Origin of the sequence: Pseudodonghicola flavimaris (genome assembly GCF_030164425.1) — a bacterium.
GTDB lineage: Bacteria > Pseudomonadota > Alphaproteobacteria > Rhodobacterales > Rhodobacteraceae > Pseudodonghicola > Pseudodonghicola flavimaris.
The window spans coordinates 220731-334712 of sequence record NZ_JASNJD010000002.1 but is presented as its reverse complement, the minus strand read 5'-3'; the positions used below and the strand labels follow the sequence as shown (position 1 = coordinate 334712).

At 65.8% G+C, this 113982-nt stretch carries 103 protein-coding genes and 1 tRNA gene (2 of these 104 running past the window's edge); 55 read left to right on the top strand and 49 right to left on the bottom strand.

Annotated features, from left to right (window positions below; translation table 11 throughout):
* The 21 genes from QO033_RS04255 to QO033_RS04155 form a co-directional block, all read left to right on the top strand.
* Nucleotides 1-754, top strand: the end of a protein-coding gene (locus tag QO033_RS04255; protein WP_284479688.1) for an amino acid ABC transporter ATP-binding/permease protein. Its footprint begins 920 nt before the window's first position; only the last 754 of its 1674 coding nucleotides appear in the window; its start codon lies beyond the left edge, outside the window; the stop codon is at nucleotides 752-754.
* Between the two features lie 123 nt (nucleotides 755-877).
* Nucleotides 878-2485, top strand: a complete 1608-nt coding sequence (locus QO033_RS04250; protein WP_284479687.1) for a cytochrome ubiquinol oxidase subunit I — start codon at nucleotides 878-880, stop codon at nucleotides 2483-2485.
* A 5-nt stretch (nucleotides 2486-2490) separates the two neighbouring features.
* A complete protein-coding gene (gene cydB / locus QO033_RS04245) occupies nucleotides 2491-3651 on the top strand; it encodes a cytochrome d ubiquinol oxidase subunit II (protein WP_284479686.1) in 1161 nt (386 codons plus the stop codon).
* Between the two features lie 15 nt (nucleotides 3652-3666).
* Nucleotides 3667-3786, top strand: a complete 120-nt coding sequence (cydX, locus tag QO033_RS04240) for a cytochrome bd-I oxidase subunit CydX (RefSeq protein WP_284479685.1) — start codon at nucleotides 3667-3669, stop codon at nucleotides 3784-3786.
* A gap of 219 nt (nucleotides 3787-4005) precedes the next feature.
* A complete protein-coding gene (locus QO033_RS04235) occupies nucleotides 4006-5325 on the top strand; it encodes an NAD(P)/FAD-dependent oxidoreductase (RefSeq protein ID WP_284479684.1) in 1320 nt (439 codons plus the stop codon).
* A gap of 12 nt (nucleotides 5326-5337) precedes the next feature.
* A complete protein-coding gene (locus QO033_RS04230; RefSeq protein WP_284479683.1) occupies nucleotides 5338-5697 on the top strand; it encodes a DUF5368 domain-containing protein in 360 nt (119 codons plus the stop codon).
* A gap of 37 nt (nucleotides 5698-5734) precedes the next feature.
* Nucleotides 5735-6172, top strand: a complete 438-nt coding sequence (locus QO033_RS04225) for a hypothetical protein (protein WP_284479682.1) — start codon at nucleotides 5735-5737, stop codon at nucleotides 6170-6172.
* Nucleotides 6173-6308: 136 nt separating this feature from the next.
* Nucleotides 6309-7952: a sulfatase-like hydrolase/transferase gene (locus QO033_RS04220; protein ID WP_284479681.1), complete on the top strand. Its 1644-nt coding sequence runs from the start codon at nucleotides 6309-6311 to the stop codon at nucleotides 7950-7952.
* 845 nt (nucleotides 7953-8797) lie between these two features.
* The gene (locus QO033_RS04215; RefSeq protein WP_284479680.1) at nucleotides 8798-9844 is read left to right on the top strand and encodes a TRAP transporter substrate-binding protein; all 1047 of its coding nucleotides are present in this window, start codon (nucleotides 8798-8800) and stop codon (nucleotides 9842-9844) included.
* 67 nt (nucleotides 9845-9911) lie between these two features.
* Entirely contained in the window at nucleotides 9912-10496 is a 585-nt protein-coding gene (locus QO033_RS04210) for a TRAP transporter small permease (RefSeq protein WP_284479679.1), read from the top strand.
* Nucleotides 10493-11989 (top strand): TRAP transporter large permease, encoded by a 1497-nt coding sequence (locus QO033_RS04205; protein WP_284479678.1) that lies wholly within the window; start codon nucleotides 10493-10495, stop codon nucleotides 11987-11989. The genes QO033_RS04210 and QO033_RS04205 overlap by 4 nt, the downstream gene beginning before the upstream one ends.
* Before the next feature lie 303 nt (nucleotides 11990-12292).
* Nucleotides 12293-13831, top strand: a complete 1539-nt coding sequence (locus tag QO033_RS04200; RefSeq protein ID WP_284479677.1) for a benzoate-CoA ligase family protein — start codon at nucleotides 12293-12295, stop codon at nucleotides 13829-13831.
* Nucleotides 13831-14658 carry an alpha/beta fold hydrolase gene (locus QO033_RS04195; protein ID WP_284479676.1) on the top strand — a complete coding sequence of 276 codons (828 nt, stop codon included), beginning with the start codon at nucleotides 13831-13833 and terminating at the stop codon, nucleotides 14656-14658. Before QO033_RS04200 ends, QO033_RS04195 begins: the two co-directional genes overlap by 1 nt.
* Before the next feature lie 114 nt (nucleotides 14659-14772).
* Nucleotides 14773-15117, top strand: a complete 345-nt coding sequence (locus tag QO033_RS04190) for a DUF309 domain-containing protein (protein WP_284479675.1) — start codon at nucleotides 14773-14775, stop codon at nucleotides 15115-15117.
* 159 nt (nucleotides 15118-15276) lie between these two features.
* Entirely contained in the window at nucleotides 15277-16935 is a 1659-nt protein-coding gene (gene boxC / locus QO033_RS04185) for a 2,3-epoxybenzoyl-CoA dihydrolase (RefSeq protein WP_284479674.1), read from the top strand.
* A gap of 55 nt (nucleotides 16936-16990) precedes the next feature.
* Complete coding sequence (boxB, locus tag QO033_RS04180; protein WP_284479673.1) at nucleotides 16991-18442, top strand: benzoyl-CoA 2,3-epoxidase subunit BoxB; 1452 nt, start codon at nucleotides 16991-16993, stop codon at nucleotides 18440-18442.
* Nucleotides 18443-18624: 182 nt separating this feature from the next.
* A complete protein-coding gene (locus QO033_RS04175) occupies nucleotides 18625-18801 on the top strand; it encodes a hypothetical protein (RefSeq protein WP_284479672.1) in 177 nt (58 codons plus the stop codon).
* Nucleotides 18798-19994, top strand: coding sequence for a benzoyl-CoA 2,3-epoxidase subunit BoxA (boxA, locus tag QO033_RS04170; protein ID WP_284479671.1), 1197 nt, complete (start codon nucleotides 18798-18800; stop codon nucleotides 19992-19994). Before QO033_RS04175 ends, boxA begins: the two co-directional genes overlap by 4 nt.
* Before the next feature lie 9 nt (nucleotides 19995-20003).
* On the top strand, nucleotides 20004-20447 hold the full coding sequence (locus QO033_RS04165) for an acyl-CoA thioesterase (RefSeq protein ID WP_284479670.1): 444 nt from the start codon (nucleotides 20004-20006) through the stop codon (nucleotides 20445-20447).
* Between the two features lie 114 nt (nucleotides 20448-20561).
* Nucleotides 20562-21479, top strand: a complete 918-nt coding sequence (locus tag QO033_RS04160; RefSeq protein ID WP_284479669.1) for a helix-turn-helix transcriptional regulator — start codon at nucleotides 20562-20564, stop codon at nucleotides 21477-21479.
* 3 nt (nucleotides 21480-21482) lie between these two features.
* Nucleotides 21483-22460, top strand: a complete 978-nt coding sequence (locus QO033_RS04155; RefSeq protein WP_284479668.1) for a 3-hydroxyacyl-CoA dehydrogenase family protein — start codon at nucleotides 21483-21485, stop codon at nucleotides 22458-22460.
* A gap of 68 nt (nucleotides 22461-22528) precedes the next feature.
* Here the strand turns inward: QO033_RS04155 and QO033_RS04150 are convergent, their stop codons facing one another.
* Both QO033_RS04150 and QO033_RS04145 read right to left on the bottom strand, forming a co-directional pair.
* The gene (locus QO033_RS04150; protein ID WP_284479667.1) at nucleotides 22529-23737 is read right to left on the bottom strand and encodes a winged helix-turn-helix domain-containing protein; all 1209 of its coding nucleotides are present in this window, start codon (nucleotides 23735-23737) and stop codon (nucleotides 22529-22531) included.
* 2 nt (nucleotides 23738-23739) lie between these two features.
* The gene (locus QO033_RS04145) at nucleotides 23740-24765 is read right to left on the bottom strand and encodes a LacI family DNA-binding transcriptional regulator (RefSeq protein WP_284479666.1); all 1026 of its coding nucleotides are present in this window, start codon (nucleotides 24763-24765) and stop codon (nucleotides 23740-23742) included.
* A gap of 130 nt (nucleotides 24766-24895) precedes the next feature.
* Between QO033_RS04145 and QO033_RS04140 the strand changes: the two genes are divergently transcribed.
* Nucleotides 24896-24972, top strand: a tRNA-Arg gene (locus QO033_RS04140).
* 494 nt (nucleotides 24973-25466) lie between these two features.
* Here QO033_RS04140 and QO033_RS04135 read toward each other — a convergent pair.
* The 12 genes from QO033_RS04135 to QO033_RS04080 all read right to left on the bottom strand — a co-directional run bounded on the left by QO033_RS04135 (nucleotide 25467) and on the right by QO033_RS04080 (nucleotide 36796).
* Nucleotides 25467-26351 carry an alpha/beta hydrolase gene (locus QO033_RS04135; protein WP_284479665.1) on the bottom strand — a complete coding sequence of 295 codons (885 nt, stop codon included), beginning with the start codon at nucleotides 26349-26351 and terminating at the stop codon, nucleotides 25467-25469.
* Between the two features lie 140 nt (nucleotides 26352-26491).
* Nucleotides 26492-26926: a 6,7-dimethyl-8-ribityllumazine synthase gene (locus tag QO033_RS04130; RefSeq protein WP_284479664.1), complete on the bottom strand. Its 435-nt coding sequence runs from the start codon at nucleotides 26924-26926 to the stop codon at nucleotides 26492-26494.
* A 130-nt stretch (nucleotides 26927-27056) separates the two neighbouring features.
* Nucleotides 27057-28007, bottom strand: coding sequence for a flavin reductase (locus QO033_RS04125; protein ID WP_284479663.1), 951 nt, complete (start codon nucleotides 28005-28007; stop codon nucleotides 27057-27059).
* 187 nt (nucleotides 28008-28194) lie between these two features.
* Complete coding sequence (locus QO033_RS04120; protein WP_284479662.1) at nucleotides 28195-28389, bottom strand: tautomerase family protein; 195 nt, start codon at nucleotides 28387-28389, stop codon at nucleotides 28195-28197.
* A 91-nt stretch (nucleotides 28390-28480) separates the two neighbouring features.
* Nucleotides 28481-29536: a ribose-phosphate diphosphokinase gene (locus QO033_RS04115; protein WP_284479661.1), complete on the bottom strand. Its 1056-nt coding sequence runs from the start codon at nucleotides 29534-29536 to the stop codon at nucleotides 28481-28483.
* A 52-nt stretch (nucleotides 29537-29588) separates the two neighbouring features.
* A complete protein-coding gene (locus tag QO033_RS04110) occupies nucleotides 29589-30536 on the bottom strand; it encodes a PfkB family carbohydrate kinase (RefSeq protein ID WP_284479660.1) in 948 nt (315 codons plus the stop codon).
* A 90-nt stretch (nucleotides 30537-30626) separates the two neighbouring features.
* Nucleotides 30627-31391 (bottom strand): glutamine amidotransferase, encoded by a 765-nt coding sequence (locus QO033_RS04105; protein ID WP_284479659.1) that lies wholly within the window; start codon nucleotides 31389-31391, stop codon nucleotides 30627-30629.
* A gap of 23 nt (nucleotides 31392-31414) precedes the next feature.
* Nucleotides 31415-32089 (bottom strand): HAD family hydrolase, encoded by a 675-nt coding sequence (locus QO033_RS04100; RefSeq protein ID WP_284479658.1) that lies wholly within the window; start codon nucleotides 32087-32089, stop codon nucleotides 31415-31417.
* Nucleotides 32086-33591 carry an aldehyde dehydrogenase gene (locus QO033_RS04095; protein WP_284479657.1) on the bottom strand — a complete coding sequence of 502 codons (1506 nt, stop codon included), beginning with the start codon at nucleotides 33589-33591 and terminating at the stop codon, nucleotides 32086-32088. The genes QO033_RS04100 and QO033_RS04095 overlap by 4 nt, the downstream gene beginning before the upstream one ends.
* 55 nt (nucleotides 33592-33646) lie before the next feature.
* Nucleotides 33647-33991, bottom strand: coding sequence for an NIPSNAP family protein (locus tag QO033_RS04090; protein ID WP_284479656.1), 345 nt, complete (start codon nucleotides 33989-33991; stop codon nucleotides 33647-33649).
* Nucleotides 33992-34100: 109 nt separating this feature from the next.
* A complete protein-coding gene (locus QO033_RS04085) occupies nucleotides 34101-35195 on the bottom strand; it encodes an LLM class flavin-dependent oxidoreductase (RefSeq protein WP_284479655.1) in 1095 nt (364 codons plus the stop codon).
* 149 nt (nucleotides 35196-35344) lie between these two features.
* Nucleotides 35345-36796 (bottom strand): nicotinate phosphoribosyltransferase, encoded by a 1452-nt coding sequence (locus QO033_RS04080; protein ID WP_284479654.1) that lies wholly within the window; start codon nucleotides 36794-36796, stop codon nucleotides 35345-35347.
* A gap of 740 nt (nucleotides 36797-37536) precedes the next feature.
* On the opposite strand from QO033_RS04080, the gene QO033_RS04075 reads away from it, so the two are divergent.
* The gene (locus QO033_RS04075) at nucleotides 37537-38538 is read left to right on the top strand and encodes a LacI family DNA-binding transcriptional regulator (RefSeq protein WP_284479653.1); all 1002 of its coding nucleotides are present in this window, start codon (nucleotides 37537-37539) and stop codon (nucleotides 38536-38538) included.
* 105 nt (nucleotides 38539-38643) lie between these two features.
* On the opposite strand, the gene QO033_RS04070 is transcribed toward QO033_RS04075, so the two are convergent.
* Nucleotides 38644-39330, bottom strand: a complete 687-nt coding sequence (locus QO033_RS04070) for a cysteine hydrolase family protein (RefSeq protein WP_284479652.1) — start codon at nucleotides 39328-39330, stop codon at nucleotides 38644-38646.
* A gap of 162 nt (nucleotides 39331-39492) precedes the next feature.
* Between QO033_RS04070 and QO033_RS04065 the strand changes: the two genes are divergently transcribed.
* The 4 genes from QO033_RS04065 to QO033_RS04050 are packed head-to-tail and all read left to right on the top strand — an operon-like array spanning nucleotide 39493 to nucleotide 42939.
* Nucleotides 39493-40494, top strand: a complete 1002-nt coding sequence (locus QO033_RS04065; RefSeq protein WP_284479651.1) for an ABC transporter substrate-binding protein — start codon at nucleotides 39493-39495, stop codon at nucleotides 40492-40494.
* Nucleotides 40491-41303 carry an ABC transporter ATP-binding protein gene (locus QO033_RS04060; protein ID WP_284479650.1) on the top strand — a complete coding sequence of 271 codons (813 nt, stop codon included), beginning with the start codon at nucleotides 40491-40493 and terminating at the stop codon, nucleotides 41301-41303. Before QO033_RS04065 ends, QO033_RS04060 begins: the two co-directional genes overlap by 4 nt.
* Complete coding sequence (locus tag QO033_RS04055) at nucleotides 41296-42147, top strand: ABC transporter permease (RefSeq protein ID WP_284479649.1); 852 nt, start codon at nucleotides 41296-41298, stop codon at nucleotides 42145-42147. The genes QO033_RS04060 and QO033_RS04055 overlap by 8 nt, the downstream gene beginning before the upstream one ends.
* 51 nt (nucleotides 42148-42198) lie before the next feature.
* Nucleotides 42199-42939, top strand: coding sequence for a sulfite exporter TauE/SafE family protein (locus QO033_RS04050; protein WP_284479648.1), 741 nt, complete (start codon nucleotides 42199-42201; stop codon nucleotides 42937-42939).
* Here QO033_RS04050 and QO033_RS04045 read toward each other — a convergent pair.
* The 6 genes from QO033_RS04045 to QO033_RS04020 all read right to left on the bottom strand — a co-directional run bounded on the left by QO033_RS04045 (nucleotide 42924) and on the right by QO033_RS04020 (nucleotide 49343).
* On the bottom strand, nucleotides 42924-43610 hold the full coding sequence (locus QO033_RS04045) for a GntR family transcriptional regulator (RefSeq protein WP_284479647.1): 687 nt from the start codon (nucleotides 43608-43610) through the stop codon (nucleotides 42924-42926). The genes QO033_RS04050 and QO033_RS04045 overlap by 16 nt on opposite strands.
* 79 nt (nucleotides 43611-43689) lie before the next feature.
* Nucleotides 43690-44979 carry a TRAP transporter large permease gene (locus tag QO033_RS04040; protein ID WP_284479646.1) on the bottom strand — a complete coding sequence of 430 codons (1290 nt, stop codon included), beginning with the start codon at nucleotides 44977-44979 and terminating at the stop codon, nucleotides 43690-43692.
* Nucleotides 44980-45052: 73 nt separating this feature from the next.
* Nucleotides 45053-46054, bottom strand: a complete 1002-nt coding sequence (locus QO033_RS04035; RefSeq protein ID WP_284479645.1) for a TRAP transporter substrate-binding protein — start codon at nucleotides 46052-46054, stop codon at nucleotides 45053-45055.
* A gap of 26 nt (nucleotides 46055-46080) precedes the next feature.
* Nucleotides 46081-46569 carry a TRAP transporter small permease gene (locus QO033_RS04030; RefSeq protein ID WP_284479644.1) on the bottom strand — a complete coding sequence of 163 codons (489 nt, stop codon included), beginning with the start codon at nucleotides 46567-46569 and terminating at the stop codon, nucleotides 46081-46083.
* A gap of 41 nt (nucleotides 46570-46610) precedes the next feature.
* Nucleotides 46611-47747, bottom strand: a complete 1137-nt coding sequence (locus QO033_RS04025) for an FAS1-like dehydratase domain-containing protein (protein ID WP_284479643.1) — start codon at nucleotides 47745-47747, stop codon at nucleotides 46611-46613.
* A gap of 36 nt (nucleotides 47748-47783) precedes the next feature.
* On the bottom strand, nucleotides 47784-49343 hold the full coding sequence (locus QO033_RS04020) for an acyl-CoA synthetase (RefSeq protein ID WP_284479642.1): 1560 nt from the start codon (nucleotides 49341-49343) through the stop codon (nucleotides 47784-47786).
* Between the two features lie 149 nt (nucleotides 49344-49492).
* On the opposite strand from QO033_RS04020, the gene QO033_RS04015 reads away from it, so the two are divergent.
* Genes QO033_RS04015 through QO033_RS04005 form a run of 3 tightly spaced genes read left to right on the top strand, consistent with a single transcriptional unit; the run spans nucleotide 49493 to nucleotide 51923 of the window.
* Entirely contained in the window at nucleotides 49493-50278 is a 786-nt protein-coding gene (locus QO033_RS04015; protein ID WP_284479641.1) for an IclR family transcriptional regulator, read from the top strand.
* A gap of 3 nt (nucleotides 50279-50281) precedes the next feature.
* Nucleotides 50282-50707, top strand: coding sequence for a PaaI family thioesterase (locus QO033_RS04010; RefSeq protein WP_284479640.1), 426 nt, complete (start codon nucleotides 50282-50284; stop codon nucleotides 50705-50707).
* Nucleotides 50700-51923: a CaiB/BaiF CoA transferase family protein gene (locus QO033_RS04005; protein ID WP_284479639.1), complete on the top strand. Its 1224-nt coding sequence runs from the start codon at nucleotides 50700-50702 to the stop codon at nucleotides 51921-51923. The genes QO033_RS04010 and QO033_RS04005 overlap by 8 nt, the downstream gene beginning before the upstream one ends.
* Nucleotides 51924-51939: 16 nt before the next feature.
* Here the strand turns inward: QO033_RS04005 and QO033_RS04000 are convergent, their stop codons facing one another.
* Complete coding sequence (locus QO033_RS04000) at nucleotides 51940-52851, bottom strand: hydrogen peroxide-inducible genes activator (RefSeq protein ID WP_284479638.1); 912 nt, start codon at nucleotides 52849-52851, stop codon at nucleotides 51940-51942.
* A 111-nt stretch (nucleotides 52852-52962) separates the two neighbouring features.
* On the opposite strand from QO033_RS04000, the gene QO033_RS03995 reads away from it, so the two are divergent.
* Together QO033_RS03995 and QO033_RS03990 are read left to right on the top strand one after the other, a co-directional pair.
* Complete coding sequence (locus QO033_RS03995) at nucleotides 52963-53610, top strand: peroxiredoxin (RefSeq protein ID WP_284479637.1); 648 nt, start codon at nucleotides 52963-52965, stop codon at nucleotides 53608-53610.
* Nucleotides 53611-53683: 73 nt separating this feature from the next.
* Nucleotides 53684-54556: an MBL fold metallo-hydrolase gene (locus QO033_RS03990; RefSeq protein WP_284479636.1), complete on the top strand. Its 873-nt coding sequence runs from the start codon at nucleotides 53684-53686 to the stop codon at nucleotides 54554-54556.
* Between the two features lie 130 nt (nucleotides 54557-54686).
* On the opposite strand, the gene QO033_RS03985 is transcribed toward QO033_RS03990, so the two are convergent.
* Together QO033_RS03985 and QO033_RS03980 are read right to left on the bottom strand one after the other, a co-directional pair.
* Complete coding sequence (locus QO033_RS03985) at nucleotides 54687-55400, bottom strand: winged helix-turn-helix domain-containing protein (RefSeq protein WP_284479635.1); 714 nt, start codon at nucleotides 55398-55400, stop codon at nucleotides 54687-54689.
* Complete coding sequence (locus tag QO033_RS03980; RefSeq protein WP_284479634.1) at nucleotides 55372-55662, bottom strand: hypothetical protein; 291 nt, start codon at nucleotides 55660-55662, stop codon at nucleotides 55372-55374. Before QO033_RS03980 ends, QO033_RS03985 begins: the two co-directional genes overlap by 29 nt.
* A 180-nt stretch (nucleotides 55663-55842) precedes the next feature.
* Between QO033_RS03980 and QO033_RS03975 the strand changes: the two genes are divergently transcribed.
* From QO033_RS03975 to QO033_RS03955, 5 genes are all read left to right on the top strand, one after another.
* Nucleotides 55843-56280: a hypothetical protein gene (locus QO033_RS03975; protein WP_284479633.1), complete on the top strand. Its 438-nt coding sequence runs from the start codon at nucleotides 55843-55845 to the stop codon at nucleotides 56278-56280.
* 310 nt (nucleotides 56281-56590) lie between these two features.
* Entirely contained in the window at nucleotides 56591-57853 is a 1263-nt protein-coding gene (locus tag QO033_RS03970) for a SulP family inorganic anion transporter (protein ID WP_284479632.1), read from the top strand.
* Between the two features lie 55 nt (nucleotides 57854-57908).
* A complete protein-coding gene (locus QO033_RS03965; RefSeq protein WP_284479631.1) occupies nucleotides 57909-58541 on the top strand; it encodes a ribonuclease HII in 633 nt (210 codons plus the stop codon).
* 91 nt (nucleotides 58542-58632) lie between these two features.
* Nucleotides 58633-59739, top strand: a complete 1107-nt coding sequence (locus QO033_RS03960) for a site-specific DNA-methyltransferase (protein WP_284479630.1) — start codon at nucleotides 58633-58635, stop codon at nucleotides 59737-59739.
* Nucleotides 59740-59934: 195 nt separating this feature from the next.
* On the top strand, nucleotides 59935-61341 hold the full coding sequence (locus tag QO033_RS03955) for an adenylate/guanylate cyclase domain-containing protein (RefSeq protein WP_407682089.1): 1407 nt from the start codon (nucleotides 59935-59937) through the stop codon (nucleotides 61339-61341).
* A gap of 145 nt (nucleotides 61342-61486) precedes the next feature.
* Here QO033_RS03955 and QO033_RS03950 read toward each other — a convergent pair whose 3' ends face one another.
* Nucleotides 61487-62629, bottom strand: coding sequence for an alkane 1-monooxygenase (locus tag QO033_RS03950; protein ID WP_284479629.1), 1143 nt, complete (start codon nucleotides 62627-62629; stop codon nucleotides 61487-61489).
* A gap of 74 nt (nucleotides 62630-62703) precedes the next feature.
* The gene (gene mutY, locus QO033_RS03945; RefSeq protein WP_284479628.1) at nucleotides 62704-63771 is read right to left on the bottom strand and encodes an A/G-specific adenine glycosylase; all 1068 of its coding nucleotides are present in this window, start codon (nucleotides 63769-63771) and stop codon (nucleotides 62704-62706) included.
* Between the two features lie 82 nt (nucleotides 63772-63853).
* On the opposite strand from mutY, the gene QO033_RS03940 reads away from it, so the two are divergent.
* Genes QO033_RS03940 through QO033_RS03930 form a run of 3 tightly spaced genes read left to right on the top strand, consistent with a single transcriptional unit; the run spans nucleotide 63854 to nucleotide 66163 of the window.
* Complete coding sequence (locus QO033_RS03940) at nucleotides 63854-64360, top strand: DUF721 domain-containing protein (RefSeq protein WP_284479627.1); 507 nt, start codon at nucleotides 63854-63856, stop codon at nucleotides 64358-64360.
* A gap of 13 nt (nucleotides 64361-64373) precedes the next feature.
* Complete coding sequence (locus QO033_RS03935) at nucleotides 64374-65048, top strand: DsbA family protein (protein WP_284479626.1); 675 nt, start codon at nucleotides 64374-64376, stop codon at nucleotides 65046-65048.
* Nucleotides 65045-66163 carry a CaiB/BaiF CoA transferase family protein gene (locus QO033_RS03930; protein ID WP_284479625.1) on the top strand — a complete coding sequence of 373 codons (1119 nt, stop codon included), beginning with the start codon at nucleotides 65045-65047 and terminating at the stop codon, nucleotides 66161-66163. The genes QO033_RS03935 and QO033_RS03930 overlap by 4 nt, the downstream gene beginning before the upstream one ends.
* Before the next feature lie 39 nt (nucleotides 66164-66202).
* Here QO033_RS03930 and trhO read toward each other — a convergent pair whose 3' ends face one another.
* The gene (gene trhO, locus QO033_RS03925) at nucleotides 66203-67108 is read right to left on the bottom strand and encodes an oxygen-dependent tRNA uridine(34) hydroxylase TrhO (RefSeq protein ID WP_284479624.1); all 906 of its coding nucleotides are present in this window, start codon (nucleotides 67106-67108) and stop codon (nucleotides 66203-66205) included.
* Between the two features lie 118 nt (nucleotides 67109-67226).
* Here trhO and pncA point away from each other — a divergent pair, with 118 nt between their 5' ends.
* The 3 genes from pncA (at nucleotide 67227) to pncB (ending at nucleotide 71569) form a co-directional block, all read left to right on the top strand.
* On the top strand, nucleotides 67227-67823 hold the full coding sequence (gene pncA, locus QO033_RS03920) for a bifunctional nicotinamidase/pyrazinamidase (RefSeq protein WP_284479623.1): 597 nt from the start codon (nucleotides 67227-67229) through the stop codon (nucleotides 67821-67823).
* Nucleotides 67824-67968: 145 nt separating this feature from the next.
* Complete coding sequence (locus QO033_RS03915; RefSeq protein ID WP_284479622.1) at nucleotides 67969-70212, top strand: ATP-binding protein; 2244 nt, start codon at nucleotides 67969-67971, stop codon at nucleotides 70210-70212.
* A gap of 64 nt (nucleotides 70213-70276) precedes the next feature.
* A complete protein-coding gene (gene pncB / locus QO033_RS03910; protein ID WP_284479621.1) occupies nucleotides 70277-71569 on the top strand; it encodes a nicotinate phosphoribosyltransferase in 1293 nt (430 codons plus the stop codon).
* Between the two features lie 11 nt (nucleotides 71570-71580).
* Here pncB and QO033_RS03905 read toward each other — a convergent pair whose 3' ends face one another.
* The 6 genes from QO033_RS03905 to QO033_RS03880 form a co-directional block, all read right to left on the bottom strand.
* On the bottom strand, nucleotides 71581-72480 hold the full coding sequence (locus QO033_RS03905) for a DMT family transporter (protein WP_284479620.1): 900 nt from the start codon (nucleotides 72478-72480) through the stop codon (nucleotides 71581-71583).
* Nucleotides 72481-72487: 7 nt separating this feature from the next.
* Nucleotides 72488-73945 (bottom strand): aldehyde dehydrogenase family protein, encoded by a 1458-nt coding sequence (locus QO033_RS03900; RefSeq protein WP_284479619.1) that lies wholly within the window; start codon nucleotides 73943-73945, stop codon nucleotides 72488-72490.
* 112 nt (nucleotides 73946-74057) lie between these two features.
* Complete coding sequence (locus QO033_RS03895) at nucleotides 74058-75644, bottom strand: ABC transporter ATP-binding protein (RefSeq protein ID WP_284479618.1); 1587 nt, start codon at nucleotides 75642-75644, stop codon at nucleotides 74058-74060.
* Complete coding sequence (locus QO033_RS03890; RefSeq protein ID WP_284479617.1) at nucleotides 75641-76456, bottom strand: ABC transporter permease; 816 nt, start codon at nucleotides 76454-76456, stop codon at nucleotides 75641-75643. The genes QO033_RS03895 and QO033_RS03890 overlap by 4 nt, the downstream gene beginning before the upstream one ends.
* Entirely contained in the window at nucleotides 76453-77400 is a 948-nt protein-coding gene (locus tag QO033_RS03885; protein WP_284479616.1) for an ABC transporter permease, read from the bottom strand. The genes QO033_RS03890 and QO033_RS03885 overlap by 4 nt, the downstream gene beginning before the upstream one ends.
* Before the next feature lie 160 nt (nucleotides 77401-77560).
* Nucleotides 77561-79048 (bottom strand): ABC transporter substrate-binding protein, encoded by a 1488-nt coding sequence (locus QO033_RS03880; protein ID WP_284479615.1) that lies wholly within the window; start codon nucleotides 79046-79048, stop codon nucleotides 77561-77563.
* 190 nt (nucleotides 79049-79238) lie between these two features.
* Between QO033_RS03880 and panC the strand changes: the two genes are divergently transcribed.
* The 3 genes from panC (at nucleotide 79239) to QO033_RS03865 (ending at nucleotide 82604) form a co-directional block, all read left to right on the top strand.
* The gene (gene panC / locus QO033_RS03875; protein ID WP_284479614.1) at nucleotides 79239-80090 is read left to right on the top strand and encodes a pantoate--beta-alanine ligase; all 852 of its coding nucleotides are present in this window, start codon (nucleotides 79239-79241) and stop codon (nucleotides 80088-80090) included.
* Nucleotides 80091-80210: 120 nt separating this feature from the next.
* The gene (gene glpK / locus QO033_RS03870; RefSeq protein ID WP_284479613.1) at nucleotides 80211-81707 is read left to right on the top strand and encodes a glycerol kinase GlpK; all 1497 of its coding nucleotides are present in this window, start codon (nucleotides 80211-80213) and stop codon (nucleotides 81705-81707) included.
* Between the two features lie 135 nt (nucleotides 81708-81842).
* On the top strand, nucleotides 81843-82604 hold the full coding sequence (locus QO033_RS03865; protein ID WP_284479612.1) for a hydroxypyruvate isomerase family protein: 762 nt from the start codon (nucleotides 81843-81845) through the stop codon (nucleotides 82602-82604).
* 52 nt (nucleotides 82605-82656) lie between these two features.
* On the opposite strand, the gene polA is transcribed toward QO033_RS03865, so the two are convergent.
* The 10 genes from polA to QO033_RS03815 all read right to left on the bottom strand — a co-directional run bounded on the left by polA (nucleotide 82657) and on the right by QO033_RS03815 (nucleotide 94833).
* Complete coding sequence (polA, locus tag QO033_RS03860) at nucleotides 82657-85473, bottom strand: DNA polymerase I (RefSeq protein ID WP_284479611.1); 2817 nt, start codon at nucleotides 85471-85473, stop codon at nucleotides 82657-82659.
* A 181-nt stretch (nucleotides 85474-85654) separates the two neighbouring features.
* A complete protein-coding gene (locus QO033_RS03855) occupies nucleotides 85655-85837 on the bottom strand; it encodes a zinc-finger domain-containing protein (RefSeq protein WP_284479610.1) in 183 nt (60 codons plus the stop codon).
* A gap of 180 nt (nucleotides 85838-86017) precedes the next feature.
* Nucleotides 86018-87190 (bottom strand): phenylacetate--CoA ligase family protein, encoded by a 1173-nt coding sequence (locus QO033_RS03850; protein ID WP_284479609.1) that lies wholly within the window; start codon nucleotides 87188-87190, stop codon nucleotides 86018-86020.
* A gap of 57 nt (nucleotides 87191-87247) precedes the next feature.
* Nucleotides 87248-88072, bottom strand: coding sequence for an ABC transporter ATP-binding protein (locus tag QO033_RS03845; protein WP_284479608.1), 825 nt, complete (start codon nucleotides 88070-88072; stop codon nucleotides 87248-87250).
* Between the two features lie 100 nt (nucleotides 88073-88172).
* A complete protein-coding gene (locus QO033_RS03840; RefSeq protein WP_284479607.1) occupies nucleotides 88173-89456 on the bottom strand; it encodes an ABC transporter substrate-binding protein in 1284 nt (427 codons plus the stop codon).
* Between the two features lie 77 nt (nucleotides 89457-89533).
* Nucleotides 89534-90610 carry a branched-chain amino acid ABC transporter permease gene (locus tag QO033_RS03835; RefSeq protein WP_284479606.1) on the bottom strand — a complete coding sequence of 359 codons (1077 nt, stop codon included), beginning with the start codon at nucleotides 90608-90610 and terminating at the stop codon, nucleotides 89534-89536.
* 2 nt (nucleotides 90611-90612) lie between these two features.
* A complete protein-coding gene (locus QO033_RS03830; protein ID WP_284479605.1) occupies nucleotides 90613-90897 on the bottom strand; it encodes a hypothetical protein in 285 nt (94 codons plus the stop codon).
* Nucleotides 90898-90901: 4 nt separating this feature from the next.
* Nucleotides 90902-91888, bottom strand: a complete 987-nt coding sequence (locus QO033_RS03825; protein ID WP_284479604.1) for a branched-chain amino acid ABC transporter permease — start codon at nucleotides 91886-91888, stop codon at nucleotides 90902-90904.
* 77 nt (nucleotides 91889-91965) lie between these two features.
* Nucleotides 91966-92784 carry an ABC transporter ATP-binding protein gene (locus QO033_RS03820; protein ID WP_284479603.1) on the bottom strand — a complete coding sequence of 273 codons (819 nt, stop codon included), beginning with the start codon at nucleotides 92782-92784 and terminating at the stop codon, nucleotides 91966-91968.
* 75 nt (nucleotides 92785-92859) lie between these two features.
* The gene (locus tag QO033_RS03815) at nucleotides 92860-94833 is read right to left on the bottom strand and encodes an AMP-binding protein (protein WP_284479602.1); all 1974 of its coding nucleotides are present in this window, start codon (nucleotides 94831-94833) and stop codon (nucleotides 92860-92862) included.
* A 245-nt stretch (nucleotides 94834-95078) separates the two neighbouring features.
* Here QO033_RS03815 and QO033_RS03810 point away from each other — a divergent pair, with 245 nt between their 5' ends.
* The 5 genes from QO033_RS03810 to QO033_RS03790 all read left to right on the top strand — a co-directional run bounded on the left by QO033_RS03810 (nucleotide 95079) and on the right by QO033_RS03790 (nucleotide 100739).
* The gene (locus QO033_RS03810) at nucleotides 95079-96953 is read left to right on the top strand and encodes a hybrid sensor histidine kinase/response regulator (RefSeq protein WP_284479746.1); all 1875 of its coding nucleotides are present in this window, start codon (nucleotides 95079-95081) and stop codon (nucleotides 96951-96953) included.
* On the top strand, nucleotides 96950-97651 hold the full coding sequence (locus tag QO033_RS03805) for a response regulator transcription factor (protein ID WP_284479601.1): 702 nt from the start codon (nucleotides 96950-96952) through the stop codon (nucleotides 97649-97651). Before QO033_RS03810 ends, QO033_RS03805 begins: the two co-directional genes overlap by 4 nt.
* A gap of 135 nt (nucleotides 97652-97786) precedes the next feature.
* On the top strand, nucleotides 97787-98440 hold the full coding sequence (locus tag QO033_RS03800; RefSeq protein WP_284479600.1) for a histidine phosphatase family protein: 654 nt from the start codon (nucleotides 97787-97789) through the stop codon (nucleotides 98438-98440).
* A gap of 18 nt (nucleotides 98441-98458) precedes the next feature.
* Nucleotides 98459-99511, top strand: coding sequence for a saccharopine dehydrogenase (locus QO033_RS03795; protein WP_284479599.1), 1053 nt, complete (start codon nucleotides 98459-98461; stop codon nucleotides 99509-99511).
* Between the two features lie 85 nt (nucleotides 99512-99596).
* On the top strand, nucleotides 99597-100739 hold the full coding sequence (locus QO033_RS03790; RefSeq protein WP_284479598.1) for a saccharopine dehydrogenase family protein: 1143 nt from the start codon (nucleotides 99597-99599) through the stop codon (nucleotides 100737-100739).
* 153 nt (nucleotides 100740-100892) lie between these two features.
* Here QO033_RS03790 and QO033_RS03785 read toward each other — a convergent pair whose 3' ends face one another.
* From QO033_RS03785 to mutL, 4 genes are all read right to left on the bottom strand, one after another.
* Nucleotides 100893-101207 carry a DUF3775 domain-containing protein gene (locus QO033_RS03785; RefSeq protein WP_284479597.1) on the bottom strand — a complete coding sequence of 105 codons (315 nt, stop codon included), beginning with the start codon at nucleotides 101205-101207 and terminating at the stop codon, nucleotides 100893-100895.
* Nucleotides 101208-101301: 94 nt separating this feature from the next.
* Complete coding sequence (locus tag QO033_RS03780; protein ID WP_284479596.1) at nucleotides 101302-102651, bottom strand: adenylate/guanylate cyclase domain-containing protein; 1350 nt, start codon at nucleotides 102649-102651, stop codon at nucleotides 101302-101304.
* Between the two features lie 14 nt (nucleotides 102652-102665).
* Nucleotides 102666-104132, bottom strand: a complete 1467-nt coding sequence (gene rmuC, locus QO033_RS03775; protein WP_284479595.1) for a DNA recombination protein RmuC — start codon at nucleotides 104130-104132, stop codon at nucleotides 102666-102668.
* An 84-nt stretch (nucleotides 104133-104216) separates the two neighbouring features.
* The gene (mutL, locus tag QO033_RS03770) at nucleotides 104217-106139 is read right to left on the bottom strand and encodes a DNA mismatch repair endonuclease MutL (protein WP_284479594.1); all 1923 of its coding nucleotides are present in this window, start codon (nucleotides 106137-106139) and stop codon (nucleotides 104217-104219) included.
* 165 nt (nucleotides 106140-106304) lie between these two features.
* Between mutL and deoC the strand changes: the two genes are divergently transcribed.
* The 4 genes from deoC to QO033_RS03750 all read left to right on the top strand — a co-directional run bounded on the left by deoC (nucleotide 106305) and on the right by QO033_RS03750 (nucleotide 111419).
* Complete coding sequence (gene deoC / locus QO033_RS03765; RefSeq protein ID WP_284479593.1) at nucleotides 106305-107294, top strand: deoxyribose-phosphate aldolase; 990 nt, start codon at nucleotides 106305-106307, stop codon at nucleotides 107292-107294.
* Between the two features lie 51 nt (nucleotides 107295-107345).
* Nucleotides 107346-109688 (top strand): aldehyde dehydrogenase family protein, encoded by a 2343-nt coding sequence (locus tag QO033_RS03760; RefSeq protein ID WP_284479592.1) that lies wholly within the window; start codon nucleotides 107346-107348, stop codon nucleotides 109686-109688.
* Nucleotides 109689-109866: 178 nt separating this feature from the next.
* Nucleotides 109867-110568 (top strand): polysaccharide deacetylase family protein, encoded by a 702-nt coding sequence (locus tag QO033_RS03755; protein WP_284479591.1) that lies wholly within the window; start codon nucleotides 109867-109869, stop codon nucleotides 110566-110568.
* Nucleotides 110565-111419: a glycosyltransferase gene (locus QO033_RS03750; protein ID WP_284479590.1), complete on the top strand. Its 855-nt coding sequence runs from the start codon at nucleotides 110565-110567 to the stop codon at nucleotides 111417-111419. Before QO033_RS03755 ends, QO033_RS03750 begins: the two co-directional genes overlap by 4 nt.
* A gap of 32 nt (nucleotides 111420-111451) precedes the next feature.
* Here the strand turns inward: QO033_RS03750 and QO033_RS03745 are convergent, their stop codons facing one another.
* Complete coding sequence (locus QO033_RS03745) at nucleotides 111452-112765, bottom strand: M16 family metallopeptidase (RefSeq protein ID WP_284479745.1); 1314 nt, start codon at nucleotides 112763-112765, stop codon at nucleotides 111452-111454.
* Nucleotides 112765-113982: the 3' portion of a M16 family metallopeptidase gene (locus QO033_RS03740; RefSeq protein WP_407682088.1), read on the bottom strand. Its footprint extends 144 nt past the window's final position; 1218 of the gene's 1362 nt are visible here — the last part of the coding sequence; its start codon lies off the right edge, out of view; it ends in the stop codon at nucleotides 112765-112767. The genes QO033_RS03745 and QO033_RS03740 overlap by 1 nt, the downstream gene beginning before the upstream one ends.

Sequence of the window (113982 nt, the reverse complement as noted above, 5' to 3'; positions counted from 1 at the left end):
GGGGCGGATGCGCGACGCCGCAGAACGGGTGTTGGCGGACCGGCCCACCGGTGCCGAACCGGTCGCAGCAGCCGTCCGGAAACCCGCGCCGGATGCGGCCAAGGGGTTGGAATTGATCGATGTTTCCCTGGCGCATCCGGGTCGGTCGATGCCGATGATCCGGGGGCTGAGCCTGTCGGTTGCACCGGGAGAGATGCTGGCCATCAGCGGTGCCAGCGGCGCCGGAAAAAGCACCTTGCTGGATGCGATCGCCGCGGTGACGCCGGTGGCTGCGGGCGAGATTCGTTGCCTGGGCGTGCCGCTGGGCCAGTGGCCGGAACCGGAGCTGCGCGAGCATCTGGCGCTTTTGCCGCAGCGTAGCGCATTGCTGGCCGGCAGCGTTCGGGACAATTTGGAAATCGCTCGCCCGGGGCTGAGCGACGCGGAGGCAGAGGAGGTTCTTCGCGCCGTGGCACTGCACCGGGTGGTCGAGATGCGCGGCGGACTTGCCGCGCCACTTGGGGAGGGGGGCGCCGGACTGTCGGGCGGGGAATCACGACGGCTGGCTCTGGCACGCACCCTGTTGCGCCGTCCGGAGATTCTGCTGTTGGATGAACCGACCGAAGGTCTGGATTCCGAAACCGCGCGCGCGGTGGTGGCCGGTATCCGCCGGTTCCTGCCGCAAAGCGTAATCGTCGCGGCGACGCATCGCGCCGCTGAGGCTGAAGTTGCCGATACCCGGCTGGACCTGAAAAAATACATTCCAGATCTATGATCCTTTTGACGCAGATCAAATCAGGGCAAACCCGGCCGGGTGTAGCAAGCAGGAAATCATGCATTTTCGAGGCAGGTTTATGTCCTATTGGCCTGCGCAACCAAACCCGAGGAGATGCACATCATGAATATTGATGTCGTCGAGCTGTCGCGCCTGCAATTCGCGATGACAGCGATGTACCACTTCCTCTTCGTGCCGCTGACGCTGGGTCTGTCGATCCTCGTCGCGATCATGGAGACGGTTTATGTGATGACGAACCGCCCCATCTGGCGCCAGATGACCAAGTTCTGGGGCTCGCTGTTCGGCATCAACTTCGTTCTGGGGGTCGCAACCGGGATCACCATGGAATTCCAGTTCGGTATGAACTGGTCCTACTACAGCCACTATGTCGGCGACATCTTCGGCGCGCCCTTGGCGATCGAAGGGCTTATGGCCTTCTTCCTCGAGGCGACCTTCGTCGGGCTGTTCTTCTTTGGCTGGGACAAGCTGTCGAAGCCGGCGCACATGATCGTCGCCTGGCTGGTGGCGCTGGGATCGAACTTCTCCGCCCTGTGGATTCTGATCGCCAACGGCTGGATGCAGAACCCGGTGGGCGCCGAATTCAACCCCGAGACCATGCGGATGGAGATGACCTCCTTCTTCGACGTGGTGTTCAACGAGGTTGCGCAGGCGAAATTCGTTCACACCGTGTCGGCCGGCTATGTCACCGCATCGGTCTTTGTGATCGGCGTGTCGGCCTGGTATCTGCTGAAGGGCCGCCACATGGAGCTTGCCCGCCGGTCGATTGCCGTGGGCTCTGCCTTCGGTCTGGCGGCATCGCTGTCGGTCGTGGTTCTGGGCGATGAATCGGGCTATTCGGCCAGCCACACCCAGAAGATGAAGCTCGCCTCCATCGAGGCGATGTGGGAAACGCAGGAAGCGCCGGCGCATTTCACCCTGGTGGGGATTCCCGACCGCGAAGCGCGTGAAACCCATTACGCGGTGGAAATCCCCTGGGTCATGGGCCTGATCGGGACCCGGTCGCTAACCACGGAAATCCCCGGCATCAACGATCTGGTCGCCGAGGCGGAACAGAAGATCCGCTCGGGTCTGGTTGCCTATGACGCGCTGATGACCATCCGGGCCGAACGCGCCGACACCCCGGCCGAAGTGCGGGCGACCTTCGAAGAGCATTCCGCCGATCTTGGCTTCGCCTTCCTGCTGAAGCGCTATGTCGAGGATCCGCGCAACGCCACCGAGGCCGATATCGTCAAGGCTGCGAACGACACCGTTCCCGGCGTCGGGCCGCTGTTCTGGGCATTCCGCCTGATGGTGGGTCTGGGCTTCTCCTATATCGCGGTGATGGCCTATTTCGCGGTGACGGCAAACCTGCGCGGCATGCGGTTCCCGCGTCCGGCCCTGTGGCTTGCGGTGATCATCATCCCGACGCCCTGGATCGCGGCGGAACTGGGCTGGTTCGTGTCTGAATACGGGCGTCAGCCCTGGACGGTGGACGGGGTGCTGCCCACGGCGCTGTCGGTGTCGCACCTGAGCGTCGGCGATCTGCTGATCACACTGGCCGGCTTCGTCGCCTTCTACACCGTGCTCTTCATCATCGAGATGGGTCTGATGATCAAATACATCCGCAAGGGCCCGACCGAAGATGTGGAAGAAACCGAAATCTGGATGGCGCGCCACGAAGAACGCCTGCAAGCCGCTGGCCCTGAAGGCCTGGCCAGCCCTGCGGAGTAAGACTGATGATTCTCTATGAACTGATCGATTTCGATATCCTTCGCGTGATCTGGTGGGTGCTTCTGGGTGTCCTGCTGATCGGCTTCTCGCTGACCGACGGGTTCGACATGGGGGCGGCGGCGCTGCTGCCCTTCGTCGGCAAGACCGATGTCGAGCGCCGGGTGGTGATCAACACGGTGGGGCCGGTCTGGGAAGGCAACCAGGTGTGGTTCATCCTCGGCGGCGGTGCCATCTTTGCCGCCTGGCCGCCGCTCTATGCGGTCAGCTTCTCCGGTTTCTATCTGGCGATGTTCGCCGTGCTGGCGGCGCTGATCCTGCGGCCGGTGGGCTTCAAGTACCGCTCCAAGCGGGACAGCCAGTCCTGGCGCAACGGCTGGGACTGGGCGCTGTTCGTCGGCGGTGCGGCCCCTGCGCTGCTGTTCGGCGTGGCGGTTGGCAACGTGCTGCTGGGCGTGCCCTTCCACCTGACCGAAGATCTGATGCCGATGTATGACGGCAGCTTCTACATGAAGTTCCTGGGTCTGCTGCGTCCCTTCGCGATCCTCTCGGGTCTGGTGTCGCTGTCGATGCTGGTCATGCATGGCGCCGCCTGGCTGACGCTGAAAACCGAAGGCGCGGTGCAACTGCGCGCCCGTACCCTCGGCACCTATGCCGGGATCGTGGCGGCGGTGACCTACGCGCTGGCCGGCCTTTGGCTGGCGGTCGGGGTGGACGGCTTCCACCTGGTGGGCGAAGTGGCGGCCAACGGCCCGTCGAACCCACTTTACAACGAGGTGGCGCGCGGCGGTTCCTGGCTGGCAGCCTATGGCGAACGTCCCTGGATCGTCATCGCGCCGATCATGGGCTTCGTCGGGATCGCCATGGCGGTTCTGGGTCTGCGCGCCGGGCGCGAGGTGTCGACGCTGCTGTGGTCGAAACTGTCGATCGCCGGCATCATCTCCAGCGTTGGCCTGACGATGTTCCCCTTCATCCTGCCGTCGACCGTCGATCCGGACAGCTCCCTGACTGTCTGGGATGCCTCCTCGTCGCATCAGACCCTGTTCGTGATGCTGGTGATGGCGGTGTTCTTCATGCCGATCATCCTGGCCTATACGGCCTGGGTCTACAAAGTGCTCTGGGGCAAGGTGACCGAAGACGAGATCACCGGCTCGGGCCACAGCTACTGAGGAAGGAAAACAAGAATGTGGTATTTCGCCTGGCTGCTTGGTCTTCCGCTGGCCGCAATGTTCGCGGTGCTGAACGCGATGTGGCTCGAGATGCGGGAAGATTCGCGTCTGACCGAGGAAGACGAGAAGAAATAAGACGTTAACAGAGCTTGCCTCTCCCGCATTTCACGTCCCTGGGAGGGGTCAGACCGGGGCGGGCGCCTTTCGGGGCGCCCGTTTCCATTTCCGCACGAGGGGACGCGACCCGTATTTCCGCGAAAAAGCGCATTCCGCATATAGGTTTTTGATCTGGGTCAAACTCCGGGATCCCGTCGTATGCAAAAAGCGCGATGTGATTAACAGGAAACGGACCGCATGACCGATCTCAAACAGTTCTCTCCGACCCGCCGCGGGTTTCTCGGGCTGGCGGCTGGGGCCGCGGCGCTGAGCGCGGCCGGCGCCGCCACCGAGGCGCGCGCAATGGTTGCGACCCGCGCCCATATCGTCATTCTCGGGGCCGGCGCCGCCGGAACCGCGCTCGCCAACCGGCTGGTGCAGCGTCTGGACGGCGCCCGCATCACCCTGATCGACGGCCGCAAGGACCATTGGTATCAGCCCGGGTTCAGCCTGATCGCCGCCGGCCTGAAGCCGCCCAGCTATTCGGTCAGCCGAACCGCCGACTGGCTGCCCAAGGGGCTCGAGCTGAAGGTGGACTACGCCGCCGCCATCGACCCGGAGGCGAAGACCGTGGCGCTGCAGTCGGGCGAGAACCTGAGCTATGATTACCTGATCCTGGCCCCCGGGCTGGTGCTGGATCACGATGCCATCGAAGGTTTCTCGCTGGACATGGTGGGCAAGGAGGGGATCGGCGCGCTCTATGCCGGGCCCGAATATGCCGCCAGGACCTGGGAGGCCGCCTCCCGCTTCATCGAAGCCGGCGGGCACGGGGTGTTCACCCGCCCTGCGACCGAGATGAAATGCGCCGGCGCGCCGCTGAAACATACCTTCCTGATCGACGATCTGATCCGCAAGGCGGGCAATCGCGGCAAGGCCGAGATCACCTATGCCTCGAACAACGCCTCGCTCTTCGGGGTGCCGATCGTGTCGGAGAAGGTGCGGATGCTGTTTCAGGACCGCGCCATCGCGCCCAGCTATTCGCATGTGCTGAAGGCGATCGACCCGGGCAAGAAACTGGCCACCTTCGACACGCCCGAGGGCGCGCAGGAGATGGCCTATGACTACATCCACGTGATCCCGCCGCAGCGGGCGCCGGCGGTGATCCGCGAGTCCGGGCTGAGCTGGGCCGACCAATGGGTCGATCAGGGCTGGGCCGAGGTCGACAGGCACACGCTGCGCCACCGCCGGTACGACACCATCTTCGCGGTGGGCGATGTCGCCGGCGTGCCGAAGGGCAAGACCGCCGCCAGTGTGAAATGGCAGGTCCCGGTGGTCGAGGAGCACCTAGTGGCCCAGATCGCCGGCGACACCACCGATGCGGCCTATCACGGCTATACCTCCTGTCCGATGATCACCCGGGTCGGTCGCGCCATGCTGGTGGAGTTCGACTACAACGACAATCTGGTGCCGAGCTTCCCGGGCATCATCGCCCCGCTGGAAGAGCTGTGGATCAGCTGGCTGATGAAGGAAGTCGCGCTGAAGGCCACCTATAACGCCATGCTGCGCGGCAAGGCCTGAGGAGACACGACGATGAAAGATATGACTTTCGGCACCCTGATCGCCGTTTTCGAGGAAATCTTCGGCCGTGGCCTGTTCTGGGCGATGGTGGCGGTCGCGGGCGTGGTCACCCTGGCCTATTTCTACGTGCTGATCCGCGACCGGGCGGTGAGCTGGCGCAAGTTCCTCTGGGCGCAGCTGTCGATGCCCTTCGGCGCCGTCGCGGCGGTGCTTTTCGTGCAGGCGGTGACCCATTCCGGCTTTTCCGATCTGGGCGGGCCGATCGACGTGATCGTCCTGCTGATGGTCGCCGTCGCCGGCGCCATCGGCCTGGCGATTCTGGTCTACACGCTGGAATCGCTGCTGCTGCGCAAATCTGAAACCGACATCTGACGACGTATCCTGGTGAAGAGTAAGGAAGGAGACTGACATGAAACGCATCCTGATGGCAGGCGCGATGGCGCTGACCGCTGTGGCCGCGCCGCTGCGGGCGGAGACGCCCGAAACGCTGGTGACGGTGCTGACCGCGCCGGAGCCGCAAACCCAGCTGATGGCGATGGTTCTGACGATGCAGGCCGCCAAACAGGGGGTGACGCCGCATATCCTGCTGTGCGGTCCGGCCGGCGATCTGGCGCTGAAGGCGGCGCCCGAAACCGCCACCGCCGGCCAGCCGCCCAAGGGGATGAGCCCGCAGGGCCTGATGCAGGCGATCATGAAAGAGCCGGGCGCCAGGGTCGAGGTCTGCGCGATCTATCTGCCGGGCAAGGGGGCCGATGCCTCGGTGCTGCTCGACGGTGTGGGGGTGGCCCAGCCGCCGGCGATGGCCGGGGCGATCATCGCCGAAGGTGCCCGGGTGCTGAGCTTCTGATCCGGGCCGGGGTGCCCGATCCCCGCCTGACCGCCCGCCGCCGATCCGATTTTCCACCGGCGGCGGGCCGCTGCCCCTCGCATTCCCGTTCCCGCCCGCGCAGTATGGCGGCAAAGCGACGGATCAGGGGGGCGCAATGAACATCCTTTTCATCATGTACGATCAGCTCAGACACGATTACCTGAGCTGCGCCGGTCATCCGCATCTGAAGACCCCGAATTTCGACCTGGTGGCGGCGATGGGTGTGCGCTTCACCAATGCTTATGTGCAATCGCCGATTTGCGGCGCCTCGCGGATGAGCTTCTATACCGGGCGCTACACCTCGTCTCACGGGGCGCAGTGGAACGGCTTTCCCCTTCGGGTGGGAGAGCTGACGCTGGGCGATCACCTGCGCAAGATCGGCATGGACTGCTGGTTGCTGGGCAAGACCCACATGAAAGCCGATGCCGAAGGGATGGCGCGGCTGGGTCTCAGCCCGGACAGCGTGATCGGCGCACGGCAGTCTGAATGCGGCTTCGATGCCTGGGTGCGCGACGACGGGCTCTGGGCCGAGGGGCCGGATGGATTCTACGACGAGAAACGCTCGCCCTATAACGAATACCTGAAATCACAGGGTTACCCGGGGGACAATCCCTGGGCCGATTTCGCCAATGCCGGGATCGAGGACGGCCAGATCGCCAGCGGCTGGATCCTGAAGAATGCCGCCAAGCCCGCCAATATCCGCGAGGAGGACAGCGAGACGCCGTGGCTGACCTCGCAGACGCTGGATTTCATGGAACAGGCCAGGACGCCCTGGTGCGCCCATGTCAGCTATATCAAGCCGCACTGGCCCTATATCGTGCCCGCCCCCTATCATGACATGTTCGGCCCCAATCACGTGCCCGCCGCCCGCCGCGCGGAGGTGGAGCGCGAGGATGCCCATCCGGTGCTGTCCGCCTATATGGAGACCCGCGTGGCCGAGGCGTTTCAGCAGGACGCGGTGCGGCAGAAGGTGATCCCGGCCTATATGGCGCTGATCAAGCAATGCGACGATCAGCTGGGCCGGATCCTGGATCATCTGGAGCGGACCGGGGCGCTGTCCGATACGATGATCGTGCTCACCTCCGATCACGGCGATTACCTGGGCGATCACTGGATGGGTGAAAAGGACATGTTCCACGAACAGGCGGTGAAGATCCCGCTGATCGTCTACGATCCACGGGACGCGGCCGATGCAACCCGCGGCACCACCTGCGACGCACTGGTCGAGGCGATCGATCTGACTGCCACCTTCATCGAGGCCGCCGGCGGCGAGGTGCCGGATCATATCGTCGAGGGGCGCTCGCTGTTGCCCTGGCTGCATGGCGAGGTGCCGGAGGACTGGCGTCAGGTGGCGATCAGCGAATACGATTATTCCGGCACCGGGCAGGCGGTGAAACTGGGACTGTCGCCGCGCGATGCCCGGCTGTTCATGGTGTTCGACGGCCGGTTCAAGCTGATCCATGCCGAGGGTGGGTTTCGGCCCATGCTGTTCGATCTTGAGACCGACCCGGAGGAATTCCACGATCTGGCCAAGGACGACAACCACCAGGCCGAGATCGACAGGCTTTACGATCACCTTGCCCGCTGGGGCCGGCGGATGTCGCAGCGGGTGACCAAGTCGGATGCGGAGATCATCGCCGGGCGCGGCAAGTCGCTGCGTCGGGGGATCCTGACCTTCCTCGCCGACGGGACCGAGGTGCCGCCGGAGTGGATGGAGAAATACGTGGGCCCCGCCAAGGCGGATTACACCGGCGATTAGGCCGGGACAGGGGCGGAGCGCGGCTGAATCGGGATGGCGCGGACCTGCGGCAGGCGATCACCGGCATCGGCAGGGCGCAGGCGCCTGGGCGAACAGATGTCAAATTCATGAATACATCCGTGTGGTTCCTGCGGGAGGTGACGCACCCCCCGTCGGTGTGACCGAGGCGCCCTGGGTCGCTTCGGGCCGGGACGAGACGCAGGCGGGGGCGGATCGGCCGGACGCGGCGAAACGTGCCGTGGGCCCGAAGGGGAACTGCGATCAGGCGCCGGGCGGCTTTGGGCCCACCGGGGACTCCGCTGCCGATACTCTGGTCCGGGCGCCGTAGGCGGCGGGGCCGGTTCTGCCACATGACGGTTTTATCAAGGGAATGGAGTTTTTGGGCGATTGCGGCCCGCCGAGCGATACGCAGAGCCGCGCTGGCCCCGAGGGACGTCAGGGGATCGACGATGTGGCGATCACCATCGTCGAAAACGGTCGGCGGAGGGGGCCGAACCGCCAGTGATTCCGCGACAGCCCAGGCAGGCGATCCGTGTCCGGCGCGGCCCGGTGCCGGTTTCCACGTTTCCGCCCCCGGCTGAGCGGAAAATCCATTGCCGACGGGGCCGCCAAGGCCGGGAAATTCGCGGCTGCTACAACAAAATCGAAATGGTGTTACCAAAATCCTGATTTCCACAGGGGCGTGGTTACATTAAAGAGAGCAGACAGCCGTGCAGGTCGGTTGCGGGAGGAGACACAACAGACAGTCCGGATCGGGCGGGTCTGCGCGGCAAGACTGGCAATATATTGCAATAATGATCGTAACGGGCATTATATTGCCATTACTGGTCAAAGGGAGGAATCAAATGACCAAACGGAGAACCGTCCTGGGCGTTCTCGGTGGCTCCGCCATCGCCGCGCTGATGGCAACCTCGGCCATGGCGCAGGAGGTCACGCTCAAGCTGCACCAGTTCCTGCCGGCGCAAGCCAATGTGCCGAAGCTGGTGCTGGATGTCTGGGCTGACAACGTCGAAAAGGACTCCGGCGGCCGCATCAAGGTCGACCGCTATCCGTCGATGCAGCTGGGCGGCAAGCCGCCGGAGCTGATGGATCAGGTCATGGATGGGGTGGCCGATGTGGTCTGGACCGTTGTGGGGTATACCCCCGGCCGGTTCCCCTCGACCGAAGTGTTCGAACTGCCCTTCATGATGACCAATGCGCGCGCCACCACCCGCGCTTATTGGGAAATGTTCGAAGAGCATATGAAGGACACCGAATTCAAGGATGTGCACATTCTGGGGGCCTGGGTGCATGGCCCCGGCATGCTGCACACCGCCGATCCGGTGGAGAAACCCGAGGATCTGGAAGGCATGAAGATCCGCGGCGGGTCGCGTCAGGTCAACGCGCTGCTGACCCATCTGGGCGCCACCCCGGTGGGCATGCCGGTGCCGGCAGTGTCCGAAGCGCTGAGCAAGGGCGTGATCGACGGCACCACCATCCCCTGGGAGGTGACCACTGCGCTGAAGGTTCCGGAACTGGTTGAAAACCACACGGAATTCACCGGCAAGGCGCTGTATACCATCACCTTCGTCCTGGCGATGAACAAGGCGAAGTACGACAGCCTGCCGGACGATCTGAAGAAGGTGATCGACGACAATTCCGGGATGGAGTTCTCGATCTTCGCGGGTGGCACCCAGGCCGATTCCGATGGGCCCGCGCGTCAGACCGCGGTCGATCTGGGCAACAACATCATCACCCTGAGCGAGGAAGACACCGCCGCCTGGCGTGAAGCGGCCCAGCCGGTCTACGACGAATGGGTGGCGGACATGAACTCGAAGGGCATCGACGGTCAGGCGCTGATCGACGAGGCGCAGGAGCTGATCGCGAAATACACTCCGATGTACGAGAAGTGATCGCAACGCGATCTTTGGGGCCGTGGCGGGTGTCCTGCCGCGGCCTTTTTCACGGGGGTGGGAACCTATGCACAAAGTGATGATGGGATTGGCGCGCGGCATGGCCGTCGCCGGCGGGGTGGTTCTGAGCGCATTGATCGTGCTCACCTGCCTGTCGATCGCCGGCCGGCTGTTGAACGGCGCCTTCCACAGTAGCCTGATGCAAGGCATCGCGCCGGGGCTGTCCAGATGGATGCTCGATCTGGGTGTGGGCCCGATCAACGGCGATTTCGAACTGGTCGAAGCCGGGGTGGCCTTTGCCATCTTCGCCTTCATACCGCTGTGTCAGATCAGCTCGGGCCACGCGTCGGTGGACGTTCTGGCGAATATGCTGCCGCGCGGCGTCAACCGGTTCCTGCGCATGGTGACCGAGGCGCTGTTCGCCGCTGTGCTGGTGTTGATCGCCTGGAAGCTGTTCGACGGCATGATGTCGAAGAAAAGCTACGGCGAAACCTCCTTTCTGCTGCAGTTTCCGGTCTGGTGGGCCTATGGCGCCAGCCTGATCGGGGCAGTGATGGCCGCCGTTGTCGGCGTTTATATGGCGGTGGTCCGGATCATTGAGTTCCTGACCGGCCGCATTCGGATCTGGGACGGGGTGGAGACAGATCAATGACCGCACTTGAAGTTGGAATCGCCTCCTTTCCGGCGCTGATGGTGCTGATTTTCCTGCGGGTGCCGATCGGCTTGGCGATGTTCGTCGTCGGCCTCGGCGGCATGTTCATCGTCACCGGTGGAACCACCGTGGCCTTCGCCCGTCTGAAGACCGAGGCCTACAGCACCTTTTCAAGCTATTCGCTGACCATCGTGCCGATGTTCCTGCTGATGGGCCATTTCGCGACGCTGGGCGGTATGTCGAACGCGCTGTTCAAGGCGGCCGAGGGCTGGCTGGGTCACCGCAAGGGCGGTGTGGCGATGGCGGCGATCGGCGCCTGTGCCGGTTTCGGTGCCATCTGCGGCTCGTCGCTGGCCACCGCCGCCACCATGGGCCGCGTGGCACTGCCCGAGCTGAAGCAATACGGCTATGCCGGCGGCTTCTCCACCGCGACACTGGCGGCCGGCGGCACGCTGGGCATCCTGATCCCGCCGTCGGTGGTTCTGGTGATCTACGCGATCCTGACCGAACAGAACATTGCCAAGCTGTTCCTGGCCGCCTTCGTACCGGGGCTGCTGGCGGCTCTGGGCTATGTGATCGCGATCTCCGTCTATGTCCGGCTGTTCCCCGAGGCTGCTGGCACCCGGCCGCGGGTGCCCTATGTCGAACGGTTCGCCGCGCTGGTGCGGGTGTGGCCGGTTCTGCTGGTCTTCGGGCTGGTGGTCGGCGGCATCTATCTGGGCTGGTTCACCCCGACCGAGGGCGCCGCCGTCGGCGCCGCGGGCACCGGTCTGATCGCCTTTCTGAACGGCGGGCTCAACCGGTCGAGCCTGATCGACAGCTTCTATGTCACCGCGCGCTCCACCGCGATGATCTTCTTCATCGTGCTGGGGGCGGGTTTCTATAACGGCTTCCTGGCGCTGACCCAGGTGCCGCAGGAACTGTCCAGCTTCGTTGTCAGTCAGGGCTTCAGCCCCTGGGTGGTGCTGGGGCTGATCCTGGTGTTCTATCTGGTGTTCGGCTGCCTGATGGACAGCCTGTCGATGATCCTGCTGACCATCCCGATCTTCTATCCGGTGATCAGCGCAATGGATTTCGGTCTGGTGCACCTGGCGGATCTGCAGGCCGACATGGCAATGGATGTGCTGCGCCACGGCGTACCCGAGGGGATGGGGGCGGATATGCTCGCCTCGATCAAGAACGCCATCGCCTCCGGCGCGGAACTGACGCGCGAGCAGATGAAGGCGCTCGATATCCGCATGACCCGGGGCATGGCCAACCGGATCGAGACCGAACAGGTCGCCATCTGGTTCGGCATCCTGGTGCTGATCGTGGTGGAGGTCGGGCTGATCACCCCGCCGGTGGGGATGAACCTGTTCATCATCAACGCGATGGACCGCACCACGCGGATGGTCGACACCTACAAGGCGGTGATGTTCTTCGTCGGCTCCGACATCATCCGGGTGATCATCCTGGTCGCCTTCCCGGCAATTACCTTGTTCCTGATACGCTAGCGACGGTCGCAGGCCGAGACAGTCAGCCCGGTCCCCAGTCTGGGGGCCGGGTTTTTTCATTGGATTTTCATCAGCTTAATCCGATGTGCCGGTTGTTGTTCGGGATCCCGCGCCGCTGGCGGTCTTCCCCAGCGACATCCGAATTATGCAAAATAATGCCAATGACGTAAGCATTATCTTGCATACTTGCCCCGAAAATGCATGATGACAGCAAGCGAGTCCCGGCGCCGGCGGAGGAGGAACTGCCAGCCCGGGCCAGCGGCTCACGGAGGGGCCATCAGTACCGGAATGGGAGGAGGACTCATGCAGGCATCCGGCAATGCGGCGACCTATTTTGTCGACCGTCACATCGAAGAGGGGCGTGGCGACAAGGTTGCCTTTCGCGAGGCCGACGGCGCGCGGCGCAGCCTGACCTATGCACAGCTGGTCCAGGAAACGGCGCGGTTCGCCGGTGCCCTGACCCGTCATGGCGTGCGGCGCGAGGAGCGGGTGGCGATGATCGTCCGCGACCAGATCGAATTCCCGGTGGTGTTCTGGGGCGCGCTGAAGGCCGGCGCGATTCCGGTGCCGCTGAACACGCTTCTGTCCAGCGACATCTACGAGGCGATCCTGAACGACAGCCGCGCCTCGATCCTGGTGGTGTCCGAGGATCTCTGGCCGGTGGTGGCGCCGGCGGTGGCCGACAACCGCTATCTGCGTGCGATCGTGGTGATCGGCGATGCGCCGGAGGGCACCGACAGCTACATGGATTTCGTCGATGGCGCCGAACCGGCCGAGACGGTAGAGGCGCATGAGGACGAACTGGCCTTCTGGCTCTATTCCTCCGGCTCGACCGGGCTGCCCAAGGGGGTGCGCCATGTGCATGCCAGCCTGAAGGCGACCGCCGACAGCTTCGGCGCGCAGGTGCTGGGCATTCGCGAGGATGACGTGGTCTTCTCCGTCGCCAAGCTGTTCTTCGCCTATGGCATGGGCAACGGCATGTCCTTCCCGCTGTCGGTGGGGGCCACCGCGATCCTTTACGGCGGCCGCCCGACCCCGGATTCGGTGTTCCAGATCATGGCGGAGGAGCGCCCGACCGTCTTCTGCGGGGTGCCCACGCTCTATGCCGCGATGGTCGCGGCGCAGGAGGCGAAGGGCGGAATGCCGGAACATTGCATCCGCATCTGCACCTCCGCCGGCGAGGCGTTGCCGCGCGAGATCGGCGAGCGCTGGGAAAAGCTCTGGGGGGCTGAAATCATCGACGGCGTCGGCTCTACCGAGATGCTGCATATCTTCCTGTCGAACCGTCCGGGCGACATCTGCTACGGCACCTCCGGTGTGCCAGTGCCGGGGTATGAGGTGCGGCTGGTCGACGAGCACGACGAAGAAGTCGGCGCCGGCGAGGTGGGGGAGCTGCTGGTGCGCGGCCCGTCCTCGGCCGACGGCTATTGGAACCGGCGGCACAAGTCGCAGTCGACCTTCGCCGGGCACTGGACCCGAACCGGCGACAAATACGAACGCACCGCGGACGGGCGCTATGTCTACTGCGGCCGCACCGACGATATGTTCAAGGTCTCGGGCATCTGGGTTTCGCCCTTCGAGGTGGAACAGACCCTGATCGAACATCCCGCCGTGCTGGAGGCGGCGGTGGTGGCGCGGGCCGATGACAAGGGGCTGGACAAGCCCGCCGCCTATATCGTGCTGAAGTCGGGAGCCGATCCGTCGCTGATCTGCGACCTGAAGGAGTTCGTCAAAACCCGGATCGGCATGTGGAAATATCCCCGCTGGGTCGAGATCGTCGAGGAGCTGCCGAAGACCGCCACCGGCAAGATCCAGCGTTACAAGCTGAGGGGGGCCGCGTGATGGCGCATCTGGACTGGTCGGCACAGCCGGCGACGCCGCTGGTCATCGACGGGGTGACGCTGGAATACCAGTGCTACGGTCCGGCGCCGGATCAGGCGATGACCATCGTTCTGCTGCATGAGGGGCTGGGCTGCGCCGCGCTCTGGCGCGATTTCCCGGCGCGTCTGGCGCAGCGGACCGGCATGGGCGTTCTGGTCTATTCCCGCCGGGGCTATGGCCAGTCGGACCCGGTGCAGCTGCCGCGGCCGCTGGATTTCATGACCCGCGAGGCGGTGGATGTGCTGCCCGGGGTGCTGGATCGGGCAGGGGTGCGGCAGTGCATCCTGTTCGGTCATTCCGATGGCGCCACCATCGCCGCGATCTATGCCGGCAGCGTCGAGGATTTCCGCGTGCGGGGGCTGATCCTGATGGCGCCGCATTTCTTCACCGAACCGATGGGTTTGGCCGAGATCGCAAAGGCGAAACAGCTGTTCGAGACCACCGACATGAAGGACCGGATGGCGAAATACCACCGCGACCCCGAAGGCGCCTTCCGCGGCTGGAACGATGTCTGGCTCGACCCCGGGTTCGTCGATTGGAACGTGGCGGAGGTGATCGATTATCTCCGGGTGCCGGTGCTGGCAATTCAGGGGCGGGACGATCAATACGGCACGCTTGCCCAGATCGAGGAGATCGAGACGCGATCCTATGCGCCGGTCGATCTGGCGATCCTCGACGATTGCCGCCACGCGCCGCAGTTCGAACAATCCGAGGCGGTGCTGGCGGAGACGGCGGAATTCGCCGCCCGGCTGGCCCGGATCGAGGCGGCCGAGGTGGTCCCGGTCTGAATGCCGGTGCCGCCGCCCTCCGCGTCCTGTCTTCCGGGGCCTTATCTGCCGGGGCGGACACCGCGCCCGGCGGAGGGGGCTTTCGCGGCGCTGACCGCGACGGCGCGGCAAGGGATGTCGGTGGCGGATCTGGCGGCAAGCGCGGCCTGGTGTGGCGGCTGGCGGTTTCTCGACGCCGGCTATTGCTGGGAAGCGCATGAGCTGTTCGAGCCGGTCTGGATGGCGCTGCCGCAGAATTCCCGTGCCCGGGTCTTCGCGCAGGGCGTCATCCAGGTGGCCAATGCCGGGCTGAAGGCGCGCATGGGCCGTCCTGCGGCGGTGACCCGGATCGCGGCCCGCGCCCATGCCCATCTGGCGGAGGCGGGGCCCGAGGGGGCCGCCGCGATGGGCATTGCCCCGGGCCGGGCCGAGGCGCTGTTGCAAGCGTCTCGATTCTATATGCACAATAGTGCACAATAGTGTGGATGGGGCGCGGTATTGGGCGGAAAAATTCTCTGCTTGCCGCTAAATAACTGAAATACAACGAAACGATATACGCACTATTATGCATAAATCTGTTTACGCAATCGGATTGATGTCCTAAAGTGCACATCAGCAAGAGTTCTCAGGAGCGCGAACATGGCCAAAGTGATCGATTTTCAAACCGACCCTTCCCGCTACCGTCATTGGCGGGTCGAGTATGATGGCGAGGTCGCCAATCTGTTCATGGATGTGGACGAGAACGGCGGGCTGTTCGATGGCTATCAGCTCAAGCTGAACTCCTACGATCTGGGCGTCGATATCGAACTGGCCGACGTCGTGCAGCGGATGCGCTTCGAACACCCCGAGGTGAAGGTGGTGGTGATGCAGTCGGGCAAGGACAAGGTGTTCTGCGCCGGTGCCAATATCCGCATGCTGGGCGGCGCCAGCCACGCGCACAAGGTGAACTTCTGCAAATTCACCAACGAGACCCGCAACACCTTTGAGGCGGCGGAAGAGGACTCCGGCCAGAAATACGTGGCGGCGGTCAAGGGCGCCTGCGCCGGTGGCGGTTACGAGCTGGCCCTGGCCTGCAACTATATCATGCTGACCAACGACAGCTCCTCCTCGGTGGCGCTGCCCGAAGTGCCGCTGCTGGCGGTGCTGCCCGGCACCGGCGGGCTGACCCGGGTCACCGACAAGCGCAAGGTGCGCCGCGATCTGGCCGATGTCTTCTGCTCGGTCGAGGAAGGGGTGAAGGGCCAGCGTGCCGTCGACTGGCGGCTGGTGGACGAGGTGGTGCCGAACTCCAAGTTCGACGCCGCGGTGCAGGAGCGTGCCAAGGAATTCGCGGCACAGTCGACCAAGGTCTCCGGCGCCACCGGCATCGCGCTGAAGCCGCTGGACCGCCGTTTCGGCGACGACAGCATCACCTATTCTCTGGTCGAGGTGAGCATCGATCGCGACGGCCGCAAGGCGACCATCACGCTGTCCGGCCCGGATGCCGAGGCGCCGGCGTCGATGGAGGAGGTGCAGGCGCAGGGCAGCGACGGATATATGCTGCGGCTGGCGCGCGAACTGGACGATGCAATCCTGCATCTGCGGCTGAACGAACGCGAGATCGGCCTGCTGGCCTTCGCCAGCCAGGGCGATCCGGAAAAGCTGATCGCGCATGAAAAGCTGCTGATGGACAATGCCGATCACTGGCTGGCCAACGAGATCCTGAAATACTGGAAACGGGTGCTGAAACGGGTCGATCTGACCTCGCGCTCGATGGTGGCGATGGTCGAGCACGGCAGCTGTTTTGCCGGGGTCCTGGCCGAGCTGCTCTGGGCCTGCGACCGCAGCTACATGATGCTGGAGGAGTTCGAGGGCGACAACCGGCCGCTGGCCACCGTGACGCTGACGCCGGCCAACTTCGGTCTCTATCCGATGAGCAACGATCTGAGCCGGCTGGAGACCCGGTTCCTCGGCGCGCCGGAAGCGGTCGAGGCGCTGAAGGAGAAGATCGGTGAGCCACTGGAGGCCGACGAGGCCGACAAGCTGGGGCTGATCACCTATGCCTTCGACGATATCGACTGGGAAGACGAGGTGCGCATCTTCATGGAGGAACGCGCCAGCTTCAGCCCCGATGCGATGACCGGGATGGAGGCGAACCTGCGTTTCGCCGGTCCCGAGACGATGGAAACCCGGATCTTCGGCCGCCTGACGGCCTGGCAGAACTGGATCTTCCAGCGCCCGAACGCGGTGGGCAAGGACGGGGCGCTGCAGCGCTACGGCACCGGCATCCGCGGCGATTACAATATGGAACGGGTCTGACCGGCCGATGGGCGCGCGGATGTCGCGCGCCCGCTGTTTTTGAGGGAGAGGATGAATGCTCGATCTGATCAATGTCAGCTATGACACGCAAATTCCCAACAACGTCGGGCTCAGCTCGGACAAGCGGGTTCTGAAGGCGCTGGAAAAATGGCACCCCGGTTATATCAACTGGTGGTCGGACCTGATCCCGCAGAATTTCCAGCAGTCGCTGGTCTATCTGCGCACTGCCGTTTCGGTCGACCCCAAGGGCTGGGCCAAGTTCGACTATGTCAAGATGCCGGAATACCGCTGGGGCGTCCTGCTGGCACCGCAGGTCGAGGGGCGCACGATCCCCTGCGGCGAGCATTTCGGCGAGCCCGCCTGGCAGGAGGTTCCCGGTGAATACCGCAACCTGCTGAAACGGCTGATCGTGATCCAGGGCGATACTGAGCCCGCGTCGGTCGAACAGCAGCGATTCCTGGGCCTGACGGCACCGTCGCTCTACGACATGCGCAACCTGTTCCAGGTCAATGTGGAGGAAGGCCGCCACCTCTGGGCGATGGTCTATCTGCTGCACAAGTACTTCGGCCGCGACGGTCGCGAAGAGGCGGACGATCTGCTGCTGCGCTCGTCCGGCTCGGAAGAGGCGCCGCGGATGCTGGGGGCCTTCAATGAGGAAACGCCGGACTGGCTGTCCTTCTTCATGTTCACCTATTTCACCGACCGCGACGGCAAGATGCAGCTGGAAAGCCTGGCGCAATCGGGTTTCGACCCGCTGAGCCGCACCTGCCGCTTCATGCTGACCGAAGAGGCGCACCACATGTTCGTGGGCGAAACCGGGGTCGGCCGCACCATCCAGAAGACCTGTGAGGTGATGCAGGAGCACGGGATCGAGGATCCCTATGACATCGAGAAGATCCGCTCCTTCGGGGTGATCGACCTGCCGACCATCCAGAAGAAGCTGAACCTGCATTACACCCTGTCGCTGGACCTGTTCGGCCAGGAGGTTTCGACCAACGCGGCCAATGCCTTCAATGCCGGGATCAAGGGCCGGTACATGGAGCATCGGATCAAGGACGATCACATGCTGCAGGCCGACACCTATACGGTGTGGGATTTCGAGGACGGCAAGGCGGTGCAGAAGGAAGTGCCGGCACTGACCGCGATCAACATGCGCCTGCGCGACGATTACACCCGCGATGCGCAGGGTGGCGTGACCCGCTGGAACAAGATCATCGAGAAATACGGCGTCGCTTTCGAGATGAAGCTGCCGCATGAGTCCTTCAACCGCAAGATCGGCGTCTTCGCCGAGAAGCTGTTCAACCCCGAGGGCCAGCTGGTCAGCGGCGCCGAATACGATGCCGGCGTCACCGAATGGCTGCCGACCCACGCCGATGGCGATTTCATCCAGTCGCTGATGAAGCCCTGCACCGAGCCGGGCCAGTATGCCAGCTGGATCGCGCCGCCGAAGGTCGGGATCGACAACAAGCCCGGCGACTTCGAATACGTCAAGCTGCACATGGCTTGATCAAAGGTGCCGAACCTTTCGGCTCGGGGCGGGCTGCCCCGGGCCGGACCCCCGCGCTCCGCCAAGGCGATTTTGCCGTGATGGTCCGGGATGTGGTAGAGTAGGAATCGGAAGTGCTTTTTCCGGGATCCGGTCTGCCAGTCCGGTTCGACACAAAACCCACGCAAGACGGAGCATCTGCCATGAACATCAGCAGGTCCAAATCCGAAACGCCCCGTTTGAACGCCCTGTCGGTTGAGATTTCTCAGCTCAACGGGCCCTGCGTCGGCTGCGAAAATTGTGTCGGCCTCTGCATGGCGCTGATCGACGCTCTGGTGGTGCCAGAGGTGATCCTGAGCAAAAAGCGCGAGACTCCATGAATAAACCGCTGAAACAGCATCTGATCGACCCTGAAATCTGCATTCGCTGCTACACCTGCGAAATGACCTGCCCGGTTGAGGCGATCGAACATGACGACAACAACGTCGTGGTCGATGCGGAGAAGTGCAATTTCTGCATGGATTGCATCCCGGTCTGCCCCACAGGCTCCATCGACGAGTGGCGGGTGGTGAACGAGCCCTATTCGCTGGAGGCGCAGTTCGACTGGGACGAACTGCCGGCGCAGGAAGAGATCGAGACCGCCGGCGGCGAGGCGGAAACCGGGCTGGAGGCGCTCGACGACGCGATGGCGGCGCTGCTGGCCGAGGCGCATGCCGGGGCCGGCGGCAAGGCCAAGGCCCCGGCCAGTGCCTCCAAGCCGACGATCAACATGTACAACCTGTCGAAGCCCGCGGTGGCGACGGTGCAGGGCAACTATCGGCTGACGGCGGAAGGCGCCGACACCGATGTGCGTCACATCATCCTGGATCTGGGCGGGCTACCCTTTCCAGTGCTGGAGGGGCAGAGCGTGGGCATTATCCCGCCGGGGCAGGACGCCGAGGGTAAACCGCATCTGCCGCGGCTCTATTCGGTGTCGAGCCCGCGCGACGGCGAACGGCCGAATTTCAACAACGTGTCGCTGACCGTGAAGCGGGAAGACCGCGGGCTGTGCTCCAACTACGTCTGCGATCTGAAAAAGGGCGACAAGGTGCGGCTGACCGGACCCTTTGGCGCCACCTTCCTGTTGCCCGATGACCCGCAGGCGCGGTTGCTGATGATCTGCACCGGCACCGGATCGGCGCCGATGCGCGCCTTCACCATGCGCCGTCAGCGGACGGTCGGGGCCAAATCCGGCGGCATGGTGATGTTCTTCGGCGCTCGCAGCCCTGACAGCCTGCCGTATTTCGGCCCGCTCAACAAAGTGCCCGATGCGCTGCTGAAGAAACATCTGGTGTTTAGCCGGGTGCCCGGCCAAGACAAGGAATACGTGCAGGACCGCATGGTGTCGGAAGAGGAGGAGGTGGCCGAAATGCTCGCCGATCCCAACACCCATATCTATATCTGCGGGCTACGCGGGATGGAGGAAGGGGTGGAAAAGACCCTGACCAATATCGCCGAGAGCATTGGTCAGCCCTGGGGGGCGCTGCGCGACACCATGCGCGGCGAAGGGCGCTACCACGTCGAAACCTATTAGGACGGGCGGATGACGGAACCGGCCGCGGCGGAGAATCTGCCGCCCCCCTTCGAGCACAGCATCCGGGTGACCTGGGCGGACTGCGATCCGGCGAGGATCGCCTATACCGCCCGGCTGCCCTATTTCGCGCTGGATGCCATCGACGCCTGGTGGGATCACCACCTGGGCGGTGGCTGGTATCACATGGAGCTGGACCTGAACATGGGGACGCCCTTCGTCCACATGAGCCTGGATTTCCTGTCGCCGGTCACGCCGCGCCACCGGCTGATCTGCCGGGTCTGGCCGAGCCGTCTGGGGCAGAAATCCATCACCTTCCGGGTCGACGGGCTGCAGGACGGTACGCTCTGCTTCAAGGGGCAGTTCGTCAATGTCTTCACCGTGGCCGACAGCTTCACCTCGCAGGAGGCGCCGCCGCCGATCCGCGATCTGGTGCTGCCGCTGATCTGTCCCTGAGGCGCGGCAAGGCCGCAGAATACTGCAGGTTCGGGGCGGACGCGGCGAAACGCATTGATCCTTCCCCCTGCGGCAGTCTAGATTTGTGCAATATTTTTCATCTTCCGCCGTGGCATGACAGAAATCACCAACTTCCGAGGCGAAGCAACGCCGCAATCGCAGGCCACCCGGCTGGAGGCCGAAGTCAGCGCGTTGATTCAACGGGTCGGCGACCGGGTGCGCCGGGCGCGCGAGCGGCGCGGCATTCCGCGCCGGGTGCTGTCGGACATCTCGGGCGTTTCGCCGCGCTATCTGGCGCAGCTCGAGGCGGGAGAGGGCAATATCTCCATCGGTCTGCTGCAGCGCGTCGCCAGCGCGCTGGATCATCGCATCGAATGGCTGGTGGGGGAGGAAGACCCCTGGAACTCCGACGCGCTGCGGGTCGCCGACCTGTTCCGCAGCTCCAGCAGTGACGTGCAACAGGCGGTTTTGCGGCTGCTGAACCCCGAGCCGGCGGAAACCCTCAGGGCGCATCGGATTTGCCTGATCGGCCTGCGCGGTGCCGGCAAATCGACGCTGGGCGCGCTGGCGGGCCAGGCGCTGAACATCCCCTTTGTCGAGCTGAACAGCGAGATCGAGGAGCAGAGCGGCATGCCGGTGTCCGAGGTCATGGCGCTCTATGGTCAGGAGGGATACCGCAAGCTGGAGGCGCAGGCGATTTCGCGGATCATCGCCACCCATGACAGCATGGTGCTGGCGGTGGCCGGCGGCATCGTTGCGGAGCCGGAGACCTTCAACGCGCTGCTCGACCATTTCCACACCATCTGGCTGAAGACCTCTCCGGACGAGCATATGGCCCGAGTCCGCGCCCAGGGGGACGAGCGGCCGATGGCCGGCAACCCCGAGGCGATGGAGCAGTTGCAGTCGATCCTGACCAGCCGCGAAACTCTCTATGCCCGGGCGCAGGCCCAGCTCGACACCTCCGGCCAGTCGCTGGAAAGCTCTCTGGCGCAATTGCTGGCGCTGATCGAAGAGCGCAGGTTTCTGGGCTAAGCCATGGGCGCGCGCGCCTTGATCCTCGGGGCCGGGCCCGGTGCGGTCGGGCTGGCGCAGCTGCTGATGCGGGCCGGCTACGCGCCTGAGCTCTGCGAACCCGATCCGGATGCGGCGCGGCGGCTGGGCGATCTGCTGGCGCGCGCCGGCGTGGATCTGCCGCTGGTCACCGGCACCGGCGATCCGGAAGCGGCGGCCCTGGCCATCGAGGCGATGGAGGAAGAGGCGGGCGCGACCCGGCAGGCGCATCTGCAGGCGCTTCTGCACCGTTGCGACCCGGCGGTTCCGGTGCTGAGCACATCGCTGTCGCATCTGCCGGCCCGCGCCATCGGTTTCCGTCTGGCCGCGCCGATGCAGCTGCGGCCGCTGGTGGAGATCGCCGCCGGGCCGATCGCCCCCGCCGATCAGATCGGTGCGCTGTTCGCGCTGGCCCGGGCGATGGAGCGCCGCCCGGTCGCCGCCCCGGTGGGCCGCCCGTCGATTGCCAGCCGGCTATCTGCCCGGCTGGCGGGCACGGCGGAGCAGCTGCTGATGCAGGGGGCGATCCCGCATGAGCTGGACGAGGCGATGGTGGCACGGGGCTGGGATCTCGGGCTGTTCGAGGCGCAGGACCTGATCGGCCTGGCCGCCAGTGCCGCCATCCTGCCGCAGAGCGCCCGGCCGATCAGCAGCCGGATGGTGGCGGAGGGGCGACTGGGCAAGACGGCGGGCGTGGGCTGGTATCGTTATCCCGGCGGGGGCGGCGCGGTCATCGATCCGCTGATCGAGGATCTGATCCGTGAGGAGGCCTGGTTCGCCGAGGTGCCGCAGCGCCGCTGGAGCGGGCCGGAGATGTTGGCGCATCTGCTGGATGCCCTGCGGCGGGAGGTCTCGGAGATGCTGGCAGACGGCACCGCGGCAAGCCTGGCGGAGGTGCAGACGGTCTGCGCCGCGGGTCTGGGATTTTCCGGCGGGCTGGAGGTGGACCCGGCCGAGGGCTGAGCGGCGTCGCCCTCCGGGAGCATTTGGCGGGGATATTTGGGGCCAGAAAAAGACCGGGGCGTCGGCGGTCAGACCGGGGCGCGCAGCCAGCCATCGGCGAAGCTGACATCGGAGACCGCGGCGAGGCGGCTGATGCGGGTCAGTTCCGCCTCCAGCCGGGCCTGACGGGGCGCGGTCCAGCGCAGGCCCGGTTCGGGCCAGAGGGCGGTGACATGCAGCCGGTCGGCCTCCCGCTCGGCCTTCATGTCGATGCGCCCGACGATACGGTCGCCTTCCAGCAGCGGGAAGACGTAATAGCCGTATTTGCGCAGGGCGGCGGGCACGAAGATTTCGATCCGGTAGTCGAAGCCGAACAGCCGCAGCGCCCGGGCGCGGTCGCGCAGCACCGGATCGAACGGGCTGAGCACCCGCAGCCGTCCGGGGGGTGGCGCCAACGTTTCGATCTCTGCCATCACATCGGGGCGGGCGACGGCGCGGCGAGGACGGAGACCGGGGCCGGTGATGTCGACATCGATCAGCGCGCCGCGGGCGCGCTCGGCGTCGCACCAGGCTCTGGCCTCGGCCGGGGTGACCAGCGCCCAGAAGGCGGCGATCTCTCCGGCGGTGGCGAGGCCGAGCCGGTCGAGCGCGGCGCCGCAGGCCCAGTCGATGGTGGCGGCAGGATCGGCGGGCGGGGCCAATGCGTGGCTGTCGATCACCCGTTCGGTAAGATCGTAGCGTTTGCGAAACCCGTCGCGCCCCACCACCGTCAGCGCGCCGCTGCGCCAGAGGTATTCCAGCGCCGTCTTGGAAGGGTGCCAGTCCCACCAGCCGCCGTTGCTGCGTTTCTCTCCCTGCCCGACATCGGAGGAGGTCACCGGCCCGTGATCGCGGATGTGGCGCAGCACCGGGTCGAACTCGGCCTCGAAATCGTGCCGCTGCCAGTTGCGCCATTGCTGCTTCAGCCGCTCCGCATCGCGGGCGAAGCGCAACCGCCAATGGGGGAAGAACGCCATCGGGATCATCGCGGCGTCATGGGTCCAGTGTTCGAACAGCGCCCGGTCGACCTCGTAGAGCCGTTTCAGATGCGCCGGGCGATAGGCCGGTCGGCGGGCGAAGAGGATCATGTCATGGGCACGGGCGACGGTGGCGATGCTGTCGATCTGAACGAAGCCCAGATCGGCGATCACCCCGAGCAGATCGGCGCCCTTGCCGGGGCCGGCCGGGGCGGTGCCGAGCCCGTGGCGATGCAGGAACAGCCGCCGGGCGGCCCGGGTGTCGATCTGCGGCAGCGCCATGGTCAGCCGCGCTTCAGCGTGTCGCCGTAGCTGATCGTCGGGGTCAGGGTGATCAGGCTGTCGACCTCGCGCGGCGGGGTGTCGAGCCGGGCGGCGATGATGCCGGCAGCCTTGCGGCCGATCTCCAGCCGGCAGGCATCCATCGTCGCCAGCTGGCGGGGCAGCCCCTGCAGCAGCTCCACCCCGTTGAACCCGGCGAGCCCGATCCGGCCGGGGATGTCATAGCCCTTGTCGAGCAGGTAGAGCAGACCGCCGGCACCGATCATGTCGTTGGAATAATAGAGGAAATCCAGATCGGGCGAGCGCGCCAGCATCTCGGCCGTCATCTCCCGCCCCTTGGCCAGCGCCGAGCCACCGGAGTAGAAGGCGCGATCTTCGATCTCGATCCCGTGTTTGGCGAGTTTCTCGGTAAAGCCCTCGAACCGTTTCCGCGCCCGGTGATCCAGCGGCATCTTGGTGCCCATGAAGCCGATGCGGCGATAGCCGGCCTCGACGATGGCGCGGGCCATCTCGCGCCCGGCCCGGCGGTGCGAAATCCCCACCATCGCGTCCACCGGGCTGCCGTCCGTATCCATGATCTCGACCACCGGGATGCCGGCGGCCTTGAGCATGGCGCGCGCCGGGTCGGAATGTTCGAGCCCGGCGATGATCACGCCGGAGGGCCGCCAGGAGAGCATTTCGTACAGAACGCGCTCTTCCTTCTCGGGCAGATAGTCGGTGACGCCGACGACCGGCTGCAGCGGCGTGCCCTCCAGCACCTGGTTGATGCCGGTCAGAACCTCGGGGAAGACCATGTTCGACAGCGACGGGATGATCACCGCCACCAGATTGACCCGGTTGGAGGCCAGCGCGCCGGCGATCTTGTTGGGGACGTAGCCCAGTTCCTTCGCCGCGGCGAGCACCCGGGCACGGGTCGCGTCGGAGACGTCGCCGCGGTTGCGCAGCACACGGCTGACCGTCATTTCCGAGACGCCGGAAGCCTCGGAGACGTCGCGCAGTGTGAGCGGGCGTTTATTCTCAACCGTCACGGTCTGACCCTTTCGCCGGAGTGGAGCGAGCCTACCGCAGAGCGGCGATTGTGTTCAAGCGCAGAGGCGCCCGGATTGCGGACGGTAAGCCGGTGACAAGCCCTGCGTTCCGGTCTAAAGAGACGGCGGCGGCCCCGTGGCTCAACTGGATAGAGCAGCCCCCTCCTAAGGGGCAGGTTACAGGTTCGAATCCTGTCGGGGTCACCATTTTCGGCATGATGGTTTCCATTTGCGGGGCTTCGTTCCGGTTCGTTGACCCGAATGGGCCGAGGTTATCTCAAGTGAGCATATGGATTTTCGCAGGTGCTCCGGGCTGAATTTGACGATAATTCAATCGCGTTACCTTCGGAGTTACGTGCCCGGTGGGCGTTGTTGCGTAAATCGAGGTCTGAGTGAAGTTTCCCTTTTCCCAGAGAGAGTTATCCCACGGGCTCGGTGACGGGTAGGCCAAGGAGGGTGTCGCCGTTCAGGTCGGCGATACAGACCAGCAACTCAGTGACGTGTCGGTCGAAGCCGCTGACTGAGGATCGATTGTGCGCGGTCGAACGCATCCACGATGTCTGAACGATCGGGTTCAATCCCGACTACCTCTTCACCAGGGCCATGGCGGCCCCTCGGGGCCAGGTGCTGCGCTATCTTCCGAGGTCATCAGCCGCCGGATGCTGCACAGGGAGGGAGAACCGGGCTCATGGCCCAGCTCTCTAGCCCCATGTGTTTTCCATATGCCCGAGGATCATGCGGCAGAGCTCGCTCCCGGCATCGGCAAAGCCGCTGATGGCCGAGGAGTGGTTGCATCCGGGCTGGGGCGAGAGCTGCATGTCGTTGCCGCTGGCGGCCCAGGCGGCGCCGAAGTCCCGGGATTGACGCCAGAACTCATCGCTTTCCTCCGCGCCCCAGCTGATCAGCAGCGGCGGCAGATCTTCGCGCACCAGGAACATCGGGCTGTTGCGGCGGATTTGCTGGCCGGTCAGCTGGATCTTCGGTTGCAGCCAGGTCCACCGGAATGGTTCCAGATCGTAGAGACCGCTGATCGGATAGCCGCTCTTGACGATGTCGGCGGGCAGGCCATAGTCCCCGACCCAATCGGTGATCGCGACCATCGCGGTCAGATGACCGCCGGCGGAATTGCCGGTGACATGCAGCCTGTCCGGATCGATATCGAAACGCTTGGCATTGCGATAGACATGGGCCACAGCCGCCCGGCACTGGCGGGTGATCTCATCCACCGTCACCAGCGGGCAGACCTGATAGTCGATGATGAAGACGTTGACGCCGGCCTGGTTGAGGCCCTTGGCGATCCAGATATAGTTCTCCTTCCTGAGGCGGGCATCGAACCAATAGCCGCCATGGATGAAGATCATGGCCGGGCCGCCGGAGCTGGCCGGATAGAAATCCATCCGTTCCAACAGGGTCGGGCCGTAGGGAATATCGGCCTGCCGCTCCGTCAGGTCCTGTCTGGCGGCCTCTGCCAGAACCTGGCGCTGCGCGATGATCTTGTCGAAGGCCTTCGGATCGTCGAGCCTGGCTTCCGGGCAATATTCCCAGTCCAGTTCTTCCTGGCTGTTGAACTCACGATAAAGCGGCATGGGATATCCTTCGGAGAAGTTGGGCGGGCGAGGGTCCGGCCTGTGGAGACAGCGGAGGCACCGGAACGTCGGGCGGAGACATGGCCGCCCGGTTCACGATCGTAGCCGGGCAGCCGGGGGAACCCTGCCCCCGGGGCGGTCTAGACGGCAAGTCCCGCACGCGTGGTTACGATCTGGAGCGCCGCTTCTGCGGCTTCCGTGCCCTTCAGCACGAAATGTTGCCGGTAAATCGCGCTGTGGTGTGCGGTCTCCTGATAGTGGTGCGGGGTCAGCGACACCGAGAGGATGGGGACACCAGTTTCCAGACCGGCCTGCATCAATCCCGTGACGACGGCCTGTGCAACGAAATCGTGCCGGTAGATGCCGCCATCAACGACGAAGGCGGCCGCGACAACGGCACCATATCGGCCGGAGCGGGCCAGATCGCGCGCCACCAGGGGCATTTCAAACGCACCCGGAACATCGAAGACATCGACATCCGCTTCGGGTATCTTCTGCAAGAAGCCCACCAGGGCCTGGTCAACGATATCTGCGTGCCAGCCCGCCTTGATGAAGGCGTATCGGGTGTTTGACATGGCAAATTCCTGTCATCGGGTTGTGGTTGGGGACGGCGATCTGATCTGTGCCAGTGTCGCGGCGCCAATCCGGTCGCCGGGCGGGTCAGTCCCGGCATGGTCGGGGCGTCCTTACCGGCCACGGCAGGGTTCAGATCTCTGCAAGCGAGGCGCTGTCATAGAACTTGCCCGCCTTGTAGATCATCGGATCGACGTCGGAGATTTCCAGGTGACGCACGCGCGCGATGATGACCACGTGGGTCTTGGCGCGGAAACGCTCCTTGATCTCCGCCTCGACCGAGGCAGATGCCCCCTCGAGAAGCGGAGAGCCCGCGGGGCCGGGGTGCCAGGAGAGGCCGGCGAACTTGTCCGGGGCCTTGGAGGCGAACCTGTCCACGATCTGTCTCTGCACGTGGGAGAGGATGTTGATGCCGAGGTACCCGGCCTCGAACAGCGCCGGATAGGTCGAGGATGTCTTCTGGACGCAGATGACGACAAGCGGCGGGTCGAGCGACAGCGACATATAGGCACTGACCGCCAGCCCACGGGGCTGACCGGAGGCGTCCTGCACCGTCACCACCGTGACGCCCGAGACGAATTTTCGGTTGAAGTCCTTCAGCTCTTCAGCGTCCGGCCCGCTGTCGGTTTCATCGGTGTCGGCGGATACGCGGGCGCTCTCGAAGGCGGACCCCAGCCCGGGGGTGCCGAGGTCCGCGAGCATCTCGACCCCGGGGTCCCAGGAGACCCGCTCGCGGATAATCCGCCCGTCGCACAGCGTGCCGTGGACGGCGCCCTGGGCTTGCAGGGTCCGTCCGGTCGGGGGGACGTCGCCGAACGCCTTCGCGAAGGTTCCCGTGGCCGACCAGAAGATCGCGAAATCGTCGCCATCGACAATGATCGTCTCCACGGTCGTGTGCAGATCGGGGATCGCCGCCCGCATGGCGTGGATCTGCGCCTTCAGTTCCGCCAGTCCCGAACTGTGGCCGAGGCCTGCATTTTCCAGCGCGTAATCGGGGTGGACGATTTCGTCCAGGGCATCGATTTCTCCGCTGTTCCAGGCCGCGTCCCAGGCGGACCGCAGCAGCTCCTTGAAGTGCGACATCTGTTTTACTCCATAACTCCGTCCCGGGTTGTCCTGCGGTGGCTCCGCGTCGCTCGGGACGCGGCGGTAACCGCTTGCACCGCAGGCCTTTGGCGACCGGTCGGGGCCGCGCGTCCATCGCGCCGGTCAGCATGGGGCTATCCCCACACGGTTGCAGGCAATGGGCGCGGTCCCGACCGGCGGGGCGTTATCTCTTGGACAATTGCATGCCGCCAAAGCCCCAGCGCTCGGGCTCGATGCTGTGCAGAATGATCGTGGTGTCCTTGCCCGCTGCCTCGCCGAGAACCGAGGCGACCGCCTCGGTCAGCGCGGTGATCATCTTCTCGTTGAATTCTTCGTCTTCGAACCGTTTGGCGAAAAACTGTGCTTCGATGTGAGCCATGATGCGCTCTCCTTCTGTTTGGGTTGCTTGGGTCGGCGCCTGCCGGAAAACGCAGCTGCGGCAGGTGCGATGGTGCGATCGTCCGGATGTTTCAGAACGTGTGGTTTTTGCCGTCGAAGACCGCGCTCACGGATTCGTCGATGAAGATCCTGCTCATCGATTCCGCCAGCAGGGGCGCGCAGGACAGCACCTTGATCTTGTCGGGGGCGCCCGCGCGCAGTGGGATGGTGTCGGTGACGACGACCTGTTCGAACGGGGAGGCGGCGAGGCGGTCAAAGGCCGGCCCGCTAAAGACACCATGGGTGGCGGCAGCCAGCACCCGGCGTGCGCCGGCCCGCATCAGCGCCTCGCCCGCGGCGCAGAGTGTCCCGGCGGTATCGATGATGTCATCGATCACGATGGCGGTCTTGCCCTTCACATCGCCGATGACGCTGGTGATCTCGGCGACCTGCTGCTGCGGCCGCTCCTTGTCGAGGATGGCGAGCTTGGCCCCGATCTGGGTGGCGAACTGCTTGTTGAGCTTCACCCGGCCGGCATCCGGGGCGACGATCACCAGATCGTCGTCGAACCCGGCGAAATAATCACTGAGGATGCCGACGGCGGTCATGTGATCCACCGGGATGCCGAAGAAGCCCTGAAGCTGGCCGGCGTGCAGATCCATCGTCAGCACCCGGTCGACGCCGGTGGCCTCAAGCGCGCGGGCGACCATGCGGGCGGAGATCGGCTCACGCGGGGCGGATTTCTTGTCCTGGCGGGAGTATCCGTACCAGGGCGTCACGGCGATCACCCGGTGTGCGCTGGCGCCGACGGCGGCGTCCACCATCAGCAGCAGTTCGCAGAGCGAGTCATTGGCGTTGACGCCGGTTTCCGGGTTGCCGCACATCGGCTGGACGATGAAGACATCGGCGCCCCGGATCGATTCATCGAACCGGCTGTAGACCTCGCCGCTGGAGAAGGTCTTGTGCGTCACCTTCCCGAGTTCGATCCCAAGCCGCGCGGCAATGGCTCCTGCCAGCGGCGCGTTGGAGCGTCCGGAGAAGACCATCAACCGCTTCGAATACGGTCGCAGCAGGGTGTGCAGGGGGACTTCGGTGCCAGCGTCGCGGTGTGCGGAGCGCGCGCCGTTGATCTGCGTATTCGGGTTCACGATGGGCGACCTTTCGTGTCTGCTGTGGGGAATGGCGCGTGATTTGTCCGACTCACGGCTGCCCGCGATCGGCTGGCGTCAGGGCTGTGTCGATGGCGGGGGCATGTGGCATGCTGGTGCGGGCGCCGGCGGCCTCGACCGAGAGGGCGGCTGCGGCGACACCGCGGCGGGCCGCGGAGAGAAGGTCCTGCCCGGCGGCGAGGCTGGCGGCGAACACGCCGTTGAATGTGTCGCCGGCGCCGGTGGTGTCCACCACCGCCCGGGCGGTCTGCGCCGGGATCCGGGTGGTCACCCCGAAGGCATCGCAGACCAGGATCCCCTCGGCGCCCAATGTGACGACCACCGGTGCCCCGGTGCGGGCGGCGACAGCCCGGGCCGCGGTGTCCACCGGCGGGGCCCCGGTGCCGCCGAGCAGGCGGTAGACATCCAGCAGCTCGCCCCGGTTCGGGGTGAGGATCGGCGCCTGCCCCAGTGCCTCGCGGATGCCGGGAGCCGCCGGGGCCGGGTTCAGCACGCAGAGCCAACCGTTTGCCGTGGCGGCCGCGACCGCGTGGACGACCGCCGCCGCGGTGATCTCGGTGCTGATGAGCACACAGTCGGGCCAGCCCTCCGCCCGCGCGAACGCGGCGTCGACATCCCCGGGGGTGATGGCGGCATTGGCGCCGGCGGCGACGGCGATCTGGTTCTCTCCATCGGCGTCCACCACGATGAGGGCGGCGCCGGTTGCGGCCTCCGCCTTGATCGCGACATCGGTGACGTCGATGGCGTCATCCCGCAGATCGGCCAGCGCGCCGGTGCCGAGGGCATCGTTTCCGACCGCCCCGACAAAGCGGACCTCTGCCCCTGATCGCGCGGCGGCAACCGCCGCATTGCCGCCCTTGCCGCCGCCGTGCCGCTGCAGGTCCTCGCCGACGACGGTTTCGCCGGGTCCGGGCAGCGTCGGCGCCGCGACGACCATGTCGACATTCACGGCGCCGACCACCAGAAGCCGCCCGGTCATGACCGACCTGCCCGATGACGTCTCACTGCTCTCTGCTTCACGATCCCGGTTCCTTGTCTCAGGGGGCTGTATGTCCGCGACGCGGCGGGGTTATGCCTGCGCCGTCCAGGTGAGGATGGCCGCCCACAGACCGGCGTAATGCGGCCAGTCGAGGAACTCCTGCGGTGCCCAGTGGGGCGCGAGGTCGGAGGCGAAGGCGGCGGTCCGGCCCTGACCGTATTCGCCGACCACGAGCATCGGATCCTTGCCGGCCGTCGCCACCACCGTGGCATCCGGTTTCGCGATGAGCCTGTTGTAACCCAGCAGTTCGGGCCAATCCGCCGGCGTGTCGCCCAGCACCGGATGGTCGGGCGCGCAGACCTCCACCCCGACGCCTTCGGAGCGTTCGATGCGGTCGTCATGCGGCAACAGCGCGACCGGCAGCGGGGCGGCCAGCGGGCTCATGCCATAGCGGCCCTTGCCGTCGATCCCGGTGAAGGAGAGATAGCCGCCGATCATCAGAAACCCGCCGCCACGCTTCACGAAATCCGCCACCAGTTCGAGCCGGTTGGGCGATTTCTCGGACCGCAGGAAGGTTTCATCCGGAAGCAGGAAGGAGTTGGAGCCGATATCGGAGATGACGACGACATCGAAGGCGTCGAGCTCTTCCGCCGAGCGGGGGAACCGCAGGGAAATCTCGTGGCCACGGACGTAGGTGACATCGAAGCCGGCCTCATCCATGCAGCTGAGAAAGTAGCCTGCGCCTTCCTCGTATTCGGTTGAGTGGAACTGGTCGAAGCCCTTCATGTGAATTGTGTGCTTGATCCAGGATTCCCCGACGAAGAGGACTTTGATCGGCGATTCAGTGATGCTCATCAGCCTTCACTCCTTTGCATTGCTTACTTCGGTTTCTGTCTGTCTGCGGTGCCGATGAGCTGGCGACCCAACGCGTAGGCCTCCCGGATGTCGGTTCCCACATAATGCGTCGCCGCCAGCGCCCCGAGCGACGGCGACGGGTTGACCCCGACCGTGCGCGAGAAGGTCCGGAACAGGTCCATGTCGCTGGAGGAGTCGCCGTAGATCACGCAGTCATGCGCGTTCAGATTGCGCGCTGTCAGCGCGGCCTCGGTGATCGTCACCTTCGCCTCCGGCATCAGCGTGGCGGTGTCGCTGAGCGGCACCCCCGGTTCCACCGCCGAGCCGTAGGTTTCATGCGCGCCCCAGAGCTCCAGCATCCGGACGAAGAAGGTCGGCGACTGGGAGATCACGATGACCGCCTCGCCACGGGCATGGATATCGGCGAAGGTTTCCGCGATCCCCTCCATCCAGGGCGCATTGTGAAAGGCCGCGTGGAAATCGGCCGTGGTGGCATCGCGGCAGATCCCGAGGAGATTGGTCCAGAAATCCGTGTCGGTGATGTTGCCTTCGCCCCACAGCCTCTCGATCTCTTCGCCGATATCCAGCCGGCCCATCTGGCGGGCGAGTTCGATGGTGGCGGTGCTTCTCAGCAGGGTGCCGTCCATGTCGAAGACGTGGAGGCATGCCGCGGTGCCGGGCTTGGTGGAAATGCTCATGTGTTCAGTCTCTCTTCGGTTGCGGCCGGAGCTGGCCTCCGGTCGAGGACCACGGTCTTGTTCTCCAGGTAGGGAAGCAAGCCCGCGACGCCGCCCTCGCGACCGATTCCCGATTGCTTGACGCCGCCGAAGCCGATGCCGAAGTCCGCCCGGTTGCCGTTCTGGCCGACGGTGCCCGCCCTGAGGCGCCGGCTCACCGCGCGGGCACGGTCCACATCATGGGTGAAGACAGAGGCGTTGAGGCCGAACACGGTGTCATTGGCCAGCCGGATGGCATCGTCCTCATCCGCTGCGGCGATGACGGAAATGACCGGGCCGAAGATCTCCTCCTGCGCGAGGCGGGAGGCGTTATCGACATTGCCGAACACGGTCGGCTCGATGAACCAGCCGCGGTTCAGGCCCTTGGGGCGCTTGCCGCCGAAGGCCAGCGTCGCCCCCTCGTCCTGACCGATCCGGACATAGCCCTCGACCCGTTCGCGCTGACGCTGTGAGGCGAGGGGGCCCATCTGAACGCCGGCGTCGTAGGGGTTGCCGACCCTGACCCGGGAAAACCGCTCCGCCAGCGCCTCGAGCATGTCGTCGTGGCGCGGGCGGGGGACGATGATCCGGGTCAGCGAGGCGCAGATCTGGCCGGACACGAAACAGGCGCCGGCGGTCAGGCTGTCCGCCGCTTCGGCGATGTCCATGTCGTCGAGGATGACTGCCGCCGATTTGCCGCCCAGTTCAAGGGTGTAGCGCCCGATCCGTTCGGCCATGATGCCGGCGATCCGCTTGCCGACGGCGGTGGAGCCGGTGAAGGTGATCTTGTCGACCCGGGGATCGGTCACCAGCGCCTCGGACGCCACACGATCGGCGGTCAGCACGTTCACCACCCCCGGCGGCAACCCGATCCGGTCCGCGATCTCGGCAATGACATAGGCCGATCCCGGCGCCTCGGGCGAGGCCTTGACGACCACGGTGCAGCCGGCCAGCAACGCCGGGGCCAGCTTCCAGGCGGCCAGATGCATCGGGGTGTTCCAGGGGATGATCGCGCCGACGACACCGACCGGCTCGCCCACGATCATGCCGAAGCCCTGACCGGAGCTTGTGGGCACCTCCTGTTCGAAGGGGTAGGTCTCGGCCAGGTCGGCATAGTATTCGAACGCGGCCGGCACCTCTTCCATCACGGCGGGCACGATGCTGGCGATGACGCCGGTTTCGCGCGGCCAGAGCTGGACGATATCGTCGAACCGTTCGGCCATGGCCCGGGCGAAGGCGCGCAGGTATTGCGCCCGTTGCCGCGGTGGCATCTGCGGCCAGGGACCCGCATCGAAGGCCCGGCGGGCGGCGTCGACGGCGCGTGCGACATCGGCGGTCTCGGCCTCGGCAACGGTGAAATACAGCTCTTCCGTCGCCGCTTCGATCACGTCGATGGTGCGGGAGGTCGAAGGGTCGACCCATTGTCCGTCGATATAGAATTTGCCCGGGTTGGCGATGGGCAATTCGGTGGCGCTGCTGGTCATGGAATTCGCGTCTCTGTTGGGGGCTTGCGGGCCGGGATCGTGGCAGGGGCAGCGGTTAGGCGGTGGCTCCGTCCAGGAGGCTGTCGAAGGCGCCGGTGTCGACCACCCGGCGGCGAATTGCCTGATAGAGGGGGCCGCTCTTTTCCCGTTCCGCCAGGGCGGCCGGCCATTCGGGATCGGTGAGAAAGGCGGCCCATTTCCGCTCCATCTCGGCGAGATCGGAGAACCGCATGGTGTAGACCAGCTCGTTGAAGCAGCTGTCGCCGATGGTGGTGACCCCGGCCTGAACCACCTCCATCCCGTGTCGCCGGAACAGCGGGATCAGCACCGTTCCGAACAGGTCGATGACATCGCCCAGCCGTCCTGGCATCGGGGTGTATTCGCGGATCTCGTTGATCACTTGGCTATCTCCTCTGGTGTCTCAGCGCATGACCGGGGCGTGCGGTGGAGGCCGGCCCTGCGGCCTCCGCCCGGTTTCGTTGCCCTGACGTCTTGGCCGGTGGCCCGGCCTAGTCGGTGAAGGCGGGGAAGACCTCTTCGGACATCATCTTCATGTTCTTGACGATGGCGTCGGTGGGCATGCCCACGGCGATCAGGCAGGCCATGTGATCGACACCGAGCTTTTCGTAGTGCTTGAAGCGCGCGATCATCTTGTCCGGGGTGGTCAGGATCGGGTCGGCGTATTTCTCCAGCAGGTTCTCCCTGGAGAAGCTGTGGTTTTCGGGCGTCATCTTGCCGCCATGCACGTAATCGCGGCTCTCGCCGACGTCGCGGGTGGCCAGGCGCCCTTCCTTGGTGTCGACGGTGCCGGGCCCCTTCACCAGCGCCATGTAATAATTGTACTCGTTCACCACGTCGTCGAAATACTCGAGCGCCTCTTCCTCGGTATGGCCCAGCCAGGTGTGGCGGAGCACCATGACCTCGCCGCGCGGACTGCCGCTTTTCTCGGCCTCGTCATTGTAGCTCGCGAGCAGTTCTTCGAGATCGCCGTAGGGCTCGAAGTTGCCGTAGTTGGGCGCGGTGATCAGGTTCAGCCCCTGCTGCGCGACCCGACGGACGCCGGCGATGCTCTGCGACGCGACCCAGATGTCGGGATGCGGCTTGGTGAGCGGTTTCGGAACGAGGGTGGTCGGCGGGAAGGAGTAGAACTCGCCATCGAAGGCCATATCGTCCTCGACGAAAATCCGGCGAACGATCTCAAGGCCTTCCTCGTACATCGCCCGCTGGTTTTCGGGTTTCACGCCGAGACGGTCGAGCTGCAGGCGGCTGCCACCGCGGGCGACGCCGATGCCGATCCGGCCGGGGGCGAGATGGTCCAGCATGCTCATCTCGGACGCGACGAGAAGCGGGTTGTAGGCGGGCAGAACCACAACGCCCGGAACGATGCGGAGCCGCTTGGTCCGCTGGGCGGCCACCGCTGCGAACATCATGGCAGAGGGGTTGCACACGTAGTTCTGGAACTGGTTCTCGTTGATGGTGATGCCTTCGAAACCGTATTCTTCGGCGGCGTCGACGATCCTGAGCATGCTGTCGAGGACCTCGGACCAAGGCCGGCTCATGTCCGGATAAAAGAACGGCGCCGTCACCCAAAACTTCATTCCCATGGTGTGCTCCCTGATTGTGTTTGCTGTCGGTCAAAACAGATGTGGTGAGGCGCTCCGGCCCTCACTGGCCGGAGCAATGGAGATATCGGAGGGTCCCGGGGCACGCTTTGCATGATGCTCCGGGACCCGCAGGGTTTGCTGGTACCCGTTTAGGCGGCGGGAGCGGCCTCAAGCATCGGTGCGATCCAGCTTTCGTACCAGCTTTGCGGCACCGGGGTTTCGCTGGCCGCGATCAGCTCCGCGAAGTCCCATTTCTTGAGCAGCTTGCCATTGCGGAAGACCGGCTTGAGCAGGTTCTGCTCCGGGCTCACCGAGGCGCGCGGCACGGTCTTGTATTCGCCGTCCTCAAGGATCAGGGCGAGCCGCCCGGCCTTCGAAGCCTTGTAACCGGTGCCTGTCGGGCTCTTGGCGATGTCGCGCCACTCGCCGTTGACGCAGACCGCGTTGGCCTTCTGGGCGAAACGGTTGGTGTCGCGGTCGACGTGTTGCAGCAGGCCGCCACCCATGCCGAAAACCGCGTTGTCGGCGGCCAGGCCACGGCGCTCCATCTCGATATAGACGCGGCGCAGGCTCTCGCCGGTGACGCCATCGCCCTGCACCACGCGGATGAACGGCGGCAGGATCTTGAAGCCCTTGCTGTTCACCTCATAGCCGAAGGCCTCCATCAGCCATTCGGTGGTGTCCGAGGTCACCTGAACGACATCGCCCGAGTCGGGGCGGGCGCCGACCAGACCGGGGAAGTTCTGCACCATCTCCTTCAGCTCACCGCCGAGGATGTTCTTGACGCAGTTCTCGTGATCGTAGGTGTCGGTCAGAACCAGTGCCACGCCATGATCGCGGTAGACTTCGAGCATGTTGCGGATCGCGTCGACCTCGTTGTCGCGGCCCCAGGCGGTGAAGCTGGCGTGTTCGGAGTTCGGGCCGGAGTTGGAGGGGGCCACGGCGTTGTACCAGCGCTTGGCGGCGAGGATGCCCGGCGTGGTGTCGCTCTGGTTGAAGTTGACCAGATGCGCCATGCCACCCAGAGCCGCCGATTGCTGCGAGCTGACGCCGCGGGCGCCGTAGTCATGCAGCATGAACCGCAGGGCGCCCTCATTGTCGGAGGTCCGTTCCAGCGCGGTGCGGATCACCTGTTTGCACATCCAGCTCAGCGTGCCGATGGTGGTCGGATACCACACGGCGCGCAGCAGGGCGGTTTCGAAGAAGCTGGTCGCCCAATAGTATTTCGGATCGGTGTTGATGGTCTGCACCAGCACGTTGTTGGTGGGCAGCACGGTGCCCTCGGCGACGGCCTCGATCTCGACCGGCAGATAGCCGCCATGATCGTTGATGATCCCCATCCAGTTCTCGCGGTTGAAGTGCATGCCCTGCTCGCGCATCAGGTATTCCGCCGCATCGACATCCTCCAGCGTCACCGGACGCATGAGGTAATCGCGGAGAAACGCCTGCAGGCCGACGAACATGGTCACCGGGAATTCGCCGCCGCGGGATTCGATGTAGGAGGACACATACTCCGTCCCCGCGGGGTAGAGCGGGTAGTGGCTGTGTTTGTAGTTGTCCGTGTTGATGATGATGTTGTCGAACTGTTCGCCTAGGGACATTGTTAACCTTTCTCTCTGCTGGTCGCTTATTGGTGTTGTCCTGCCGGTGGCCATGCTGCTCATCGGCGGAATATTAACGATTCTATGATGAAATTCGCGCCATGCGTGTTTTTGCGCTTTTTCAGTCTATTATCTCTCATTTCTTGTTATAGAACCGTTTCCACTTTTGGACCGTAACAACAGGAAATCGAACCTGTCAACATATGTTCGAGGAAGTTGCGGTGCTGGATGGGCCGTGGTTGCTCTGTGGTTCGGTTTTCGCTCGAATTATCACCGAATCTTCTTGTTTTGTGCCTGTGAAGGCGGCAGCGCCTTGCCGGTGTTCGGGCGGCCTGCCGGATCGGGGTCTGGATGCCGCCAGCTTGGCTGGGTGATTCAGGTATCGAATCGATTCTACTTCATGCGGGCCCAAACTGCTCTGCCCGGTAAAACTCATCCGCCCGGCCACCGCCCGACGCCTGTGCGAGGATGGGGGTGCGCCGGGATACCTTCCTGAAAGCTTGTGGAGCCCGCGTCCTCCTGCCAACATCGGACTGTTGCGCCTGGGATGGTGGTGATAGTCTAGAAGCGGTTATATCGCAGCATCTTGTGAGGGCTGTGCGGGCGCAGGACAGACTGCACTGAATGTTGGAATGAATATTCACTGTCCATCGGGGCGGTGAGCGGAGTGGATTATGCCGAAATCGAAGGCCGGGTCTCAGGGAAAGCGCGCCGGCAAGATGTCCGCGCGCAGGCCTACGATGAAGGATGTCGCCGAACGGGCGGAGGTCTCGCTCAGTACGGTCAGCTATGTTCTCAATGACAGCGGGCCCGTCGCGGCGGACCGGCGGGCGCGGGTCCTGGAGGCCGTTCGCGCCCTAGGCTATACGCCGAATGAATCCGCCCGCAATCTCAAGCGCCGCAGCGTGGCGACCATCGGCCTGGTCATCCCCGACCTCGTGAACCAGTATTTCGCGATGATCGCCGAAGGGGTGGAGCAGGCGGCGGCGGAAAAGGACGTCCTGGTGGTCTTCTGCACGCCGGAGGCGACCGGAGACGGCGAATCCTGGAACAGCCGGCTGCTGCGCAGTCAGCGCCTCGACGGGCTCATCTATCTCTCCGGGGCCAACACGCGGATGGAATCTCTGGTGGAGCTGACCCAGGTTGGCCCCGTCGTTCTGGTTGACGAGAAGCTGCCGGGCTTCAGCCTGCCCTGCGTGGTGTCGCACAACCGTCGGGGCGCGCGGGAGATCGCGGCGCATCTCACCTCTCTCGGTCACGAACGCCTGGCGATACTCAGCGGCCCACAGGAGCTGTGGACGGCTGAGCAACGCCTGTCCGGATATCGCGAGGCCATCGCCGCCGCGGGACTGGATCCCGATGCCGTTCCCCTCTTCATCGGCGATTATCAGATGGCGTCGGGGGAGCGGCTGGCCGAGACGGCGCTGAGCTGTTCTGCTGAGGAGCGGCCGACCGCGCTGATCTGTGCGAACGACCAGATGGCGATCGGCGCCTTGTCCTATTGCCGCCGGGCCGGGCTGCGGGTGCCCGAGGATGTCTCGGTCGTCGGGTTTGACGATCTGCCGATCGCCTCCCTTCTCACGCCGCGCCTTACCACGGTGCGGCAGCCCGCGCGGGAACTGGGCATGGAGGCGGTCAAGCTGCTGCTCGGTCTCGTGGATGGTGCTGAGCCGGTCTCTCCGCCGCCAGCGCCGGTCACTTTGAAAATTCGTGAATCGACAGGGCCGATCTCCGCCGGCTGAGGGGGGGCTCCGCTATCTGAGCGCATCTTCTGCCGGGGGCATCATGTCCTGTCCGGGTCGATCTGTCCGGGCGCGGCGTTGTCGCGGCCGCGCCCTTGATGCGGATCAGCTGAAGCGCTGGACCAGTTCGTCCGTATCCGTCACGTCGCCGAAGAACAGGGCGAAGTGGATCAGGGCAAAAGCGTGTTCGTCGTCGCGGATCGAGGCGCAGCCGTCATGCACCATGGTGGTGCGGAAATTGCGCATCATCGCGTCCCGGGCGGTCGACTCGCAGCAGGCGTTGGTCATGGTGCCGGTCACCAACAGCGTGTCGATGCCGGCCGCGCGCAGCTGGTCTTCCATGTCGCCGGCGCCGGGAATCATGCCGCTGTAGCGGGTCTTTTCCACGATCATGTCTTCGGGCTGAACATCGAGCGCGGGCCAGAGCTTCGAGCCTTCCGCGTCCCGGTCGAGTGCGGCGCAGCGGGTTTCGAACCGGTCGGGCGTCAGCAGTTCGCGGTGGAAATGCGGGATCGTCTCCAGCGCCTCCTCGGTGAAGAGCGTGCGGATCCAGACCACCCGGCCGCCGGCCGCGCGCAGCGCCCGGGCCAGCCGGTTGATATTCGGCACGATTGCCCGCGCATTGGGCACCGAGGCGCCGCTGGCCGGGTCGAGAAAGTAGTTCTGCATGTCCACCACCACCAGCGCGGTCGAGGACGCAGGCCGGTCCTGGAACACCAGCGGGCAGCCCTGGCGCGCGAGGATGCGGTCCCGGGCCCAGGTCGGCATTTCGAAAGGGTGGATTTGGCTCATTTTCGGTCTCCTGAGGGCGGTTGTGCCCGATTTTAGGGCGTTTGGAAAGGAAGTCCGCAGCGCGCGCGGCAAACTTTCTTTTTGTCTATTGTATACAAAGATTGCACCCTTTAGCGACGCCTTTGCAACCGTTTCGTAGTAGCTTGCAACAGGGAAAATCAGATGAAACTCACGCGTCGGCTGACACTTGCCGCCGGTCTGGCTGTCGCCACCCTCGGGATGGCTCCGGCATTTGCGCAGGCCAAGGAAGTGACCAAGATCTCCTTCATGGAGGTGATCCATTCGCTCTTCTATTCGCCGCTCTATGTCGCGCTCGACCGCGGCTATTTCGAGGAGGAGGGCATCGCCTTCGACCTCGTCGCCGGGCAGGGCAGCGACAAGGTGACCGCGGCGTTGCTGGGCGGTTCCGTCGATATCGCGCTGGCCGGGCCGGAGACCACGATCTATGTGGAAACCGGCAAATCGCCGGAGAAAATCCGTATCTTCGCCGGGCTCACCGCGACGGATGGGTCGTTTCTCGTCGGTCGCGCTCCGGCGCAGGCGCCGTTCGACTGGGCATCGCTGAAGGGGAAAAAGATCCTCGGCTGGCGCGAGGGTTCCTCTCCGGCGCTGTTCCTGCGGGAGGCGCTGGGCAAGGCCGGGCTCGACCCTGACAAGGATGTCGAGATCATCACCAATGTCGCGATTCCCGCCCGGGTCGGTGCCTTCATGTCGGGCGTCGCCGATTACGGCACGTTCTTTGAACCCGACGTGACCAAGCTGGAGGCCGGCGGCCTTTATGCCCAGACCAACGTGGGTCAGGCGGTGGGCGACATTGACTATACCGTCTTTATCGCGCGCCAGAGCTATATCGCCGAGTATCCCGAGATCGTCGGCGGCTTTGCCCGTGCCATTGCCAAGGCGGAGGTCTGGATCGACACTGCCCCGGCGGCAGAGGTCGCGGCCTCGCTATCGGGCTATTTCCCGGGGGTGAGCGCGGAGGAACTGGCGCAAACCGTCGAGCGCCATCGCGAGGCCGGGGTGTGGAAGACCACGCCCGCCGTCACGCCGGAGGCGGTGGCCGCGCTGCAGGCGCTGCTGGTCGGCAACGGCCTGATGCCGGCGGGCAGCGAGGTGCCCTATGAGCGCGTCGTCGATCCCCAGTTCTTCGAGGCCGCCGAATGAGCGCAGAACAGATGCCCGGGCGGCACCGCGAGGTGCCGCCCAAGGTCGAATTCCGCAAGGTGAACCTGCATTACTTCTCGGATGAGGGGGAAACCCATGCGGTCAAGGACATGAGCTTTTCCGTCCGTCCGGGAGAGTTCGTCTCCATCGTTGGGCAGTCGGGTTGCGGCAAGTCCACGTTGCTGTCGCTGCTCAGCGGGCTGATGCATCCGACCAGCGGCCAGGTGCTGATCGACGGCAAGCCGGTCAGGGGGCCGTCGCCGCAGGTGGGATTCATGCTGCAGCAGGACACCCTGTTCGAATGGCGCACGATTCTGGAAAACGCGCTGCTGGGGCCGGAGATCCGCGGCATGGATCTGGCGGCGGCGCGCGCCCGCGCCGAGCGGATCCTGACCAGCTACGGGCTGGGCCAGTTCCTGCATCACAAGCCGGGGCAGTTGTCGGGCGGCATGCGGCAGCGCGCGGCGCTGGGGCGGACCATGTGCATGGAGCCCGATATCCTTCTGCTGGACGAGCCGTTTTCGGCGCTGGATTTCCAGACCCGGCTGTCGATTGCCGAAGAGATCGGCGAGATCATCCGGCGCGAAGGCAAGACCGCGATACTGGTCACCCACGACATCCCCGAGGCGATCGCGCTCGCCGATCGGGTGGTGGTGCTGAGCCCCCGGCCCGGCCGGCTGAAGAGCATTCACGAGATCACGTTTCCCAGCGCCGGGCCGACCCGTCCGGGCAGCATGGCGGCGCGGGAAGCTGCCGAGTTCCGCGAATATTACCACACGATCTGGACGGAGATGGAAAACCATGACTGAGACCGCTCCCGCCACCGCGACGCCCGGTACCCCCACAGACCCAGGTACGGGCTCTATCGCAGGCCCCAGCGTGGCTTATCAGAACTGGATCGACAGACAGTCCCGCAACCGGCGCCAGGTGCAGGTGGGGCGGGCGCTGATCCTGATCGCCTTTCTCGCGCTGTGGGAGGTCGCGCCGCGCGCCGGGCTGGTGAACCCAATGCTCACCAGCTACCCCTCGGCAGTCTGGGAAGGGTTCCTGGAACTGCTGGCGCAGGGCAACCTCGGGCTGCATATCGGCGTTACCCTGCTGGAGGTCATGATCAGCTTCGCTGTAGCGATGATTCTGGGCACGGTGGTGGCGATCTGCCTGTGGCTGTCGCCGATGCTGGAAAAGATCCTCGATCCCTTCCTGGTGGTGGGCAATGCGCTGCCCAAGATCGCGCTGGTGCCAATCTTCTACATCTGGCTGGGGCCGCAGGGCTCGATCTATGCGGTGGCGATTGCGGTGGCGCTCTTCATCACCATCCTGATGCTTTACACCGGGTTCAGCCAGACCGACCCGAACAAGATCAAGCTGGCGCGCACTCTCGGGGCGGGCAAGCGCCAGATCCTGACCAAGGTGGTGCTGCCGGGCAATGTCCATACCTTCATGGCGACGCTCAAGGCCAATGTCGGGCTCAGCCTCGTCGGGGTGATCGTCGGCGAATTCCAGGCTTCCAAGGCCGGGCTGGGCTATCTGATCGTCTATGGCAGCCAGATCTTCCGCATGGACATGGTGATGGCCGCGATCGTGATCCTCAGCCTGATGTCGGTCGCGATTTATCTCGCGGTGCAGAAGGCCGAGACCTGGCTGATCCGCTAAGACTGTCCCGCCGGCGGCGGGGCAGCCACATTCAATATGGAAAGACAGACTATGGTATCGCACTTCGAGCAGATGCTGGCCCAGCAATGGCATCTGATTGCCTTGGTGGTGTTCGCCGGCGCGTTTCTTCAGGGTCTCAGCGGAGTCGGGCTCGGCATGGTCGCCTCGCCGCTGCTGGCGCTTTTCGCACCCGAGCTGGTGCCGGGGCCCTTGCTGATGATTTCCTGCGTGATCGCGGTGATGTCGGTTTTCCGGGAACGCTCGGCGCTGGACATGTCGGGGCTGGGCTATGCGTTGACCGGGCGACTGCTGGCCTCGGTCCCGGCGGCGCTGCTGATCGGGGTGCTGCCGCTGCGGGCGCTGGCGATCACCTTCGCGCTGGTAATCCTGCTGGCGGTGGGGGCAAGCCTGCTGAAACTGCCACTGCGACCGACCCGGCTGAACCTGCTGATCGCGGGCACCCTGTCGGGCTTCATGGGCACCCTGACCTCGGTCGGGCTGCCGCCGATCGCGCTGGTTTATCAATCGGTGCCGCCGGCGCAACTGCGCGCCTCGATCGGCGGGTTCCTGGCCGTCGGCACGGTGATCTCCATCGCGGCGCTGGCGGCGGTCGGCCGCTTCGGGTCGCATGAAATCGGTCTGGGGCTGGCGATGCTGGCACCGCTGTTTCTGGGGTTCGCGGCCTCCGGGCGGCTGCGCCACCACCTGCCGGCCCGCCACATGCGCCTGATCGTGCTGGGGATTGCTGCGGCCAGCGCCGCAATCCTGTTGCTGCGTCAGCTCGCGGCCTGAGCGGCGGTTTCAGCTCGCTCCTTCGCCCTGTCGCCGGCCTTCAGCACATGGCTGCGCGACAGGGCCTCGGCGGTGTCCTCATCGCCATCGAGGATCGCCTGCAGGATGCCGGCGTGTTCCTGCCAGGACTGTGCCTGCACCACCGGATCGCTCATCGCGAAGCCGAGAGACGACCGCAGCCGCATCGATCCAAGCATCTCGCTCAGGCTCTCATTTTCCGACGCCCGCGCCAGGGCGCTGTGAAATTCGTCGTTCAGCCGGGTGAGCGACTCCGTCTTCTCGGCGATCAGTGCGGCCTGTCCGCGTTCGAGGATACGTCCGGCCGCCGCCAGCAGCTTGGGGTTGCCCCGCCGCGCGGCCAGCCGGGCATTGTGGCCTTCCAGCACGGCGCGGATTTCGACCAGTTCCTGAATTTTCACCGGATCGGGCACCGCGATATAGACGCCGCGCCGGGCGTTGACCTCGATCAGCCCGTCGGCGCTGAGCATCCGGATCGCTTCGCGCACGGGGTTGCGGGACACGCCGAAATCCTCGGCCAGCCGGTCCTCCACCAGCCGGTCGCCGGGGCGCAGCTCTCCGCTCTGGATGCGGTCGCGCAGCGCCTCGTAAATCTGGTGAAAGAGCGCCGTATGCGCCGCCCCGAGCGGGCGCGAGGATTGGGGTTTTTTCATTCTAACGCTCCGGGATCGTCTGTTGCCTTTCGTATACAATGTACGGGCGTCGTGGTTCAAGCGGGACGATCCCGGCGCGTTATTGCAGCATCAGGCCCGGCAACCAGAGGGTGATCTGCGGCAGGAACAGCAATAGCAGCAGTACGACGAGCTCCATCGCCAGGAATGGCAGCAGGCCGCGGAAGATCTTGCCCAGCGGCACACCGGTCTGTGCCGCCGCGACATAGGCGTTCAGGCCCAGTGGGGGGGTGAGCAGGCCGATCTCCACCGTCTTGGTGACGACGATGCCGAACCAGACCGGATCGAAATCCAGCGCCATGGCAGTGGGAAAGGCCAGCGGCATCGCCAGGGACAGGATCGCCAGCTGATCCATAAACATGCCCATGATCAGCAGCGTGACGATGATGATCGCCATGATCGTGGTCCGCGACATCTCGGTGCTGGCGACGAATTCCAGCAGTGCATGGGTGATGCGGGTAAAGGCCAGGTAGTTGGAGAAGATCGCCGAACAGGCGACGATGGCGACGATCATCACGGTGGCGCGGATGGCGCCGGAGACGCTGCGGTTGAAATCGGCAAAGCTCAGGCTGCGCTGCGCCAGCACGATGAGGACGGAGCCCATGACCCCCAGCGCGGCGGCTTCGGAGGGCGAGGCGATGCCGCCGTAGATGGCGCCGATCACCAGCGCCATCAGCGCCACCATCGGCAACACGTGGCGGCTGGATTTCACCGCGTGCCGGAATACGAACGGATCGCCCTTGGGGGCCTGATCCGTGGTGTGTGCGATCAGCTTGATCACCACCGCCAGCCCGGTCGCGGTCAGCAGCCCGGGCAGGATGCCGGCGATGAAGAGCTTGCCGATCGAGGTTTCGGTCAGCACGCCATAGACCACCAGCACGATGGAGGGCGGCACCACCACGGCTAACGTGCCGCCGACCGAGACCACCGCCGCTGCCAGCCGCTGGGAATAGGAATGGCTGCGCATCTGTGGAAAGGCGGAGGCGGCCATCGCTGCGGTGGAGGCGGTGGAACTGCCGACCAGTGCGGCCAGAATGACAGAGGCGCCGACAGTGGCCATGGCCAGGCCGCCTTTGACATGGCCGATCCATGCCTGGCAGGCGGAGATCGCCCGCCGGGTCACATCGCCGGCGGTCAGGACCTCCGCCATCAGGATGAAGAGCGGGATCGCAACCAGGATGAAGGAGGAGGAGGAATCATAGAAGGTGCGTTCCAGTACCGCCAGCGCGGGGCGCAGCCCGAGCTGGGCGGCCAGTCCGACGAAGCCGGCCAGCCCCATCGCGAAGGCAATCGGCATGCGCATGGCCATGAACAGGGCCAGCAGGGCGAGTATGGCGAAGAATGACAGCATAGGGCACAGGTTTCCTGGCGGGCAGCCGGCCGCATGCGACCGACCGCCCGGGGTTCCGGGGACAGGGGCGGGTTTACTGGCTGGTCAGGGCGCTGTAGCGCTCCAGAACCTGTTTCGCCTTGTCTCCGCCCATGCGGGTCACCCAGTCTGCGGTCACCGGTGCCATGGCGCTGCGCAGGCTTTCCAGCTCTGCCGCGCTGAAGCTGTAGGTGTCGATGCCCTCGGCTTTCCACTGCTCGATCAGCGTGGCGACGCTGTCGTCCTGCGCCTTGGCGACATGCCGCGCCGTTTCGGCGCCCAGGCTGACCATCTTCTCGCGCACATCGGTATCGAGCCCGTCGAAGAGATCGCTGCGCACCACCATCACGAAGCTGTAGCCACCGAAGGAGCCGTTGGTCGAGATATGGCTGACCACCTCGTTCAGCTTGTAGCCGGGGACCGAGGCCAGCGGGAACAGCACCGCATCGAGCCGACCGCGCTCGACGGCGGTATAGACCTCCGGCCCGGGGATCGAGATCCCCACCGCGCCGAGGCTGCGGGCGGTCATCGCCTGGGTCGCCCCGGAGGTGCGCACGTCCAGTGCCTTCCAGTCGGCCGGCATGCCCAGATGTGTCTTGGCCAGCACTTGGTAGGGTGGCAGCACGAAGCCGAAGATCGGCGTCACGCCGGCAGCCAGCAGCTCGTCCCGCAGCGGGCCGGCCTTGAGCATCTCCTGAATGGCCTCGGTGCCCTGCACCGCGGAGCTGTAATAGCCCGGCAGCCCGACCACCGAATTCAGCGGCAGCGTTTCGGCGTGATAGAGTGCGCCGAGCAGCGCCGCGTCGAGGATGCCATTATTCACCGCGTCGAGCTGCGCCTTGGATTTCGCCGCCTGCTGCGACGGGAAATGGTGGAACGTGATCTTGCCCCCGGTGGCCTCTTCCACCGCCGCCATCCATTTCGTGGTGCCCTCCAGCGACACGATATGGCTGGTCGACTGGAAATCCCCGAGGCTCAGGGTCTCCGCCTGCACCGCGGCCGCAGCCAGGGTCAGGGCCGTTGCCGCAGTGGCAATCGCTTTCTTTGCAAGTTTCATTCTTCGGTCTCCTCCCAGACAGAATTTCAGCGGGTCGGCTCCGGCGCCCCCTGTTTCAGGGCATCGAAGAGCAGCCGCAGGACCAGAACACCGCACCCCAGAGGCACGATGGCGTAGGCCCACCCGAGCGGCCAGTCGATCACCCCGTATTCGACGTCCCCATGCGTAAAGGCATGCAGCGCGAATTTGCCCGACATCCAGGTGACGGCACCGAAGAAGGCAGCGGGCAGCAACAGCCGCAGTTTGCCGACGATGACGCCGAGAAGGCCGGGAAGGTGATCGGGCATGAAGTCGAGCGCCAGATGACCGCCGACGCGGAACACCCGCGACAGCGACAGCGTGGCCAAGGCGGGCATCAGATAGAGCTCGGTCAGCTCGAACTGGAACTGCACCGGCAGGCTGATGCTGAGCCGCAGCAGAATATCCGCGTTGATCAGGACGACGACGACAATCAGGCCGAGGCACCCCAGCAGGTGCAGGGTGTCCTCGATTTTCTCCAAGATCGTTCCAAACACGTTCAACCTCTCCTCCCAGTGGGTTGACGCGCCGGTTCCCTTCAGCGTTTGGGAAGCTCGACGATGGCGGATCCGATGGCAGAGGTTTCGCCATCCTGCTGTTCGGCACGCTGGTGGATTTCCAGCAGATAGCGACCGTCTTCCTCGAACTTGCGGGTCACGGTGCCGTGGATCAGGATGATGTCCCCTTCCGGATTGTGCCGGCGTACCTGGCATTTGGCCTGACGCAGGAAGCCGTCGTCGCCCATCCAGTTGGTGATCTGGTGGGTCAGCCACGAGGTCCGCTCAGGACCATAGTCATAGGCGCCCGGCGCCCCGACTTCGAGCGCGAATTCCTCTTCCCAGTGGACCCGTTCGGGGCAGTCGGGAATGCCGAAACGGTTCTTGATCCCGGCGCTGGGGTGTTTCTGCTGCAGCTGCCAGGCCAGCTTGTTGGCCCGGATGTAAAGCCCGCCCCAGCCCTGGGCATAGGCGATGAAGCCGGTGGCGGTCATCGGTCCCTTGACCATGGTGGGCAACTCTTCGCCCTCGGTCACATCGTCCCAGTAGCGGGTCTCAGCGCCGCGGATCTGCTCCTGCTCGTAATACTTGTAGTAAGCGTCCAGCTCTTCCTGAGTGTAGACGCGGCGCCCCTTGGCCTTGGCCTCGGTGTATTTGGTGCCGTTCTCGCGCGCGGCGTCGCGGTCGGTGCGGAAGCACCAGCTGTCGGCATCGGCCAGCAGATCGCCGGTCTTGGCGTCGTAGAAATCGACGTGATAGATCTGCTGGACCGCCTTGCCGGCAAAGCGGGTCTCGTGGGTGATCAGATCCTTCAGATAGGCCTCGGTACGGAACTCGGTATTGCGCGGGATGACCTTGTGCCAGCTCCAGTTGGCGCCGGACCACATGGCATGGACGCCGGGCAGGCCGCCGACATAGCCCGAGATGATCCGGCTGGTCGCGAACAGGAAGCTGGGCAGTGCGATCACGTCGCCGTATCTGGTGCCCTTGGCGTAGTCGGGGTCGCACCACAGCGGGTTGTCGTCGCCGATGCCATGGGCGTAGTGGCGGATGTTGTCGCGCGTCGCCTCATAGCACCAGGGCTCGACGGTCCGTTCGATCTTGACGCCGATGCGTTCGCGCAGCGCGTCCAGCCCCTCCTCGGTGATTTTCGGAAATTTCCGGGTCATGTCGTTCATCTTGTTCCTCCTTGAAAGATGACTGCGCCGGGTCGCTCAGCCGGCCGAGGCGAGCTTTGCGGCCTGTTGGTCGCGCAGGATTTTGCGGTTCACCTTGCCGGCCGGGGTTTTCGGCAGCTCGGTGACGAATTCGATCTGGCGGGGGTATTCGTGACGGGCGAGCCTGGCGCGCACATGGTCCTGAATGCTCTGCTTCAGGTCCGGCGTCTCTTCCGTCTTGAGAATGATATAGGCTTTGACGACCTGGCCGCGCAGGCTGTCGGGGGTGCCGATCACGCCGCATTCGGCCACCGCCGGATGGCTGAGGACGGCGTCTTCGACCTCGACCGCGCCGATGGTCCAGCCGGCCGAGATGATGACATCGTCGGCCCGGCCACCGTGATAGAAATACCCATCCGCGTCGACCCGGCCCAGATCCTTGGTCGGAAACCAGGTGCCGGATTTCTTCACCATCAACTCGCCGGTCTCGCCGGGGTCGCAGCGACTGCCGTCGTCGCGCTGCACCTCGACCTCGACTCCCGGCACCGCCTTGCCCATGGCGCCGTCGCGGACCTCCAGATCGTCGGCGCCGGGGTAGTTGGCGATGATCACGCCGATTTCGGTGGTGCCGTACATCGAGCGCACCTTGGTGCCGAAGATCCGTTCGACATAGGCGGCGGTTTCGCTGTCGATCGGCTCACCGGTGAAGGAAAGCTTGTCGAAGCAATAGCTGTAGTGCTCGGCGGCGCCGGAATTGCGCATCATCCGGTAATGCGTGGCGGCGGCGGTCAGGTTGGTGATCCGGAAATCCTGCAGCGCCTTCAGCAGCCGCACCGCATCGAATTTGCCGGAGAACGTGCCGGTCGACACGCCCATGGCCAACGGCGCCAGCGTGCCGTGCCACAGACCGTGGCCCCAGGCCGGGGAGGACGGGCAGAAGAACCGGTCGCCCGGGCGGATGCCGGTGGCATAGAGCGCGGCGACCATCAGGGTGACGATGGAGCGATGCGAATGATGCACCGCGGCGGGCAGCAGCCGGGTGGTGCCGGAGGTGTATTGCAGCACCGCCAGATCGTCGCCACGGCTGTCCCAGTCGAAGCTGTCTGGCAGGTCGTTCAGCCCGTCGAGGAACGCCTGGTCGGCGACGATCACGTTTCTGGCGCCGCCGGCCTCGGCCTCGGGCGCCTTGTCGGCGCTGGTGAAGAAGATCTGCGGATCGCAGTCGCCAACCCGCAGGCGGATACCGTCCGGCCCGAAGAGGGTGAACATCGGCACCGCGACGGCGCCGGCTTTCATCGCCCCGAAGAGGGTGGCGTAGAACGGCAGCGAGGGGTCGATCATCACCGCGACGCGGTCGCCCTTTTCCACCCCCCGGGCGCGAAGGAAATGCGCGATCTGCGCCGACCGGCGCGACAGTTCAGCGAAGCTGATGATCTCGTCGCGACCATCGGCATGGGCGATCCGCAGCGCCACCCGATCGCCCTCAACGTGACGGTCGACGCATTCATGGGCGATGTTGAACCGGTCCCGCGTCCCGTCGAAAAGCTCCCACAGCGCCGCTTTGGTGAAGTGCCTCTGGGCATCCGCATAGGACGTGTAATCCGTCAGTCGCGCCATCTTCCGTTTTCCTCCCGTTCCTGGCCGGCATGCGCTGTCACAGCGACCGTCCGGCACGTTGACAACGGTAAGGAGGCAGATAAGTTATTGTCAATACGCTATAATTATTGTATATATACAATGATTAGTGGAAAGCAAAGAGGACCGCGATGGCCGAGAACGACACCAGGCAGACCGCAAAGCGACAGGTGCCCGCAGTGACGAGAGCCCTTGCAATACTGAGGTTTTTGGCGCGGACCCCCGAGCCGGTCGGGGTCAATCCGATGGCCCGCGAACTGGGGCTGGTGCCGTCGACCTGTCTGCACATCCTGCGGGTGCTGCAGGACGAGGGCATGGTCGATTTCGATTCGCGGACCAAGCGCTATTCGATTGGAATCGGTATCCTGCCGCTGGCCCGGGCGGCGCTGCAGAAGAACGCCTTCTCGGCCCTGATCCAGCCGATGCTGACCGATCTGTCGGCGCGGTTCGGGGTCACCGCGATCGCCACCCAGCTCTCCGGCCCGGGCCAGATGGTGGTGGTGGCGCTGTCGCAATCGAACCTGCCGTTCCAGCTGCAGGTTGAGCTCGGGTCGCGGTTCCCGTCGCTGATTTCCGCCACCGGACGGCTGTTCGCCGCTTTCAGCGGTCTCGATACCGCAGCGCTGTCGGAGGAATTCGCCAGGCTGGTCTGGGATCACCCGCCCAGTTTCGAGGACTGGTGCAGCGAGGTCGATGAGGCACGCGGGCGCGGCTATGCTGTCGATCAGGGCTGCTATATTTCCGGGGTCACGGTGGTGGCGGTGCCGATCTTCAACGCGGGCGGAGAGATGATCCGCTCGCTGGTGGCGATCGGTATCACCGAGCGGCTGGGAGAGGGAGAGGTTCCCAGGCTGGCGCGCGCGCTGATTAGCCTGCGCGATGAGATCGAGAATATGCAAATCGAAACAGGGAGTTAGATTTTGACACACCCGAGGGAGGAGATCACATGGAAGCCGCTGCAGGCGGGGGCTTTCATGGATGGGCTTGGTCCGGTGAAAGCCGCGCGCGACGTTGAGGGGGACTTCGTCTACGCGCTGGACACTACCGGTGCGCATGCCAATGTTCTAGGGCAGGTGCATGGCGGCGTGATTGCCAGCCTGCTGGATCAGACGGTTGCGATGGTGGCCTGGCACACGGCGGATCGCGCGCCGACGGTCACGGTGCAGATGGACACCCGCTTCGTCGCTCCGGCGCAGCCGGGAGTGAGGCTGACGGCCCGTGCCCGGTTGCGGCATCGCACCGGCGGGATGATGTTTCTCGATGCCGAGATCTCTGACGGTGCGCGGCTGGTGGCTCTGGCGACGGCGGTGATGAAGATCGCGGGAAAGGCGGCCGGGGATGTCTGAGACCACAGCCAATCGCGCCGCCAGGCCGCTTGCCGGGATCCGGGTGCTGGATTTCTCACGCATCCTGTCGGGGCCCTATGCCTCGATGGTGCTCGCCGATCTCGGCGCCGAGGTGACCAAGATCGAGTCGGTCGAAAAAGGCGATGAAACCCGCGGTTTTCCGCCCTTCGTCGGTGATATGAGCCATTATTACATTGCCCTGAACCGCTCCAAGAAAAGCGTTTCGCTCAACCTCAAGTCGCCGGAAGGGGTCGAAATCGCCCGCCGTCTCGCCGCGCAGAGCGATATCGTGCTGGAAAATTTCCGGCCCGGGGTGATGGACCGCCTGGGGCTGGGATATGACCGGCTCAGGGCGGACAATCCCGCGCTGGTGTATTGTTCGATCACCGGTTTCGGCCGCAACAGCCCGCATGGCGACAAGCCGGCCTTCGACATCGTCGCGCAGGCGCTGTCGGGGGTGATGAGCGTGAATTGCGAACCCGGTCAGGCGCCGACCAAGCTGGGGCTGCCGCTGGGCGATCTGGCTGGCAGCATCTTTTCGCTGTTCGGGGTTCTGGCGGCGCTGCACGAACGTCATGTCACCGGGCAGGGGCAGCATGTCGAGGTCGCCATGCTCGACAGTCTGATCGCGCTGCAGGGCTACCTGTCGCAGATCTATTTCGTCACCGGCGAAAGCCCGAAACCGGTTGGCAGCCAGCACCCCAGCATCGTCCCCTACGGGTCTTTTCCCACCGCGGACGGACATGTGATCGTTGCCTGCCTGACCGAACGCTTCTGGCACAATTTCGCCTGCTGCCTAGATCATGAGGAGCTGATCGCGGACCCGCGCTTTGCCCGGTACGAGGCGCGGCTGGCCAATCGTGATCAGCTGGAGCCGATCATTCACGCCCGCATGATCCGGGACAGCACCGCCTATTGGCTGGACCGTCTAACCGCCTTCGATGTGCCCAACGCGCCAATCCTGTCGATTGGAGAGGCGCTGGAACAGGACCATGTCGCCGCGCACGGGCTGATCGAAGAGGTCACGCACCCCGAGATCGGCACGCTGCGTCTGGTGCGCGGGCCGATTCTGTTCGATGGCGCGGGGCCGGCACCGGCGACCGCTCCGGCGCGGCTGGGCGCGGATACCGGAGATGTCCTGCGTGAGGCTCTGGGCTATTCCGAGGCGGAGCTGCGGGACCTGCAGGCCCGCGCGATCGTCGGCGGCGGCGGGTGATCCGGGACGCCGGGGATCAGCCCGGCGCGGCAGGAAGCAGGCCGGTCCGGGTCTGGCGCAGGATATCGGCCAGCGCCTGGAACACCGGCTTGCGGGCAGAGGTCGACCGCCAGGCCAGGATCACATGGCGTGGGCAGGCGCCGGTCAGCGGCGCGATATCCACCTGCTGGCCGGACAGCACCCCGGCGTCGATCGCCAGATCGGGCAGCAGCGTGATGCCCAGCCCCTCGCTGACCATGGAAATCAGCGTCGGCAGGCTGGTCGCGGAAAAGCTTTCGTCCTGCTGGATGTCCCGGTCGGGGAAGGCGCGCAGCGCATGGCGCTGCAGGCAATGGCCCTGTTCCAGCAGCAGCAGCCGGGCGCCTTCCAGCGCGCCGCCATCCACCGGGGCGCCGCCGGCCCGGCCCCAGCCCGGCGGCGTCGCCAGGTGATAGCCGTCGTCGAACAGCGGGGTGAACTCCGCCGTGCCGATTTCGAAGGGCCGCGCCATCAGCACCACATCGAGCCGGCCGCTGGCCAGCCCCTCCAGCAGCGAATCGGTCTTCTCCTCGCGCAGGAACAGCCGCAGTTTGGGAAAGGCGGCGCGGATGTGCGGCAGCGCCTTGGGGATCAGGAAGGGGCCGATGGTGGGAATCGCCCCCAGCCGCAGATCGCCCTCTTCCGGCGCCTTGTGGGCGGCGGCCAGATCCTCGATCTCATGCGCGGCCAGCAGCACTGCCCGCGCGCGCGTCGCGATCTCCTCTCCGATCGGGGTCAGCAGGACGGACCGTTTGCTGCGCTCGGCCAGCTGCACCCCCAGCATCTGTTCCAGCTCCTTCAGCCCGGCGCTGAGCGTCGGCTGGGTGACGAAACAGACCTCCGCGGCGCGGGAGAAGTTCAGCTCTTCGGCGAGCGCGGTGAGAAAGCGGAGCTGTCGCAGGGTGATCATGCGGCTATTATATAGATAATCTCTATAAAAGAAAGAGTTATAATCAATTTCACGAATGTGACGGTGCCGGCTATCTCTGTCTCATCGAAACGCAAAGACGGAGACACAGCAATGACCGACGCACCTCAAACCCCGCAGATGCCCCGGCTGAACGAGGCCGCCCCGGCCTTCGACGCGCCGACGACCGACGGCCGCAAGACCAACGCCGACTACAAGGGCAAATGGCTGATCCTGTTCTCGCACCCGGCGGATTTCACCCCGGTCTGCACCACCGAGTTCATCGGGTTCGCCAAGCGCCAGGACGACTTCGCGGCGATGAACACCGCGCTGCTCGGCCTGTCGATCGACAGCGTCCACAGCCACATTGCCTGGATGCTGAATATCAAGGAGAAATTCGGGGTGGAGATCAAATTCCCGATCATCGCCGACCTGAACATGAAAGTGGCTCAGGCCTATGGCATGATTCAGCCCGGCGCCTCGGACACTGCCGCGGTGCGGGCGACCTTCATCATCGACCCTGAGGGCGTGCTGCGCGCGATGGTCTACTATCCGATGAACGCCGGCCGCTCGGTCGACGAGATTCACCGCCTGTTGGTGGCGCTGCAGACCGCTGATGAGAACAAATGCGCGATGCCGGAAAACTGGAAACCCGGCGATCAGGTCATCGTGCCTCCGCCCAGCACCCCCGAGGCCGCTGTCGCCCGTGGCGGCGAAGGCTACAATACGGTGGACTGGTACTTCTCGACCCGCGCGCTCTGAGCCCGCGACAGTCCTGCAACCAGGTCCGGCGCGTTGCGCGCCGGGCCACACCCCGATGACCGGAGGATATCCGATGACCCATTCACCCGTTGTGAAACCCTTCTGGGACGAGCCCACCGGCAGCTGGCAATATGTGTTCCACGACCCCGCGACGATGCAGGGCGCCATCGTGGATCCGGTGATGAACTACGATGCCAATGCCGGCGCCATCCGCATGACCAGCGCGCAGCAGATCCTGGATTATGTCCGCGCCACCGGGATCGAGGTGACCTGGATCCTCGACACCCATCCGCATGCGGATCACTTCTCCGCCGCGCCCTGGCTCAGCGAACGGCTCGGCGCGCCGACCGCCATCGGCGATCACGTGACCGAAGTGCAGGCGCTGTGGAAGGAGATCTACAACTTGCCCGACGATTTCCCCACCGATGGCCGCCAATGGGACAAGCTGTTCTACGATGGCGAGGAGTTCATGGTGGGCGAGATCCCGGTCCGGGTGATGTTCAGCCCCGGTCATACCCTGGCCTCGATCACCTATGTGGCGGGCGATGCCGCCTTCGTGCATGACACGCTGATGATGCCCGACAGCGGCACCAGCCGGGCCGATTTCCCCGGCGGCTCCTCCAGTGCGCTCTATGCTTCGATCCAGGCGATTCTGGCGCTGCCCGATGACACCCGGCTGTTCGTCGGCCACGATTACGCCCCCGGTCGCGCCGCCGACTGCGTGGCGACGGTGGCAGAACATAGGGCCGGCAATATCCATCTGAAAGACGCCCCGGACGAGGCGCAGTATCGCGCCGTGCGCGATGCCCGCGATGCCACCTTGCCGCTGCCGAAGCTGATGCTGGCGGCACTGCAGATCAACATCCGCGGCGGTCGCAAACCGGCGCCGGAAGACAACGGGCGCTCCTATCTCCGGATCCCGCTCGATTATTTCGAGCCGCGCTGAAAGGTGCGCGTGCCCCGGTCCTTTCTGGCCGCAAATATCCCCGCCGGTGGCTCCGCCGGCAGGGATCTGCGCGGGCCGCCGACCAGGGGCGCGCGACGCCGGCCAGGGGCGCCCGCCCCAGGCGGGGGGCTCACACCATCCGGATCACGTCCTTTTCGATCGCCAGCATATAGCCGCGTCGGGCGATGGTCTTGACCAGCAGTTCGCTCACCATCTGGTTGCCGAGGGTATCGCGCAGCCGCTTGATCCGGGTGGCACCGGCGGCTTCCTCGCAATCGGTGGCATCGCGGCCGGTGATCATCGCCTCGATCTCGACGCCCGAGAGAACCTCGTCGTCCAGCCGCGCTTCGGCCAGCACCGCCAGCGTCTCCATCGCCGCGGCGGTCAGCTTGAAATCCATGTTGTTGAGATAGACGGTGTTCTCTTCCCGGCTGATCAGCAGCGAATTCACCTGGATGCCGGCGCGCTCGATCTGTGCCATGCGGCGGTTCAGCCCGGCCAGCAGCACCAGAAACACCAGCGCCGCCACCATCATCGCGGTGGCGAAGACCAGCAGAACGAAGATCACCATCCGATAGCTCGACAGCGTGTCGGAAAAGGCGGTGCCCGACTGCGCCAGGATCTCCAGCAGCTTGATCTCCGCGCCAGTGGTCAGGTCGTTTTCGATGAACAGCCGTTCGACCCGCGCATTGAAGGCATTGGCGTCGGGCAGGGTCAGAAGCAGCAGCACCCCGGCGGCGACCAGAATCAGCACGATGGCGGCGATGCCGAAGATCACCACGCGGCCGCCCGGCAGGCCGGAGCCGCGGCGCGGTTCAGAACCTGAGGTAGAAACGTCCTGCATTCGCCTTCCTTCCCTCCAGCCCCTCGGGCCCGAAGACCGACACCACGTTCAGCAGTGTCCATCCGTTGCGTTGCAGCCGCCCGGCCACCTCGGCGCGGGCGGACTGGCGGTCGCAGCCCTGCTGCAGCTGCATCACCCCGTAATGCAGCTTCAACGGGTTGTCCCGCTTCGCCTTGTAATCGGCGTAGCACTCCGCCGCGGCGGCGGGCAGGGCGCCCCCGGCGACGGCGATCAGTGCGAGAATGATCATCATGTGTCTCATGCGGTCATCCTGACGCGGCGGCCCCGGTTATTCAATAACAACAGGGCTTTGGCGGCTTTGATATCCGATAACAAGGGGCCGTTATTGCCTGTCTGGCGCCATCGGGGCGAGGTTGGTTGCATCGAACGGTCGCGGCCTGAACTGGAACCTGCCCGGCCCCCATGCAGAAAGGAACACGACATGCATCGCAAGTTCATCGCCCTGATCTCGGGTCTCGCCGTCGCCGTCGCATTGACCGGTGCCAGCGCCGCTCCGGCTCGCGCTGACGGGTCGGATGCCGCCAAAATCTTCGCCGGCCTCGCGGCTCTGGCCATCATCGGTGCCGCCATCGACAACGCCAACGATCATCCGCCGGTGATCAATCGCCAGGTGATCGTGCAGCCGCCGCGCCACGTCTATGCGCCGCCGCGTCCGGTCTATGTCCAGCCGCGCCCGGTCTACGTGCAACCGCAGCGCAACGTCTATGTCGAACGGCATGTGAACAAATACGTCACCAAGAAGGTGATCAAGCCGGTCAACCGCGACGCCCGCCCGGTGGTCCGCAAGCAGGTCACCAAGGAGGTCAACGTCTACCGGCACCAACCCAACCGGGTCGTGACGCATACCTATCTGCGCTGATCCGGCCCCGGGGTCGGTCCCGGATCCGGGCATGGGGGGCGGTCTTCGGACCGCCCCTTTTTCATGGCCTGCCGTGGGGTTCTGTCGCTTGCCAGTTGAAACTGCCCGGCCGATGCCGTTCTATGGGCCCATTCAGACACGGACAGGACCCCAGCGGTATCGCCCGACCCCACGCCATTTTGCCCGGGTCGCAAAAGCATGCCGCACAGTAGGACGCTTCGCCGCCGTCAGGCCCCGCAGAGGGGACCTGACGCCGCCGGCGACGGCGGGCCCTGCCCCATCAGACACAGGACAGTGACGGGCGGGTGCAATGAAACCCAAGATTTTGACGACTCTGAAAACCTATTCGATGCCGGAACTCGGCGCGGATGTCTTGGCCGGGATCACCGTGGCGATGGTGGCGCTGCCGCTGAGCCTGGCGATTGCCATCGCCTCCGGCGCCGAACCCGCGGCCGGGCTGGTGACCGCCATCGTGGCGGGCTTCCTGATCTCGGCCTTCGGTGGCAGCCGGGTGCAGATCGGTGGCCCCACCGGGGCCTTCATCGTGGTGGTCTACGGGGTGATCGCCGAGCATGGCTATGACGGGCTGGTGCTGGCCACCTTCATGGCGGGGCTGATTCTGATCGTGGCCGGCTGGCTGCGGGCCGGCAATCTGATCTCCTTCGTGCCGGAACCGGTGATCAATGGCTTCACCATCGGTATCGGGGTGATCATCGGTTTCGGCCAGATCTCGAACTTCTTCGGGCTGACCCTGACCCATGAACCGGCCGATTTCATCGAGAAGCTCCCGGCGCTCTGGGCGGCGCGGGATACGCTGAGCTGGCAGAGCTTCGGCATCGGGGCGCTGACCATGGTGGCCATCGTGGCACTGCGCCGGCTGTTTCCGCGGTTCCCCGGGCTGATCGTCGCGGTGGGGATCGGATCGGCGCTGGCCGCCGTGCTGGTGCTGCCGGTGGACACCATCTTTTCCCGCTTCGGCGCCCTGCCGGATCGGCTGCCGATTCCGCATCTGCCGGAGGTCTCCTATACCCGGGTGATCGAACTGCTGCCCTCGGCGGCGGTGATCGCCTTTCTCGCCGGTGTCGAATCGCTGCTGTCGGCGATGGTGGCGGACCGGATGATCGGCGGTCATCACCGCCCCAACGCCGAGGTTCTGGCCCAGGGCATCGCCAATGTCGGGTCGTCGCTGTTCGGCGGGCTGCCGGCGACCGGGGCGATCGCGCGCACCGCCACCAACGTGCGCGCCGGCGGCAAGACGCCGGTGGCCGGCATGGTCCATGCGTTGACAATCCTGATCGTGATGATGCTGGCGGCGCCGCTGGCGGGATATCTGGCGATGCCGGCGCTGGCGGCGTTGCTGATGCTGACCGCCTGGAACATGACCGAGCCCGACAAGTGGAAGCTCTATATGAAGGCACCGGTTTCTGACCGGGTGCTGTTGCTGATGACCCTGGTGCTGACGGTGATCACCGATCTGACCGTGGCCATCGGCGTGGGGGTCGCGGTGGGGCTGGCGCTGCGGCTGCGGCGGCGCGAGGTGCCGCCGGCGGACTGGCATACGCCGGATCGCTGAGGCTGGGACTGCCTTCCCCCTTGCGCTGCCCCGGCTGCCGGGGCAGCAACGGTTCATGAGCACGCCTGATTATCACCTGGAGGAAGAGCTGCGCGCGCAGGGCTTCCTGCGCATCGCCGGTGTCGACGAGGTCGGCCGCGGCCCCATCGCCGGGCCGGTGACCGCCGCCGCCGTCATCCTGGACCCCGCGGCGATTCCCGAAGGCCTGAACGATTCCAAGAAGCTGACCGCGCGCCGCCGCGATGCGCTGGAGCAGAGCCTGCGCGCCTGCGCCGAGGTCGCCGTGGCCCATGCCAGTGTCGAGGAGATCGACGAGATCAACATCCTGCGCGCCAGCCATCTGGCGATGGAACGGGCGGTCGCGGCGCTGGACCCGCCGCCCGACTACCTGCTGATCGACGGCAATCTGATTCCCCGCGACCTGACCCTGCCGGCCCGCGCCGTGATCAAGGGCGACGCGATTTCCGTGTCGATTTCGGCGGCCTCGATCATCGCCAAAACCTGCCGTGACCGGCTGATGGTGGATTTGGCGCAACAGTATCCTGGCTACGGCTGGGAGACCAACGCCGGTTACCCCTCTGTCAGCCACAAAAACGCGCTGCGAAATCTGGGGATAACCCCACATCATAGGCGTTCCTTCAGGCCGGTACACAACATCTTGTATCAAGATAAATCAGTAAGTGACTGATTCAAAAAAGAAATTGACGGCGAATCGGGATTGACTCATTTTTACTGCTAATATGCGAGCGCGAAAAACGCGCCGTTCATGAGGCAGTACAATGACAAGAACCAATGCAAAGGGGGCGCCCGCGCTCCCTCTCAATACCATTTTGCCCGGCGACTGTATCGAGGTGATGAACGCCCTGCCTGAGGCGAGCGTCGACCTCATTTTCGCGGATCCGCCCTATAACCTGCAGCTCAAGGGCCAGCTTCACCGCCCCGACAACAGCCAGGTGGACGCGGTGGACGATCACTGGGATCAGTTCGATTCCTTCGCCGCTTACGACCAGTTCACCAAGGACTGGCTCAAGGCGGCGCGGCGGCTGCTGAAACCGAATGGCGCGATCTGGGTCATCGGCTCGTATCACAACATCTTCAGGGTCGGCGCGGCGCTGCAGAACGAGGGCTACTGGATCCTCAACGACGTGGTCTGGCGCAAGTCGAACCCAATGCCGAACTTCCGCGGCAAACGGCTGACCAACGCGCATGAGACGATGATCTGGGCCTCGAAATCCGAAGGCGCCAAATACACCTTCAACTACGAGGCGCTGAAATCGCTGAACGAAGGCATCCAGATGCGGTCGGACTGGGTGCTGCCGATCTGCACCGGTCACGAACGACTGAAGGACGAGAACGGCGATAAGGCGCATCCGACCCAGAAGCCGGAATCGCTGCTGCACCGGGTTCTGGTGGGCTCCACCAACCCGGGCGATGTGGTGCTCGACCCGTTCTTCGGCACCGGCACCACCGGCGCCGTGGCCAAGATGCTGGGGCGCGAGTTCATCGGCATCGAGCGCGAGGAGGCCTATCGCAAGGTGGCTGAAAAGCGCATCTCCCGCGTGCGGAAATTCGACCGCGAGGCGCTGCAGGTCAGCGCCGGCAAGCGGGCCGAGCCGCGGGTGCCCTTCGGCCAACTGGTCGAACGCGGCATGCTGCGTCCGGGCGAACAGCTCTATTCGATGAACAACCGCTACAAGGCCAAGGTGCGCGCCGACGGCACCCTGGTCGGCGGCGAGGTCAAGGGCTCGATCCATCAGGTCGGGGCAGCGCTGGAAGGCGCGCCCAGCTGCAACGGCTGGACCTACTGGTGCTTCAAGCGCGACGGCAAGGTGGTGCCGATCGACGTGCTGCGCCAGCAGATCCGCTCCGAGATGCGGCAGAACTGACCGCATTCGCTTTTCCGAACGACCGCCGGTGTCCTGCTGTCCACAGCGGGACACTGACCTGGCCCCGCCCCCTGTGGCGGGGCTCTTTTTGCGTGGCGCCACCTTTGGCCGCAGCAGGTTGGTTTTGCCTCTCCGCCGGTGCGGCGTTAGGAAGGCAGCCGACTGTGCCCCGCACGATGACAGGACATCCGGCCGATGAGCGAGCCCGCAGGCCAAGCCGCCTCTGACCACGCCAGCGCCCCCCGCGCACGGCGGTTTCGGGATCATCCGATGCCGCAGACGAAATACGCCGAGGCGGCGCTGGAACGGCACAAGCGCGAGGGGCTGGAACTGGCGGTGCGGATGCGCTGGATCACCATGCCGCTGCTCGGGGTCTTCGTGGTGATCATCAATCCGCATTGGGACGTGGTGTTCTATCACGCGATTCTGGCGCTGCTGGTGCTGAACGGCTGGCTGCTGCACCGCGTCGGCCGCGTCGGCCAGTCGCGGCTGGAAATGGCCCTGATCCTCGCCGATCTGACGCTGATGACCATCGGCATGGTGGTGCCGAACCCGCTCAGCGACGAAACGCAGCCGCTGGCGATGCAGTATTGGTACGACAATTTCCTGTATTTCTTCATCATCCTCGCCGCCGGCACCCTGGCGTTTTCCTGGCGCACGGTGATCGCCATGGGGGTCTGGACCGGCGCGCTCTGGGGGCTGGCGCTGGCGGTGGCCTGGGCGGTCGCCACCCCCTATCCCGGGCTGACCGAGGCCGCCCAGGCCGCCTTCGGCGCCGATCCGGAACTGGCGGCGCGGCTCGACCCGAATGCGTTTCACTTCCGGCTGCGGCTGCAGGAGGTGGTGGTGTTTCTCATCGTGGCGGTGACCCTCGGGTTTTCGGCGCGGCGGTTCGACCGGCTGCTGCTGGACAATGCCGGGCTGGAGCGCGAACGTGCCAATCTTTCACGCTATTTCTCGCCCAATGTGGTGGAGGAGCTGTCGCAGAACGACGAGCCGCTGAAACAGGTGCGGCGGCAGGATATCGCGGTGCTGTTCATCGATATCGTGAATTTCACCGGCTTCGCCGCCGACCGCGACCCCTATGAGGTGATCGGCGTGTTGCGCGAATTTCACGCCCGGATGGAACGCGAGGTGTTCCGCCATGGCGGTACGCTGGACAAATATCTGGGCGATGGGCTGATGGCGACCTTCGGCACCCCGGTTGCCGATGGCTGCGAGGCCGCCAATGCGCTGGATTGCGCCCGCGCCATGATCGGGGCGATGGACCGCTGGAACCGGTTGCGCCAGCGCTTTGGCGAGCCGGAAATCCACGCCGGCATCGGGGTGCATTACGGCACGGCGGTGCTGGGCGATATCGGCAACGACCGTCTGGAATTCGCGGTAATCGGCACTGCGGTGAATGTCGCCAGCCGGCTGGAGGCGATGACGCGGCCGCTGTCGGCACGGCTGATCATCAGCGATGCGCTGCGCGACCGGGTGCTGGACCAGACCTCGGGCGCCGCCAACGGCGTCGACAGCGCGCTCGAGGGCTTCACCCGGCTGCCGGACCAGCCGGTGCGGGGGCTGGAGATTCCGCTGACGATCTGGGCGCTTTATTAGGGGGGCGCTGCCCCCCGGGCCTGCGGCCGCCCCCCGGAGTATTTCCTCAGAGAAGAAGGGGCGCGCGGGTGCCTTTTCTTCTCTGCCCAAATACTCCCGCCGGAGGCTCCCTCCGTGGACCATGGCGCGCGGTTCGGGCGATTTTCTAGACGCTGCCGCGCGGCAGCGGGTTCCTGGCCTTGGTGTAGGGGGTCCAGTCGGTGATTTCGGGGTAATACATCGCCCGCCAGTGGCGCACCCGCGGGTTCATCACCCGCCGCCAGAGCGGCGGCACCATCGCCGCCATGGTCATGATCGGATAGCCGTAGGGCAGCTGCGGCGCCTCGGCGGCGGTGTAATTCTGCAGCAGCGGGAACCGCCGGTCGGGCTTGTAATGGTGGTCGGAGTGGCGCTGCAGGTTGATCAGCAGCCAGTTGGTGGCGCGATGCGCCGCGTTCCAGGAATGCTGCGGCATCACGTGTTCGTATTTTCCCTCGCCCAGGTATTTCCGGGTCAGCCCGTAGTGTTCGACGTAGTTGACCAGCTCCAGCTGCCAGATCGCCACCCCGGCCTGCAGCAGGAACAGCCCGAGCCCGGCCCAGCCGCCCAGGGCCGCGGCCAGCGCGATCATCGCGGCCTGCAGTGCCCAGTAGCGCCAGAAGGGGTTGGCGGGATCGGTCCAGGGCCGGCCCTTGCGGGCGAGCCGGGCTTTCTCCGCCCGAAAGGCCGAGTGCCAGACCTGTTTCAGCACCCGAGGGTAAAAACGGTGAAACCCTTCGTTATAGCGTGCGGTCACCGCGTCGCGCGGGGTGCCGACATAGGAGTGATGCACCAGCAGGTGTTCGGTGCGGAAATGAGAATAGAGCACCATCGACAGCAGCACATCGCCGAGGAAGCGTTCGGTCCTGTTCTTTTGGTGCATCAGCTCGTGGCTGTAGTTTATGCCGACAGTGCCGGTGATCACCCCCATGCCGAAGAACAGGACGACCTTTTCCAGCACTGACAGGTGATCGCTGTGAGTGACGTAGAAGATCAGCCCGTAGAGGGTGACAAACTGCAGCGGCACCCAGGCGGTGGTCAGCCAGCGATACCAGCGCAGCGCCTCGGGCGGGGCATTGGGATCGGCGTTCTCCAGATAGAGACCGGTGACCGCGTCTATGGCGGAGAACAGATACCAGGTGATCAGCGGCAGCAGCACCACCGTCCAGCCGCCGACGATGCCGCCCAGCCAGGCGACCGGGATCAGCAGGATCGAGCCCCAGAAGGGCGCCGCGCTCTGCCAGCGGGCGAGCTTGTCGGTCGGGATCATCGCGCATCTCCTGTTGCCGGATGGACGAGGTCTTGGGCCGCGAGTCTAGCCTATTCGCCGGCGATTGCCATGGGTCACGCTGCCCCGCCGCGCCAGAGATCATAGGCCTTGCGCATCACCGTCGGCAGGTCCGACGGGCGGAAAGCCGTGCGTTCGATCAGGTGCAGCCTGGGGGGCACCGGCCCATCGGGCAGGCGCGCGGCGCGGACCCGCAGGATCAGGTGGAAATGGGTGAAGGTATGGCGCACCTCCGCCTCCAGTTCCTGCCAGTCGGCGGCGAAGGGCGGCGCGTCTTCCGTCGGGGTTTCGGCCCATGGGGTGCCGGGCCAGCCCAGCATGCCGCCCAGAAGGCCGCTGTCGGGGCGGCGTTCCAGCAGCAGCGCGCCATCGGCGCGTTCGGCGATATAGGCGATGCCGCGGCGGGTGGGCTTGGTCTTTTTCGGCTGTTTCTTCGGCAGCTCCGGGGCGGTGCCGGCGCTGCGGGCCTGACAGGGATCGCGCCAGGGGCAGATGCCGCAGGCGGGCGATTTCGGGCTGCAGATGGTGGCGCCCAGATCCATCACCGCTTGGGCGTAATCGCCGGGCCGGGTCCGGGGTGTCAGCTGGGCGGCGCGCGCCTTCAGCGCCGGCTTGGCATCGGGCAGCGGCGTGTGAATATCGAACAGCCGCGCCATCACCCGTTCGACATTGCCGTCCATCACCACTTCCGGCCGGTCGAAGGCGATGGCGGAAATCGCGGCGGCGGTGTAGGGGCCGATACCAGGCAAGGCCAGCAGACGATCATGATCGTCGGGGAAGACCCCGCCATGATCGGCGGTGACCGCGCGGGCGCATTTCAGCAGGTTGCGGGCACGGGCGTAATACCCCAGCCCGGCCCATTCGCCCATCACATCGGCATCCTCGGCCGCCGCCAGCGCCTCCACCCGCGGCCAGCGGCGGGTGAAGCGGTGAAAATAATCGCGCACCGCCGCCACCGTCGTCTGCTGCAGCATCACCTCGGACAGCCAGACGCGATAGGGGTCGGGCATCACCCCGGCCCTGCGCGCGGCGGGGGCGACGCGCCAGGGCAGATCGCGGGCATGGCGGTCGTACCACTCCAGCAAAGTGGCAGAGAGGGCGGGGTCGGGACTGGTGTCACGCAATCTTTATTCGTCCGTCTTGCGGTTTCACTGGCGCTGGGCCAAGCGGGTCATAGAATAGCCCGAGGCAGAATGGAATCCACGCATGGCGCAGCGACAGTCCACAACACGCGGGTTCAAACGGACCGATACGCTGTTGAACGATCAGATCCGGCGCACCGGGGAAAGCCGCGGCTTTGCCGTGACCCGGGTTCTGACCCATTGGGCCGAGATCGCCGGTCCGGAGATCGCCGGCATCGCCCGCCCGGTGAAGATCGGCTATGGCCGCCAGGGCTTCGGCGCGACGCTGACCATTCTGACCACCGGCGCCCAGGCCCCGATGCTGGAGATGCAGAAGGACCGCCTGCGCGAGCGGGTCAATGCGGTCTATGGCTATAATGCGATCAGCCGGGTGCGCATCACCCAGACCGCCCCCACCGGGTTTGCCGAAGGCCAGGCACAGTTCACCTCGCCTGTGCCGCAAGCCCCCGCCGCACCTTCGCCCGAAATCCTGCAGGAGGCGGCCCGGGCCGCCGACGGGGTAGGGGATGCAGACTTGCGGGCGGCCCTTGAACGTCTGGGCCGCAACGTTCTATCCAAACAAAAAGATTGAGAAAGGGGTACATATGACCCGACTGGTTCCCGCGCTCTCCGCGGCCGCGCTGATGATGGCCGGCGCTTTCGTTTTCTCCGATCAGCCGGGACGCGCGCCCGCATCCTTCCTGGTCGGCGCCGCGAACGCCCAGGAAGCGGCCGAGGTCGACACCTCCACCATCGCCGAAATGACGATGGGGGCCGAAGACGCGCCGGTGACGATCGTCGAATACGCCTCCTACACCTGTCCGCATTGCGCCGACTTCGAACAGGGGCCGTTCAAGAAGCTGAAGGCGGAATATATCGACACCGGCAAGGTGCGGTTCATCTACCGCGAAGTCTATTTCGACCGTTACGGGCTCTGGGCATCGATGATCGCGCGCTGCTCCGGCGATACCGAGAAATTCTTCGGCATCAGCGATCTGATCTTCAAGACCCAGCGTGACTGGGTGCGGGCCGGCGGCCCGACCGAGATCGTCGATGAGCTGCGCAAGATCGGCCGGCTGGCCGGGCTGGAGAACGACACGCTGGAAGCCTGCCTGCAGGACGGCACCAAGGCACAGACGCTGGTGAAATGGTATCAGGAACATGCCGAGGCCGATAAGATCGACGCCACGCCGACCTTCGTCATCAACGGCGAGAAGGTGACCAACCAGCCGTGGGAGGATCTGAAGGCGCTGATCGAGGCGGAGATCGCCAAGCAATGACTGCCCCCCTCGAAGGTCTGAAAGTCGTCGAACTGGCGCGTATCCTGGCCGGCCCCTGGGCCGGTCAGACTCTGTCCGATCTGGGCGCCGAGGTGATCAAGGTCGAAGCGCCGCGCGGCGACGATACCCGCGCCTGGGGCCCGCCTTTCATCGAACGCGAAGGCGATACCTCGGCCGCCTATTTCCATTCCGCCAACCGGGGCAAGGCCTCGGTCATCGCCGATTTCGCGACCCCAGAGGGGCAGCAGAAGGTGCGCGACCTGGTGCGCGACGCCGATATCTTGATCGAGAACTTCAAGCTGGGGGGCTTGAAGAAATACGGGCTCGACTACGACAGCCTGAAAGAGGTCAACCCGCGGCTGATCTACTGCTCGATCACCGGCTTTGGTCAGGACGGGCCCTATGCCCACCGCGCCGGGTACGATTTCATCATCCAGGGCATGTCCGGGCTGATGTCGATCACCGGCGAACCGGGCGGCCAGCCGCAGAAGGCCGGCGTGGCGATCACCGATATCTATACCGGGGTCTATTCGGTCACCGGTATTCTCGCCGCGCTCTATCAGCGCGAGCGTACCGGCAAGGGCCAGCATCTGGATATGGCGCTTCTGGATGTGGCGGTCTCTGTCACCGCCAATCAGGCGATGAACTATCTCAGCACCGGGGTTGCACCTGGGATGATGGGCAACGCCCATATGAACCTCGCGCCCTATCAGGTGTTCGACTGTGCCGATGGCCATATCATCATCGCCACCGGCAACGACCCGCAATATCAGCGGCTGTGCCGCATCCTTGGGCTGGACGAGATGGCGGAGGCGCCGGAGTTCCTGCACAACAAGGACCGCCTGGCCAATCGCGCCGATTTGATCGCACGGCTGACGGCGGCGACCTCGAAACGCGGCAAGGCCGATCTTCTGGCTGCCTGCGAGGCCGAGGGCGTGCCCGCCGGTCCGATCAACAACATGGCGGAGGTGATGGCCGATCCGCAGGTCGTCGCGCGCGGCATGCAGATCGAGCTGGACGGGGTGCCGGGCGTCCGCTCGCCGTTCAAATTCTCCGATGCGGAGCTGAACCTGAGCCGGTCGGCGCCGAAACTGGGTCAGGACGATCCGGAATAGGGGCCGGAAGAAGGGCCGAAATAAGGGGTCGGCGGCGGGTTACTCCGCCGCCAGGTGCCGTTCGCCGCGCGCCTGGGCCAGGGCGATCTGTTTCTGCCGCTCGCGGAACCGCGCCTTGTCCTCTTCCGAGGTCTCGTTGATGCAGTGATGGCAGGACACGCCGGCCTCGTATTCCGGGCGGGCCTTGTCTTCCTCAAGGATCGGGCGGCGGCAGCCATGGCAGAGATCATAGGGCCCCTCTTTCAGCCCGTGCCCCACCGACACCCGGTTGTCGAAGACGAAACATTCGCCCTGCCAGGTGCTGTTCTCTTCCGGCATTTCCTCAAGATAGCGCAGGATGCCGCCCTTGAGGTGATAGACCTCCGGCACGCCCTGTCCCAGCAGGTAATTGGTGGATTTCTCGCAGCGGATGCCGCCGGTGCAGAACATCGCGATCCGCTTGTTGTGGAACCGTTCCTTGTTGGCCTCCCACCAGGCGGGGAAATCGCGAAAGCTCTCGGTCCGGGGATCGACTGCGCCCTCGAAGGTGCCGATGGCGACCTCGTAATCGTTGCGGGTGTCGATCACCGCCACATCGGGGCTGCGGATCAGATCGTTCCACTCCTCCGGCTCGACATAATGGCCGACGCGGGCCTTGGGATCGACATCGGGCTGGCCCATGGTGACGATCTCTTTCTTCAGCCGCACCTTCATGCGGGCGAAGGGGGGATGATCGCTCTGCGCCTCCTTCCACTCCAGATCGGCGCAACCGGGCAGGGCGCGGATATGGGTCAGCACCGCGTCGATGCCGGCGCGCGGACCGGCGATGGTGCCGTTGATCCCTTCGTGGGCCAGCAGCAGCGTGCCTTTGACCTCTTCCGCAAGGCAAAGGTCGAGAAGCGCCGGGCGCAGGGCCGCGGGATCGGCAAAGCGGGTGAAGTGGTAGAGGGCAGCGATGGTGTACATGGGCGCGGGATTTACGCCCAACCCCTGAGTCGGGCAAGAGCGCAGACCGCTTTACCACCCGCGGGATTGACGCAGGCGCGCAGGCTTTCTACCCCTTTGACAGACAAAGGAGACCGCCATGACCCATGCCCTGATCGTGATCGACGTCCAGAACGATTTTTGCCCGGGCGGCGCCCTGGCGGTGGCCGAGGGCGATCAGATCGTCGCCCCGATCAACGCGCTGATGGCAGAGTTCGACGCGGTGATCCTGACCCAGGACTGGCACCCGGGCGATCACTCTTCCTTCGCGTCGGTGCATCCGGGCAAGGTACCGATGGAACTGGTCGACATGCCCTACGGGCCGCAGGTGCTGTGGCCGGATCATTGCGTGATGGGCAGCGAGGGGGCGGAGTTTCACCCCGCGCTCGACACCACCCGGGCGGATCTGATCCTGCGCAAGGGGTTCCGCGCGGCGATCGACAGCTATTCGGCCTTCTTCGAGAACGATCATACCACCCCCACCGGGCTGGAGGGCTATCTGCGCAGCCGGGGCATCAACGAGCTGACGTTGGTCGGGCTCGCCACCGATTTCTGCGTCAATTACTCCGCCGTGGATGCGGCGAAACTGGGGTTCCGGGTCACCGTCGCGACCGGGCTCTGCCGCGGCATCGATGTCGAGGGTTCGCTGCAGGCGGCGCTGAATGGGATGCGGGTCGCCGGGGTCACCCTGGCGTGAGTCCGGCCCGACAGGCTGTGACCGGGATGCCGCCGAGCGGGGGGCATCTCGGCGCAAGTGATCGAATTTGATTGCAAAATATTAAGATCCGACCAGTCTAATCCGCCAAGGGGCATCGGGCAGAAACGGGGCGCCACGGATGCAGATGGCAGCACAAACGCGCAGCGACTCGCTGGCAGATTTCGAGCGGCGCAACAATCGCGCGGGGCTCCTGATCCGCTATGCGCGGGGGCGGGTGGCGAATTTCGGCAGCCGTCAGATCATGACCCTGTCGGGCGGTCTGCTGCTGTGGATCATGAACGGGCCGATCTATGGCATCGGCGCCATGCTGATCGCGGTTCTGGGCGAGGCGGTCGACTGCCTCTATCTGCGCGGGGTGGAACGGCGGCTGAAACAGGGTGCGCCGTTGCGCCGGGAACAAAGTCTCAGCACCGTGACCGCGGCGGTTCAGGCGTTGACCATCTCTGCCTGTATCGCACTGTCCTGGTTCGGTCCGGTGACGCAGCAAGCGCCGCTGTTCGCGGTGGCCTTTCTGGTGGGCGCGGCGATCAATGGCGGGCTGGTGCTGCCGTATCACCGGGGCGCCGGCAGCGTCCGGCTGGTGATCTACGCGATCCTGCCGGTGGTTCTTTTCGCCATCTCGGCGCTGCGTGTCGGCGAGCCGGATGCCCGGTTTGCCATGGATGCCGCCGGCACCCTGATGCTGGGTTTCATGGTGTTCAGCTTTCTCGATTTCGGGGTCTCCGGGTTTCGCCGTCACCTGCGCAATACCCGCGAGGTGATCGAGAAGAGCGCCGCGCTCAAGGCCGTCAACCGCAAGCTGGCGGCGCAGCAGAAAGAGGCGCACCGGCTGTCGCTGGTGGCGCGCAATGCCAATGACAGCGTTCTGTTGCTGAGCCGGGAGGGCACCATCCTCTGGGTGAACGAGACCTTTACCCGCAACACCGGGTTCACCCCGCAGGAGGCCTATGGCAAGACGCCGGGGCAGCTGCTGAACGCGCCCGACACCGACCTGACCAAGGTCGCGGAGCTGCGGGATGCGATCAAGCGGGGCGTCCCGTTTCGCTGCGAGCTGCTGAACCAGACCAAATCCGGAGAGCTGATCTGGGTCGACACCAATCAGGTGCCGGTGATCGACGAACAGGGCAAGGTCGAGATGGTCGTCGCGGTAGAGCGCGACGTGACCGAGGCGAAGCAACATCAGGAGGAGATGGCGCTGGCCCGGCTGGCCGCCGAAGAGGGCGCGCGCGCCAAGGCGGAGTTCCTTGCCACCATGAGCCACGAGATCCGGACGCCGCTGAACGGGGTCATCGGCATGGCGGATCTGCTGGCCGAAACCGGGCTGAGCCAGGATCAGGGGGTCTATACCGACACCATCCGCAGTTCGGCCCAGGCGCTGCTGACCATCATCAACGACGTCCTGGACCTGTCGCGGCTGGATGCGCGCAAGATGACGCTGTCGCCGGTCGATTTCTCGCTGAGCTCCTGTATCGAGGAACCGGTGCGGCTTCTGCGGCCGCAGTGCCGCAACAAAGGGCTGGCGCTGAAGCTGGATTTCCAGGGCGACGGGCCCGACCGGCTGCATGGCGACGACGGACGCCTGCGCCAAGTGCTGCTGAACCTGATCGGCAATGCAATCAAGTTCACCGAGGAAGGGCAGGTCGCGGTACGGGTCATCAATCGCGCCCATGAGGCGGGCAGCGATCTGACCATCGAGGTGGAGGATACCGGTATCGGCATCCCCGAGGACAAACAGGAACTGATCTTTGAGCGGTTTTCCCAGGCCGATGCTTCGACCACCCGGCAGTTCGGCGGCACCGGGCTGGGTCTGACGATCTCGCGCATGCTGATCGAGACGATGGGCGGCACGATTTCGGTCCGTTCGGCGCCGGGACAGGGCTCCTGTTTCCGGCTGCATCTGCTGCTGCCGCCGGCAGAGCAGGAAGTGGTCTCCGATCTGAGCGCCGTCCCGCTGAGCGAGGCGGAGCTGCATGCGGCGCTGGAAGGTCGCCGGATCCTCGCCGCCGAGGACGCAGAGGTGAACCGCACGCTGATCCGCAAGTACCTCAAGGGGTTCTCGGTCGAGCTCAGCTTTGCCCATGACGGCCGCGCGGCGGTGGACAAGACGCTGGAGGATCGCCCCGATCTGGTACTGATGGACATGTCGATGCCCGAGCTGAACGGCATCGAGGCCACCCGCCGCATCCGTGCCGAGGCCGATCATCAGCCGGTGATCATCGCGCTGACCGCCAATGCCTTCGACAGCGACCGCGCCGCCTGTCTTGAGGCCGGGATGGATGGATTCCTCAGCAAACCGGTGCGGCGGGCCGAGCTTCTCTCTGGCATGGCACGGCAATTGCGGCTGCGGCCGGGGCAGCCGGTGCACTGATTTTCCTTGGCCCCGGGGGCTGCTCTGACGTATCACCCTCACGCAGCTATGAAAGAGGCCCGTCTTGGTCGATATCGCATCCCGCGTCTATAACCATAAGTGGAAGATCGATCCGATCGTGCGATCGCTGATCGATACCGATTTCTACAAGCTGCTGATGTGTCAGTCGGTGTTCCGCAACCGGCCCAAGACGCAGGTGACGTTTTCGCTGATCAACCGATCCGACCAGGTGCCGCTGGCCAAGCTGATCGACGAGGGCGAGCTGCGCGAACAGCTCGATCACATCCGCTCGCTCAGCCTCAGCCGGGGCGAAAGCACCTGGCTGCGGGGCAATACCTTCTACGGCAAACGGCAGATGTTCCGCCCCGATTTCATGGAGTGGTTCGAGAACCTGCGCCTGCCGCCCTACTACCTGGAACGGCGCGGCGATCAGTACGAGCTGACCTTCGAAGGCGACTGGCCCGAGGTGATGATGTGGGAAATCCCCGCGCTCGCCGTGCTGATGGAACTGCGCAGCCGCGCGGTGCTGAACGATCTGGGCCGGTTCGAGCTGAAGGTGCTCTATGCCCGGGCGATGACCCGCCTGTGGGAAAAGATCGAGCGGCTGCGCGAACTCTCGCCGCTGGGGATCGCCGATTTCGGCACCCGCCGGCGGCATTCCTTCCTGTGGCAGGACTGGTGCGTGCAGGCGATGATCGAGGGGCTGGGCCGCAAGTTCACCGGCACCTCGAACTGTCTGATCGCCAAGGAACGCGATCTCGAGGCGATCGGCACCAACGCCCATGAGCTGCCGATGGTCTATTCGGCTTTGGCAGAGTCCGACGCCGAGCTGGCCCAAGCGCCCTATCGCGTGCTTGCGGATTGGCAGGAGGAACACGACGGCAACCTGCGGATCATCCTGCCCGACACCTATGGCACCAAGGGCTTTTTGGAAAACGCCCCGGATTGGCTGGCCGGCTGGACCGGTATCCGCATCGACAGCGGCGATCCGGTCGCCGGCGCCGAGGTGGCGATCGACTGGTGGAAGTCGCGCGGCGAGGATCCGACGAAAAAGCTGGTGATCTTCTCCGACGGGCTCGATGTCGACAAGATCGTCGAACTGCACGGCAAATTCGCCGGCCGGGTCAAGGTCAGCTTCGGCTGGGGCACGCTTCTGACCAACGATTTCCGCGGCCTGGTGCCGAACGATGCGCTGGCGCCCTTCAGCCTGGTCTGCAAGGCGGTCAGCGCCAACGGCCATCCGACGGTGAAACTGTCGGACAACCCGGAAAAGGCGATGGGCCCGGCCGAGGAAATCGAACGCTACAAGCGGGTGTTCGAGGTCGGCGAACAGGAACGGATCGCGGTGGTGGTGTAGGGCGTCGGGCCTCAGCCCCGCCGCCGCATCCGCCGCTCCCGCCAGATCACCATCAGCCCGCCGGCGACGATCAGCAGCGCGCCGGGAAACAGATCGGCGAAGGGCGCCTCGTCGAAGATCAGCCAGCCGAACAGCAGGGCGAAGGGGATGCCGAAATAGGAAAACGGCGCCAGCGTACTCTGTTCCGCCATCCGGTAGGCAGCGACCATGCACAGAACTGCGGTGCCGCCGAAACTGCCCATTGCCACGATCCAGCCCAGATCGGCCAGGCTGTGCGGCCCGTCGAAGCCGCCGGTGCAGAGCGCCAGCACGATGGCCCCCACCATTGCCGTCCCCGAGGAATAGAGGTTGACCAGTGGGCTCGGCACCTCCGGATCGATCCGCCGTGCCGTCACCGCCGCCAGCGCGTAGAGCATGGCCGATCCGATCGGCGCCATCGCCATCATGTCGAAACTGTCGCTGCCCGGTTTCATGATCCAGACCACCCCGGCAAAGCCCAGCAGAACCGCGCTCCAGCGCAGCAGCCCGACCCGTTCGCCCAGGATCGGCACCGCAAAGGCAGTCATGAACAGCGCGTTGGAATAGGTGATGGTCGAGGCGGTGGCAAAGGCCAGATGCGCCAGCGACAGATAGAACAGGAACTGGGCGAAGGTGACGAAGACGCCGCGCAGGCCGGCCAGCGGCCATTGCCGGATGATCCAGCGCCGGTCGGAGCGCCGCCAGCTGGCGGAGGTCCACAGCGCGATCAGCGAGGGGGCCAGCCCGATCAGGTTGCGATAGGCCGAAAGCTCTGCCGCCCCATAGTGGGGCGACAGAAATTTGATCACCAGACCCATGAGGTCGAACAGCACAAGCGACAGCAGCGTCAGCCCGATCGCCAGCCAGACCTGTTCGCGCCGCCCATGAGTCATGGGCGGCTCAGCCGTGATAGGCGGCGACGGTCTTCAGCTGCGAGAAGCCGTAGAGCGCCTCAAAGCCTTTCTCGCGGCCATGGCCGGATTTGCCGACCCCGCCGAAGGGCAGCTCGACCCCGCCGGCGGCGCCATAGTTGTTGATGAAGACCTGACCTGCGTGCAGCTTCTTGGCCAGCCGCATCTGGCGGGAACCGTCGCGGCTCCAGATGCTGGCGACCAGACCGTAATCGGTGCCATTGGCGATCTGTACTGCTTCTTCCTCGGTGTCGAAGGGGATCAGCACCTGCACCGGGCCGAAGATCTCGTCCTTGGCCAGCGGGTGATCGCCGGGCACGTCGGCGAAAAGCGTCGGGCACAGATAGGCGCCGCTGTCCAAGGCGCTGGCGACGATTTCGCCCTGCGCGGCGATGGTCAGATCGGCGCCCTTGTCCAGGAAACCGCTGACGATCTCTTTCTGCCGGGCGGAGATCAGCGGCCCCATCCGCAGGTCCTCCATCGCCGGCCCGACGGTGATGGCGCCATAGGCCTCGGCCATCCGGCGCTTGACCTCGTCATAGACGCCGCGCTGCACCAGGATGCGGGACGAGGCGGAACAGGTCTGCCCGGCGTTCTGACAGCCGGCATTGACCAGAAACGGCAGCGCCGCGTCCAGATCGGCGTCGTCGAACACCAGCTGCGGCGATTTCCCGCCCAGTTCCAGCGTCACCGGGATCACGTTCTTGGCCGCCGCCGTCTGCACCAGGATGCCGGTCGGCACCGACCCGGTGAAGCTGATGTGATGGATGCCCGGATGCGCGGTCAGCGCTGCGCCGGCCTCGGCGCCGATGCCCGGAACCACGTTCAGCGCGCCGGCGGGCAGCCCGGCTTCCATCGCGATATGGGCAAAGGCCAACGCCGTCAGGCAGGCCTCTTCCGCCGGCTTCAGCACCGCGGCATTGCCCATGGTCAGCGCCGCGCCGACCGACCGGCCGATGATTTGCATCGGATAGTTCCAGGGCACGATATGCCCGGTCACCCCATGCGGCTCGCGCAGGGTATAGACGGTATAGCCTTCCATGAAGGGGATGGTTTGGCCATGCACCTTATCGGCGGCGCCGCCATAGAATTCGCAATAGCGCGCCAGCGCGATGGCATCGGCGCGGGCCTGGGTCAGCGGTTTGCCGACATCCATCGCCTCCAGCACCGCCAGGCGCTCGACATTCTCCAGCACCAGCTGGCCGATGCGGGTGATGATGCGGCCGCGTTCCAGCGCCGTCATCCGGCCCCAGTCGCCGTCCATTGCGGCCTGAGCCGCCTGCACCGCCGCATCGATATCGGCGGCGCCGCCGCGGGCGATCTCGCAGATGGCACTGCCGTCCGAGGGGTTGACCAGCGGCAGCGTCTCACCGCCTTGCGCCGGCACCCAGGCGCCGCCGATCAGGCAAAGGGTGGGATCGAACCAGATGGGGGTGGTATCGCTCATGAAAGGCTCCTGACGTCTCCGGGGCGCGCGCAGCCGGCCCCTTCTTCTCTGTCCAAATACTCCCGCCGGAGGCATCGGCGCAGCCGATTTCCTCATCGTTGGCGGTCGCCGCTCACCCCAGCGCCGGCAGCGTGGGCGCGGCGGCGATCAGCGTTTGGGTATAGGGGTGGCGCGGCGAAGTGAAGACCTGTTCGGTCTCTCCGGCCTCGACGATCTCGCCCGACTGCATCACCAGAACGCGATCGGTCACCGTGCGCACCACGCTCAGATCGTGGCTGATGAAGAGATAGCTCAGCTGATAGGCGGCGCAGAGCTCCACCAGCAGATCGAGGATCTGGGCGCGGACCGAGACATCGAGCGCGCTCACCGCCTCGTCGAAGAGGATCAGCTCGGGCCGGATGATCAGGGCGCGGGCGATGGCGATCCGCTGCCGCTGGCCGCCGGAGAATTCGTGGATGTACTTTTTCGCGTCGCTGGCCTTCAGCCCCACCGCCTCCAGCGACTCGGCGATGGCCTTGTCGCGGGCGGCGCCGGTGGGCGGCGTGTCGAGCAGGTGGAAGGGTTCGGTCACCAGCCGGTCGACCCGGTGGCGCGGGTTGAAGCTGCCGAAGGGATCCTGGAACACCACCTGCATGCGCCGGCGCACGTCCGGATCGGGCCTGTGGCCGGACCAGACCGGTTTTCCGTCCAGCAGGATTTCACCGCCCTGCAGCGGCTCCAGCCCCAGGATCGCCCGGGTCAGGGTCGATTTTCCGCAGCCGGATTCGCCGACCAGCCCCAGCCGTTCGCCGCGGTTGAGGGTAAAGCTCACCCCCTTGACGGCGCGATGATGGCCCGGGTCGCGGAACACATGGCGGCGCGGCAGGCGGTAATCGCGGATCGCGCCCTTCACTTCCAGCAGCGGTTCCGCCGCCGGCGGCTCGGGCAGTTGCACCTGATGGCCGGAGGCCTCGAACAGCATCCGCGTGTAGGGATGCGACATGTTGCGGAACAGCTCGCGCGTCGGGCCTTCCTCGACCAGTTCGCCATGGCGCATCACCACGATGCGGTCGGCCATGTCCGACACCACGGCCAGGTCGTGGGTGATCATCAGCAGCCCCATGCCGAAGTCTGCGACCAGGCTTTGCAGCAGATCGAGGATCTGCGCCTGTGTCGTCACATCCAGCGCCGTGGTCGGTTCATCCGCGATCAGCAGTTTCGGCCGCAGCGCGATGGCCATGGCAATGACGACCCGCTGGCGCTGGCCACCCGACAGCTCGTGCGGGAAGCGCGACAGCGGAAACCGGTCCTCGGGCAGGCCGACGCGGTCCAGCATCTCACGCGCGCGGGCGCGGGCCTCGTCCTTCGGCATCGCCTTGTGGATCAGGATGGTCTCCATCACCTGATCGCCGATGGTCTTGACCGGGTTCAGCGCCGTCATCGGTTCCTGGAACACCATGCCGATGTCGCGGCCGCGAGTGGCGCACATCTGCGCTTCGGTCCGTGTCAGCAGGTCCTGGCCTTCCAGCAGGATTTCGCCGCTGGCCTCGGCCCGGTCCGGCAGCAGGCCCATGACCCCCAGCGCGGTCATCGACTTGCCCGACCCGCTTTCGCCGGTGACGGCGACGATCTCGCCGGGGGCGACGGAAAAGCTCACGTCCCTGAGGATCTCTACATCGCCGATCCGCAGCGACAGGTTTCGGATATCGAGAAGGCTCATGACCGGCGCACCCGCAGTTTCGGGTCGAGCAGATCGCGCAACCCGTCGCCCAGAAGGTTCAGCCCCAGCACCGTCAGCACGATGGCAAGGCCGGGGATCAGCGCCATATGCGGCGCCAGGCTCACCATGGTCTGGGCATCGGCCAGCATGCGGCCCCAGCTGGGCACCGGCGGCTGCGCGCCGAGCCCGACATAGGACAGCCCCGCCTCGGCCAGGATGCCGAGCGAGAACTGGATGGTGCCCTGCACGATCAGCAGGTTCAGTACGTTGGGCAGGATATGTTCGAAGGAGATCCGCGCCTGCGACTTGCCCGCCACGCGGGCGGCCATGATGAACTCCCGTTCCCACAGAGACAGCGCGGCGCCGCGGGTGATGCGGGCGAAGACCGGGATGTTGAAGATGCCGATGGCGATGATGGCATTGACCGCGCCCGGCCCCAGAATGGCGGTGATCAGGATGGCGATCACCAGCGAGGGGAAGGCGAAGACCAGGTCGTTGCCGCGCATGATCAGCTCATCCAGCCAGCTGTCCTTGCGGGCGGCGGCCATCAGCCCCAGCGGAATGCCGAGCGCCATGCCGATGCCGACGGCGACCAGCGCCACCGCGATCGAGGTGCGGGCGCCGACCATGATCATGCTGAACATGTCGCGGCCGAAGTGATCGGTGCCGAACCAATGGGTCATCGACGGCGGTCTCAGCTTCGCCGGGATATCCATCGCGGCGACGTCGTAGGGGGTCCAGACGAAGGAGATCAGCGCCGCCAGCACCACGAGCGAGGACAGAAGCCCGCCCAGAATCAGATTGCGTTTCATGTGCGCTGCCTCAGTCTTGGGTCGACGGCGGCATAGGCCAGGTCCACCAGGAAGTTCACCGCGATGACGGCGAAGACCAGCAGCATCACCACCGATTCCACCACGATCAGGTCACGGGCGGAAATCGCCTGGAACACCAGCCGGCCCAGCCCCGGCAGGTAGAAGACCTGTTCGATGATGATGGCGCCGGCCAGCAGGAAGGAGAATTGCAGCCCGATGATCGTCAGGACCGGGATCATCGCGTTGCGCACGGCGTGACGCCACAGCGCCTGCCTCCGGCTCAGCCCCTTGGCGCGGGCGGTGCGCATGAAATCCTCGCCGAGGATATCCAGCAGGGCAGAGCGCATGACCCGGGCCAGGATCGCTGCCTGCGGCAGCGCCAGCGCGATCGCCGGCAGGGTCAGCGAATGGATGCCGGCCCAGAATCCCTTGTCCCAGCCGGCAAAGCCGCCGGCACCGAACCAGCGCAGGTTGATGGCGAAGACCAGCACCAGCATCATCGCGAACCAGAAGTTCGGGATCGCCACGCCCAGCTGGGTCGCGCCCATCACGGCCATGTCGCCGGGCTTGCCACGCCGCGCGGCAGCATAGATGCCGGCGGGAAAGGCGATCAGCGTTGACAGCCCCAACGCATAGAGCGCCAGCGGCAGCGACACCCACAGCCGGTCGGCGACCATCTGCGCCACCGGGGTGCGATAGGTATAGGAGGTGCCGAAATCCCCGTGCAGCATGCCGCCGACCCAGCTGAGATAGCGTTCGATCTTCGGCACATCGAGCCCGAGTTCGCTGCGCAGCGCGGCGACGGTATCGGGCTGGGCATTCAGCCCGAGCATGAAGGAAGCCGGGTCTCCCGGCGCGATTTCGATCACGAAGAAGATCACCAGGCTGGCGACGGCCAGGCTGAGGACCAGCGAGATCAGGCGTTTGAGCGAATATCTTAACATCGGCGCCAACCTAGGCAGGGTGCGCGCCGGGGTCCAGAGGGATAAAGCCCCGGCGACGTGGGAAAAATCCGGCCGCCTCCGCGGGTGGGCGACGGGCCGGAGCCGGCCGCAAAAAGGGCCCCGCCAGGGGGCCCTCTCCGGTCTTTGGGCTAAGGCGCGGTCAGTCCGCCCAGCTCACCGCCGTCAGGTCGGTGGCCTGGGTCGGTGCGTTGGCCCAGAGCCCCTGCACCCCGACCTTGGCAACGGTCAGCGCCGGCAGCTGGAACAGGTAGCCGTTCACATAGTCGTCGGCGATGATTTTCTGTGCCTGCTGCAGCATCGCGGTCCGCTCTGCCGGGTCGGAGGTGACGTTCAGCGTCTTGATCAGCTCCTGGAAGGCGGGGTTGTCATACTGGAAGTAGTAATCCGGCCGGGCATAGATGCCGATGTCCATCGGTTCGGTATGACTGACGATGGTCAGGCCGAAGTCCTTGCCCTTGAACACGGTTTCCAGCCACTGGGCCCATTCCACGTTGATGATCTGCGCCTTGATGCCGACGGCGGCCAGCTGGGCGGCGATGATCTCGCCGCCGCGCCGTGCGTAGGAGGGAGGCGGCAGGTGCAGCGTGGTTTCGAAGCCATCGGGCAGCCCCGCTTCGGCCAGCAGTTTCTTCGACAGCTCGGGGTCATAGGCCGATTGCGCGGTCAGATCGACATAGGCCGGGTTATGCGGTGCGAAATGGGTGCCGATCGGGGTGCCGTAGCCGAACATCGCCCCGTCGATCAGCGCCTGACGGTCGATCGCATGGGCCATCGCCTCGCGCACCAGCTTGTTGTCGAAGGGCGCGCGCTTGTTGTTGGTGGAGAGGATCGTCTCGCCCTCGGTCGAGCCGACCAGAACCTGGAACCGCGGATCGGCCTCGAACATCGGCAGGTTCTCCGGCGCCGGGAAGGCGGTGAAGACATCGACGTCCTCCGCCATCACCGCAGCGAAGGCGGCGGTCGGGTCGGAGATGAACTTGAAGGTCACCTCGTCCAGCTTGGCCGGCGTGCCCCAGTAATCGGGGTTCTTGTCCAGCACGATCTTGTCGCCCTGCACCCATTCCTTGAATTCGAAGGCGCCGGTGCCGACGGGATGCTGCTTGATCCCCTCGATGCTCTCGGGCGCGACGATCACCGCATCGCCCCAGGCCATGTTGAACAGGAAGCTGCCGTTGGGGGCGTCCAGCGTGACCTTGACGGTCAGCGGATCGATCACCTCAACCTCGGTGATGCCGGCGAACAGCGCCTTTTGCGCGTTGGCACTGTCTTCGGCCCGGGCGCGGTCGAGGCTGAATTTCACGTCCTCGGCATCCATGGTGGTGCCGTCGTGGAACTTCACCCCATCGTGCAGGTGGAAGGTATAGGTGGTGCCGTCTTCGGAGATATCCCAGCTTTCGGCCAGGCCGGGCACGACGGAACCGTCGCCCATGAACCGGGTCAGCCCTTCGAACACATTGGAATAGAGCACCGAGTCGATGGCGCCGGCAGCGGCGGAGGTCGGATCCAGGTGCGGCGGCTCCAGCTGCATCGCCACGGTGATATCGGACGCCAGCGCCGGTGCGGCGCCCAGGGCCGCGACCAGGGCGACCGCTGAGGTCAGACTGCGCGGATGGCGGAAAATTTTCATCAAAGGAACTCCCTGTTATTATCCGGCACGGGGCCGGCGAGATGGGCGGAGTTTCGGCGGAAGATAACCGGTTAGCAAGGGGCTGTTGGCGCAATCAGGCTGGAACCGCCGGGGCGCGGTTGCTATCTGCCCGCCACGCTGTCGGGCCGGGCCGGGATTTCCGGGACACAGCGCAGGAGGAGGACCCACCATGACCACGACATTGATCCGGAAGCTGGCGGAGATGCGCGAACTCAGCCGGGGCTGGAAGGCCGCCGGCGAAAGCATCGCCGTGGTGCCCACCATGGGGGCGTTGCACGCGGGACATCTGTCGCTGGTCCAGGCGGCCAAGGCGGCCTGCGACCGGGTGATCGTCTGGATTTTCGTCAATCCCAAGCAGTTCAACAGCCCCGAGGACCTGGCGAATTATCCGCGGACCGAACATCAGGACGCCGAGAAATTGGCGCCTCATGCCGTCGACGCGGTCTATGTGCCCGATGTCGATCAGGTCTATCCTCCGGGTTTTGCCACCACGGTCTCGGTCACCGGTCTGACCGATGTGCTCTGCGGTTCGCACCGGCCGGGGCATTTCGACGGGGTGGCGACGGTGGTCTCCAAGATCTTCCTGCAGACCGGGGCGGATCGCGCCTATTTCGGCGAAAAGGACTTCCAGCAGCTGCAGGTGGTCCGCCGCATGGCCCGCGATCTGGATATCCCGATCGAGGTGGTGGCCTGCCCGACGGTGCGCGAAGCCTCGGGGCTGGCGATGTCGTCGCGCAACCAGCGGCTGTCGCCGGCAGGGCAGGCGGTGGCGGCGGGGCTTTATGCCGTGCTGCGCGACCTGGCCGAAGAGCTGGAACAGGGCAGCAGCTTTCACCCGCTGGAGGCCCGCGCCCGTGCCCGGCTGGCGGCAGAGGGGTTCGGCGAGGTGGAATACCTCGACCTGCGCAGCGAAGACGGGCTGCAGGCGCTGGATCACGCGGCGGTGCCGGCGCGGCTGTTCGTGGCGGTCTGGGTCGATGGCGTCCGGCTGATCGACAATATCCCGGTCGCAGCGGCCTGAGGGGCCGCCGCTGACCCTAAGGCACGGCGGCGCTTGCGGGCTGGCCGCCATCTCTCAGGGTGGTAGGGTCACACGCAGCGGCCGCAGTGACGGCCGCGCCAGCACCGGGAGGACCAGCGCATGAGCTTCATTCTCGCCATCGATCAGGGCACCACCTCCAGCCGGGCGATCCTTTTCGATGCCGCCATGCAGGTGGTGGGGATCGCCCAGCAGGAGTTTCGCCAGCATTTCCCCCGTGATGGCTGGGTCGAACACGATGCGGAAGAGATCTGGACCACCACGCTGGCGGTCTGCCGCAGGGTGCTGGCCGATCACGCGGTCGCGGCCAACCAGCTGGCCGGCATCGGCATCACCAACCAGCGCGAGACCACGGTGATCTGGGACCGGCAGACCGGCCGGCCGATCCATAACGCCATCGTCTGGCAGGACCGTCGCACCGCCGCGCTCTGCGCCGGGCTGCTGCGCGACGGGCTGGAACCCGTGGTGGAGGCGCAAACCGGCCTCCGGCTCGACCCGTATTTCTCCGGCACCAAGGTGAAGTGGCTGCTCGATACCATCGAGGGCGCGCGCGAGAGCGCCGCTGCCGGGGCGCTGGCCTTCGGCACCATCGACAGCTTTCTGATCTGGCGGCTGACCGGCGGGCAGGTGCATGCGACGGATGCCACCAACGCCGCCCGCACGCTGCTGTTCGATATCCACCGCGGGGTCTGGAGCGAGGAGATCTGCCGCGCGCTCGATGTGCCGGCGGCGTTGCTGCCGGAGGTGAAGGACAGCGCCGCCGACTTCGGCCTGACCGATCCGGCGATGTTGGGGGCGGCGGTGCCGATCCTGGGGGTGGCGGGCGATCAGCAGGCGGCGACCATCGGCCAGGCCTGTTTCGCGCCCGGCATGATGAAATCGACCTATGGCACGGGGTGTTTCGCACTCCTCAACACCGGGACGCATCCGGTGGCCTCTTCGCACCGGATGCTGACCACCATCGCCTATCAGCTCGACGGCCGGCGGACCTATGCGCTGGAAGGCTCGATCTTCATCGCCGGGGCGGCGGTGCAATGGCTGCGCGACGGGCTGGGGATCATCGACAGTGCCGCGCAATCGGGGGTTCTGGCGCAACGGGCCGACCCCAGCCAGCATGTCACGCTGGTGCCGGCCTTCACTGGTCTCGGCGCACCCTATTGGGTGCCGGAGTGCCGTGGCGCGGTCTTCGGGCTCACCCGCAACTCCGGCCCGGCGGAATTCGCCCGCGCGGCGCTCGACAGCGTCGCCTTTCAGACCCGCGATCTCTGGGAGGCGATGCAGGCCGACTGGTGCCAGGCCCATGGCCATAGCCCTGACGTGGTGCTTCGGGTCGACGGCGGCATGAGCGCCAGCGATTACACCATGCAGCGGTTGTCGGATATCCTCGGCGCGCCGGTGGATCGCCCGGTGATGCAGGAGACCACGGCGCTGGGGGCGGCCTGGCTCGCCGGGATGCGGGCCGGGCTCTATCCCGGGATGGAGGAATTCGCCGCCGGATGGGCGCTGGACCGGCAGTTCGCGCCGGGCCTGCCGGAGCCTGACCGCCGCGAGGCCTATGATCGCTGGAAACGCGCGGTCGCGGCGGCGATGGCGGTCTGATCGCTGCCGCCGTCCGTTTGCGATGCAGCCGGCCGGTTCGTCTGTTGTCGGATCTGGCAGGCGGGCGGTGTGGCTTGTTCCCGGCGACCCGGCGGCGCTAGGCTGTCGGCATGCCGCCGTCACGAGGATCCGACCATGCCGCGCCTTGCTGCCAATATCTCCCACCTGTTTCCCGAACTGCCGCTGATGCAGCGGTTCGCCGCCGCCCGCGCCGCCGGGTTCGAGGGGGTGGAAATCCTGTTCCCCTACGATGTGCCCGCCGCCGAGATCCGCGAGGCGCTGGACGCGACCGGGCTGGCGCTGGCGCTGGTCAATGCGCCGCCGAAGTCGGTGGCCCCAGATCACCCGGCGGTGCCGGGCAGCGAGGACGGGTTCCAGGCGGCGATGAAAGAGGTTCTGGACTATCTCGCGCCTCTGGCGCCGGATGCGATCCACGTGATGACCGGTTTCACCTCGGGCATCGAGGCGGAGGATACGCTGGTCGACAACCTGCGCTGGCTGGCAGAGGCGGCGCCGGAGCAGCTGTTTACGCTGGAGCCGCTGAACCTCGGCGATCAGCCGGGGTATTTCATGTGCGATTACGATCTGGCGCTGAGGGTGATGGACCGGGTGGCGCGGCCCAATCTGGGGTTGCAGTTCGACAGCTATCATTCCCAGGTGATCCACGGCGATGCGCTGGCGGTCTGGCAGCGGGTGGCCCCTCGCGTGCGCCATATCCAGTTGGGGGCGCCGCCCGCGCGGACAGAGCCGCGGCTGGATCAGGGCCCGGTCGATTTCGCCGCGCTTTTCGCCGCCATCGAGGCCAGCGGTTATGACGGCTGGATCAGCGCCGAATACGGGCCGACGACGGCGAAGACCGAAGACAGCCTGGGCTGGATGGCGGCGCTCACGGCCTAGGCGGCACCTGGCCCGCCGGGCGGCGTACAGGGACTGTGCCGGGCCGGGCGGCTTAATGCGCCTCGGCCCAGGTGTTGCCCTTGCCGGCATCCACCACCAGCTTGACGTCCAGATGCACCGCCGGGTCGGCGGCGCCTTCCATCACTTCGCGGGCGCGGGCGGCGACGGTGTCGGCGGCATCCTCGTCAACCTCGAAGATCAGTTCGTCGTGCACCTGCAGCAGCATTTTCGCCGGCATGTCGGCGATCGCGTCGGGCATGCGGATCATCGCACGGCGGATGATATCAGCCGCGGTGCCCTGGATCGGCGCGTTGATCGCGGCGCGATAGGCGAACCCGGCGCGCGGCCCCTTGGCGTTGATCTCGGGCGTATGGACGCGGCGGCCGAACAGGGTGCGGACGAATCCGTGCTCCTTGGCGAAGGCCTTGGTCTCTTCCATATAGTCCTTGATGCCGGGGAAGCGTTCGAAATAGCGGTCGATGAAGCCCTGCGCCTCGGCCCGGGGAATGCGTAGGTTGCGGGCCAGACCAAAGCCGGAAATCCCGTAGATCACGCCGAAGTTGATCGCCTTGGCCTGCCGCCGGATCTCCGGCGTCATCTCTTCCAGCGGGACGTTGAACATCTCCGACGCGGTGGCGGCGTGAATGTCCTGGCCGTCGGCGAAGGCCTGTTTCATCGCCGGCAGATCGGCCATATGCGCCAGGATGCGCAATTCGATCTGGGAGTAGTCGAGGCTGAGCAGGACCTTGCCTTTTTCGGCGACGAAGGCCTCGCGGATGCGGCGGCCCTCTTCCGAGCGCACCGGGATGTTCTGCAGGTTCGGATCGGTGGAGGCGAGCCGCCCGGTCGCCGCGCCGGAGATCACGTAGGAGGTATGCACCCGCCCGGTCTCCGGGTTGATGTGGTCCTGCAGCGCGTCGGTATAGGTCGATTTCAGTTTCGACAATTGCCGCCAATCCAGCACCCGGGCGGGCAGATCGTGGCCTTCGGCGGCCAGATCCTCCAGCACGTCGGCACCGGTGGCATAGGCGCCGGTCTTGCCGCGCTTGCCGCCGGGCAGCGACATCTTGTCAAAGAGGATTTCGCCCAGCTGCTTGGGCGAGCCGACGTTGAAGGTTTCTCCGGCCAGCTCGTGAATCTCCGCCTCGAGCCCCGCCATCTTCTGGGCGAAGGCGTTGGACATCCGGCTCAGCACCTCGCGGTCAACCTTGACGCCGGCCATCTCCATCTCGGCCAGCACCGGCACCATCGGGCGTTCCAGCGTCTCGTAGACCGTGGTCACCTTTTCGCGGTGCAGCTGCGGCTTGAAGGTCTCCCACAGGCGCCAGGTGATATCGGCGTCCTCTGCGGCATAGGCGGAGGCCTCCTCGATCGGGACGAAATCGAAGGTGATCGCCGATTTGCCCGACCCCAGCAGCGGTTTGATCGGGATCGGCTCATGGCTCAGGTAGCGTTCGCTCAGCGTATCCATGCCATGGCCGTGCAGGCCCGCGTGCATCGCATAGGACAGCAGCATGGTGTCGTCGATCGGCGCCACATTCACCCCGTAACGGGCGAAGATCTTGGCATCGTATTTCATGTTCTGGCCGATCTTGAGGATCGCGTCATCCTCCAGCACCGGTTTCAGGCAGGCCAGCGCGTCGTCGACCGGGATCTGGCCCGCGATCAGCTCGGCCGAGCCGAAGAGATCATCGCCGGCGCCGGTCTTGTGGATCAGCGGGACATAGCAGGCCTTGCCCGCGGCGGTGGAGAGCGAGATGCCGACCAGCTCCGCGGTCATCTCGTCCAGCCCGGTGGTCTCGGTATCCACCGCCACCACCCCCCTCTCACGGATCGCGGCGACCCATTTCTCCAGGTCTTCAAGATCGCGGACGCATTCGTAGGCCGAGGCGTCGAAGGGCACCGCCTCCGGCGCCGGACCGTCGCCCGCCGCCTGCACCGGGGCGTCGGAGATCACCGGCGCCTCCGCCCCCAGCTTGTCGGCGATGCGTTTGGTCAGGGTACGGAATTCCATCTCCGCCAGGAAGGGCAGGAGGACCTCCGGGTCGGGCTCCTTCACCTCCAGATCGTCGAGGGTGAAATCCAGCGGCGTATTGGCGTCGAGCTGCACCAGTTTCTTGCTGAGTTCGATTTGGTCGCGGTTCTCGATCAGGGTCTGGCGCCGCTTCGGCTGCTTGATCTCCTCGGCGCGGTCCAGCAGGGTTTCCAGATCGCCGAATTCGTTGATCAGCAAGGCGGCGGTCTTGATGCCGATGCCGGGGGCGCCGGGAACGTTGTCGACCGAATCGCCGGCCAGTGCCTGCACATCGACCACTCGTTCCGGGCCAACGCCGAATTTCTCGCGCACACCGTCGACATCGATGCGGCGGTTCTTCATCGCGTCGAGCATCTCGACGCCGCCGCCGACCAGCTGCATCAGGTCCTTGTCCGAACTGATGATGGTCACCCGGCCGCCGGCCTCGCGCGCCTGAACCGAAAGGGTGGCGATGATGTCGTCGGCCTCGTAGCCCTCAAGCTCCTTGCAGGCGATGTTGAAGGCCTCGGTGGCGCGGCGGGTCAGCGGCATCTGCGGCCGCAGTGCCTCCGGCATCTCCTCGCGGTTGGCCTTGTAGAGGTCGTAGAGATCGTTGCGGAAGGTGTGGCTGCCCTTGTCGAAGATCACCGCCACATGAGTCGGTGCATCGGCGCCGGAGGCATCCTCGACGTATTTCTGCAGCATGTTGCAGAAGCCGGAGACGGCGCCGATCGGCAGCCCGTCGGACTTTCGGGTCAGGGGCGGCAGCGCGTGGAAGGCACGGAAGATGAAGGCCGATCCGTCGATCAGGTGCAGATGGCAGCCTTTTCCGAATTTGGGGGATTGCTGCGTCATGGCGGGGGCCTCCGGGGTTGTTCGCCTCCCGTTCTGCCATGGCGCGCGCCGGGCTGCCAGCCCCCAGCGTCGACCGGGCAACGGACATCCGGCCGGCGCTGGCGTGGCGCCGTCGGGATCACGAGTATTTTTGCAGAGAAGAAGCGGGAGGCCGCGGGATCGGCCCCCGGGAGCCTGCGTCTCAGGCCGCCTGGTCGGCGAAATCCTTATGGATGTACTTGCAGTCGCAATAGGGGCATTCGACCCAGCCCTGATCCTCGGGGATATGCAGCCAGACGCGCGGATGACCCAGCGCGCCTTCCCCGCCGTCGCAGGCGATGCGGTAGCTTTCGACGATCTTGGTTTCAGGCGCCTCGATGGTCATGGCGTGGGGATCCTTCCTGATGCCTTGGCGAAATGGAACGCCTGCGTTTATGGTCCAACCCCCCGGCAGGGGCAAGGGGCGCGATGCCGCTGTGGCGGCGCCGGCGCCGGGCTGCCGCCGAAACGCTCACCGCAGCCGGCGGGCGGCTGCGGTCTGTCCGGTGGCGCGGGGCCCGGGGGGTCAGTCGTAGCTGCGCTGATCCTCGATCACCAACCCGTCCTTGGGCAGGCTGCCGGGGGCGACGACCTCGACCGCGCCCTTCAGCTTCAGCAGATCGGCGACGCTGCGGGCATAGGTGCCGGCATCGCCGCCGGTCGCCTCGATCTGCACCCGCATCACGTCCATCTCGCCGTCGCGGCTGGCGATGACGCGGGCCTTGACGATCTCGGCGTGTTTGGCGACCAGCTCCGCCACCTGCTCGGGGCGCACGAACATGCCCTTGATCTTGGTGGTCTGATCGGCCCGGCCCATCCAGCCCTTGATCCGCACGTTGGTACGTCCGCAGGGCGAGGTCCCGGCCAGAACGGCGGAGAGATCGCCGGTGGCGAAGCGAACCAGCGGGTAATCGGGGTTCAGCGTGGTGACCACCACTTCACCGACCTCGCCCGGTGCCACCGGGGTGCCGGTGCCGGGGGTGACGATCTCCACGATCACGCCCTCGTCGACGATCATCCCCTCCATCGCGGCGCTTTCGTAGGCGATATTGCCCAGATCGGCGGTGGCATAGCTTTGCAGGCAGGCGATGCCGCGGTCGGCATATTCCTGGCGCAGCGAGGGGAACAGCGCGCCGCCGCCCACCGCCGCCTTGGCGATCTTCAGGGGCAGGCCCATCGCCTCGGCCTTGTCGAGGATCACCTTGAGGTAATCGGGCGTGCCGGCATAGGCGGTGACGCCGATATCATGCGCCGCGCGCGCCTGCAGTTCGGTCTGGCCGGTGCCGGCGGGGACCACGGCGGCGCCGACCGCGCGGGCGCCGTTTTCGAAGATCATGCCGGCGGGCGTCAGGTGATAGCCGAAGCAGTTCTGCACGATATCGCCCTGACCGATGCCGGCGGCATGCAGGAATCGGCCCATCCGCCACCAGTCGCGGCTGACCCCGCCGGGTTCATAGATCGGCCCCGGCGACTGGAAGATATGCGCGACGTTGCTGACCGGCAGCCCGCCAAAGGGCGGTTCGGCCTTTTGCCGGGCGCTGAGGTCGGATTTCCGCAATACCGGCAGCGCCGCCAGGTCGGCCAGATCGGCCAGCGGCGGCAGGCCGTTGCGGGCGAGATTGGCGTTCAGCGCCTCCAGCTGCGCCGCCGCGCGCGCATCGGCGCTGCGGGTTTCCAGATCGTCGAAATAGGCGGTCATCACTTCTGGTCCTTGTCCTTGCTGCCCATGAGTCGCGGATGCGGGCGCCCCTGCGCCTCAGCTCAGCCAGCGCTTGCGGCGGCGATAGCTGCGCACGTCGCGGAAGCTCTTGCGGCCCTCGTCCGAGACGCCGAGGTAGAATTCCTTCACATCGGGGTTCTCGCGCAGCTCCCGGGCAGGGCCGTCCATCACCACGCGGCCGGATTCGAGGATATAGCCGTAATGGGCGTAGCGCAGTGCGACATTGGTGTTCTGTTCGGCCAGCAGGAAGGTCAGCCCCTCCTTCTCGTTCAGATCCTTCACGATCTCGAAGATCTGCTCCACCAGCTGCGGCGCCAGGCCCATCGAGGGTTCGTCCAGCAGGATGGTTTCGGGTCGCGACATCAGCGCCCGGCCGATCGCCACCATTTGCTGTTCGCCGCCCGAGGTGTAGCCGGCCTGGCTGCGGCGGCGTTCCTTCAGGCGCGGGAAATATGTGTAGACCATGTCGAGATCACGCATCATCTCGGCCTTGCCCTGCTTGCGGGTGTAATAGCCGGTCAGCAGGTTTTCCTCGACCGTCAGGTGTTCGAAGCAGTGCCGCCCCTCCATCACCTGGATCACGCCCTTGCGCACCAGCTCCGCGGGGTTGGCTTCCTGCACCGGCTCGCCGCGGTAACGGATCGATCCCTTGGTGACCTCGCCGCGTTCGGACTGCAGCAGGTTCGAGATCGCCTTGAGCGTGGTGGTCTTGCCGGCGCCGTTGCCGCCAAGCAGCGCGGTGATGCCGCCCTTGGGGACGGTCAGGCTCACCCCCTTCAGAACAAGGATGACGTGGTTGTAGATGACCTCGATATTGTTGACCTCGAGCAGGGTCTCCCTGGTCTGTCCGGCGTCCAGCATCTGGCGGTCCTTCTCTGCATCTGCCGCGGGTCTCGCGGGCGGAGGAAACATATTGGGGGAGGGCGGCAGCGGACCGCCGCCCTCAGGATCGGTCCGGGGCTCAGTTACAGCCCGGGGTGATGCCGTTTTCCTTGGCGTAGGCCATCGAGTCGGCCTCGACCAGCGGTGCCAGAACCTCCTGATCGGACTGCATGTAGTCGGTGATCAGCGACCAGCTGCCGGCCTTGGCGTCCCATTGCGCCACCGCGGCATAGCCGTCGCCGCCGTGGTTCTCGCAGCTCACCTTGAAGGCCGGGCCGAAGTTCGGCAGGCCGAGGCCGGCCATCTTCTCTTCGGTGATCTCCAGCGCTTCCATGCCGTCGCGCATCTGTGCGGGGGTGATCGCCGAGGTGCCGGCCAGGCCCTGCGCGGTCTTGATCGCCTCTGCCGCCAGCATCGCGGCATACATGCCGCGGTTGTAGAGGGCGGTGCCCAGCTGGTCGCCGGCGCCGGCGGCCTTGCCGCCCTCGACGACGTATTTCTTCAGGTCGTCATAGATCGGGTAATCCGAGCCCAGGTTGTGGAAGGTCAGCGCCTTGTAGCCATCGGCCTTGTCGCCGGCCGGCAGCACGTCGTTCTCCGAGCCCGACCACCAGATGCCGATGAAATGATCCATCGGGAAGCGGATGTTCACGGCCTCCTGGATGGCGACCTGGTTCATCACGCCCCAGCCCCACATGATCACGTAATCGGGACGTTCGCGGCGGATTTGCAGCCACTGGCTCTTCTGTTCCTGACCGGGATGGTCGACCGGCAGCAGGCTCAGCTCATAGCCGTGCTTCTTGGCCAGCTCTTCGAGCGTGCGGATCGGCTCCTTGCCGTAGGCGGAGTTGTGATAGACCAGCGCGATCTTCTTGCCCTTCAGATCGCCGCCTTCCTGATCGAGGATATGCTTGATCGCCACGCTGGCGCCGTCCCAGTAGTTGGCCGGGTAGTTGAAGATGTTGCGGAAGACAGCGCCATTCTTGGCCGAGGTGCGGCCATAGCCCAGCGTGTGCATCGGGATGCCGTCGGCGGTGACCTTGGGGATCAGCTGATAGGTGATGCCGGTCGACAGCGGTTCATAGACCATCGGGCTGTCGCCCTTGGTGCCCTCGTAGCACTCGACGCCTTTTTCGGTGTTATAGCCGGTCTCGCATTCGACGATCTTGATCATCTCGCCGCCGATTCCGCCATCGCGTTCGTTCAGCAGGGTGAAGTAATCCGCGTAGCCGTCGGCGAAAGGAATGCCATTCGCCGCATAGGGGCCGGTCCGGTAGCTGAGCGAGGGAACCACCAGTTCGGCCATCGCCGGTCCGGCAGCCAGCATGGCGCCCAACGCCAGCGCAGTCAGTTTCTTCTTCATCGGGTCATTCCTCCCTTGGTATCGTCCGATGTCGGTTGCGGGCGGCATCCTCCCTGCCGCCCGGTGCCTGCCCCGCGTCAGTGCGGGAAAGGCCAGAGTCTCAGTTTTTCCTTCACCACCCTCCAGAGCTGGGCGATGCCATGCGGCTCCAGCACCAGGAAGACGATGATCAGCGCGCCGACGATCACCAGCTGGAAATGCGCCACGATATCGGTGGGCCAGCCCAGCAGGTCGACGCCCAGCAGTTTCAGCACCACCGGCAGCACCACCAGGAAGGCCGCCCCGGCGAAGGAGCCGAAGATCGACCCCAGCCCGCCGATGATCACCATGAACAGCACCAGAAAGCTCTTCTGGATGCCGAAGGCTTCGCCGACCTCGACCGCGCCGAGGTAGATCGAGAAGAACAGCGCCCCGGAGATGCCGACGAAGAAGGAGCTGACCGCGAAGGCCGTCATCTTCGCCTTCAGCGGGTTCACCCCGATGATCTCGGCGGCGATGTCCATGTCGCGGATCGCCATCCAGGACCGGCCGACGGTGCCGCGCGTCAGGTTGCGCGCGATCAGCCCGGCCAGCGTCAGGAAGATCAGGCAGAACAGGTAGGTGGCCCAGGCCGGTGCGTTCGGGCCGGTCAGGATGATGCCGAAGACATCGCGCTCCGGCGCGCTGATCTGGCCCGAGGCGGAGTAGTTGTAGAACCACGGCACCCGGTTGAACAGCCAGACCAGGAAGAACTGCGCCGCCAGCGTCGCCACGGCGAGGTAGAACCCCTTGATCCTGAGGCTGGGCAGCCCGAACAGCACCCCCACCAGCGCGGTGACGCCGCCGGCCAGGATCACATGGATGAACATGCTCACCTCGGGGAAGGCGGTCATCAGCTTGTAGCAGGCATAGGCCCCCACCGCCATGAACCCGCCAGTGCCCAGCGACACCTGCCCGCAATAGCCGGTCAGGATGTTCAGCCCGACGGCGGCGATCGCATAGATCAGGAACGGCAGCAGGATGGCATTGGCCCAGTAGTCGTTGATGATGAAGGGCACCACCAGAAATCCGAAGGCCAGCACCGCGTAATAGCGGTAGCGGTCGAAACGGATCGGAAAGGTCTGGCCGTCCTGCAGATAAGAAGTCTTGAAATCCCCGGCTTCACGATAGAACACGATTAGACGCTCCCCTGATAGTCGGCCTTGTAATCGGCTGGATGGTCGGCCTGCGCCCGCGCGCGGGTGGCCGGGTCAAGCTGGCGACGCGGCTCGATGCCGCTGTCGACCGCCCCGCGGCAGAGTTTGAGATAGGCGAGCACCCCGGTCAGGAACCCGAGACAGGCGATGATGGCGGCGGTCGTCATCTGCGCCGCGGTCAGCTCGCGGGTGGTGATCGCGATATAGCCGAAGGCCCAGAACCCCGACCAGGCGATCACGTTGATGATGGCAATCAGCTTTCGCATCGGCTCACACCCTCTCGATGATGCGGTCGCCGAACAGCCCCTGCGGCCGGAACACCAGGAACAGCAGCGCCAGCACATAGGCGAACCAGTTCTCGGTGGCGCCGCCCAGCATCGGGCCGAACAGGAAGTCGAAGAGCTTCTCGCCCACCCCGATGATCAGCCCGCCGACGATGGCACCGGGGATCGAGGTGAAGCCGCCCAGCATCAGCACCGGCAGCGCCTTCAGCGCGATCAGCGACAGCGAGAACTGCACGCCGGACTTGGTGCCCCACATGATGCCCGCGACCAGCGCCACGAAGCCTGCCACCGACCAGACCATCACCCAGATGAAGTTCAGCGAAATCCCCACCGACAGCGCCGCCTGGTGATCGTCGGCCACCGCGCGCATGGCGCGGCCCTGCTTGGTGTACTGGCTGAAGATCACCAGCGCGATCACCAGCAGCGCCGCGATCACGGTGGCGACGATGTCGAGATTGTCGATGAAGAACCCGTAGCCGAACATGTCATAGGTGACGCCGTCGATCGTCTCGTTGATGCCCTGCGGCAGCCCGACATCCAGCTTGCGGATTTCCGAGCCCCACATCAGGTCGGCGACGCCTTCGAGGAAATAGGCCAGCCCGATGGTCGCCATGAACAGGATGATCGGCTCCTGCCCGATCAGGTGGCGCATGACGAATTGCTGCACCCCCCAGGCCAGGACCGCCATCACCACCATGGTCAGAAGGATCGCCAGCAGCCCCGGCAGATGCCAGCCGAAGTGATGCACATCGGTGCCGAAGATGGCGTTGATCAGATGCGAAAACGGCACCTGGCCGTCCATGATCCCCACCAGGGTCATCGCCGCGAACAGCGCCATCACCCCCTGGGCATAGTTGAAGATGCCGCTGGCCTTGTAGATCAGCACGAAGCCCAGGGCGACCAGGGCATAGAGAACGCCGGCCATCAACCCGTTCAGGGTGACCTCCATGGCGAAGAGTAGTTGATCAGGCATGTCCCGCGCCTCCTGCAAAATTCTTCCACGAATTTTTCCAGGAAAATCCGAATTTTCCTGGCGTGTCCCCCCGACGATCAGTCATGTGCGACCCCCAGATAGGCGTCGATGACATCGGGGTTGTTGCGCACCTCGTCGGGCGGGCCGTCGCCGATCTTCTTGCCGTAATCCATCACCACCACCCGGTCGGACAGATCCATGACCACGCCCATGTCGTGTTCGATCAGCGCGATGGTGGTGCCGAATTCGTCGTTCACATCGAGGATGAAGCGGCACATGTCCTCCTTCTCCTCGACGTTCATCCCCGCCATCGGCTCGTCCAGCAGCAGAAGCTTCGGCTGCGCCGCCAGCGCGCGCGCCAGCTCGACCCGCTTCTTCAGCCCGTAGGGCAGCCGCGCCACCGGCGTCTTGCGGATGTGCTGGATCTCCAGGAAGTCGATCACCTGTTCCACGATTTCGCGGTTGGCGATCTCCTCTGCCTCGGCCTTGCCCTTCCACAGCGCCTGGGAAAACAGCCCGGACTTCATCTGCGTCAGCCGCCCGGTCATCACGTTGTCCAGCACGCTCATGCCTTCGAACAGCGCGATGTTCTGGAAGGTGCGGGCGATGCCCTGGCGGGCGATCTCATAGGGGCGCATCGGCGGCCGCTTCTCGCCGCGGAACCAGACTTCCCCCTCGGAGGGCACGTAGAACCCCGAGATCACGTTCAGCATCGAGGATTTGCCGGCCCCGTTGGGCCCGATGATGGCGCGGATTTCGCCTTCGCGGATGTCGAAGGAGATGTCCTTGATCGCCACCACGCCGCCGAACCGCAGGGTGATGTTCTTCATCTCCATCACCACGCCGCCGATCTTGCGGCCGTCGTCGGTGATATAGCCTTCGGCCTGATCAAGCATGCGCCCCCTCCTTCTTCTCTGCCCAAATACTCCCGCCGGAGGCGGTCCCGTCCGCGACGCGGTTCCCCGGGGCCGTCATTCTGCCGCCACCTGATGCGGGGCCACCGGCACCACCGCGGCATCGCGGATTTCCAGCGTGGCGCTGATATAGCCCTTGCGACCGTCCTCGTAGGTCACCTCCGTGCGGGTCGAGACCGAGGCGGAGCCGTCGTAGAGCGCGGTGATGATATCGGCGTATTTCTCCTCGACGATGCGGCGGCGTACCTTGCGGGTGCGGGTCATCTCGCCATCGTCGGCATCCAGCTCCTTGTGCAGCACGACGAAGCGGTGGACCTGGCAGCCCGAGAGCATCTCGTCCTCGGCGACCGACCGGTTCACCGCCTCGACATGGCTCTGGATCGAGGCCAGCACCTTCGGATGTCCCGCCAGCTCCTGATAGGAGGCATAGGCGATGTTGTTCCGCTCGGCCCAGTTGCCCACCGCCGTCAGGTCGATGTTGATGAAGGCGACACAGTGATCGCGGCCGTTGCCGAACAGCACCGCCTCCAGGATGTCGGGGTAGAACTTCAGCTTGTTCTCGACATATTTCGGCGCGAACATTGCCCCGGTGGACAGTTTGCCCACGTCCTTGGCGCGGTCGATGATGCGCAGATGGCCGCTCGATTCCTCGAAGAAGCCGGCGTCGCCCGTTGCCACCCAGCCCTCGGCGTCCTTGGTCGAGGCGGTGCTTTCGGGGTTCTTGTAATACTCCACGAAGGTCCCGGGCGAGCGGTAGAAGATCTCGCCGCTTTCATCGATGCGGATCTCCACATCCGGGGCCGGCACGCCGACGGTATCGGCGCGCACCTCGCCATCGGGCTGGACGGTGATGAACACTGTCGCCTCGGTCTGGCCGTAGAGCTGTTTCAGGTTGATGCCGAGCGAGCGGTAGAATTCGAAGATTTCCGGCCCGATCGCCTCGCCGGCGGTATAGCCCACCCGCACCCGGCCCAGCCCCAGCGTGTCCTTCAGCGGGCCGTAGACCAGCGCGTTGCCGATGGCGTATTTGATCCGGTCCCAGAGCCCGACCGGCTTGCCGTCCAGAATGCGCCCGCCCACCTTCTTGGCGTGGGCCAGATAGTGGTGGAACATGCTGCGCTTCAGCCGGCCGGCATCCTCCATCCGGATCATCACGTTTGTCAGCTGGGTTTCGAACACCCGCGGCGGCGCGAAGAAATAGGTGGGGCCGATCTCGCGCAGGTCGGTCATCATGGTGTCGGCGCTTTCGGGGCAGTTCACGCAGAAGCCGCACCAATAGGCCTGGCCCACCGAAAAGATGAAATCGCCCACCCAGGCCATCGGCAGATAGGACAGGATGTCCTCGTTCTGGCGCAGGTGGTCGAAGCCCGAGGCGTTCCTGGCGCTCTCGATCACGTTGCGGTTCGACAGCACCACGCCCTTGGGTTTGCCGGTGGTGCCGGAGGTGTAGAGCATCACGCAGGTGCTGTCGTAGTCCAGCTTGGCCTGGCGCCGTTTCAGCTCGCCGATCAATTCGTCATGGGCGGCGCGGCCCTGATCCTGCACGTGGGAATACTGGTGCAGGTGCGCATGCTCGTATTTCCGCATGCCGCGCGGATCGAGATAGATCAGATGTTCGAACTGGTGCAGCTGGTCCTGCACCTCGATCACCTTGTCGACCTGTTCCTGATCGCCGGCGATGACGAAGCGGGCGCCACAGTGGCCCAGCACATAGGCCATCTCCTCGGCCACCGCATCCTGGTAGAGCGGGACGGGGATCGCCCCCACCGCCTGTGCCGCGACCATCGACCAGTAGAGATAGGGCCGGTTGCGGCCGATAATGGCGATGAAATCCCCCTCGTTGACCCCGAGGTTGATCAGCCCGAGCGCAAGCGCCTCGATCTCCTTTTCGGTCTCGGCCCAGCTCCAGCTCTGCCAGATGCCGAATTCCTTTTCCCGATAGGCGGGCGCCGTCCCAAATTGGGTGGCATTACGATGTAGCAGCGCCGGAAGCGACAAAAGCCGCTCGGCGCCAGACTGCGTCTGTGCCAATTTCAGTTCTCCTCCCTGTCCGGCGCACCGGCCGGCTGGGACCCGCCTCCCAACGGGTCCGGTCCGATTAGGACAGGCGCCATTCAGTCGGTCAACTTTTTCCTGATCATTGCGCAATCCTTACGAATTGTTACAGGCTGTGCGGAGCCCCCGCCGGCCCTTTGCGAAATCCGCCGACGGATGCTAGCCATAGCGCGGGGAGAGGAGGAGACGCCGTGGAGGACAACCAGCAGCAGATCCGCGAAATGACCGACGCCGGGCTCAATCTGATCGCCCAGGCGCTGTCGATCTATGACCGTGACCTGCGGCTTGCCGTGTCCAATCGCCGGTTTCGCGAGATGTTCGATCTGCCCGACCGGCTGGCCACTCCCGGCGCGCGCTTCGACGAGACCATCCGGCATCTGGCCAGCACCGGCGAATATGGCGAGGTCGGCGAGATCGAGGCCTTCGTCGCCCGCAAGGTGCAGCAGGCTCGTGCCTTCGAGCCGCATTACATGGAGCGCACCCGCGCCAACGGGCGCACCATCTCGGTCGAGGGATCGCCGCTGCCCGAGGGCGGCTGGGTGACGGTCTATACCGATATCACCCGCGCCAAACGGTCGGAGGATCTGTTGCGGCTGCGGTCGGAGGAACTGTCCGATCAACTGATCGCGCATGCGGAGGAGCTGTCGGCCGCCAACCGCGAGCTCGCCGCCACCATCACCGCGCTGGAGGAGGCCAAGCGCCAGCTGACCGCGATGGAGGCGCGCACCCGGATGACGGCAGAGATGATGCCGGCCCATATCGCTCATGTCGATCGTTCGGGCCGCTATCTCTATTCCAACCGCCGGCTGAGCGCGGTTCTGCCGGGGCGGCCGTCGGAGATCACCGGCATGGCGATTTCCGAGGCGCTCGGGCCGCACAGCTATGCCCGGATCGAACCGCATCTGCGGGCCGCCTACGGCGGGCGCAGCTCGGTGTTCGAATTCACCGAGGATCACGATTCCCGCCGCATCCGCGCCGCCTTTACCCCGGACGGGCAGGGCGGCGTTTATATCCTGTCGATGGATGTGACCGAGGAGACCCAGGCGCGGGTGGCCCTGCAACAGACCCGGCGGCGGGCGCTGGCGGCGCAGATGACCTCCGGTCTGGCGCATGATTTCTCGAATCTGCTGACCATCATCCTCGGGATGCAGGGCAAACTGGCGCGGATGGATCTGCCGGCGGAGGCGCAGGAACTGGTTGCCGCCACCCGGACAACCGCGCGGCGCGGCGGCCGTCTGCTGGACCGGATCGCCGATATGACCGGCAAGCGGCCGCTGATGCCGCAGGCCACCGACCTGCATGGGCTGCTGGCCGATCTGCGGTTGCTGGCCACGCCGAGCCTGCCGCAGGGAGTGGGCATGAGCCTTCTCGATCACAGCCCTGACGAGCTGCTGATGCTCGATCCCGGGATGCTGCAAGATGCGCTGCTCAATCTGGTGCTAAACGCCCGCGATGCCTGCGGTTCGTCCGGCCAGATCACCGTCAGTGCCCATGCGGTCGGGAATATCTGGATCGAGATCGCGGTCAGCGACACCGGCCCGGGGTTTTCGCCCGAGGCGCTGGAAAAGGCGCTCGATCCCTTCTTTACCACCAAGGGAGAAGAGGGCTCGGGCCTGGGGCTGCCGATGGTCTACGACATGGTCAAGCTGACCGGCGGCGACCTGCAGCTGGGCAACACCGCCTCGGGCGCCTGCGTGACACTTCGGCTGCCCTATCGCGCCGCGCCGGCGGCGGCGGGCGGGTTGGCGCTGCTGGTCGAGGATCGCGTCGATCTGCGCGCCGCGGTGCGCGATATGCTGGTCGAGCTCGGGCATTCGGTGATCGAGGCCAGCTCGGTCGACGAGGCCTGCGCCCTGCTGGCCGATCTGGAGGATATCCGGCTGGTGGTCTCCGACATCCGGCTGCAGGGGGCGGCGACCGGGCTCGATCTGCTGGACCGGATCGGCGACAGTCGGTTGGCTTGCGTGCTGATGACCTCGCTGCCGGCCTCCGATCCGCTTTACCGGGCGGCGCAGGCGCGGGCGCCGGTGCTGCAGAAACCCTTCACGCGGGCCGAGCTCGCCACCCTGCTGGGCCGCGGGGAGGTCGCCGCATGAGCGCACCCCTGGTGACCATCCTGGACGACGAGCCTGAGATTCGCGGCATCCTGACCGAGGCGCTGGAGGAGGCCGGCTTTCGCACCCAGTGTTTCGCCCGTGCGAGGGAGTTCGAGGCGGCGCTGAATCGGGTTACCCCCGATGTCTGCCTGGTCGACCTGTCGCTGCCCGACACCGACGGGCTGGCGCTGGTGCACCGGCTGGCACTGGAACGCGGCGCCAAGGTGATCATCATCTCCGGCCGGGCACAGGTTCAGGACCGGGTTACCGGGCTGGAACTGGGGGCGGACGACTACATCACCAAACCCTTCGACCCGGCCGAGGTGGTGGCCCGTATCCGTGCCCGGCTGCGCGGCGGGGCGGCGGCGCCCCAGTCCGGCCAGAGGGCGGAGTTCAACGGCTGGACCGCGCATTTCGACCGCTATGCGCTGGAGGACGAAGACGGTGCGGAAACCCCGTTTTCCCATGCCGAGGGCGAGGTGCTGCGGCTGTTTCTGGAAAGCCCCAAGCGGTTGATCAGCCGCGCCCAGATGCAGGACGCACTGGGTGGTGCGGCGGGCGAAAGCTTCGATCGGGCGATGGACGTGCGGATTTCCCGGCTGCGCACCAAGCTGCGCGAGGACCCCAAGAACCCGCGGCTGATCAAGACGATCTACGGTGCCGGGTACATCTTTCTGGGCGATGTGCGGTGGAGCTGACCGGCGCGGCCGGGGGCGGCCGGGAAGATTTGGGCGGGCGCCGGCCGGGGCGATGCAGAAACGGCACGTCAGAGGCGCTGCCTCTTCCCCCTTCTGCGCGGCTCGCATAAGACGGGCGCAAAGTAGGAGCGAGTGATGTCCCAGATTACCCTGATCCGTCACGGCCAGGCCAATACCGAGGCCCGGGACGAGGCCGAATACGACAAACTGAGCCCGCTGGGCCATCAGCAGGCCGCCTGGCTGGGCGATCACCTGCGGGCCTCTGGCACGGTGCAGGGGCGGGTCTATTGCGGGTCGCTCACCCGGCATCTGGAGACCGCGGCCTCGATGGGGCTGGGCGATGGGATCGTCGTCGATCCGCGCCTGAACGAGCTGCAGTATTTCACCATGGCGCAGCTGCTGGAGCAGCAGCACGGTATCCCGATCCCGAAGGAACGCGACAGTTTCGCCGAGCACATGCCAAAGGTCTTCGGCGCTTGGCAGCGCGATGAGCTGGACGACGTGCCCGAGAGTTTCGCCGAATTCGAAACCCGGGTGCGCGCGGCGATCGCCGATATCGCCGAAGGCCCGGGCCCGGCTCTGGTTGTCACCTCCGGCGGGCTGATCTCGATGGTGATGCGGCAGTTTCTCGGGCTCGACATCCCGGCGATGTCGCAGATGGCGCTGGCGATCATGAACACCTCGATGCACCGGCTGTTCCCCATCGGCAACCGGCTGAGCCCGGTGTTGTTCAACGCGGTGCCGCATCTGGAGACGCCGGAGCGGCAATTCGCGCAAACCCATATGTAAGCAGAAAGGAGACCGGCGATGACGCATCTCTGGGTCCGTGCAGAACAGCGCCCGAACGAGGAGCGCGTGGGTCTGACCCCCGAGGGCGCGGCGGCGCTGATCGCCCGGGGCATTCAGGTCACGGTCGAGGAGAGCTCGGTCCGGGCGATCCCGATCGACGGCTACCGCGAGGCCGGCTGCGCCATCGCGGCAGAGAACGCCTGGCCCGAGGCACCGCGCGATGCGATCATCTTCGGGCTGAAGGAGCTGCCCGACGACAGCACCCCCCTGCCGCATCGCCACATCATGTTCGGTCACGCCTTCAAGGGGCAGCACTCCGGCAAGGCGCTGTTGCGGCGGTTCCGCGATGGTGGCGGCACGCTCTACGATCTGGAATATCTGGTGGATGACACCGGGCGCCGGGTCGCCGCCTTCGGCTATTGGGCGGGCTACGCCGGCGCTGCCGTCACGCTGAAGGCCTGGGCGGCACAGCAGCGCGGCGGCATCTGCGGCCCGGTCGGCGTCTATGCCGGCAAGGAGGCGCTGCTGGCCGAGCTCGGCGCCGAGCTCGACGCGCTGCAGCGGGATCGTCCGCGCGCCATCGTGATCGGGGCGCTCGGCCGCGTCGGCACCGGCGCGGCGGATCTCTGCGAGGCGATGGGCGTCGCGGTGACCAAATGGGACATGGCAGAGACCGCCAGCGGCGGCCCTTTCCCCGAGATCCTCGATCACGAGCTGTTTCTGAACTGCATCTTCGCCCGCCCGGGCACCCCGGTCTTCGTCCCGAAATCGGCGCTGACCGCCGACCGCAGGCTGACCGCCATCGGCGATGTCGCCTGCGATCCGGACAGCGATTACAACCCGGTGCCGGTCTATGACCGCGCCACCACCTGGGCGGCACCGGTGCTGCGCGTGGCCGAGGCGCCGGTGCTGGACGTGATGGCGATCGACAACCTGCCCTCGATGCTGCCGGCGGAAAGCTCGGAAGACTACGCCGCCCAGCTGCTGGCGTCGCTTCTGACGTTGGACGATCTCGCCTCCGGGGTCTGGGGCCGGGCCGAGGCGATCTTTAAACAGCACGTGGCGGGCTGATCCGGGCCTGCGACCGGCCTTCACCGGCCCTCAACCGGCCCGCTGCGGCGGGCGCAACCGACATACGACGAAAGGGGAACGACCCATGACGATCCATTGGTGCGGCACAGGCCTCTCGGCCATTCCCGGCCTGCGCAGGCTGATCGAAGGCGGCAAGACCGTCACCGTCTGGAACCGGACGGTGGAGAAGGCGCGCGAGGCGGTCGGCGATCTGACCGATGACATCCGCGCCTTCGACATCGACACTCTGGGCGCGGTGCTGGAGAAAGGCGATATCGTCGTCTCCATGCTGCCCGGCGACTGGCATGTGCCGTTGGCGGAACTGGCGATCTCGAAGGGCGCGAATTTCGTCTCCTCCTCCTATATCGCGCCGGAGATGCGGGCGCTGGACGACAGCGCCAAGGCTGCCGGCGTGGTGCTGGTGAACGAGGTCGGCCTCGACCCCGGCATTGACCATCTGATGGCCCATGCGCTGATGGCCGATTATCGCGCCTCCGACGCCTTCGACCCGGCCAATCACCTCAGTTTCCTGTCCTATTGCGGCGGGGTGCCGAAGATCCCCAATGACTTCCGTTACAAGTTCTCCTGGTCGCCGCTCGGGGTGCTGAAGGCGCTGCGCTCGCCGTCGCGGTCGCTGAAGGATTACGCGGAACTGAAGGTCGATCGCCCCTGGGACGCGATCTCGACCTATACCGCGCCGCTGCCCGAGGTCGAGGATTTCGAGGTTTATCCCAACCGCGACAGCCTGCCCTTCATGGCCGAATACGGCTTCGATCCCGCCTGGCCGGTGAAGGATTTCGTCCGCGGCACCCTGCGGCTCGGCGGCTGGGCCGAGGCCTGGGCCGATGTCTTCAAGGAGGTCGAGACGCTGACCGGCCCCGAGGGCGATGCCCGGCTGAAAGAGATGTCGGATCAGTTCTGGGACGAGAACGCCTATGACGAGGGCGAACCCGACCGGGTGATCCTCTGCGTCGATCTGAATGCCGAGAAGGATGGCCTGGAGGTCTGGCACAAGACCTATGTGATGGATGCCTGGGGGGATGAGCGCGGCACCGCGATGGCGCGGCTGGTCTCCATCACCGTGGCGCTGGCGGTCGAGGCGGTGCTGGCCGGCCGGATCGAACCGGGCGTGCATGCGGCGCCCTCGGCGCCGGCGCTGATCGGCGACTGGATGGCCGAGATCGGCACGCTGGTCCAGCACCTCGAAATCGTCGATCAGACCGCCTGATCCGATGCTGCAAAGGGGCCCTTCGGGGCCCCTCCTGCGCGGCGCGCCAAGCTCTGCGGCCGGGCGCCTCCTAGCTTCTTCTCTGCGAAAATACTCTCGCCGAAGGCACGCGCCGCAGGCGCGTCAGCCGGGCCCCGACGGGGGCCGGCGCCATCACATCAGGTCGTTTTCCTCGTCCTCGGCCGAGATGCCGAGCGCGTCGAGCCCGTTTTCCAGGTGGTCGGCCAGATGCGGGGTGCCGATCAGGTAATCCGAACAGGGGGTCGAGGCTTCCTGCTTGGCGGTCTCGACCGCTTCCTCGAAATCCTCGGCGAAAAAGCTCTCGCGGCCGATCCACATGATCGCCACCAGCTCTGCCTGTTCGTCCTCGCTCATCCGGTCGATGAAGGCGCGCATCTCACCTTCGGCACGGTCGATCTCGCGGGCCATCACGGCGACCTGCGCGACCTTGCGGGGGGAAATCTCCATCTGTTCGTCCTCCTGTTCGCAGCCTCGGGCACCAGCATAGCGATCCGGGGCGCGGCGTGGTTGATCCTGCGCAAACCGCGCGGCCTGTCGCGGCTTAGCGGGAATTCCCGACCGGCGCCAGCCCCGGCGGGCCGGCCTCCGGCGGCAGGCGCAACCCGCGCAGCTGCAGCGCGCCTGCGCGGCCGCGCAGGGCGGTTTCCGCGGCGATGTCCCAGGGCGGCGCCCCGGGGTCCTGTCCGGCCGCATGCAGCAGGTCGCAGGACACCACGATAGCGGCTGCCAGGCGTTTTGTCTCCTCCTCCAGACGCGCGGCGGTGTTCACCGTGTCGCCGAAGATGGAGTATTCCAGCCGTTCGCCGGGGCCGACCACGCCGCTGAAGACCGCGCCCCAATGGGCCCCGACGCCGGCGGCCAGCGGCGCCAGCCCCTGCGCCTGACGGGCCGCCGACCAATCGGCGATCTGTTGCTGCAGGCCGAAGGCGCAATCCAGGCAGGCCCGGGCTGCCTTCTGCGGAGTGCCGCTGTCCTCGAAGACGATCATTGCCGCATCGCCCATGAACTTGTCGAGAATGCCATTGGTTTCGGTCGCCACGATCGCCACCCGGCGGCGGTATTCGGTGGCGAAATCGGCCAGCTCGGCGGCGGTCATGTTCTGGCTGAGCCCGGTGAAGCCGCGCAGGTCGATGAACAGCACCGCCGCCTCGTGCCAGCGGCCGCGGCGCAGATCGTCGAGCCCGCCGGCGGCCAGCCGGGGGGCCAGCTGCGCCGGCAGGTAGCGGGTGAGGTTCAGCGCCTTCTGCGCCTCGGTCAGCGACCGCAGCAGCAGCCAGCGGGTGCGCACGCCGGCCAGCACCAGTACGACGCAGGCCAGCGCCAGCATCGCCACGCGCATCACGTTGGGCGGAAACGACAGGAACACCGCCGCGGCGCCGGCGCGCGGCTCGAACCCGGGCCCGGCGGGCACGCTGATCAGCAGCAGCAGCCCAGCGACGGTGAGGATCGCGATATAGGCCTGAATGCCGGGGTTGAAGCGCAGCACCCCGAAGGACAGTACCACCGGTGCCAGCCAGACCGAGGGGAAGACAAAGGTATGGCTGCCGGGCAGGTGGGTGTTGACCATCCCGACCCAGACCCCGACCAGAAAGAACAGGCAATCCGCCGTCGCCGCCGGCCAGACCATCCAGATCTTCAGCCAGCCCCTGCGGTAGCCGAGCCAGGACAGCGCCCCCAGGGCGAAATAGGCGCCCATCATGCCGAAGGCATAGAGCCACTGGCGGCTCAGCACCGCCGCAGAGGCGGTGTCGGGCACAGGGCGGTCGGCGACGGCCAGCGCGAAGGACAGCGCCAGCGCCGCCGCCGCCAGCATCCTCAGCACCCCGACCAGCGCCTCCGCCCGCAGCTCGGCCTGGCGGAACAGCTGGATCGTCTCCTGCGGCAGGGCCATGCGAGCGGCGCGCCTCAGCCCTGATCCGCGCCGCGCTCGGGCAGCGAGGACAGGCTGCGGGTCTGGCTTTCCACCAGCGTCGGGCTCTCGATCTCGGAGCCCTGGGTGACCACGCCCATCGCCTCGAACTTGCGGGCCGAGGGCAGCACCCGCGTCTCCAGCGAGCCGACGGCCTTGTTGTAATGATCGACGGAGCGGTTCAGCGCCTTGCCGACCGCATCCAGATGGCTGCCGAAGGTGTTCAGCCGGTCATAGAGATCCTTGGCCACCTTCTGCACCTCCAGCGCATTTTCCGCCATCTTCTCCTGTTGCCAACCGTAGGCGATCGCCTTGACCAGCGCCATAAGAGTCGTGGGGGTGGCGATCAGCACCTTGCGCTCAAAGGCGAATTCGATCAGCTCTGGGTCGCTCTCCACCGCGGCGGCGACGAAGGTTTCGCCGGGGATGAACATCACCACGAAATCCGGCGTCGTCGGGATCTGGTCCTGATAGGCCTTGGACGACAGCAGTTTCACATGGTCGCGGACATGCCGGGCATGGCGGGCCAGATTGCTTTGCTGCAGCTCCGGCGTCTCGCTTTCCAGCGCGTCCAGATAGGCCTCCAGCGGGGTCTTGGCATCGACGACGATGCTCTTGCCGCCGGGGATCTGGACGATGGCGTCGGGGCGTCGGGCACCGTCGTCGGTCTGCATATGGTGTTCCAGCGTGTAATCGACGTGCTCGGCCATGCCGGCCATGTCGAACACCTGCCGCAGCTGCATCTCGCCCCAGCGGCCGCGGGTCTTGGGCGCGCGCAGCGCCTGCACCAGTTTGCGCGTCTCGGTCCCCAGCGCCTGCTGCCCCTCTGCCAGCAGGCGCACCTGCTGCTGGATCGCGCCATAGGCTTCGCCCCGGGCCTTCTCGATCTCCTTGATGCGGGTATCGAAGACGGTCAGCCGTTCGTTCAGCGGCTTGACCAGATTTTCGATGGCGAGCTTGCGCTTTTCCAGATCCTCGCTGGCGGTCACCTCATGCGACTTGAACCGTTCCGAGGCGAGCTTCAGGAAGCTTTCCGAATTCTGCCGCAGTACCCCGGCGGCGAGGGTGGAAAACCGGTCCTCCATCTCCTTCTTCATGCCGCGCAGCTCTTCCAGCCGGGCCTCGTGTTCGGCCTTCAGGGTGCGCAATTCGGTTTCGGCGCTGATGCGCAGCTGCTGTTCGTCGCCGTGCAGGTTGCGCAGGTCGTCCAGCGATTGCAGCAGCTCGGGAATCCGGGCGGACTGGGCGCGGGTCTCGGCCAGGGCCTCGCGCAGGGTCTGGCCTTCGGCCTCGGCTGCGGCCAGATCGGCCCGCATCGCCGCCAGCTCCGGTTTCAGCCGTCTCAGCCCGGCGAGGCGGAGCAGCAGGACGAGGGCGATCAGCCCCAGCACGGCGGCGGCCCAGCCAAACACCTGCTCGGGCGGCAGGGCCTGTAGCCTGGCGAAAATCTCATCCGCGGTCATGGAGTGCCTCGTCGTTGTTCTTGTTTGGTTCCGCTGCCTTCCAGTTGACCCACCGCAGAGGAAAAAGCAAGCCCGGGGCGCGGCTCAGGTCCGGCCGAACAGCCGTTCGATATCCGACAGCTTGAGTTCGACGTAGGTGGGTCGGCCATGGTTGCACTGGCCGGAATGGGGCGTCGCCTCCATCTCCCGCAGCAGCGCGTTCATCTCCTCCGCCCGCATGCGGCGGCCGGAGCGGATCGAACCATGGCAGGCGACGCGGGACAGGATCGCCTCGATCTTCGCCTGTACCAGATTGCTTTCGCCATCATCGTCCAGCTCATCCAGGATATCGCGCAGCATCGCCTCGGCATTCACTTCGCCCAGGATCGCCGGGGTTTCGCGCACCGCCACGGCGGAGCCGCCGAAAGCCTCGATGCCGAGACCGAAACGTTCCAGCTCCGTTGCCACCTCCAGCAGCCGGGCACAATCACCGGCGGAAAGTTCGACGATCTCCGGGATCAGCAACGCCTGGGCGGCGACACCGTTTTCCGCCATCTGCTTTTTCAGCTTTTCATAGACCAGCCGTTCATGCGCCGCGTGCTGATCGACGATCACCATGCCGCGTTCGGTCTGGGCGATGATGTAATTCTCATGCACCTGGCCGCGCGCGGCGCCGAGGGGCAGGGACTCCAGCGGTGCCTGATCGGGCGGCGGCGCGCTGTCTTCGACCACCCGGCCGCTGTAGGCGGTGGAGAATTCGGCGAAACCGGGCTCTGCCCGTGCCGGTGGCTCATGGCCGGGCGCCAGAGCGCCATAGGCCGGGGCCGGCACCATCCCCTCGGGGCTTTGTGCCCGATAGGACGCGATCCGCGCGCCGAGCGAGGGGCGATCCATCTGATAGACGCGCGGCGTCTCTCCCATGGGTTCGGGCCGCATCGCTCCCAGCGTGGCGGAGGCGACGGTGGAGGAGGCACGGTGCCCGGCCTCGGCCAGCGCATGGCGCAGGGCAGAGACGATCAGCCCGCGCGGCACGCCGGGATCGCGAAACCGCACCTCGGATTTGGCAGGGTGAACGTTGACGTCGACCAGCGTCGGGTCGCAATCGATGAACAGCGCCGCCGCCGGATGCCGGTCACGGCTGAGGAAATCGAAATAGGCCGCGCGGAGCGCGCCGGTCAGCATCTTGTCGCGCACCGGCCGGGCATTGACGAAGAGATACTGCGCCACCGCCGCGCCGCGCGAATAGGTCGGCAGCGCGGCATAGCCGAACAGGCGGATGCCGTCGCGGGTGGCGTCGATAGGCAGGGCATTTTCGACGAACTCCCGCCCCATCACCTGCCCCAGCCGGGCGCCGAGCGCATCGAACAGATCGCCGGTTTCCGCATCGGCGCGGAAGGTTACCCGCCCCTCGCCACCGCCGGAGACATCGCGCAGGGTGAAGCCGACAGAGGGTTCCGCCATCGCCAGCCGTTTGACGATATCGGTGATCGCCTGCGATTCGGCACGATCCGAACGCATGAATTTCAGGCGGGCCGGGGTGGCGAAGAAGAGATCGCGCAGTTCGACCACCGTGCCGGCGCGCAGGGCGGCGGGCTTCACCGGCTCCATCCGGCCGCCGGCGACACGGATGCTGGCGGCCTCCGCCCCCGGGGACCGGCTGGTGATGGTCAGCCGCCCGACCGCGCCGAGCGAGGGCAGCGCCTCGCCGCGAAATCCGAAGGTATGGATGTTCAGAAGGTCCGAGCCGTCGATCTTCGAGGTGGCATGGCGGGCCATGGCCAAGGGCAGATCGACCGGGGCGATGCCGCAGCCATTGTCGGTGGCCCGGATCAGCGTCTTGCCACCGTCGGCGACTTCGATGCCGATCCGGGTGGCACCGGCATCGATGGCGTTCTCCACCAGTTCCTTGACGGCGGAGGCGGGGCGTTCGACAACCTCGCCGGCGGCGATGCGGTTGATCGCCGCCTCGTCCAGTTGCCGGATGACCGGGCGGGGAATGTCGCTGATCTGGGGGTCGGGGGTAACCATGCCCCCAGATGTAGCGAACGGGCGGCGATTCTTCCAGTGTGGAAACCCGCTGATCTGCGTCGTGCCGGGGGCCGCCGGGGTCGCTTTGGCGCCTGCCATCGCTTGCCAAGCCGGCGCCCCCATGCGAGCCTCTGCGCGACCTGACCGACCCGGATATCCTGCCCCATGACCACCACAGAGATCGCCGCCACCACCCAGTTGCCGTTGGTCTCGGACCCGCGCAATCCGGGCCTGCCGCTGGACATGGCCTGGGTGCGGGCGGCCACCGCCAACCGGTCCGCCATCGAACGCCGCTGCGCCAGCTTGCCGGCGCGCCGCAGCGTCAAGAAGGACTATCAGGCCGCCTGGCTGCTGAAGGCGATCACCTGCATCGACCTGACCACGCTCGCCGGCGACGACACCGCCGAACGGGTCCGCCGGCTGTGCGCCAAGGCGCGCCAGCCGTTGCGCGCCGATCTGCTGGCCGCCCTCGGCTTCGACAGCCTCCATACCGGCGCGGTCTGTGTTTATCACGAGATGGTGGCGCCCGCCGTCGCCGCGCTCAAGGGGTCTGGCATCCCGGTCGCCGCCGTCTCCACCGGCTTTCCCGCCGGGCTGTCGCCCTTCGCGCTGCGGCTGGCCGAGATCGGAGAAAGCGTCGCCGCCGGGGCCGAGGAGATCGACATCGTGATTTCCCGCCGCCATGTGCTGGAGGGCAACTGGCAGGCGCTCTACGACGAGATGCGGCTGTTCCGCGAGGCCTGCGGCGAGGCGCATGTGAAGGCGATCCTGGCGACGGGGGAGCTCGGGACGCTGAAGAATGTCGCTCGTGCCTCGCTGGTCTGCATGATGGCGGGGGCGGATTTCATCAAGACCTCCACCGGCAAGGAGGCGGTGAACGCCACGCTGCCGGTGTCGCTGGTGATGATCCGGGCGATCCGCGACTATTACGACCGCACCGGCATCCGCGTCGGCTATAAACCCGCCGGCGGGATTTCCAAGGCCAAGGATGCGCTGGTCTATCTGTCGCTGATCAAGGAGGAGCTGGGCGACCGCTGGCTGCAGCCCGACCTGTTTCGCTTCGGCGCCTCCTCGCTTCTGGGGGATATCGAACGGCAGCTGGAACACCATGTCACCGGCGCTTATTCCGCTGGCTATTGCCATGCGGCGGGCTGAGGCGGGCGCGGCGCGCGTCGGACAGTTGAGTATTTGAGCAGAGAAGAAGCCATGACCGTCAAAGAGATTTTCGAGACGATGGAATACGGTCCCGCCCCCGAGAGCGCCGTCGAGGCGCTGAGCTGGCTGGTCGATCAGGGCGATTGTTTCGGCCAGTTCATCGACGGCCAGTTCACCGACCCCGGCGCGAGCTTCGACGCGATCAATCCCGCGACGGGGGAGGTTCTGGCGCACCTGACCCAGGCCACGGCCGAAGATGTCGACGCCGCCGTCGCCGCCGCCCGCAAGGCGCAACCGAAGTGGGAGGGGTTGGGCGGGTCCGGTCGGGCGCGCCATCTGTATGCGCTGGCGCGGCTCTTGCAGAAACACGCGCGGCTGTTCGCGGTGCTGGAGACTCTGGACAGTGGCAAACCGATCCGCGAGGCCCGCGATCTGGATGTGCCGCTGGCGCAGCGGCATTTCTATTATCACGCGGGCTTGGCCCAGTTGATGGAGGTCGAGCTGCCCGATCAGCGGGCGCTGGGGGTCTGCGGCCAGATCATCCCCTGGAATTTCCCGCTGCTGATGCTGGCGTGGAAGGTTGCCCCGGCACTGGCGGCCGGCAACACCGTGGTGCTGAAACCGGCCGAACAGACCACTCTCACCGCGATGCTTTTCGCCGATATCTGCCGGCAGGCCGGGCTGCCGAAGGGCGTGGTCAATATCGTCACCGGCGACGGGGCGGTGGGTGAGATGATCGTCACCCATCCGGGCATCGACAAGATCGCCTTTACCGGCTCGACCGAGGTGGGGCGCCGGATCCGCGTGGCGACGGCCGGGTCAGGCAAGGCGCTGACTTTGGAGCTGGGCGGCAAGTCGCCTTACATCGTCTTCGAGGACGCGGATTTGGACTCCGCCGTCGAGGGGCTGGTGGATGCCATCTGGTTCAACCAGGGGCAGGTCTGCTGTGCCGGCTCGCGTCTGCTGGTGCAGGAATCCGTCGCGGACCGGTTTCACGTGAAGCTGCGGGCGCGGATGGATCGGCTGCGGGTTGGCGATCCGCTGGACAAATGCACCGATGTCGGGGCGCTGGTCAGTGCCGAACAGCTTGCCCGTGTCGCCGATATGGTTGCCGCCAATGGCGCCGGCGCCGCTCATCGCGCCATCTGTGACCTGCCGGCGGCGGGCTGTTTCTATCCGCCGACGCTGATCACCGGCCTGGCGCCCTCCGACCCGCTGATGCAGGAGGAGATTTTCGGCCCTGTCCTCGTCTCCACCACCTTCCGCACGCCGGCGGAAGCGGTGCAGCTGGCCAACAACAGCCGCTATGGGCTGGCCGCCACCGTCTGGAGCGAGAATATCAGTACGGCGCTGGACATCGCGCCGAAACTGGTGGCCGGCGTGGTCTGGGTGAATGCCGCCAACCTGTTCGATGCGGCCGCCCCGTTCGGGGGGCTGCGCGAAAGCGGCTTTGGCCGGGAAGGCGGATCGGAGGGGCTGGCGGCCTACACCCAGCCCCGGGCGACGGCGAAACCGCTGGCCCCGGTCGTGGCGATGCCGGCGGGCCGTGGCGGGCCGGTCGATCCGGTCGACCGCACGCCCAAGCTCTATATCGGCGGCAAGCAGGCACGGCCCGATGGCGGCTACTCCCAGGCGATCTGGTCGAAGGCCGGCGCGCTGCTGGGGCAGGCGCCGATCGCCGGGCGCAAGGATGTGCGCAACGCGGTGGAGGCGGCGCAGGGCGCCGCCGGCTGGGCTGGCACGACCGGTCACCTGCGGGCGCAGATTCTCTATTACATCGCCGAGAATCTCTCTGCCCGGGCCGGGGAGTTCTCCCACCGCATTGATGCGATGACCGGCAAACGCCATGGCGCAAGAGAGGTGGAGGCCGCGATCCAGCACCTGTTCACTGCCGCCGCCTGGGCCGACAAATGGGACGGGCGCACCGCCAATGTGCCGCTGCGCGGCCTGGCGGTGGCGCTGAAGGAGCCGGTGGGGATCATCGGCGCGCTCTGTGCGGACGAGGCGCCGCTGCTGGGGCTGGTCAAGGCGATGGCACCGGCCATCGCACTGGGCAACCGGGTGGTTCTGGCGGCGTCGGAGCCCTTTCCGCTGGCGGCCACGGATTTCTATCAGATCCTCGACACCTCGGACGTGCCGGCCGGTGTGGTCAATATCCTGACCGGCCCGCATGCCGATCTGGCCGGGCCGCTGGCGGCGCATCTGGGGGTGGATGCGGTCTGGAGCTTCTCCTCCACCGCTCTTTCGGCCGAGATCGAGGCGGCGGCGGCCGGTAATCTGAAACGCACCTGGGTCAACGATGGGCTGGCGCACGACTGGTTTGACGCCGACCTGCGCCCCTTTCTGGAACAGGCAAGCGAGGAGAAGACCGTCTGGGTGCCCTACGGCGCCTGACCGCAGGAGACACGGGGGCGTGCTCGTTGCCGCTGTGGTAAGGCGGGCGTGGGGCCGCCTGTGGCTGCTGGGGCCACAGCGGCCGGTCAAATCGCCGGAAGGGTGACATTTTTCTTGTGACCTAGGGTAATGCACACATAATCGCGCCGAAATCCTGTCAGTTTTCGGTCTTTGATTTTTGGCGCTTTCCTCGGACACATATCAGACGGTTCTGATTTTCCACGGTCTTGGCAGCCCGGCGCGGCAGCTGGAGCCGGGCGAGGCCCGTTTTTGGCTGAGCCGCGACCGCTTTTGCGCGATTCTCGACCGGATCGCGGCCATGGGGCCGGCGGCACCGCTGATCACCTTCGACGATGGCAATGCCTCGGATATCGGGATCGCCCTGCCGGAGCTTGAGGCGCGGGGTCTCACAGCGGTGTTCTTCCTGCTGGCGGGGCGGCTGGACCAGCCGGGATCGCTGCGGCGCGAAGAGGTGACGGCGCTGGCGGCCGCAGGGCAGCGGATCGGCCTGCATGGGCGCGATCACCGCGACTGGCGCCAGCTGGATGCCACCGGACGCCAGCAGGAGTTTCGCGACGCGAGGGCCGAGTTGGCGGACCTGTCCGGGCAGGCGATCGACTGGGCGGCGGCGCCCTTCGGGCTTTATGACCGGCGGGTGGCGGGCCGGATCGCCACCGAGGGCTTCGGGGCGCTGTTCACCAGCGATTGGGGGCAGGCGCGGCAAGATGGCTTCCTGCGTCCGCGCAACTGCATCGATGCCGAGATGTCCGAGGCGCGGCTGACCGAGGCGCTGAACGGGCATGTGGCGCTGCGGCGCCGGCCGCGCCGCCTGATCGGGCTGGCGCGCAAGCGGCTTTTGCCGGCGGGAGGGGCAGCATGATCTCGGTCATCATCCCGGCCTATAACGAAGAGGGCTACATCGGCGAGACGCTGGAGCTGATCCTGCGGTCGGAGCGGCCCGGCGACGGTGCCAACGGTCTGCCGCCGGAGGTGATCGTGGTCGCCAACGGCTGTCGTGACAATACCGTGGCCGAAGCCGAGGCGCTGGCGCCGGCCTTCGCGGCGCGGGGCTGGGGGTTCCGGGTGCTTGATCTGGAAAAGGGCAGCAAGACCGGCGCGATGAATGCCGGCAGTGCGGCAGCGCGGCACGGGGCCCTGCTGTTCGTGGATGCCGATATCCATGTCACCCCCGGGCTGATCGCGGCCCTGGGCCGGGTGCTGGACCGCGAGACGCCCTGCTATGCCAGCGGCCGGCCGCGCATTCGGCGGGCGGAAACCTGGGTATCGCGGCAATATGCGCGGTTCTGGCAGCGGCTGCCCTTCATGGCAAAGAGCGTGGCGGGCTGCGGTGTCTATGGCGTGAACGGGGCCGGCCGTGCCCGCTGGGAGGAGATCCCCGAGGTGATCTCGGACGATATCTTTGTGCGCAGCCATTTCACCGCGCCCGAGATGGTCGCGGTGCCTGAGACCTATTCCTGGCCCATCGCCGAGGGCCTGGCGCGGCTGGTGCGGGTCCGGCGGCGCCAGAACGAGGGGCTGGAAGAGCTGTTCGGGCGCTACCCCGAGCTGCAGGCGAATCGCGGCCGCACCGCTCCGACGGGGCTGCGCAAGCTGGCGCTGCTGGTCTGCGATCCGCTGGGCTTTGCGGTCTATGCCGGTGTGGCGCTGGCAGTGCGGACGCCGCTTTTCGCCAACCGGAGCCGCTGGGAACGGGGGCGCGACACCGCCTGAGGCCGGCCGCGCCCTTCCGATCGGTCGTCAGGTCAGTTGGTTTCGCTCTCCAGCCCGGTGGGCTGGCCGACCACGACGAAGTGCAGCTGATCGGGGTCGAGCAATTTGGCCGCGACCCGGTTCACGTCGTCCTGCGTCACCGCGTTGATCTTGTCGTTGCGGGTGGCGATGTAGTCGATCGGCCGGCCGTCCATCTGCATGCCGACCATTATCGCGGCGATCCGGCTGTTGCCGTCGAAGCGCAGCGGGTAGGCGCCGGTCAGATAGGTCTTGGCATCCTGCAGCTCCTTCTCGGTCACGCCCTCGGTCTGCATCCGCACCCATTCGTCGTGGATGACCTGGATCGCCTTGGCGATGCGGTCGTTGCCGGAGGCGACGCTGCCCATGTAGACCGCCGCCAGATCGCGCGGCACCAGATAGGAATAGACGCCATAGGTCAGGCCGCGCTTCTCGCGCACCTCGGTCATCAGGCGGCTCTCAAACGAGCCCCCGCCGAGGATGGTGTTCAGCACATAGGCGGCGAAGAAATCCGGATCGTCGCGGTCCATCCCGCGCTGACCGAACAGCGCCACCGATTGCGGCGTGTCGAAGGGGATCACGGTGGTGCCGCCGGTGATGGTGACATCGGCCTTGGGCGGCAGCGGCGTGCCGGTCTCGGGCAGGTCGCCCAGCAGGGTGTCCAGCATCTGTCCCAGCGCCTCGGGGGTGATGTCGCCGACGGCGGCGACATACATCCGGTCACGGGCCAGCGCGCCCTGATGCGCGGTGACCAGATCGTCGCGGGTCAGATCGCCGATGCTGTTGATCGTGCCCTTGCCGTCGCTGCCATAGGGGTGATCGCCATAGGCCATCTTGCGGAAGGCGGCGCCGGCGATTTCGTTGGGATCCTTGGCGTCGGACCGCAGGCCGGAGAGGACCTGGGCGCGCACCCGTTCGATGGCGGTGGGGTCGAAGCGCGGATGCAGCAGCGTGTCGCGCAGCAGGGCGACCGCCTCGTCGCGGTTCTCGCTCAGCATCTCGGCCGAAACCTTGATGGTATCGGCATCGCTGCTGAACCCGAAAGAGGCGGCCAGGCTTTCCAGCCTGCGGGCATAGGCCTGGGCATCGAGATCGCCGGCGCCCTCTTCCAGCAGCCCGGTCATCAGGTTGGTGGCGCCGCGCTTGCCCGGCGCGTCGAGCGAGGTGCCGCCACGGAACCGGATGTCGAGCGCGGTGAAGGGGATGCTGTGATCCTCCACCAGCCAGGCGGTGATGCCGCCGGGGCTGGTGATCTCCTGAATCTTCACCGCGGCGGCGGCCGGCAGCGCCAGCAGGATCAGGAACAGGGCAGAAATCAGTCGCTTCATCATTGGGTCACCTCCGCCGCATCGTCACGCATCAGCCAGCCGGTGACAGAGGTCTCCGGGCGCAGCAAGTCTTTCGCCGCCTGCAGGATGTCGTCCTCGGTGATCGCCTGCAGCAGATCGGGCCAGGCCTGCACGTCCTCGACGGAGAGCCCGGTCGCCAGCGCCCGGCCATAGCGGTTGGCGATGCCCGAGACATTGTCGCGTTCGTAGATTTGCGCCGCGCGCAGCTGCAGCTTGATCCGGTCGAGCTGATCGCTGTCCACGCCGCCGGCGATGAAATCGCTCAACGTGGTGTCGAGTGCGGCCTCGGCATCCTTGAGCGTCACCCCCGGGCCCGGCACCAGCACGATGTCGAAGGTCGTGTCGTCCAGCGCGACACCGTTGTAGAAGGCGCCGGTATAGACAGCGGTATGGCTGTCGAACTGCAGTTTCTCTGCCAGGTAAGAGGTCTGGCCACCGCCCAGCAGCTCGGCCAGCAGATAGAGCGCGGCCGCCTGCTTCTGTGCGCCGGGGTCGCGTTCGGGCGCCAGATAGGACCGGCTGAGATAGGGCTGGGCCACCCGTGCGTCCTTCAGCGTCAGCCGTCGGGCGGCGCGCTGCGGCGGCTCCTGCGGGCGGATGCGGGGCGGCAGATCGGGGTTGGCGGGCAGCACGCCGTAATATTGCTCGGCCAGCGTCTTCACCTCGTCGGGGCTGACGTCGCCCGAGACCACGAGGATGGCGTTATTGGGGGCATAATAGGTGTGGTAGAAGGCCAGCGCATCGGCGCGGTCGAGCTGTTCCATCTCGCGTTTCCAGCCGATCACCGGGATGCCGTAGTGATGGTTGAGATACTGCGCCGCGTTCATCTGTTCGGAAAACAGCGCCCTGGGATTGTTCTCGATCCGCATGTTGCGCTCTTCCAGGATCACGTTCCGCTCGGTGGCGATGTCATCTTCGGTCAGCTGGAGGTTGACCATCCGGTCGGCCTCCATCTTCATCATCAGGCCCAGCCGGTCGGCGGCGACGCGCTGGAAATAGGCGGTGTAGTCGTAGCTGGTGAAGGCATTGTCCTGACCGCCATTGGCCGCCACCGTGGCCGACAGCTCGCCCGATTTCATGTTCTTGGTGTCCTTGAACATCAGGTGTTCGAGGAAATGCGCAATCCCCGAGGTGCCGGGCTTTTCGTCGGCGGCGCCGATCTTGTACCAGACCATCTGCTGGACCACCGGGGCGCG

Bases quoted from the DNA above. Each gene is read 5' to 3' on its own strand.
- QO033_RS04215 (WP_284479680.1), top strand. From the start codon at position 8,798: ATGACCAAACGGAGAACCGTCCTGGGCGTTCTCGGTGGCTCCGCCATC.
- trhO (WP_284479624.1), bottom strand. From the start codon at position 67,108: ATGTACACCATCGCTGCCCTCTACCACTTCACCCGCTTTGCCGATCCC.
- QO033_RS04235 (WP_284479684.1), top strand. From the start codon at position 4,006: ATGACCGATCTCAAACAGTTCTCTCCGACCCGCCGCGGGTTTCTCGGG.
- QO033_RS03810 (WP_284479746.1), top strand. From the start codon at position 95,079: ATGACCGACGCCGGGCTCAATCTGATCGCCCAGGCGCTGTCGATCTAT.
- cydX (WP_284479685.1), top strand. From the start codon at position 3,667: ATGTGGTATTTCGCCTGGCTGCTTGGTCTTCCGCTGGCCGCAATGTTC.
- QO033_RS04085 (WP_284479655.1), bottom strand. From the start codon at position 35,195: ATGGGAATGAAGTTTTGGGTGACGGCGCCGTTCTTTTATCCGGACATG.
- QO033_RS04000 (WP_284479638.1), bottom strand. From the start codon at position 52,851: ATGATCACCCTGCGACAGCTCCGCTTTCTCACCGCGCTCGCCGAAGAG.
- QO033_RS03890 (WP_284479617.1), bottom strand. From the start codon at position 76,456: ATGAAACGCAATCTGATTCTGGGCGGGCTTCTGTCCTCGCTCGTGGTG.
- QO033_RS04125 (WP_284479663.1), bottom strand. From the start codon at position 28,007: ATGTCGCACTTCAAGGAGCTGCTGCGGTCCGCCTGGGACGCGGCCTGG.
- QO033_RS04035 (WP_284479645.1), bottom strand. From the start codon at position 46,054: ATGAAACTTGCAAAGAAAGCGATTGCCACTGCGGCAACGGCCCTGACC.
- polA (WP_284479611.1), bottom strand. From the start codon at position 85,473: ATGACGCAGCAATCCCCCAAATTCGGAAAAGGCTGCCATCTGCACCTG.
- QO033_RS04065 (WP_284479651.1), top strand. From the start codon at position 39,493: ATGAAACTCACGCGTCGGCTGACACTTGCCGCCGGTCTGGCTGTCGCC.
- rmuC (WP_284479595.1), bottom strand. From the start codon at position 104,132: ATGACCGCGGATGAGATTTTCGCCAGGCTACAGGCCCTGCCGCCCGAG.
- QO033_RS03750 (WP_284479590.1), top strand. From the start codon at position 110,565: ATGATCTCGGTCATCATCCCGGCCTATAACGAAGAGGGCTACATCGGC.
- QO033_RS04200 (WP_284479677.1), top strand. From the start codon at position 12,293: ATGCAGGCATCCGGCAATGCGGCGACCTATTTTGTCGACCGTCACATC.
- boxC (WP_284479674.1), top strand. From the start codon at position 15,277: ATGGCCAAAGTGATCGATTTTCAAACCGACCCTTCCCGCTACCGTCAT.
- QO033_RS03905 (WP_284479620.1), bottom strand. From the start codon at position 72,480: ATGACTCATGGGCGGCGCGAACAGGTCTGGCTGGCGATCGGGCTGACG.
- QO033_RS04190 (WP_284479675.1), top strand. From the start codon at position 14,773: ATGTCGGTGGCGGATCTGGCGGCAAGCGCGGCCTGGTGTGGCGGCTGG.
- QO033_RS03950 (WP_284479629.1), bottom strand. From the start codon at position 62,629: ATGATCCCGACCGACAAGCTCGCCCGCTGGCAGAGCGCGGCGCCCTTC.
- QO033_RS03850 (WP_284479609.1), bottom strand. From the start codon at position 87,190: ATGACCGCCTATTTCGACGATCTGGAAACCCGCAGCGCCGATGCGCGC.
- QO033_RS04025 (WP_284479643.1), bottom strand. From the start codon at position 47,747: ATGAACGACATGACCCGGAAATTTCCGAAAATCACCGAGGAGGGGCTG.
- QO033_RS03795 (WP_284479599.1), top strand. From the start codon at position 98,459: ATGACGCATCTCTGGGTCCGTGCAGAACAGCGCCCGAACGAGGAGCGC.
- QO033_RS03830 (WP_284479605.1), bottom strand. From the start codon at position 90,897: ATGCGAAAGCTGATTGCCATCATCAACGTGATCGCCTGGTCGGGGTTC.
- QO033_RS04040 (WP_284479646.1), bottom strand. From the start codon at position 44,979: ATGCTGTCATTCTTCGCCATACTCGCCCTGCTGGCCCTGTTCATGGCC.
- QO033_RS04045 (WP_284479647.1), bottom strand. From the start codon at position 43,610: ATGAAAAAACCCCAATCCTCGCGCCCGCTCGGGGCGGCGCATACGGCG.
- QO033_RS03880 (WP_284479615.1), bottom strand. From the start codon at position 79,048: ATGAAAATTTTCCGCCATCCGCGCAGTCTGACCTCAGCGGTCGCCCTG.
- QO033_RS04210 (WP_284479679.1), top strand. From the start codon at position 9,912: ATGCACAAAGTGATGATGGGATTGGCGCGCGGCATGGCCGTCGCCGGC.
- QO033_RS03990 (WP_284479636.1), top strand. From the start codon at position 53,684: ATGACCCATTCACCCGTTGTGAAACCCTTCTGGGACGAGCCCACCGGC.
- QO033_RS04130 (WP_284479664.1), bottom strand. From the start codon at position 26,926: ATGTCAAACACCCGATACGCCTTCATCAAGGCGGGCTGGCACGCAGAT.
- QO033_RS03965 (WP_284479631.1), top strand. From the start codon at position 57,909: ATGAGCACGCCTGATTATCACCTGGAGGAAGAGCTGCGCGCGCAGGGC.
- QO033_RS04075 (WP_284479653.1), top strand. From the start codon at position 37,537: ATGAAGGATGTCGCCGAACGGGCGGAGGTCTCGCTCAGTACGGTCAGC.
- QO033_RS04020 (WP_284479642.1), bottom strand. From the start codon at position 49,343: ATGGCGCGACTGACGGATTACACGTCCTATGCGGATGCCCAGAGGCAC.
- QO033_RS04080 (WP_284479654.1), bottom strand. From the start codon at position 36,796: ATGTCCCTAGGCGAACAGTTCGACAACATCATCATCAACACGGACAAC.
- QO033_RS03970 (WP_284479632.1), top strand. From the start codon at position 56,591: ATGAAACCCAAGATTTTGACGACTCTGAAAACCTATTCGATGCCGGAA.
- QO033_RS03975 (WP_284479633.1), top strand. From the start codon at position 55,843: ATGCATCGCAAGTTCATCGCCCTGATCTCGGGTCTCGCCGTCGCCGTC.
- QO033_RS03840 (WP_284479607.1), bottom strand. From the start codon at position 89,456: ATGAAGAAGAAACTGACTGCGCTGGCGTTGGGCGCCATGCTGGCTGCC.
- QO033_RS03865 (WP_284479612.1), top strand. From the start codon at position 81,843: ATGCCGCGCCTTGCTGCCAATATCTCCCACCTGTTTCCCGAACTGCCG.
- QO033_RS03985 (WP_284479635.1), bottom strand. From the start codon at position 55,400: ATGCAGGACGTTTCTACCTCAGGTTCTGAACCGCGCCGCGGCTCCGGC.
- QO033_RS03745 (WP_284479745.1), bottom strand. From the start codon at position 112,765: ATGAAGCGACTGATTTCTGCCCTGTTCCTGATCCTGCTGGCGCTGCCG.
- QO033_RS04095 (WP_284479657.1), bottom strand. From the start codon at position 33,591: ATGACCAGCAGCGCCACCGAATTGCCCATCGCCAACCCGGGCAAATTC.
- QO033_RS03955 (WP_407682089.1), top strand. From the start codon at position 59,935: ATGAGCGAGCCCGCAGGCCAAGCCGCCTCTGACCACGCCAGCGCCCCC.
- QO033_RS03995 (WP_284479637.1), top strand. From the start codon at position 52,963: ATGACCGACGCACCTCAAACCCCGCAGATGCCCCGGCTGAACGAGGCC.
- glpK (WP_284479613.1), top strand. From the start codon at position 80,211: ATGAGCTTCATTCTCGCCATCGATCAGGGCACCACCTCCAGCCGGGCG.
- QO033_RS04060 (WP_284479650.1), top strand. From the start codon at position 40,491: ATGAGCGCAGAACAGATGCCCGGGCGGCACCGCGAGGTGCCGCCCAAG.
- QO033_RS04120 (WP_284479662.1), bottom strand. From the start codon at position 28,389: ATGGCTCACATCGAAGCACAGTTTTTCGCCAAACGGTTCGAAGACGAA.
- QO033_RS03980 (WP_284479634.1), bottom strand. From the start codon at position 55,662: ATGAGACACATGATGATCATTCTCGCACTGATCGCCGTCGCCGGGGGC.
- QO033_RS04160 (WP_284479669.1), top strand. From the start codon at position 20,562: ATGACAGAAATCACCAACTTCCGAGGCGAAGCAACGCCGCAATCGCAG.
- QO033_RS04220 (WP_284479681.1), top strand. From the start codon at position 6,309: ATGAACATCCTTTTCATCATGTACGATCAGCTCAGACACGATTACCTG.
- QO033_RS04205 (WP_284479678.1), top strand. From the start codon at position 10,493: ATGACCGCACTTGAAGTTGGAATCGCCTCCTTTCCGGCGCTGATGGTG.
- QO033_RS03900 (WP_284479619.1), bottom strand. From the start codon at position 73,945: ATGAGCGATACCACCCCCATCTGGTTCGATCCCACCCTTTGCCTGATC.
- QO033_RS04100 (WP_284479658.1), bottom strand. From the start codon at position 32,089: ATGAGCATTTCCACCAAGCCCGGCACCGCGGCATGCCTCCACGTCTTC.
- QO033_RS03760 (WP_284479592.1), top strand. From the start codon at position 107,346: ATGACCGTCAAAGAGATTTTCGAGACGATGGAATACGGTCCCGCCCCC.
- QO033_RS03785 (WP_284479597.1), bottom strand. From the start codon at position 101,207: ATGGAGATTTCCCCCCGCAAGGTCGCGCAGGTCGCCGTGATGGCCCGC.
- QO033_RS03940 (WP_284479627.1), top strand. From the start codon at position 63,854: ATGGCGCAGCGACAGTCCACAACACGCGGGTTCAAACGGACCGATACG.
- QO033_RS04110 (WP_284479660.1), bottom strand. From the start codon at position 30,536: ATGACCGGGCGGCTTCTGGTGGTCGGCGCCGTGAATGTCGACATGGTC.
- QO033_RS03930 (WP_284479625.1), top strand. From the start codon at position 65,045: ATGACTGCCCCCCTCGAAGGTCTGAAAGTCGTCGAACTGGCGCGTATC.
- QO033_RS04225 (WP_284479682.1), top strand. From the start codon at position 5,735: ATGAAACGCATCCTGATGGCAGGCGCGATGGCGCTGACCGCTGTGGCC.
- QO033_RS04055 (WP_284479649.1), top strand. From the start codon at position 41,296: ATGACTGAGACCGCTCCCGCCACCGCGACGCCCGGTACCCCCACAGAC.
- QO033_RS04175 (WP_284479672.1), top strand. From the start codon at position 18,625: ATGAACATCAGCAGGTCCAAATCCGAAACGCCCCGTTTGAACGCCCTG.
- mutL (WP_284479594.1), bottom strand. From the start codon at position 106,139: ATGGTTACCCCCGACCCCCAGATCAGCGACATTCCCCGCCCGGTCATC.
- QO033_RS03805 (WP_284479601.1), top strand. From the start codon at position 96,950: ATGAGCGCACCCCTGGTGACCATCCTGGACGACGAGCCTGAGATTCGC.
- QO033_RS03825 (WP_284479604.1), bottom strand. From the start codon at position 91,888: ATGCCTGATCAACTACTCTTCGCCATGGAGGTCACCCTGAACGGGTTG.
- QO033_RS04230 (WP_284479683.1), top strand. From the start codon at position 5,338: ATGAAAGATATGACTTTCGGCACCCTGATCGCCGTTTTCGAGGAAATC.
- deoC (WP_284479593.1), top strand. From the start codon at position 106,305: ATGACCACCACAGAGATCGCCGCCACCACCCAGTTGCCGTTGGTCTCG.
- QO033_RS03790 (WP_284479598.1), top strand. From the start codon at position 99,597: ATGACGATCCATTGGTGCGGCACAGGCCTCTCGGCCATTCCCGGCCTG.
- QO033_RS03895 (WP_284479618.1), bottom strand. From the start codon at position 75,644: ATGAGCCTTCTCGATATCCGAAACCTGTCGCTGCGGATCGGCGATGTA.
- QO033_RS04250 (WP_284479687.1), top strand. From the start codon at position 878: ATGAATATTGATGTCGTCGAGCTGTCGCGCCTGCAATTCGCGATGACA.
- QO033_RS04135 (WP_284479665.1), bottom strand. From the start codon at position 26,351: ATGCCGCTTTATCGTGAGTTCAACAGCCAGGAAGAACTGGACTGGGAA.
- QO033_RS03820 (WP_284479603.1), bottom strand. From the start codon at position 92,784: ATGCTTGATCAGGCCGAAGGCTATATCACCGACGACGGCCGCAAGATC.
- QO033_RS04070 (WP_284479652.1), bottom strand. From the start codon at position 39,330: ATGAGCCAAATCCACCCTTTCGAAATGCCGACCTGGGCCCGGGACCGC.
- QO033_RS03935 (WP_284479626.1), top strand. From the start codon at position 64,374: ATGACCCGACTGGTTCCCGCGCTCTCCGCGGCCGCGCTGATGATGGCC.
- QO033_RS03915 (WP_284479622.1), top strand. From the start codon at position 67,969: ATGGCAGCACAAACGCGCAGCGACTCGCTGGCAGATTTCGAGCGGCGC.
- QO033_RS04155 (WP_284479668.1), top strand. From the start codon at position 21,483: ATGGGCGCGCGCGCCTTGATCCTCGGGGCCGGGCCCGGTGCGGTCGGG.
- QO033_RS03885 (WP_284479616.1), bottom strand. From the start codon at position 77,400: ATGTTAAGATATTCGCTCAAACGCCTGATCTCGCTGGTCCTCAGCCTG.
- QO033_RS03855 (WP_284479610.1), bottom strand. From the start codon at position 85,837: ATGACCATCGAGGCGCCTGAAACCAAGATCGTCGAAAGCTACCGCATC.
- QO033_RS03800 (WP_284479600.1), top strand. From the start codon at position 97,787: ATGTCCCAGATTACCCTGATCCGTCACGGCCAGGCCAATACCGAGGCC.
- boxB (WP_284479673.1), top strand. From the start codon at position 16,991: ATGCTCGATCTGATCAATGTCAGCTATGACACGCAAATTCCCAACAAC.
- QO033_RS04005 (WP_284479639.1), top strand. From the start codon at position 50,700: ATGTCTGAGACCACAGCCAATCGCGCCGCCAGGCCGCTTGCCGGGATC.
- QO033_RS04015 (WP_284479641.1), top strand. From the start codon at position 49,493: ATGGCCGAGAACGACACCAGGCAGACCGCAAAGCGACAGGTGCCCGCA.
- QO033_RS03960 (WP_284479630.1), top strand. From the start codon at position 58,633: ATGACAAGAACCAATGCAAAGGGGGCGCCCGCGCTCCCTCTCAATACC.
- QO033_RS04195 (WP_284479676.1), top strand. From the start codon at position 13,831: ATGGCGCATCTGGACTGGTCGGCACAGCCGGCGACGCCGCTGGTCATC.
- QO033_RS03845 (WP_284479608.1), bottom strand. From the start codon at position 88,072: ATGCTGGACGCCGGACAGACCAGGGAGACCCTGCTCGAGGTCAACAAT.
- boxA (WP_284479671.1), top strand. From the start codon at position 18,798: ATGAATAAACCGCTGAAACAGCATCTGATCGACCCTGAAATCTGCATT.
- QO033_RS03780 (WP_284479596.1), bottom strand. From the start codon at position 102,651: ATGGCCCTGCCGCAGGAGACGATCCAGCTGTTCCGCCAGGCCGAGCTG.
- cydB (WP_284479686.1), top strand. From the start codon at position 2,491: ATGATTCTCTATGAACTGATCGATTTCGATATCCTTCGCGTGATCTGG.
- QO033_RS04150 (WP_284479667.1), bottom strand. From the start codon at position 23,737: ATGGCGCTGCCGCAGATCGACACCCGGGCCGCCCGGCGGCTGTTCCTG.
- pncA (WP_284479623.1), top strand. From the start codon at position 67,227: ATGACCCATGCCCTGATCGTGATCGACGTCCAGAACGATTTTTGCCCG.
- QO033_RS04050 (WP_284479648.1), top strand. From the start codon at position 42,199: ATGGTATCGCACTTCGAGCAGATGCTGGCCCAGCAATGGCATCTGATT.
- QO033_RS04165 (WP_284479670.1), top strand. From the start codon at position 20,004: ATGACGGAACCGGCCGCGGCGGAGAATCTGCCGCCCCCCTTCGAGCAC.
- panC (WP_284479614.1), top strand. From the start codon at position 79,239: ATGACCACGACATTGATCCGGAAGCTGGCGGAGATGCGCGAACTCAGC.
- QO033_RS04105 (WP_284479659.1), bottom strand. From the start codon at position 31,391: ATGAGCATCACTGAATCGCCGATCAAAGTCCTCTTCGTCGGGGAATCC.